Annotated in this window: 100 protein-coding genes, 4 tRNA genes and 3 pseudogenes (2 of these 107 running past the window's edge); 54 read left to right on the top strand and 53 right to left on the bottom strand. The window is 57.1% G+C overall.

Annotated features, from left to right (window positions below):
- A protein-coding gene (gene metH / locus PMYSY11_RS11665) for a methionine synthase (RefSeq protein WP_204881710.1) crosses the window boundary here: on the bottom strand, positions 1 to 919 show its start. Its footprint begins 2,780 nt before the window's first position; 919 of the gene's 3,699 nt are visible here — the first part of the coding sequence; the start codon lies at positions 917 to 919; the stop codon falls past the left edge of the window.
- A 167-nt stretch (positions 920 to 1,086) separates the two neighbouring features.
- Here metH and PMYSY11_RS11660 point away from each other — a divergent pair, with 167 nt between their 5' ends.
- Positions 1,087 to 3,369 (top strand): fatty acid cis/trans isomerase, encoded by a 2,283-nt coding sequence (locus tag PMYSY11_RS11660; protein WP_150549274.1) that lies wholly within the window; start codon positions 1,087 to 1,089, stop codon positions 3,367 to 3,369.
- A 198-nt stretch (positions 3,370 to 3,567) separates the two neighbouring features.
- Here PMYSY11_RS11660 and PMYSY11_RS11655 read toward each other — a convergent pair whose 3' ends face one another.
- Positions 3,568 to 4,302, bottom strand: a complete 735-nt coding sequence (locus PMYSY11_RS11655) for a DUF1223 domain-containing protein (RefSeq protein ID WP_150549273.1) — start codon at positions 4,300 to 4,302, stop codon at positions 3,568 to 3,570.
- A gap of 144 nt (positions 4,303 to 4,446) precedes the next feature.
- Between PMYSY11_RS11655 and nfuA the strand changes: the two genes are divergently transcribed.
- Positions 4,447 to 5,031 carry a Fe-S biogenesis protein NfuA gene (gene nfuA / locus PMYSY11_RS11650; RefSeq protein WP_069900234.1) on the top strand — a complete coding sequence of 195 codons (585 nt, stop codon included), beginning with the start codon at positions 4,447 to 4,449 and terminating at the stop codon, positions 5,029 to 5,031.
- A gap of 96 nt (positions 5,032 to 5,127) precedes the next feature.
- Here nfuA and PMYSY11_RS11645 read toward each other — a convergent pair whose 3' ends face one another.
- Positions 5,128 to 6,894 (bottom strand): diguanylate cyclase, encoded by a 1,767-nt coding sequence (locus PMYSY11_RS11645; protein ID WP_239655478.1) that lies wholly within the window; start codon positions 6,892 to 6,894, stop codon positions 5,128 to 5,130.
- A gap of 188 nt (positions 6,895 to 7,082) precedes the next feature.
- Here PMYSY11_RS11645 and PMYSY11_RS11640 point away from each other — a divergent pair, with 188 nt between their 5' ends.
- Positions 7,083 to 7,544: a GNAT family N-acetyltransferase gene (locus tag PMYSY11_RS11640; RefSeq protein ID WP_150549272.1), complete on the top strand. Its 462-nt coding sequence runs from the start codon at positions 7,083 to 7,085 to the stop codon at positions 7,542 to 7,544.
- A gap of 9 nt (positions 7,545 to 7,553) precedes the next feature.
- On the opposite strand, the gene PMYSY11_RS11635 is transcribed toward PMYSY11_RS11640, so the two are convergent.
- The 5 genes from PMYSY11_RS11635 to PMYSY11_RS11615 form a co-directional block, all read right to left on the bottom strand.
- Positions 7,554 to 8,729 carry an MFS transporter gene (locus tag PMYSY11_RS11635; RefSeq protein ID WP_239655596.1) on the bottom strand — a complete coding sequence of 392 codons (1,176 nt, stop codon included), beginning with the start codon at positions 8,727 to 8,729 and terminating at the stop codon, positions 7,554 to 7,556.
- 64 nt (positions 8,730 to 8,793) lie between these two features.
- The gene (locus PMYSY11_RS11630; RefSeq protein WP_090512052.1) at positions 8,794 to 9,024 is read right to left on the bottom strand and encodes a DUF1272 domain-containing protein; all 231 of its coding nucleotides are present in this window, start codon (positions 9,022 to 9,024) and stop codon (positions 8,794 to 8,796) included.
- A gap of 33 nt (positions 9,025 to 9,057) precedes the next feature.
- Positions 9,058 to 10,074 carry a GlxA family transcriptional regulator gene (locus PMYSY11_RS11625; protein ID WP_150549270.1) on the bottom strand — a complete coding sequence of 339 codons (1,017 nt, stop codon included), beginning with the start codon at positions 10,072 to 10,074 and terminating at the stop codon, positions 9,058 to 9,060.
- Positions 10,075 to 10,248: 174 nt separating this feature from the next.
- The gene (locus tag PMYSY11_RS11620; RefSeq protein ID WP_069900240.1) at positions 10,249 to 10,518 is read right to left on the bottom strand and encodes a hypothetical protein; all 270 of its coding nucleotides are present in this window, start codon (positions 10,516 to 10,518) and stop codon (positions 10,249 to 10,251) included.
- A gap of 231 nt (positions 10,519 to 10,749) precedes the next feature.
- On the bottom strand, positions 10,750 to 11,832 hold the full coding sequence (locus PMYSY11_RS11615) for a patatin-like phospholipase domain-containing protein (RefSeq protein WP_150549269.1): 1,083 nt from the start codon (positions 11,830 to 11,832) through the stop codon (positions 10,750 to 10,752).
- A gap of 174 nt (positions 11,833 to 12,006) precedes the next feature.
- Between PMYSY11_RS11615 and PMYSY11_RS11610 the strand changes: the two genes are divergently transcribed.
- The 4 genes from PMYSY11_RS11610 to PMYSY11_RS11595 are packed head-to-tail and all read left to right on the top strand — an operon-like array spanning position 12,007 to position 14,608.
- The gene (locus PMYSY11_RS11610; RefSeq protein ID WP_069900389.1) at positions 12,007 to 12,318 is read left to right on the top strand and encodes a PepSY domain-containing protein; all 312 of its coding nucleotides are present in this window, start codon (positions 12,007 to 12,009) and stop codon (positions 12,316 to 12,318) included.
- Complete coding sequence (locus tag PMYSY11_RS11605) at positions 12,315 to 12,620, top strand: PepSY domain-containing protein (RefSeq protein ID WP_069900242.1); 306 nt, start codon at positions 12,315 to 12,317, stop codon at positions 12,618 to 12,620. The genes PMYSY11_RS11610 and PMYSY11_RS11605 overlap by 4 nt, the downstream gene beginning before the upstream one ends.
- Positions 12,621 to 13,289: a response regulator transcription factor gene (locus PMYSY11_RS11600; RefSeq protein WP_150549268.1), complete on the top strand. Its 669-nt coding sequence runs from the start codon at positions 12,621 to 12,623 to the stop codon at positions 13,287 to 13,289.
- A complete protein-coding gene (locus tag PMYSY11_RS11595) occupies positions 13,286 to 14,608 on the top strand; it encodes an ATP-binding protein (protein ID WP_090512036.1) in 1,323 nt (440 codons plus the stop codon). Before PMYSY11_RS11600 ends, PMYSY11_RS11595 begins: the two co-directional genes overlap by 4 nt.
- Before the next feature lie 63 nt (positions 14,609 to 14,671).
- Here the strand turns inward: PMYSY11_RS11595 and PMYSY11_RS22140 are convergent.
- The 3 genes and pseudogenes from PMYSY11_RS22140 to PMYSY11_RS11585 form a co-directional block, all read right to left on the bottom strand.
- A pseudogene (locus tag PMYSY11_RS22140) lies at positions 14,672 to 15,187 on the bottom strand (methyl-accepting chemotaxis protein); the annotation flags it as partial.
- 342 nt (positions 15,188 to 15,529) lie between these two features.
- A pseudogene (locus PMYSY11_RS22135) lies at positions 15,530 to 16,495 on the bottom strand (PDC sensor domain-containing protein); the annotation flags it as partial.
- A 444-nt stretch (positions 16,496 to 16,939) separates the two neighbouring features.
- The gene (locus tag PMYSY11_RS11585; RefSeq protein WP_069900246.1) at positions 16,940 to 17,536 is read right to left on the bottom strand and encodes an NADPH-dependent FMN reductase; all 597 of its coding nucleotides are present in this window, start codon (positions 17,534 to 17,536) and stop codon (positions 16,940 to 16,942) included.
- A 184-nt stretch (positions 17,537 to 17,720) separates the two neighbouring features.
- Between PMYSY11_RS11585 and PMYSY11_RS11580 the strand changes: the two genes are divergently transcribed.
- On the top strand, positions 17,721 to 19,040 hold the full coding sequence (locus PMYSY11_RS11580) for a Na+/H+ antiporter family protein (RefSeq protein WP_150549266.1): 1,320 nt from the start codon (positions 17,721 to 17,723) through the stop codon (positions 19,038 to 19,040).
- Positions 19,041 to 19,200: 160 nt separating this feature from the next.
- A complete protein-coding gene (gene stpA / locus PMYSY11_RS11575; RefSeq protein ID WP_150549265.1) occupies positions 19,201 to 20,472 on the top strand; it encodes a glucosylglycerol 3-phosphatase in 1,272 nt (423 codons plus the stop codon).
- A 76-nt stretch (positions 20,473 to 20,548) separates the two neighbouring features.
- Here stpA and nuoN read toward each other — a convergent pair whose 3' ends face one another.
- The 23 genes from nuoN to PMYSY11_RS11460 all read right to left on the bottom strand — a co-directional run bounded on the left by nuoN (position 20,549) and on the right by PMYSY11_RS11460 (position 47,177).
- Positions 20,549 to 22,012 carry an NADH-quinone oxidoreductase subunit NuoN gene (gene nuoN, locus PMYSY11_RS11570; RefSeq protein ID WP_069900249.1) on the bottom strand — a complete coding sequence of 488 codons (1,464 nt, stop codon included), beginning with the start codon at positions 22,010 to 22,012 and terminating at the stop codon, positions 20,549 to 20,551.
- An 8-nt stretch (positions 22,013 to 22,020) separates the two neighbouring features.
- Positions 22,021 to 23,550 (bottom strand): NADH-quinone oxidoreductase subunit M, encoded by a 1,530-nt coding sequence (gene nuoM / locus PMYSY11_RS11565; protein WP_150549264.1) that lies wholly within the window; start codon positions 23,548 to 23,550, stop codon positions 22,021 to 22,023.
- Between the two features lie 15 nt (positions 23,551 to 23,565).
- Complete coding sequence (gene nuoL, locus PMYSY11_RS11560) at positions 23,566 to 25,413, bottom strand: NADH-quinone oxidoreductase subunit L (RefSeq protein WP_069900251.1); 1,848 nt, start codon at positions 25,411 to 25,413, stop codon at positions 23,566 to 23,568.
- Positions 25,410 to 25,718 (bottom strand): NADH-quinone oxidoreductase subunit NuoK, encoded by a 309-nt coding sequence (gene nuoK, locus PMYSY11_RS11555; RefSeq protein WP_069900252.1) that lies wholly within the window; start codon positions 25,716 to 25,718, stop codon positions 25,410 to 25,412. The genes nuoL and nuoK overlap by 4 nt, the downstream gene beginning before the upstream one ends.
- Positions 25,715 to 26,224: an NADH-quinone oxidoreductase subunit J gene (gene nuoJ, locus PMYSY11_RS11550; protein WP_069900253.1), complete on the bottom strand. Its 510-nt coding sequence runs from the start codon at positions 26,222 to 26,224 to the stop codon at positions 25,715 to 25,717. Before nuoJ ends, nuoK begins: the two co-directional genes overlap by 4 nt.
- Positions 26,225 to 26,233: 9 nt before the next feature.
- A complete protein-coding gene (gene nuoI / locus PMYSY11_RS11545) occupies positions 26,234 to 26,782 on the bottom strand; it encodes an NADH-quinone oxidoreductase subunit NuoI (RefSeq protein ID WP_069900254.1) in 549 nt (182 codons plus the stop codon).
- A 10-nt stretch (positions 26,783 to 26,792) separates the two neighbouring features.
- A complete protein-coding gene (gene nuoH / locus PMYSY11_RS11540) occupies positions 26,793 to 27,785 on the bottom strand; it encodes an NADH-quinone oxidoreductase subunit NuoH (RefSeq protein WP_090512023.1) in 993 nt (330 codons plus the stop codon).
- Positions 27,782 to 30,490, bottom strand: coding sequence for an NADH-quinone oxidoreductase subunit NuoG (gene nuoG / locus PMYSY11_RS11535; RefSeq protein ID WP_150549263.1), 2,709 nt, complete (start codon positions 30,488 to 30,490; stop codon positions 27,782 to 27,784). The genes nuoH and nuoG overlap by 4 nt, the downstream gene beginning before the upstream one ends.
- A gap of 90 nt (positions 30,491 to 30,580) precedes the next feature.
- Complete coding sequence (gene nuoF / locus PMYSY11_RS11530) at positions 30,581 to 31,933, bottom strand: NADH-quinone oxidoreductase subunit NuoF (protein WP_150549262.1); 1,353 nt, start codon at positions 31,931 to 31,933, stop codon at positions 30,581 to 30,583.
- Positions 31,930 to 32,430 carry an NADH-quinone oxidoreductase subunit NuoE gene (gene nuoE, locus PMYSY11_RS11525; RefSeq protein ID WP_172970714.1) on the bottom strand — a complete coding sequence of 167 codons (501 nt, stop codon included), beginning with the start codon at positions 32,428 to 32,430 and terminating at the stop codon, positions 31,930 to 31,932. Before nuoE ends, nuoF begins: the two co-directional genes overlap by 4 nt.
- Entirely contained in the window at positions 32,427 to 34,208 is a 1,782-nt protein-coding gene (nuoC, locus tag PMYSY11_RS11520) for an NADH-quinone oxidoreductase subunit C/D (protein ID WP_150549260.1), read from the bottom strand. The genes nuoE and nuoC overlap by 4 nt, the downstream gene beginning before the upstream one ends.
- Positions 34,209 to 34,264: 56 nt before the next feature.
- The gene (locus tag PMYSY11_RS11515; protein ID WP_069900260.1) at positions 34,265 to 34,942 is read right to left on the bottom strand and encodes a NuoB/complex I 20 kDa subunit family protein; all 678 of its coding nucleotides are present in this window, start codon (positions 34,940 to 34,942) and stop codon (positions 34,265 to 34,267) included.
- A 10-nt stretch (positions 34,943 to 34,952) separates the two neighbouring features.
- Entirely contained in the window at positions 34,953 to 35,366 is a 414-nt protein-coding gene (locus PMYSY11_RS11510; RefSeq protein ID WP_069900261.1) for an NADH-quinone oxidoreductase subunit A, read from the bottom strand.
- 292 nt (positions 35,367 to 35,658) lie between these two features.
- Positions 35,659 to 37,254 carry an isocitrate lyase gene (locus PMYSY11_RS11505; RefSeq protein WP_069900262.1) on the bottom strand — a complete coding sequence of 532 codons (1,596 nt, stop codon included), beginning with the start codon at positions 37,252 to 37,254 and terminating at the stop codon, positions 35,659 to 35,661.
- Between the two features lie 518 nt (positions 37,255 to 37,772).
- Positions 37,773 to 38,567 (bottom strand): secretin N-terminal domain-containing protein, encoded by a 795-nt coding sequence (locus tag PMYSY11_RS11500; protein ID WP_150549711.1) that lies wholly within the window; start codon positions 38,565 to 38,567, stop codon positions 37,773 to 37,775.
- Positions 38,568 to 38,578: 11 nt separating this feature from the next.
- Positions 38,579 to 39,217, bottom strand: coding sequence for a DUF7931 domain-containing protein (locus PMYSY11_RS11495; RefSeq protein WP_150549259.1), 639 nt, complete (start codon positions 39,215 to 39,217; stop codon positions 38,579 to 38,581).
- Positions 39,218 to 39,280: 63 nt separating this feature from the next.
- Positions 39,281 to 39,706, bottom strand: a complete 426-nt coding sequence (locus PMYSY11_RS11490; RefSeq protein WP_069900264.1) for a GNAT family N-acetyltransferase — start codon at positions 39,704 to 39,706, stop codon at positions 39,281 to 39,283.
- Complete coding sequence (locus PMYSY11_RS11485) at positions 39,699 to 40,865, bottom strand: ribosomal protein uL16 3-hydroxylase (RefSeq protein ID WP_069900265.1); 1,167 nt, start codon at positions 40,863 to 40,865, stop codon at positions 39,699 to 39,701. Before PMYSY11_RS11485 ends, PMYSY11_RS11490 begins: the two co-directional genes overlap by 8 nt.
- 78 nt (positions 40,866 to 40,943) lie before the next feature.
- A complete protein-coding gene (gene purB, locus PMYSY11_RS11480) occupies positions 40,944 to 42,314 on the bottom strand; it encodes an adenylosuccinate lyase (protein ID WP_069900266.1) in 1,371 nt (456 codons plus the stop codon).
- 250 nt (positions 42,315 to 42,564) lie between these two features.
- Positions 42,565 to 43,185, bottom strand: a complete 621-nt coding sequence (hflD, locus tag PMYSY11_RS11475; protein ID WP_069900267.1) for a high frequency lysogenization protein HflD — start codon at positions 43,183 to 43,185, stop codon at positions 42,565 to 42,567.
- Positions 43,182 to 44,315, bottom strand: coding sequence for a tRNA 2-thiouridine(34) synthase MnmA (mnmA, locus tag PMYSY11_RS11470; RefSeq protein ID WP_069900268.1), 1,134 nt, complete (start codon positions 44,313 to 44,315; stop codon positions 43,182 to 43,184). Before mnmA ends, hflD begins: the two co-directional genes overlap by 4 nt.
- Positions 44,316 to 44,399: 84 nt before the next feature.
- On the bottom strand, positions 44,400 to 44,840 hold the full coding sequence (locus PMYSY11_RS11465) for an NUDIX hydrolase (protein WP_150549258.1): 441 nt from the start codon (positions 44,838 to 44,840) through the stop codon (positions 44,400 to 44,402).
- Positions 44,841 to 44,948: 108 nt separating this feature from the next.
- On the bottom strand, positions 44,949 to 47,177 hold the full coding sequence (locus tag PMYSY11_RS11460; RefSeq protein ID WP_150549257.1) for an NADP-dependent isocitrate dehydrogenase: 2,229 nt from the start codon (positions 47,175 to 47,177) through the stop codon (positions 44,949 to 44,951).
- A gap of 459 nt (positions 47,178 to 47,636) precedes the next feature.
- On the opposite strand from PMYSY11_RS11460, the gene icd reads away from it, so the two are divergent.
- Complete coding sequence (gene icd / locus PMYSY11_RS11455) at positions 47,637 to 48,893, top strand: NADP-dependent isocitrate dehydrogenase (RefSeq protein ID WP_150549256.1); 1,257 nt, start codon at positions 47,637 to 47,639, stop codon at positions 48,891 to 48,893.
- A 95-nt stretch (positions 48,894 to 48,988) separates the two neighbouring features.
- Here icd and cspD read toward each other — a convergent pair whose 3' ends face one another.
- Complete coding sequence (gene cspD / locus PMYSY11_RS11450) at positions 48,989 to 49,252, bottom strand: cold shock domain-containing protein CspD (protein ID WP_069900272.1); 264 nt, start codon at positions 49,250 to 49,252, stop codon at positions 48,989 to 48,991.
- 229 nt (positions 49,253 to 49,481) lie between these two features.
- On the opposite strand from cspD, the gene clpS reads away from it, so the two are divergent.
- Together clpS and clpA are read left to right on the top strand one after the other, a co-directional pair.
- Positions 49,482 to 49,844: an ATP-dependent Clp protease adapter ClpS gene (clpS, locus tag PMYSY11_RS11445; RefSeq protein WP_069900273.1), complete on the top strand. Its 363-nt coding sequence runs from the start codon at positions 49,482 to 49,484 to the stop codon at positions 49,842 to 49,844.
- Positions 49,845 to 49,873: 29 nt separating this feature from the next.
- Complete coding sequence (gene clpA, locus PMYSY11_RS11440; protein ID WP_069900274.1) at positions 49,874 to 52,144, top strand: ATP-dependent Clp protease ATP-binding subunit ClpA; 2,271 nt, start codon at positions 49,874 to 49,876, stop codon at positions 52,142 to 52,144.
- Between the two features lie 1,062 nt (positions 52,145 to 53,206).
- On the opposite strand, the gene infA is transcribed toward clpA, so the two are convergent.
- From infA to trxB, 4 genes are all read right to left on the bottom strand, one after another.
- Positions 53,207 to 53,425, bottom strand: a complete 219-nt coding sequence (gene infA / locus PMYSY11_RS11435) for a translation initiation factor IF-1 (RefSeq protein ID WP_002553999.1) — start codon at positions 53,423 to 53,425, stop codon at positions 53,207 to 53,209.
- A 100-nt stretch (positions 53,426 to 53,525) separates the two neighbouring features.
- Positions 53,526 to 54,233, bottom strand: a complete 708-nt coding sequence (locus PMYSY11_RS11430) for an arginyltransferase (protein WP_150549255.1) — start codon at positions 54,231 to 54,233, stop codon at positions 53,526 to 53,528.
- 56 nt (positions 54,234 to 54,289) lie between these two features.
- A complete protein-coding gene (gene aat / locus PMYSY11_RS11425) occupies positions 54,290 to 54,970 on the bottom strand; it encodes a leucyl/phenylalanyl-tRNA--protein transferase (RefSeq protein WP_150549254.1) in 681 nt (226 codons plus the stop codon).
- Between the two features lie 58 nt (positions 54,971 to 55,028).
- Complete coding sequence (gene trxB, locus PMYSY11_RS11420; RefSeq protein WP_090511998.1) at positions 55,029 to 55,979, bottom strand: thioredoxin-disulfide reductase; 951 nt, start codon at positions 55,977 to 55,979, stop codon at positions 55,029 to 55,031.
- A 230-nt stretch (positions 55,980 to 56,209) separates the two neighbouring features.
- Between trxB and ftsK the strand changes: the two genes are divergently transcribed.
- The 6 genes from ftsK to cysG all read left to right on the top strand — a co-directional run bounded on the left by ftsK (position 56,210) and on the right by cysG (position 63,984).
- A complete protein-coding gene (gene ftsK / locus PMYSY11_RS11415) occupies positions 56,210 to 58,654 on the top strand; it encodes a DNA translocase FtsK (protein WP_172970687.1) in 2,445 nt (814 codons plus the stop codon).
- A 31-nt stretch (positions 58,655 to 58,685) separates the two neighbouring features.
- Entirely contained in the window at positions 58,686 to 59,309 is a 624-nt protein-coding gene (gene lolA, locus PMYSY11_RS11410) for an outer membrane lipoprotein periplasmic chaperone LolA (protein WP_069900278.1), read from the top strand.
- A 19-nt stretch (positions 59,310 to 59,328) separates the two neighbouring features.
- Positions 59,329 to 60,651 (top strand): replication-associated recombination protein A, encoded by a 1,323-nt coding sequence (locus PMYSY11_RS11405; RefSeq protein WP_150549253.1) that lies wholly within the window; start codon positions 59,329 to 59,331, stop codon positions 60,649 to 60,651.
- Positions 60,651 to 61,025, top strand: coding sequence for a fluoride efflux transporter CrcB (gene crcB / locus PMYSY11_RS11400; protein WP_069900280.1), 375 nt, complete (start codon positions 60,651 to 60,653; stop codon positions 61,023 to 61,025). The genes PMYSY11_RS11405 and crcB overlap by 1 nt, the downstream gene beginning before the upstream one ends.
- A 208-nt stretch (positions 61,026 to 61,233) precedes the next feature.
- Positions 61,234 to 62,514 (top strand): serine--tRNA ligase, encoded by a 1,281-nt coding sequence (serS, locus tag PMYSY11_RS11395; protein WP_069900281.1) that lies wholly within the window; start codon positions 61,234 to 61,236, stop codon positions 62,512 to 62,514.
- 75 nt (positions 62,515 to 62,589) lie between these two features.
- On the top strand, positions 62,590 to 63,984 hold the full coding sequence (gene cysG, locus PMYSY11_RS11390) for a siroheme synthase CysG (protein ID WP_150549252.1): 1,395 nt from the start codon (positions 62,590 to 62,592) through the stop codon (positions 63,982 to 63,984).
- Between the two features lie 19 nt (positions 63,985 to 64,003).
- Here the strand turns inward: cysG and PMYSY11_RS11385 are convergent, their stop codons facing one another.
- From PMYSY11_RS11385 to PMYSY11_RS11355, 7 genes are all read right to left on the bottom strand, one after another.
- On the bottom strand, positions 64,004 to 65,005 hold the full coding sequence (locus tag PMYSY11_RS11385) for a glutathione S-transferase family protein (RefSeq protein WP_090511984.1): 1,002 nt from the start codon (positions 65,003 to 65,005) through the stop codon (positions 64,004 to 64,006).
- A gap of 90 nt (positions 65,006 to 65,095) precedes the next feature.
- Complete coding sequence (locus PMYSY11_RS11380) at positions 65,096 to 66,079, bottom strand: glycosyl transferase family protein (protein WP_150549251.1); 984 nt, start codon at positions 66,077 to 66,079, stop codon at positions 65,096 to 65,098.
- A complete protein-coding gene (locus tag PMYSY11_RS11375) occupies positions 66,076 to 66,411 on the bottom strand; it encodes a TusE/DsrC/DsvC family sulfur relay protein (RefSeq protein ID WP_069900285.1) in 336 nt (111 codons plus the stop codon). Before PMYSY11_RS11375 ends, PMYSY11_RS11380 begins: the two co-directional genes overlap by 4 nt.
- A complete protein-coding gene (gene tusB / locus PMYSY11_RS11370; RefSeq protein WP_069900286.1) occupies positions 66,408 to 66,707 on the bottom strand; it encodes a sulfurtransferase complex subunit TusB in 300 nt (99 codons plus the stop codon). Before tusB ends, PMYSY11_RS11375 begins: the two co-directional genes overlap by 4 nt.
- Positions 66,707 to 67,060 carry a sulfurtransferase complex subunit TusC gene (gene tusC / locus PMYSY11_RS11365; protein ID WP_150549250.1) on the bottom strand — a complete coding sequence of 118 codons (354 nt, stop codon included), beginning with the start codon at positions 67,058 to 67,060 and terminating at the stop codon, positions 66,707 to 66,709. Before tusC ends, tusB begins: the two co-directional genes overlap by 1 nt.
- Before the next feature lies 1 nt (position 67,061).
- The gene (gene tusD, locus PMYSY11_RS11360; protein WP_069900288.1) at positions 67,062 to 67,454 is read right to left on the bottom strand and encodes a sulfurtransferase complex subunit TusD; all 393 of its coding nucleotides are present in this window, start codon (positions 67,452 to 67,454) and stop codon (positions 67,062 to 67,064) included.
- Between the two features lie 109 nt (positions 67,455 to 67,563).
- Positions 67,564 to 68,229 (bottom strand): Bax inhibitor-1/YccA family protein, encoded by a 666-nt coding sequence (locus tag PMYSY11_RS11355; RefSeq protein WP_069900289.1) that lies wholly within the window; start codon positions 68,227 to 68,229, stop codon positions 67,564 to 67,566.
- Between the two features lie 173 nt (positions 68,230 to 68,402).
- On the opposite strand from PMYSY11_RS11355, the gene PMYSY11_RS11350 reads away from it, so the two are divergent.
- The 6 genes from PMYSY11_RS11350 (at position 68,403) to PMYSY11_RS11325 (ending at position 72,232) form a co-directional block, all read left to right on the top strand.
- Positions 68,403 to 68,490 (top strand) — tRNA-Ser (locus tag PMYSY11_RS11350).
- Between the two features lie 423 nt (positions 68,491 to 68,913).
- Positions 68,914 to 69,558, top strand: coding sequence for a response regulator transcription factor GacA (gene gacA / locus PMYSY11_RS11345; RefSeq protein ID WP_069900290.1), 645 nt, complete (start codon positions 68,914 to 68,916; stop codon positions 69,556 to 69,558).
- On the top strand, positions 69,558 to 71,381 hold the full coding sequence (gene uvrC, locus PMYSY11_RS11340; protein WP_150549249.1) for an excinuclease ABC subunit UvrC: 1,824 nt from the start codon (positions 69,558 to 69,560) through the stop codon (positions 71,379 to 71,381). The genes gacA and uvrC overlap by 1 nt, the downstream gene beginning before the upstream one ends.
- A 33-nt stretch (positions 71,382 to 71,414) precedes the next feature.
- On the top strand, positions 71,415 to 71,975 hold the full coding sequence (pgsA, locus tag PMYSY11_RS11335) for a CDP-diacylglycerol--glycerol-3-phosphate 3-phosphatidyltransferase (RefSeq protein WP_069900292.1): 561 nt from the start codon (positions 71,415 to 71,417) through the stop codon (positions 71,973 to 71,975).
- A 68-nt stretch (positions 71,976 to 72,043) separates the two neighbouring features.
- A tRNA-Gly gene (locus PMYSY11_RS11330) sits at positions 72,044 to 72,119 on the top strand.
- Between the two features lie 39 nt (positions 72,120 to 72,158).
- Positions 72,159 to 72,232, top strand: a tRNA-Cys gene (locus PMYSY11_RS11325).
- 118 nt (positions 72,233 to 72,350) lie between these two features.
- Here PMYSY11_RS11325 and PMYSY11_RS11320 read toward each other — a convergent pair.
- Positions 72,351 to 72,929 carry a nuclear transport factor 2 family protein gene (locus PMYSY11_RS11320; protein WP_150549248.1) on the bottom strand — a complete coding sequence of 193 codons (579 nt, stop codon included), beginning with the start codon at positions 72,927 to 72,929 and terminating at the stop codon, positions 72,351 to 72,353.
- Between the two features lie 287 nt (positions 72,930 to 73,216).
- Between PMYSY11_RS11320 and PMYSY11_RS11315 the strand changes: the two genes are divergently transcribed.
- The 11 genes from PMYSY11_RS11315 (at position 73,217) to PMYSY11_RS11265 (ending at position 82,820) form a co-directional block, all read left to right on the top strand.
- Positions 73,217 to 73,648, top strand: a complete 432-nt coding sequence (locus PMYSY11_RS11315) for a LexA family protein (RefSeq protein ID WP_150549247.1) — start codon at positions 73,217 to 73,219, stop codon at positions 73,646 to 73,648.
- Positions 73,635 to 74,918, top strand: coding sequence for a translesion error-prone DNA polymerase V subunit UmuC (umuC, locus tag PMYSY11_RS11310; protein ID WP_150549246.1), 1,284 nt, complete (start codon positions 73,635 to 73,637; stop codon positions 74,916 to 74,918). Before PMYSY11_RS11315 ends, umuC begins: the two co-directional genes overlap by 14 nt.
- 450 nt (positions 74,919 to 75,368) lie before the next feature.
- Positions 75,369 to 77,291: a threonine--tRNA ligase gene (gene thrS / locus PMYSY11_RS11305; protein WP_150549245.1), complete on the top strand. Its 1,923-nt coding sequence runs from the start codon at positions 75,369 to 75,371 to the stop codon at positions 77,289 to 77,291.
- Positions 77,291 to 77,842, top strand: coding sequence for a translation initiation factor IF-3 (gene infC, locus PMYSY11_RS11300; protein ID WP_170827758.1), 552 nt, complete (start codon positions 77,291 to 77,293; stop codon positions 77,840 to 77,842). Before thrS ends, infC begins: the two co-directional genes overlap by 1 nt.
- Before the next feature lie 60 nt (positions 77,843 to 77,902).
- The gene (gene rpmI / locus PMYSY11_RS11295; RefSeq protein WP_069900298.1) at positions 77,903 to 78,097 is read left to right on the top strand and encodes a 50S ribosomal protein L35; all 195 of its coding nucleotides are present in this window, start codon (positions 77,903 to 77,905) and stop codon (positions 78,095 to 78,097) included.
- A 26-nt stretch (positions 78,098 to 78,123) separates the two neighbouring features.
- Entirely contained in the window at positions 78,124 to 78,480 is a 357-nt protein-coding gene (gene rplT / locus PMYSY11_RS11290) for a 50S ribosomal protein L20 (protein WP_010489095.1), read from the top strand.
- Positions 78,481 to 78,577: 97 nt separating this feature from the next.
- A complete protein-coding gene (gene pheS, locus PMYSY11_RS11285) occupies positions 78,578 to 79,594 on the top strand; it encodes a phenylalanine--tRNA ligase subunit alpha (RefSeq protein WP_150549244.1) in 1,017 nt (338 codons plus the stop codon).
- A gap of 38 nt (positions 79,595 to 79,632) precedes the next feature.
- Positions 79,633 to 82,011: a phenylalanine--tRNA ligase subunit beta gene (gene pheT / locus PMYSY11_RS11280; protein ID WP_150549243.1), complete on the top strand. Its 2,379-nt coding sequence runs from the start codon at positions 79,633 to 79,635 to the stop codon at positions 82,009 to 82,011.
- Positions 82,012 to 82,014: 3 nt separating this feature from the next.
- Positions 82,015 to 82,317 (top strand): integration host factor subunit alpha, encoded by a 303-nt coding sequence (gene ihfA, locus PMYSY11_RS11275; protein ID WP_069900301.1) that lies wholly within the window; start codon positions 82,015 to 82,017, stop codon positions 82,315 to 82,317.
- The gene (locus PMYSY11_RS11270; protein WP_069900302.1) at positions 82,298 to 82,654 is read left to right on the top strand and encodes a MerR family transcriptional regulator; all 357 of its coding nucleotides are present in this window, start codon (positions 82,298 to 82,300) and stop codon (positions 82,652 to 82,654) included. The genes ihfA and PMYSY11_RS11270 overlap by 20 nt, the downstream gene beginning before the upstream one ends.
- Before the next feature lie 89 nt (positions 82,655 to 82,743).
- Positions 82,744 to 82,820: transfer RNA gene (locus PMYSY11_RS11265), tRNA-Pro, on the top strand.
- Between the two features lie 435 nt (positions 82,821 to 83,255).
- Here PMYSY11_RS11265 and PMYSY11_RS11260 read toward each other — a convergent pair.
- Positions 83,256 to 84,337 (bottom strand): annotated as a pseudogene (locus PMYSY11_RS11260) (IS3 family transposase).
- A gap of 118 nt (positions 84,338 to 84,455) precedes the next feature.
- A complete protein-coding gene (locus PMYSY11_RS11255; RefSeq protein WP_079743725.1) occupies positions 84,456 to 85,340 on the bottom strand; it encodes a hypothetical protein in 885 nt (294 codons plus the stop codon).
- A 380-nt stretch (positions 85,341 to 85,720) separates the two neighbouring features.
- Between PMYSY11_RS11255 and PMYSY11_RS11250 the strand changes: the two genes are divergently transcribed.
- The 18 genes from PMYSY11_RS11250 to PMYSY11_RS11165 all read left to right on the top strand — a co-directional run bounded on the left by PMYSY11_RS11250 (position 85,721) and on the right by PMYSY11_RS11165 (position 111,002).
- Positions 85,721 to 85,915, top strand: coding sequence for an AlpA family transcriptional regulator (locus tag PMYSY11_RS11250; protein ID WP_003279762.1), 195 nt, complete (start codon positions 85,721 to 85,723; stop codon positions 85,913 to 85,915).
- Positions 85,916 to 86,216: 301 nt separating this feature from the next.
- Positions 86,217 to 86,873 (top strand): inovirus Gp2 family protein, encoded by a 657-nt coding sequence (locus PMYSY11_RS11245; protein ID WP_057391023.1) that lies wholly within the window; start codon positions 86,217 to 86,219, stop codon positions 86,871 to 86,873.
- A 468-nt stretch (positions 86,874 to 87,341) separates the two neighbouring features.
- Positions 87,342 to 87,566: a hypothetical protein gene (locus PMYSY11_RS11240; protein WP_150549241.1), complete on the top strand. Its 225-nt coding sequence runs from the start codon at positions 87,342 to 87,344 to the stop codon at positions 87,564 to 87,566.
- 38 nt (positions 87,567 to 87,604) lie between these two features.
- Positions 87,605 to 87,811 (top strand): hypothetical protein, encoded by a 207-nt coding sequence (locus PMYSY11_RS11235; RefSeq protein ID WP_150549240.1) that lies wholly within the window; start codon positions 87,605 to 87,607, stop codon positions 87,809 to 87,811.
- 235 nt (positions 87,812 to 88,046) lie between these two features.
- Positions 88,047 to 88,943: a WYL domain-containing protein gene (locus PMYSY11_RS11230; protein WP_150549239.1), complete on the top strand. Its 897-nt coding sequence runs from the start codon at positions 88,047 to 88,049 to the stop codon at positions 88,941 to 88,943.
- Positions 88,940 to 89,710, top strand: coding sequence for a hypothetical protein (locus PMYSY11_RS11225; RefSeq protein WP_150549238.1), 771 nt, complete (start codon positions 88,940 to 88,942; stop codon positions 89,708 to 89,710). The genes PMYSY11_RS11230 and PMYSY11_RS11225 overlap by 4 nt, the downstream gene beginning before the upstream one ends.
- Positions 89,703 to 90,248 (top strand): BREX protein BrxB domain-containing protein, encoded by a 546-nt coding sequence (locus PMYSY11_RS11220; RefSeq protein ID WP_150549237.1) that lies wholly within the window; start codon positions 89,703 to 89,705, stop codon positions 90,246 to 90,248. The genes PMYSY11_RS11225 and PMYSY11_RS11220 overlap by 8 nt, the downstream gene beginning before the upstream one ends.
- A gap of 63 nt (positions 90,249 to 90,311) precedes the next feature.
- On the top strand, positions 90,312 to 93,776 hold the full coding sequence (gene brxC / locus PMYSY11_RS11215; RefSeq protein ID WP_150549236.1) for a BREX system P-loop protein BrxC: 3,465 nt from the start codon (positions 90,312 to 90,314) through the stop codon (positions 93,774 to 93,776).
- The gene (locus tag PMYSY11_RS11210) at positions 93,776 to 97,297 is read left to right on the top strand and encodes an Eco57I restriction-modification methylase domain-containing protein (protein WP_150549235.1); all 3,522 of its coding nucleotides are present in this window, start codon (positions 93,776 to 93,778) and stop codon (positions 97,295 to 97,297) included. The genes brxC and PMYSY11_RS11210 overlap by 1 nt, the downstream gene beginning before the upstream one ends.
- The gene (locus PMYSY11_RS11205) at positions 97,294 to 99,009 is read left to right on the top strand and encodes a DUF262 domain-containing protein (RefSeq protein ID WP_150549234.1); all 1,716 of its coding nucleotides are present in this window, start codon (positions 97,294 to 97,296) and stop codon (positions 99,007 to 99,009) included. Before PMYSY11_RS11210 ends, PMYSY11_RS11205 begins: the two co-directional genes overlap by 4 nt.
- Before the next feature lie 120 nt (positions 99,010 to 99,129).
- The gene (locus PMYSY11_RS11200) at positions 99,130 to 100,233 is read left to right on the top strand and encodes an AAA family ATPase (protein ID WP_204881709.1); all 1,104 of its coding nucleotides are present in this window, start codon (positions 99,130 to 99,132) and stop codon (positions 100,231 to 100,233) included.
- On the top strand, positions 100,230 to 100,910 hold the full coding sequence (locus tag PMYSY11_RS11195; RefSeq protein WP_150549233.1) for a DUF4276 family protein: 681 nt from the start codon (positions 100,230 to 100,232) through the stop codon (positions 100,908 to 100,910). The genes PMYSY11_RS11200 and PMYSY11_RS11195 overlap by 4 nt, the downstream gene beginning before the upstream one ends.
- A 121-nt stretch (positions 100,911 to 101,031) precedes the next feature.
- The gene (gene pglZ / locus PMYSY11_RS11190) at positions 101,032 to 103,350 is read left to right on the top strand and encodes a BREX-1 system phosphatase PglZ type B (RefSeq protein ID WP_150549232.1); all 2,319 of its coding nucleotides are present in this window, start codon (positions 101,032 to 101,034) and stop codon (positions 103,348 to 103,350) included.
- 6 nt (positions 103,351 to 103,356) lie between these two features.
- A complete protein-coding gene (brxL, locus tag PMYSY11_RS11185; RefSeq protein ID WP_178093486.1) occupies positions 103,357 to 105,399 on the top strand; it encodes a protease Lon-related BREX system protein BrxL in 2,043 nt (680 codons plus the stop codon).
- A gap of 8 nt (positions 105,400 to 105,407) precedes the next feature.
- Positions 105,408 to 106,652 carry a hypothetical protein gene (locus PMYSY11_RS11180; RefSeq protein ID WP_059319050.1) on the top strand — a complete coding sequence of 415 codons (1,245 nt, stop codon included), beginning with the start codon at positions 105,408 to 105,410 and terminating at the stop codon, positions 106,650 to 106,652.
- The gene (locus PMYSY11_RS11175) at positions 106,649 to 107,248 is read left to right on the top strand and encodes a condensin complex protein MksE (RefSeq protein ID WP_057391040.1); all 600 of its coding nucleotides are present in this window, start codon (positions 106,649 to 106,651) and stop codon (positions 107,246 to 107,248) included. The genes PMYSY11_RS11180 and PMYSY11_RS11175 overlap by 4 nt, the downstream gene beginning before the upstream one ends.
- Entirely contained in the window at positions 107,245 to 110,019 is a 2,775-nt protein-coding gene (locus PMYSY11_RS11170; protein ID WP_239655475.1) for a hypothetical protein, read from the top strand. Before PMYSY11_RS11175 ends, PMYSY11_RS11170 begins: the two co-directional genes overlap by 4 nt.
- Positions 110,016 to 111,002: a DUF7281 domain-containing protein gene (locus tag PMYSY11_RS11165; RefSeq protein WP_150549230.1), complete on the top strand. Its 987-nt coding sequence runs from the start codon at positions 110,016 to 110,018 to the stop codon at positions 111,000 to 111,002. Before PMYSY11_RS11170 ends, PMYSY11_RS11165 begins: the two co-directional genes overlap by 4 nt.
- Positions 111,003 to 111,102: 100 nt before the next feature.
- Here PMYSY11_RS11165 and PMYSY11_RS11160 read toward each other — a convergent pair whose 3' ends face one another.
- From PMYSY11_RS11160 to PMYSY11_RS11145, 4 genes are all read right to left on the bottom strand, one after another.
- On the bottom strand, positions 111,103 to 111,285 hold the full coding sequence (locus tag PMYSY11_RS11160) for a hypothetical protein (protein WP_059319052.1): 183 nt from the start codon (positions 111,283 to 111,285) through the stop codon (positions 111,103 to 111,105).
- 10 nt (positions 111,286 to 111,295) lie between these two features.
- On the bottom strand, positions 111,296 to 111,793 hold the full coding sequence (gene radC, locus PMYSY11_RS11155; protein WP_150549229.1) for a RadC family protein: 498 nt from the start codon (positions 111,791 to 111,793) through the stop codon (positions 111,296 to 111,298).
- Entirely contained in the window at positions 111,765 to 112,715 is a 951-nt protein-coding gene (locus PMYSY11_RS11150) for a recombination directionality factor (protein WP_150549228.1), read from the bottom strand. The genes radC and PMYSY11_RS11150 overlap by 29 nt, the downstream gene beginning before the upstream one ends.
- A gap of 91 nt (positions 112,716 to 112,806) precedes the next feature.
- Positions 112,807 to 113,811 (bottom strand): YqaJ viral recombinase family nuclease, encoded by a 1,005-nt coding sequence (locus PMYSY11_RS11145; protein ID WP_150549227.1) that lies wholly within the window; start codon positions 113,809 to 113,811, stop codon positions 112,807 to 112,809.
- Positions 113,812 to 113,967: 156 nt separating this feature from the next.
- Between PMYSY11_RS11145 and vapB the strand changes: the two genes are divergently transcribed.
- On the top strand, positions 113,968 to 114,183 hold the 5' portion of the coding sequence (gene vapB, locus PMYSY11_RS11140) for a type II toxin-antitoxin system VapB family antitoxin (protein WP_003285520.1). The gene runs 15 nt beyond the window's last position; the window shows 216 of its 231 coding nt (coding positions 1-216); its start codon is at positions 113,968 to 113,970; the stop codon falls past the right edge of the window.

Genomic DNA, 114,183 nt, shown 5'->3' with positions numbered 1-114,183 from the left:
CCGCCGCAGCGAATTCTTCAACCACTGCCGCCATTTCAGCCGGGGTTTCATCGTACTCACCGAAGGCGTTCGGCAGGCCCGCGTTGGGGTGCGCCGAAACGTGGGTTTCAGCCTTATTGGAAAGCTCTTCGAGGTACGGGCGCAGGTCTTTTGCACCGAGTGCGCAGTTCAGGCCGACAGAAATGGGTTTGGCGTGGCGCACCGAGTTCCAGAACGCTTCCGTGGTCTGGCCCGAAAGTGTGCGGCCAGAGGCGTCGGTGATGGTGCCTGAGATCATGATCGGCAGCTCAATGCTCATCTGCTCGAACACTTCCTGTACGGCAAAAATGGCCGCTTTGGCGTTGAGTGTGTCGAAGATGGTTTCGATCAGGATCATGTCCGCGCCGCCTTCAATCAGCGCGCGGGTGGCTTCCACGTAGTTTTCGACCAACTCGTCGAAGGTGACGTTACGGTAGCCGGGGTTGTTGACGTCCGGTGAAATCGAGCAGGTGCGGCTGGTTGGGCCGAGTACGCCGGCAACGAAGCGCGGGCGATCCGGCGTCTCCAGGGTCTTGGCATCAGCTACCTGCCTGGCCAGACGCGCCCCTTCAAAGTTCAGCTCATACACCAGCTCTTCCATGCCGTAATCGGCCTGGGATACGCGGGTGGCGTTGAAGGTGTTGGTTTCCAGAATGTCGGCGCCGGCATCCAGATACGCTTTCTCGATAGCACCGATCACATCCGGGCGGCTGAGGATCAACAGGTCATTGTTGCCCTTAACATCCTGGCCCCAATCGGCAAAACGCTCACCGCGATAATCCTCTTCCTCGAGCTTGTAGCTCTGGATCATGGTGCCCATGCCACCATCAAGAACCAGAATGCGTTCTTGCAGCGCAAGCTTGAGAGCGTTAATGCGGGCGTTGGAATCAGACAAGGACATCGAGAGCTACCTGAGAAAAGCCAAAACAAAAGAGGCGCCATGATAGCAAAGTTGCGCCGATTTACAGCGCAATGACTTTTGCATGAATTTTGCTCATGTTGGCAAATTGGCTCTCGCGCCTTATAAGGCGCTAGAATCGCTGCGTCCGCTATTCAAGGAAAAGAAATATGCAGGCTCGCACACTGCTTAGTGCTTGTTTATCGTTCATCAGCCCGTTTTTGGCGGCGCAGACGATCTCCTACACCGAAGACATCCAACCGATTTTCACCCACAGCTGTGTGGCCTGCCACGCCTGCTATGACTCACCCTGCCAGCTCAACTTGGGCAGCGGCGAAGGGGCCGAACGCGGCGCCAACAAGGTGCCGGTTTATGATGGCGGGCGTAAGAAGGCCGAGCCGACCAGTCGTCTGTTTTATGACGCTCACAGCGTTGCCGAGTGGCGTGATCGCGATTTCTTTTCAGTGCTGGACAAGAACGGCAGTCAAGCCGCGCTCATGTCGCGCATGCTCGAACTCGGGCATGCCAAACCCCTGCAAGCCAACAGCAAGCTGCCGGACGACCTCGATATCAGTATCGAGCGTAAGAATCAGTGCCCGGCTCCCGGTGAGTTTGCTGATTTTGCCACCAAGTTTCCCGGCGTTGGCATGCCGTTCGCCGTTACCGGCTTGAGCGATGCCGACTACAAAACCCTGCAGGCGTGGTTGGAGGCAGGGGCGCCAGTAGATCAACAACCCCTAAAGGCCAGCGCAGCCGAGCAGCAGCAGGCCGAGCAGTGGGAAGCGTTCTTGAATGCCGAGGGAGACCGCGAGCAGCTGGTCTCGCGCTGGCTGTATGAACACACCTATCTGGCGCACCTGTATTTCAACGGTGCCGAGGGCGGTCATTTCTTCCAGTTGGTGCGTTCACGCACGCCGAGCGGTCAGCCGATCGACATTATCGCGACCCGCCGACCCAATGACGACCCTGGCACCAAGGTGTATTACCGCTTGGCGGTGGTGCAGGACGTTATCGTGCACAAGACACACATAACCCTGAGCCTGAATCCGCAGAAGCTGGCGCGGGTTAAAGAGCAGTTTCTCGGCGGTGACTGGAAGGTCACTAACATGCCAGGCTATGGTGGGCTGCACCGCTCCAACCCATTCGACACCTTTGCTGATCTTCCGGCCGATGCGCGTTACCAGTTCATGCTCGATAACGCCGAATATTTCGTGCGTACATTCATCCGTGGCCCGGTTTGTCGCGGGCAGATTGCCACTGATGTGATTCGCGATAATTTCTGGGTGGTGTTCCAGGACCCGCAACACGACTTGTACATCACCGACCAGGAGTATCGCGAGCAGGCTACGCCATTGCTGGCATTGCCGGGGCAGTTCGATAACATCGGCGACATGGCAGGTCTGTGGCGCAATTACCTGGCCAAGCGCAATGAATATGAAGAACTGCGACTGGACAGCTACGCCGATGCACCGAATCCAAGTTGGGCGCATATCTGGGCCGGCAACGAGAATGCCTTGCTCAGCGTATTCCGCCAGCACAACAGCGCATCGGTGCGCAAAGGCCTGATAGGCGAGGTGCCGCAAACCCTGTGGTGGATGGACTATCCGCTGCTTGAGCGGACCTATTATCAACTGGTGGTCAATTTTGACGTGTATGGCAATGTCTCGCATCAAGCGCAGACCCGCCTGTACTTCGACCTGATCCGCAACGGCGCTGAACAGAACTTTTTGCGTTTGATGCCGGCGGACAACCGTGAAGCCATCCTTCACGACTGGTACCAGAACAGCGGCAAGATCAAGTTGTGGCTTGATTATGAAGGCATCGATACCGATACCCCGACCGCACTCAATCTGGATCCTGCGAAGCCTAAAGCCGACTTCGTGAGCCAATTGCTGACGCGTTATGACAGCCTCAATGCCAGCCCCGACCCGATTAACCGGTGCGACGGTGCGCATTGCTCGCGGAAGGATCTTTCAGCCGAATTCCAGCGGGCAGAACAGGCCTTGTCACGGCTGACCAATAAGCCTGCGGCGGCGCTGAAGGTCATTGATCAGTTGCCCGAGGCGAGCATGATCCGTGTCGAACAAGTGGACGGCCAACGCGTGGTTTACAGCCTGTTGCGTAACCGTAGGCACAGCAACGTCGCCTTCATGCTGGGCGAAGAGCTGCGCTATCAGGAAGGGTTGGACACGCTCACGGTGTATCCGGGTGTCTTGAGCAGTTATCCGAACTTCATTTTCAACGTCAAGGCGAGCGATGTGCCGGTGTTTGTTAGCGCTCTGGAACATGTGAAAACCCAGCAAGAGTTCGAGAAAAACGTGGTTAAACAGTGGGGAATACGCCGCACCAATCCGCACTTCTGGGATTACTTCCACGATCTGACGGCCTACATCAGAGAGACCCAGCCGAAAGAGGCCGGGGTGCTTGATATGAACAGGTACAAGAACTTGTAGGAGCAGGGCGCGGGGCTGGTTGAGTTCTGTAGGAGAATTCAGCCAGCTCTGTACGATTCATTGGCAATGGCGTGATGGTGAAGGGCGCTTATTTGGGCGTCAGATCAATCAAGAGCAGATCGCGTGCAGTCCTTGGGGCGCTATGACGGAAGCCGCGATGCGGATTCCATCCTCCGGCACGAAGTCAAACAGGCATATTTACCTTTCAATCCAGCCGGCAACTGCCTGATAAGGCTGCAGCTGCCCTGGCTGATTGATCCACGCAACAATCGCCTGACGCTTACCTTGCTCGTTGGGGTACAAGCGTGTCGACCAGTTCAGCGGCTGTTTGGCCGCCACCTGCTGCAGCGACAACACAACAAAATCATGGTGCAGTAGTTTGCCGGCGTTCTCGCCGCGAACCACTTTGCTGTCCAGATCAAAACCCAGACGCGCGACATACGCGATCATGTCGGTTGGCGCGGTAGTTTGCGGCTTGAACGATAACTCGACGTTATCTTTGTCCAGCTTCAGGTCCAGCACCCCAACAGCCTGGCCTTTTGCGACGGGAAGGGCCTTGTTCTCGAACCAGCCACGCCACTCCTGTCCGGCGAGCATGAAGCCTGGCGTGTAAACCGCACGGGCACTGCCGATTTGCGCATAACCACGCTGGCGCGCGCTGTACGCTGGATTGGCGAAGCGGTCTGCCCAGCCGAGCTGGTCCCAGTAATCGACATGGAACGCCAGCGGTATAAAATCGCGCCACAGCCCTGGCTGATCAACAAGCTGACTCAGCCACGCCTCCGCTGGCGGGCATGAGCTACAGCCTTCAGAGGTGTAAACTTCAAGCAGCGCAGTGCTGGTTTCGCCGCTGCTGTAATGCACAGCGGCCGCAGAATAGGCCGCTGAACCCAAGGCCAGCACTGCAAGCAGCGACGAAAGGGCCGTTTTCATACAGGTTTTCTCGAATTGGATATCCGTTTGATAGAGAGCGTGCTCGCGCGATTGTTACACTGAAATTAACCTGACTTTTTTACTCGGGCTTTATCCCGCAAGGCAGGTTGGCGTACACTGGATGCATGTTTGTGAGGAGTTGCCATGAGCACTATTACTATTACTGATGCGGCACACGATTATCTGGCTGACCTGCTGAGCAAGCAGAGCACTGACGGCATAGGTATTCGGGTGTTTATTACCCAACCGGGTACGCAATACGCTGAAACCTGCATAGCCTATTGCAAGCCGGGCGAGCAAAAGCCTGAAGACACTGCAATTGGCCTGGCCTCGTTCACTGCGTGGATCGACGCTGTCAGCGAGCCATTTCTGGAAGATGCCGTGGTTGATTACGCCACGGATCGCATGGGCGGCCAGCTAACCATCAAGGCACCAAATGCCAAGGTGCCGATGGTTAACGAAGACAGCCCGCTCAACGAGCGCATCAACTATTACCTGCAAACCGAGATCAACCCGGGGCTTGCCAGCCACGGCGGTCAGGTCAGCCTGATTGACGTCGTTGACGAAGGCATCGCGGTTCTGCAGTTCGGTGGCGGCTGCCAGGGCTGTGGTCAAGCTGACCTGACGCTCAAAGAAGGCATCGAGAAAACGCTGCTGGAGCGTATCCCCGAGCTTAAAGGTGTGCGTGATGTGACCGACCACAGCAACAAGGAAAATGCTTACTACTAACAGTAGGCAGGCCTCGTTGATGTGCAAAAGGCGCCCTTTGAGGCGCCTTTTTTGTTGAAGCGGGCAGCTGCGGTCTGCTGCGCAAACAGCTATGGGTTAGTCGTAGCACTCAATTCGGTCACGGCCATTGCGCTTGGCGCGATACAGCGCGATATCGCTGCGTGACAGCGAAACTTCGACTTTATCGTCTGATGGTGTGATCGCTGCGATACCGACACTTACGGTCATGTGAATCGCTTGCCCGTCGTGGATCAGAGGTGCGCTTTTCAGCTCCTCTTGCAGGCGCTCGGCGAACTTGGCGGCTTTTGGGGTATCGGCATTGCTGAGCACCACAGCAAACTCTTCACCGCCAAGCCGGCCAGCTGTGTCGGAGATACGCAGTTGGGCGCGCAGCAGTTTGGCGAAATGGCGCAACACCTGATCACCCACGGTATGGCCCCACTGATCGTTGATCTTTTTGAAGTGATCCAGGTCCAGCATCAGCAGGGCGGCGCCGTGCTCGGCTTTGCGTTGCACGTTGTTGAGTTCGGCTTCGAGCTGCACCAGAAACCAGCGTCGGTTTGAAAGCTGGGTGAGTGAGTCGGTGGTGGCAAAGACCTGCAGTTCAGCCTCGATGCTCTTGTGGGGGCTGATATCGGCAATGAAACCGTGCCACAGCACGCTGCCGTCCGGCATTTGCTTGGGCCGCGCATCACCTTGGCGCCAGCCCACCCCACGGCCGGGAATCAGCACGCGGTATTCATAGTGCCAAGGCGTAAGATCTCGCGTGGTGCTGTCGAAGGAGTGCAGGTATCCCGCGAGATCCTGCGGGTGAATCGTGCTGCGCAAGGCGTGTGGATCACTCAGCAGTTGCTCAGGGGTTACGCCGAACAATTCGTAGCTGCCCGCGCTGACGTAGGTAAACCGCAGGTCGCCGTCGGCGCTGCGTTGAAACTGGAAAGCCATTCCCGGAATTTCATCGGTGAGATCAGTGAGCAGAGTGGCGGTTTTCCGCGACTGCTCACTCAGCTCGTGTTTCGAAGTGATGTCGGTCGTTGTGCCGACCATGCGCAGTGATTCACCCGCCGCATTACGTTCGACCACCTTGCCACGGCTGCATACCCACTTGTAGCTGCCATCTTTGCAGCGTATCCGGTGCTCAACTTCGTACTCACCGGTGCGATGTTGCAGGTGATCGGCTATGGTCGCTTTAACATAGGCCAGGTCATCCGGATGCACGCGGGTATAACTTTCTTCGATGCGGTTACCAATTTCATGGTCGGCATAGCCGAGCAATGCTTTCCAGCCGCTCGAATAGTAAATCTCGCCGCTGAGCACATTGCGGTCCCAAACACCGGTTCCGCTGCCGGAAATGGCCAGCGCCATGCGCCGCTCACTGTCGCGCAGCGCCTCAAGTTCCTGCGCTTGGCGGGCGATTTGCGCTTCTTGCTCAAGAAACTGCGCTGCAAAGCGGGCGACGACCAGCAGGCTGGCATGTTGCGCCGCATCCAGAACATAAGGCTCGTCGTGCAGCAAACACAGAACCCCGAGCAACTCACCTTCAACCGCGCGCAGCGGGCAGGCCGCAATGAATCTCAACGAAGGTGACTCGGCGAGCGCTGCACGGTTTATCCGGGCATCAGACTGAGCATCTGTAACGGTTAAAATGCTGTCGGTGGTGTTCAGGGAGGAGGTTAGGCTATTGAGCAGCAAAGCAGTGCTTACAGGGGCTCCGTCGAGCGCGCGGGATATCAGATGGGCGCCTTTGCCCACCGATATCAGTGCGGACTTAAGCCCGAGCTGTTGGCGAAGAAGACGGACCATACTGCTTAGCGGGTCATCGTTGGCGCTATCGAGCACCGCAAAATCACTCAGTGACTGCATTTACACTCTACTTCACCGAACAGAATTAGCCGGCGGACTATACGCGGGGTGGTAAGCCTGTAGTCTAACTATAGTGGCCCTGTGCTGTCATAGCCCACAATCAATAATATCAAGTTCCTGCACGGCCTATACAGCGATCTCTCAGGCTGTGCTTTTAAAGCAGGAACCGACATGTGTAAGGCGTACCGATGATTGAGATGGACTGGCTTGTCAGTCATATGCAGCACAGCGATCGACTGGCGCAGTGGTTGTATGAGCAATTCAGCTATGAATATGCCGGGCAGAGCCTAGGCGAGTGGCAAGCCGAGTTTGCCGATGGCCAGACCAATGGCGACTGGCTGACCCTGATTGCCCATGAGCACGGGCAGTTGCTGGGCAGCGCTGCATTGGCGACGAATGATTTGCAGCAGCGTGCAGATCTCGGGCCGTGGTTGGCGTGTGTTTTTGTGGCGCCCCATGCGCGCGGGCGTGGCCTGGCGGCAGAGCTGGTGGCAAGGATTTGTGCAGCAGCGCAAGCGCAAGGCGTCGAGCGCTTGTATCTGCACACCCACGACCGCCAAGACTACTACGCTGCGCGCGGATGGACGGCGCTGGAGAGTTTTCAGGCCTGGGGTTCGAGCCATTGCTTGATGGCCCGTGACCTCATGTGATGGTTGAGTTTATGAGCCCGACAGCTGCGCTTTGCCGCCGCGTACCGGCCAGAGCATCATCAGTGCGAGGATAATCAGCGGCAGCATCCCGATATTCACCGCCCCCCAGCCAAGGCTGTTTATCAGTGCTCCCGAGGCAAATGAGGCGATGGCGGCGACACTGCCATTGCTCAGCTCCATCAAGCCTTGTGCATGGCCACGTTCATGGGCTGCGTAGCCTTGTGCGAGCAATGTGGTGCCCGCGACCAGCATCAGGTTCCAGCCGACGCCCAGCAGTACTGAGCTGATCATAAAGTACGCCTGGCCAATCCCGCTGAAACCGATGCCGGCACTGGCTAACAGAATCAACGCGCCGAGCACCGCCACCGTCAGGCTGCCAAGTTTGTCGACCAAAGGGCCGGCAAAAAATGCGGGCAGGAACATGCCAAGCAAATGCCACTGAATTACCTGTGTGCTTTGCTCGATTGCAAATCCACACATCTGCATGGCCAGTGGCGTTGCGTTCATGACCAAAATCATCAGGCCGTGGGCGACTGCGGTCGTGGTTATCGCCGCCCGAACTATGGGCCGCGTGAGCAGCTCGCGCATAGCGCCAAAGCCGCCGGGCGCGGGGGCAATGAGGCTGCCGCCCGCCAGCTGCGAGAGAATCAGTCCTGCGCCTGCCGCCAGCACAGCAACCAGCAGGTAGGCGCCGACAAAGGGTGCGCTGATGAGAGTTTTAGACAACTGCATCAGGCTCGGTGCAATCAGGGCGGCGACCACGCCACCGGCAATGACGTAAGCTGTGGCACGGCCTTTTTCTGACTCACTCACAGCTTCCAGCGCGGCAAACCGATAAAACATTGAAGACGCCTGATACGCACCAGTTGGCAATGCGCCTAAGCACAGCAAGGTGAAATCCCCCAGCCATACACCCAGTGCGCTGATCAAGCCGCCAACTACACCGCAGGCGGCGCCCAGCATGAAGCCTGCGCGCCGGCCCCTGCGTTGCATGAACACCGATAACGGCTGTACAGCCAGTAAGTTTCCGAGCACCAATAACGCCAGCGGCAGGGTCGCGAGGATATTCAGCGGTGCCAGCTGCAGGCCGATCAGCGCAGTCAGGGTAATCCCGACCATCGCGCAACTCCAATACAGGGCCTGGCAAATAAACAGGCGCAGCACAGTGCGGTTTTCAAGGAGCAACATGGGTCTCAACCTTAGATTCAATCGTATTGATGCGGGCTGTTTTGCACCGGTAATCGGCACGTCATTTGGTAGCGTGGACGCGTGTGGTCGAGGCCGGAAAGCGCTGGGTTTTCTCGCTTGGGCGGCGCGGGCGACGCACCAGTTCACCGGCGCAGTTAGGGCATTTGCCGTTGAGCGTGGTCTGCGCACAATGCGCGCAGAACGTGCACTCGAACGAGCAGATCAGTGCGTTGTCGGCATCGAATGGCAGGTCGCAATCGCAGCATTCACAGTTAGGGCGTAGTTCGAGCATGTTGACTCCGGGTACGGTCGGTTAAGTTGCTGATTAATGGCTGGCCAGCTGACGCGCTCCAAAGCGCTCGGCGTACTCTTGCGGGCTCACTGCCAGATGCTTGTGAAAACTGCGGCGCAGGTTTTCCGGGTGGCCGAATCCTGCGAGCCGCGCGACGGTGCTGATTGATACATGGCCGGCGCCAAGCAGATTGCGCGCAGACTCGACTCGCACTTGCTCGACATAACGGCCAGGGCCGACGCCCAACTCCTGGACAAACAGGCGTGACAGCGTGCGCGGGCTCATGTGCGCCTGCTCGGCAAGTGTCTCGAGTGAAAGATCGGCGTTGAGGTTGTGCGGTATCCATTCAAGCAAGGCAGCCAGCCGGGGCACCCGGCTAGGCTCGGGCGTTAACAGGGCGCTGAACTGGCTCTGGCCGCCGGGCCTGCGCAAGAACATCACCAACCGCCGGGCCACAGCCAATGCCATTGGCCGTCCCAGATCGGCTTCGATCAAAGCCAGTGCAAGATCAATCCCGGCGGTAACGCCCGCCGATGTAAACAGGTGCGCCGAGCCGTTGAGGTCTTGCGGGTCGTAGGTATGCAGTTGGTCCGCGCTAACTTCGACTTGCGGATAGCGGCTGCGCAAGGTGTCGATATCGGCCCAATGCGTGGTTGCCTTGCAGCCATCCAGTAATCCGGCAGCGGCCAGAATCAATGCGCCCGAGCAGACAGAACCAAGCCTGCGGATGTGCGGCTCGCCGTCCGCAAGCCAATTGAGCAACTTCAGGTTGGCACATTGCGCTGTCTCGCCAATTCCGCCTGGTATCAGCAGGGTGTCCAGTGAGTTTGGGGGTGTGTCTGCCAACGCTTGATCGGCGACGATAGCAAAACCGGCCGATGTAGTTACCGGGCCAGGGGTTTGCGCCAATACGGTGATGCGGTAATACGCCGGCAAACCCTGACGCTGGCGCTCTACGTTGGCGGAGGCAAAGACTTGCAGCGGCCCGGTAACGTCGAGGCTCATGACGTCCGGATAGATCAGGCAGGCAATTGTTTTGAGCGAGTCCATTGGCAACCCCGAATGAGTGTTGGCAACAGTTTGCGCTCAGAGAGAGGCTGGCAACAAGGTCAATAAACCCACAGATATTGCCAAATACAGCGAATGAACGAGGGAAGGTGGAGCAGGGCGCGTGTGCGTTCAGGCACGCGCCCTTGTTGGCTTATAGCCATTTGCAGCGCGGAATTACTCCGGCATGCTCCACGGGGCTAGCGTATAACCCTGACGGCTGAGTTCTTCGCGTGAAGCGATCAGTGCCTGAGCCAGTTGGGCAGGGTCACTGTAAGTCAGGCTCGACAGCTGGGTGCGGTTGAGTGCACGGGTGCTGGTGCGGTCGATAACAGTGAGCGAGATCGCGTCAGTGCCATTTTGTGGTGACCAGGCCACGCATTGAAAAGGTTGAAAAGCGCGGTCGGCAATCAGCAGAGCTTCGTTGAAACGCAGTGGAGCATTCATGGGTCGGTTCTCCGAGTAAATCCCAGTATTCCTAACGGCCAGGCGGTGCAGCGCGCCGCATTGACCAGTTATAGGTGTTGATGACTTGAGTTGACCAAGAAGTCACATACGGGTTCGGAAAAATCCTGAGAATTCAATAAAAAAGTGAAATGAATTGATCCAGCGCAATAAAACAGGTGTTTTAAGGGAGTTTCTAGCTAATCACACCATGGGTTTCACTGGCTGAACCGTTCAATTCAGGGGTGTTATCTGCTCTGCAAGCTTGCCTGTTTCCACCAATTCGAGGAACTCATCGCCCAGCCGCTGGCTCTCGCTCATGGCTTTGCGCCAGTAGCGTTCACGGCCCAGGTCGTCGCCCAAAAACCGTTTGAAGTCTTTGCGATCCGGCAACTTGGCAAACGGCAGGCTCGCCAGATACGCCGGCGACGGCGCAAGCAGCAATACATCCTGCATGCGCGACGCATCGGCACGCCGCCACGGCATGGTCTTGTCGAACCAGCCGGGAATCACCCGGTCGGTGAAGTGCGGATACAACACGATGTCTTCGCCCTGAAAAGGCAGGTCAAGGTGATAGTCGAGCAAGCCGCCATCACGATAGGTACCGGCGCCAGCGCCCGGAATGTCGCGCACGCCTTCCATTACCAGAGGAATCGAGCCGGAGGCCAGCAAGGCATGGCGCAGGTTGTCGATATCCAGTGGCAGGTAGCGCGACGGGAAATCGGTCAGTGGCAGCAGCGGCGGCGGCAAGCGGGCGTCGTGCATGATCAGTCGCTCGAAATGGCGCGACAGTCGTGCACGGCCGAGCATGTTGTTGCCGATCACCGCGCCCAGCCCCAGCCCGAGTGAGCGCGGCTGATCCAGTGCGAGCAGGCCATGGCTTTTGACCACGAGGATATTCAGTCGGTAATTCGGGTTGTCGAGTACCGCTTGGTCCTGGCCGTCGAACAATTCATCGAGCATTTGCCGGCAACTGGCGGACACTTGCGCCATGGTCACGCCTTTGGCGAAACGCTGCGAAGTGTATAACTCGCCAAGCCGGCGAATGCCTTGTGCGGAATCCGGCAAGCAGGCGCTGGCAAATCGCCAGGAACCTATCGATGCACCGATCAGCGAGCGTTGGCGGGGCGCACGTTGCAGCCAGTCGCCGAACAGGGCCAGATCCAGCCCTTGAATGCCTAGTGCTTTGGGGCCGCCCGCCGCACCCGGAATAATGCCGACATCGGCAGGTTGCAGCCCTTGCTGGCGAATTTTGTGCAAGGCGCGATGACCTGCTTTGAGGGTCAATGCCCGGGATTTGATATGAATGGCGCTCATGCGTGTTCTCCAGCCGATGGGCGATTATAGAGCGCAGAGCGAGCAGGCCAAGTGACTTCAGCTGGTGAATGGCCGCTTACAAGCCTGCTTGCTGATGATCCGGCTATTTTCAGCTTCAATTAAGTCAATGCCCATAGTGTTGTTTCGAAGCTAAACGAATATATGGGTATCAATATGAAAAGTCTTATTGCAGTCATGGTGGTCGCGCTGGTTCTGGCCGTCGCTGGCATGGCTCAGGCACGCGTACTGAGTGCCGGTGAGACCCAGCATTTACTCGAGACCGGCACCATTCGCCCGCTGGAGCAATTGCATCAGGCCGTGCAAGACCAGTTGCCGGGAGCGCGAATTGGCCGGGGCAGTGTCGAGGAAGCCTATGGAAAATATCGCTATAAGGTTGAAGTTAAAGATGAAAAGGGTGTTGGCTGGGCTCTGACGCTGGACGCCACTGATGCACAGTTGATTGACCAAGTGCCGGACGCCTCATGAAATCCGTTGTCTTGTGCAGTGCATTAGTCGTGATGACGTTGGCCATGGGCGCACACGCCAAAGACCTGGATCAGGACGAAGCCCTCAGGCTGCGCCGTGAAGGTGTCATAATGCCGCTTGAACAGTTGATGCAACCCGCCTTGCAGCGTTATCCGATGGCGACGTTATTAGGTGCAGAGCTTGAGGATGAGCATGGTGTGCTGGTCTACGAAGTCGAGTTGTTGACGCAGGAAGGTGTAGTGCGCGAACTGGATCTGGATGCCCATAACGGGCAAATCCTGAAGGATGAGGAAGACGACTGAATGCGTTTGCTATTGGTTGAAGATCATGTGCCGTTGGCCGACGAGTTGGTCGCCAGTTTGAGCCGCCAAGGCTATGCAGTTGATTGGCTGGCGGATGGCCGTGATGCCGCGAGCCAGGGCGCAGTTGAGCCCTATGATCTGGTCATTCTCGACCTCGGCCTGCCCGGCAAACCGGGGCTTGAGGTCTTGCAGGAGTGGCGTGCCGCAGGTTTGGGCATGCCGGTGCTGGTGCTGACTGCGCGCGGTTCATGGTCTGAGCGCATCGAAGGCCTCAAGGCTGGTGCCGACGATTACATGAGTAAACCTTTCCACCCGGAAGAGCTGCAATTACGCATTCAGTCATTGCTGCGCCGTGCACATGGGCTGGCTAACCAGTCGCATATCGAAGCCGCCGGCCTGCGCCTTGATGAGAGCCGCCAATGCGTGCATCGGGGCGACGAGGAAGTCGATCTGACCGCTGCCGAATTCCGCCTGTTGCGCTATTTCATGCTGCATCCGGGACGAATTCTGTCGAAGAGCCACCTTGCTGATCATCTATACGACGGCGAGAGTGAGCGCGACTCCAACGTGATCGAGGTTCACGTCAATCACCTGCGCCGTAAGTTGGGCCGCGATGCCATCGAGACGCGACGTGGTCAGGGCTATCGGTTCACAGGTGATATGGCTTGAAGTCGATCCAGCGCCAGTTAAGTATCGGCCTGATCGCCATGTTGCTGGTCGTCGGCCTGCTACTGGCCCAGACCAGCGTGTGGCTGTTTGATAAAAGCCTGCGCAGCTACCTGCAATCCGGCCTCGAAGATGAGGCGCAAACCCTCTTGCTGGCGCTGGTGCGCGGCCCGGAAGGAATACTGCTCGACTCAACCCGGCTCAGCGCTTCCTACCAGCGTCCATACTCTGGCCATTACTTTCGCATTGATGCGCCAGGGCAAACTTGGCGTTCACGTTCACTGTGGGACAGCGAACTGAAGCCCTCCAGCACGCCCGGTTTACAGCAGGCCTTGGGCGACGGCCCGCAAGCGCAGAAACTGCTGACCTATCGCGGCGATTATCAGCGCTTCGGCAAGCCGCTTTCGATCTACGTAGCCGAGGACTACACGCCGGTTCTCAAAAGCGTCAGGCGTGTTCAGCAGATCGGTTTGGCAATGGGCATTGCCGCGCTGTTCGTGCTGTTGTTGCTGCAACGCTGGCTGGTGCACCGTGCGTTACGCCCACTTGAGCAGACCCGCAAACAGATCGCCCAATTGCAGCAAGGGCAACGCGCCGAGCTGGATAACGAGGTGCCGGAAGAACTGCTGCCGCTGGTAGGTCAGATCAACCATCTGTTGGCCCATACCGAAGAAACCCTCAAACGTTCGCGCAACGCACTGGGCAATCTCGGCCACGCCATGAAAACCCCGCTGGCGGTACTGTTCAGTCTGGCTTCGCGTGAGGAGCTGGTGCAGTTACCCGAGATTCGCAAGAATCTTGAAGATCAGCTCGAGCAGATAGAGCAGCGCATGGGCCGGGAGTTGGGTCGTGCGCGGTTAGCCGGGGATGTATTGCCGGGTGCCTATTTCGACTGCGATCGCGAACTGCCAAGCCTGGTTTCGACACTTGCGATGATTCACCGGCGCGATATCAATCTGCAGTGGCACGCCAAACCGGGTTTGCGACTGGCGCGTGATCGCGAAGACGTGCTGGAGCTGCTGGGTAACTTGCTCGACAACGCCTGCAAGTGGGCCAACAGTCAGGTTGAACTGCGCATCGAGACTACGGCGCAGGGCTATTGCATTTGGGTCGATGATGACGGCCCCGGAATTGCCGAAGAGAAACGCAGTGAAGTGCTTAGCCGCGGCATTCGGCTGGACGAACAAGTTAGCGGCCACGGCCTTGGGCTGGGCATTGTGCGCGATATTGTCGAGGCCTGGGGCGGGAGCATTGAGCTTGAGCAAAGTGACCTCGGCGGTTTGCGCGTACAGATCACGCTGCCGATTCGTCCGCATATTTAATACCGCCCAAAGCACAACGCCCGATGCACTGCACCGGGCGTTGTTGTTTGTGGCGGATCAGGTTCAGACGCGGAACTGATCCATCAGGCCTTGTTGTTGATTGGCCAGCCGGTTGAGGTTCTGGCTGACCTGCGCACTTTCGTCCGCTTGCAGGGTGATCGACTCGGTGACATCGCGAATCGAGGCCACGTTGCGGTTGATCTCTTCGGCCACCGAGCTTTGCTCTTCGGCGGCGCTGGCGATTTGCAGGTTCATGTCGGTAATCACACTCACCGCCTGACTGATGCGTTGCAGCGCGGCTACTGCTTGCTCGACCTGCAGCACGCTGCCCTGAGCCTGGCGATGGCTGCTCTGCATGGTGTTGACCACCTCACGGGTGCCGCCTTGCAGGTTCTCGATTACCTGACGAATTTCTTCGACTGAGTCCTGCGTGCGGCGCGCAAGATTGCGCACCTCATCGGCGACGACTGCAAAACCACGACCGGCTTCACCGGCGCGCGCCGCCTCGATAGCTGCGTTGAGCGCGAGCAGGTTGGTTTGCTCGGCAATCGAGCGGATCACTTCAAGCACCGAACCGATTTGTTCGCTGCTGGTGGCCAGCCCTTCGACTTCTTCCATGGCCACGCTCATCTCATTGGCCAGCAACTCGATGGAGGAGGTGGTCTGATTGATCACGCCCAGACCTTCGTGTGTCGCCTGATCAGCGCTACGGGCCGCATCGGCTGCCTGTGCCGCGCTTTGCGCGACGTCATGCGCAGTTGCGCTCATTTCCTGGAAGGCTGTGGCCACCTGATCGACTTCACGAAACTGTTGCTGCATGCCCGCGCTGGTCTGGCTGGCAATCGCCGCAGACTGGTCGGCTGTGCCGCGCGCATCCACCACGCTGTGTTTCACCTCGGCAATGATCGGCTGCAACTTGTCGAGGAAACGGTTGAACCAACCCGCCAACTCACCCAGCTCATCGGCTTTGTTGTAGGTCAGGCGGCGCGTCAGATCGCCTTCGCCCGAGGCAATATCCTTGAGCATGTTGGAAACGCCGCGGATCGGTTTAGTCACACCCAGCGCGGTCAGCCAGACCAGCCCCAGACCAACCAGTATCGCGACCAGACCAATTAACAGCGAAACGCTGCTGTCTGTGGTGCTGCGCGTGTCGAGCTGTTGTTCCAGTTCGAGTGCTGGTGCCTGTAGCACCTTTTGCGGCACTTCAATCAGCACGCTCCAGTTGCCGGCCTCCGGGATCGGCTTGAACGGCGCAACCACGCGCAAGGAATCACCGTGGTTGAGCGTCGCGGCCTGACCGTTATTGATCAGCGGCAGCAGCTCGGCGGCTTGCTGCGGATAAGCCTCGGCGACTTTTTTGCTGAGCATGCCGGCATCTTTACTGTGCCCGGCGAGGAATGCTGAAGGGCTGAAAATACTGATATTGGCGGTGCCGTCATACAGGCTTGAGCTGGCATCGGTGCTGAGTTTTTGCAGGCTGTCGAGGCTGATGTCCAGGCCCATCACACCAATGACTTTGCCGTCGAGAAACAGCGGAAAAGCGATGCTGGTCATCAGCACCTGCTTGCCTGCCACATCATCAAAGTAGGGCTCAAGCACACAGGCCTTGGCGGTGTCGCGCGGGCAGGTGTACCAAGTGTTGTACGGTGCGCCGCTGGCCCCGATTTCGGTGTTGTTGAGCTCGGTTTCAGTCATTGTGCTGGACTCAAGCTCGCCAGGCGTTGGTTGTGACCAGTAAAGCGAGAAGCGGCCCTTGTCGTTGCTGCCAAGCTCAGTCTGCTCGGCAAACAGCTCATCCTTGCCATCCAATGCATTTGGTTCGAATACCAGATACAACCCCAGAATCGACGGGTTGGCTTCAAGGCTGTTGCGCACTTGGCGCGTCATGTCTTCGCGCAGGTCAAAGGCGTCGAGAAAGCGCTTGTTGGCTTGATCACGCAGAAACAGCACCTGGCGGGAAAAACCGTGGCCGTACTGATAGGCATCCATGAAGTAACGCTGAATGCGGATTGCCTGCAGTTCGGCGCGGGATTCCAGACGCTTCTCGGCGCTTTCCCTGAGCATTTCGCTGCTTGAGGTGCGGACAAATTCGGCAGTGCGATTGCTTTGCAGCATGGACGCGCTGACCAGCAAGACCACCACGGCAAACAGGCAAAGACCTGCCAGCAAGGTGATTTTCAATTGGATGGAGAGCCGACGGAACAGCATGGAGGCACCTTTGGGTTTATCTCTGGTTACCCCATCTATCGGCTAGGTATGTCTATTCTTTACAGAAAAGTGAAGCGCTACAGCGATTTACCTCACTTTTCCGTAGTTAAACCGTTGGCCCGTTCACATGCCGTTGGTGAAGGCCGGGTTGGCAAAGCTGATGCTCTCGCGCACAGGCTTAAGTGCTTCGGCGTATTTGCACAGAATATCCAGTGCATAGTCGGCGCGTTGGCGGATGCGTTCGTCCGCGTCGCTGGCCGCGTGGCCCTCATTCATCAGCGCCTCGACGTTACGCACGATCAGGTGTTCGGGCAGGTAGCACAGCCGGCAATTCTTGTAGCTTGAGGCGCGCAGTTCAGCAATGGGATAGGCGCCGCCGATGCCGGACGAAACGCCGACCAGCAGGCCCGGCTTATGCGCCAATTCGGTTTTGCTGGCAAAGATGAAGAAGTTCTTGATCGCCGGGCAGGCCATGCCGTTCCACTCCGGCGCAACCACCACCAGCGCATCACAGGCTTGCAGGCGTTGGCTGTATTGCGGCCAAGGCCCCGGATTTTCACTTGGCCAGAGCGGCAGAGGCGCTTCTCCAAGGTCGAGCACGCTGCAGATGGGTTCGGCTGTGTGGCCGAGTTCGATCAGTCGTTGTTGCAGATGGCGGGCGACTTTTGCTGATTGGCTGTTGGCACGGCTGGAACCGGCAACCAGAACGATGTTGAGCATGACAGGTCCTTTGAGAGGGAATTCTGCAGGCTAACCAGCAATGCGCGGGCGGGCAATGGCTTGCTGCAGGTCATGGGATTAGCGATGGTGTTTTGACAGCACCGGTTGCTTGCGGCAGAGTACGCGCCTTTTTCAGCGTCGCCCGCGCGTGAATGCTGGGCTGGCGGCTATTTGGGAGCGAGTAATGAACGCAGTAATTGCAGCGGTCGGCATCATGCTGATCCTGAGCTTGTGCCGGGTGCACGTGGTTGTCGCACTTATTGTCGGCGCATTGGCCGGTGGCATGATCGGCGGGCTGGGTATCGAAGGATCGCTGAAAGCCTTCAACGATGGCCTGGGTGGCGGTGCTACGGTTGCACTGTCTTATGCGCTGCTGGGTGCATTCGCAGTTGCCATCGCCAAGTCTGGCATGGCGCATGCGCTGGCAGATAAAGCCCTGACCATGGTCGGCAAACAAGAGCAGCAGGGCGCCGGGCCGTTGAAGTGGATTTTGCTGGCGCTGCTGCTCTGCGTAGCGATCTCATCGCAGAACATTCTGCCGATTCACATTGCCTTCATTCCGCTGCTGGTTCCGCCGCTGCTGTATGTAATGAGCAAAATGCAGCTCGACCGTCGCCTGATCGCCTGCGTGCTCACGTTCGGTCTGGTAACGCCTTATATGTTCTTGCCGGTAGGGTTTGGCGGGATCTTCCTGAAAGAAATTCTGCTCGGTAACGTCGCCAAGGCCGGTGTCGATATCACCGGTATCAGCGTGACGCACGCAATGGCCTTGCCTGCACTGGGCATGCTCTGCGGCCTGCTGGTGGCCGTGTTGTTCAGCTACCGCAAGAAGCGCGTATATGACCTTGAGAAAATCGAGCAGGTCGAGCGCTCAGACGTCAGCTACAACCCCAAAAGCTTGCTGGTTGCCGGCGTTGCTGTGGCCGTCGCGTTCGTGGTGCAACTTTGGCTCGACTCGATGATTATCGGGGCATTGGCCGGTTTCGTGATTTTCTCTGTTTCCGGCGTGGTGCGCTGGAAAGAGGCCGATGACCTGTTCACCGAAGGCATGAAGATGATGGCCATGATCGGCTTCATCATGATCGCCGCCGCAGGCTTCGCTGAAGTGATGCGTGCCACCGGCGATGTGAAGAGTCTGGTAGACAGCGCCGCCACGCTGATCGGCAACAACAAAGCGATTGGCGCGTTGCTGATGCTGCTGGTGGGTTTGCTGGTGACCATGGGCATTGGCTCGTCGTTCTCGACGGTGCCAATCATCGCCGCTATTTTCGTGCCGCTGGGCGTGCAGTTGGGTTTCAGTCCGATCGCCATTGTCTGCATCGTCGGCACCGCTGGTGCGCTGGGTGATGCCGGCTCGCCCGCGTCTGATTCGACACTGGGGCCAACCTCGGGCCTGAACATCGACGGCCAGCACAACCATATCTGGGACAGCGTGGTGCCGACCTTCCTGCACTACAACATCCCGCTGATCATCTTCGGCTGGGTCGCCGCGATGGTTCTGTAAACGCCTCCGCAGGGCGGATGAACACTCTGTTCATCCGCCTTTCGCTGCACAGCTTTCCCCGCTAGTCCTGCCTCTATACCGCTTAACGATCAGCACACGCCAAGACCTGCCACCCGTCCAGCACTTGGGCTCAATCGCTTTGCGCGGTTAACATGGGTGCATGGCTGATTATCAAAAAGGGTATTCCCTCGATTCCACCGAACTGCTCGAATCGCTGCTGGCGACCGAGCAACTGCTGATTATTCAAGACCTCGACGGCGTCTGCATGCAGCTGGTTGGCGATCCGCTGACCCGCCAGATCGAACCGCGTTATATCGCTGCCGCAGCGCGCCTTGCCGACCAATTCTATGTACTGACCAACGGCGAGCATATCGGCAGCCGCGGCGTGAACCCGATTGTTGAAAGGGCTTGTGCCACGCCGTCTTTAGCGGCGCAGGAGGGTCTTTATCTGCCGGGTTTGGCCGCCGGCGGCGTGCAGCTGCAAGACCGTTTTGGCGTTGTGACGCATCCGGGTGTATCGGACGCCGAATTAGCGTTTTTGCAGCAGGTTCCGCACAAGGCCGCAGCGTTCTTGCGAGCGCGACTCAGCAGTGCGCCATATAGCCTGGACAGCGCCACAGCCGAGCGGCTGATTGCCTCGACCGTGCTGGATAATCTGGCGTCGCCCACGGTTAACATCAATGCGTTCTACCGGCATTTTGCAGCATCAGACGGGCTTTACCGCCAGTTGCAAAATGACCTCGCCAGCTTCCTCGACGCGCTACACCGCGAGGCGATCGAACAGGGCCTTGAAGGCTGTTTTTTCACGCACTATGCGCCCAACTCGGGCCGCGACAGCCAAGGGCTTGAGCGCCTGAAACCTGAGAGTGAAGACAATGCCGGGACCACTGATTTTCAATTCATGCTCACCGGCGCGATCAAGGAAGTCGGGGTGCTGGTGATCCTTAACCATTACTACTTCAGCATGACCGGCGAATACCCGCTGGGTGAAGACTTCAATGCGCGACAGGCCCCGCGTGATCTCGATGGTTTGCTGGCGCTGGCCAGTAAGCACTTTGACCGCGCGTTGATGCCGCGCATTGTCGGAGTCGGCGATACGCTCAGTTCCAGCACCGCTGAGAACGGAACAGAGCAACAGCGTGGCGGCAGTGATCGCGGATTCCTGAGTGTGGTGCAGGCACTGGGCGAGTCGTTCGAGCGTGATAATCAGGTGGTGTATATCGACAGCAGCGCTGGCGAGGTGAAGAGGCCCGGGGTTGATGCTGCCTATTTACAGCGCTACGCGCAGCAGGCCGATCTGCAACCGTGGCCCGGGCTTGTCAACATCACCGACGCACACGATCCGCTGCGCCTTGATGTCATCTTCGCCGGGGGTTATCAGCAGTATGTCGAGTTCTTCTGTACGCTGGCCGAGCGGCGCATGCAGCGCTGAATAGCGCGCGAGGGGATGTAACAGGTTTGGCGTTGAGGCGTGCGCCAGGATGGCCGCACGCCTCGCAACAAGCCTCTTAGCCGAGGCCCATGTTGGCTACCAGCGACAGCAACGGTTGCGGGTAAACGCCGAGAATGAACGCCAGCAAGGCGACAATCATCAGCATCATGCCGCCAGCGCGCTGGCCCCAGTCAAACGGCGCATCGTGACGACGCAGGTTCGGCTCAACCAGAAACAGGGTAACCATGACGCGCAGGTAGTAGAAAACGCCAATCGCGCTGCCCACCACCAATGCAGCCAGCAGCCACCATTGCTGAGATTGCACACCCACACCGATGATGTAGAACTTGCCGATAAAACCTGCCGTGAGCGGGATACCGGCCAGTGAGAGCATCATCACCGTCAGTACTGCCGTGAGGTACGGACGGCGCCAGAACAGCCCGCGGTACTCGTACAGCGCATCGGCATCGCGGCCGGTGAAAGGCGTCGACATCAGGGTTATCACGCCGAACGCACCCAGGGTGGTCAGCACGTAGGTCATCAGGTACACCGAGATGGCCTCAGTGGCCAGGCCCTTGCTGGCGATCAGGGCGATCAGCAAATAGCCGAAGTGGGCGATGGATGAATAACCCAGCAGGCGCTTGATGTTGTTCTGCAACAAGGCGAGCAGGTTACCGACCAGAATCGAGGCGATGGCAATCAGGCTCAGCAGGTCGCTCATCCAGCCACCGCTGGCGGCCGGTGACATCTGATACAGACGCAGCAGCACCGCAAACACCGCCACTTTGCTGGCCGTTGCCAGGAAGGCGGCGACCGGGGCGGGCGCACCTTCGTAGACATCCGGCGTCCACAGATGGAACGGTACGAGTGAGAGTTTGAAGGCGAGGCCAACCAGCATCATGCCGAAGCCCACTTCAACAATCAGCGCAGGTGCGGTGCTGTTGGTCAGCAGCGCGGCGATGCCGTTGAAGCTCAGGCTGCCAGCTTCGGCATAGAGCAACGCCATGCCGAACAGCAAAAAGGCCGAGCCCGCCGCCGACAGCACCATGTACTTGATACCGGCTTCCAGCGAGCGCTTGTTGAAGAACGCGTACGCGATCATTCCGTAGCTCGGCACCGACAGCAGTTCCAGGCCAATGAACAGTCCCGCCAGATGCTGGGCACTGACCAGCACCAGACCGCCCGCCGCCGAGAGCAGCATCAGCAGATAGAGTTCTTCGCGGTTGCCCGGATAACCTTTGCCCGGTTCGTTGCCAAGGTAGGCGTGGATCAGGGTGACGCAGGCCAGCGTCGAGGCGAGTACCAGCGCCATGTAGAAGCAGGCGAACTTGTCGATCTTGAGCAGCGGCGTGACTTCGATGGGGGTAGCGCTGGCGGCAATGAACACTGAAAACAGCGCCAGATTGAGGCCAATCACCGAAATGCCGAACGCCAGCGCATGGTCGCGCTTCCAGGCAATACCGAGCATCACCGCAATCAGGGTGATGCTGGTAATCAGCAGTGGCAGCAGTGCGTGGAAGTGTTGAATTGTGAGATCCATAAAACTACTTACCGAGCCAGTTCGAGTTGATTGAGGGCGTTGCTCATCCACATCTGTACGCCATGCGTACTGGCTGCGGAGGTGTCGAGCACCGGCTGCGGATACACGCCAAGCAACACCAGCAGCGCAGCCAGACCCAGCACCATACTCAATTCACGAGCTTTCAGGCCCGCCAGCGGTGCGTCGGATTTGGCCGGGCCGAAGTAGGCGCGGTGAATCATGATCAGCGAGTAGACCGAACCAAATACCAGGCCGGTGGCCGCAATCGCGGTGAGCCAGGGAGCAACTGGGAAGCTGCCGATCAGGATCAGGAACTCGCCAACAAAGTTGCCGGTGCCGGGCATACCCAGCGCGGCAGCGGCGAAGAACAGGCTGATTGCCGGAAGCCAGGGCATGCGCCCCCAGATACCGCCCATTTCGCGCATATCCCGCGTGCCGAGACGCTCATAGAGCTGGCCGCAGAGAATGAACAGGGCGGCCGCTGACAAACCGTGCGCCATCATCTGCACAACCGCGCCCTGCATGGCAATTTCGCTGCCGGAGTAGATGGCGATGAGTACAAAACCCATGTGCGAGACGCTGGAGTAGGCGATCAGGCGTTTAATGTCGGTTTGCGCGAACGACAGCAAGGCGCCGTAAATAATCGCAAATGCACCGAGCCACATGGCAATCGGCGCGAACTCGGCCGAGGCATGCGGGAACAGCGGCAAGGCGAAGCGGATCAAGCCGTAGGCTGCGGTTTTCAGCAGAATACCGGCAAGGTCAACCGAACCCGCCGTAGGTGCCTGAGCATGTGCATCCGGCAGCCAGGAGTGGAACGGCACCACCGGAAACTTCACCGCGAAGGCGACGAAGAAGCCAAGCATCAGCAGGTATTCGGTCGAGCGTGACATTTGCGTTTTCAGCAGGTCGGCGTAGTTGAAGGTCAATACGCCGGTCTGGTCGAAGTGCACAAACACCAGGCTGACAATTGTAATCAGCATGATCAGGCCGCTGGCCTGGGTGTAGATGAAGAACTTGGTCGCCGCGTTGATGCGGGTCTTACCTTCGCTGCCGCTATGACCCCAGAGCGCGATGAGGAAGTACATCGGCACCAGCATCATTTCCCAGAAAAAGAAGAACAGGAACAAGTCGACGGCGAGGAATACGCCGACTACGCCGCCGAGAATCCACATCAGGTTGAGGTGGAAGAAGCCCACGCGGTTTTGAATCTCGTTCCATGAACACAGCACCGAAAGCACGCCGAGCAGGCCGGTGAGGGCGACCATGAGCACAGACAAACCGTCCATGGCCAAGTGCAGGGTGATGCCCAGACGCGGGATCCACTGCACCTGAAACTCGTGAGCCCACACCGGATCACCGCCTGGCGCTGGGGCCTGGGTGAAATCGCCGGTGATCCACAGCAACAGACCAAAGCCGAACAGCAGAAGCATGGTGACGAGGGCGATCCAGCGCGGCAGCGTGTTGCTGAACCGCTCGGTTTGCCAGCAAAGCAGGCCGCCAATAAAGGGGATAAGGATTAGCCAGGGCAGAATCATGACTGTCGGTTTTCCTTAATTCAGTAACAACAGGGCGAGAACCAGCACAGCGCCCCCAGCGATAGACATGGCGTACCAGCGCAATTTGCCGGTGACAGTGCTGGCCAGCAGCACGTTGCACACCCGGACAAAGCGCGGTACCAGCCCGATAATGCGATCGAACGGATCGCGCCGGAGCAAGTGGGTAATCAGCAGATACGGCCGCACAAAGAGTTTGTCGTACAGCCAATCGAAGCCCCACGCGGCAAACCACCAGGCCGAAAGGAAGCGACCAACCGGACTGTGGGCGATGCTGCTGGCGACTTTGCGCTTGCCGAGAAACAGCATGGCCGCGAGCAGGATGCCGGCGATGGCGATCACACCAGAGGTGATTTCGAGGCCGTGTTGCGCCTCACCGCCCGCATGCCCGACGCTCTCTGGCAACACACCTGCCAGCGGTGGGGTGATGAGTGCGCCGATGAAGGTCGACAGCACAATCAGCACCATCAACGGCAGCGAATGGGCAATGCCGTGGCCAGCGTGCGCTTCGGTTTTGGCCTCACCGTGGAACGCGATGAAGATCAGGCGGAAGGTGTAGATCGAGGTCAGAAACGCACCCACCAAACCGGCATACAGCAGATAACTGTGGCCGCTGGCGAGGGCTTCCCAAAGGATCTCATCCTTGGAATAGAAACCGGCGGTAATCAGCGGCAGGGCGGCAAGCGCAGAACCACCGACGATAAAGCTGGCGTAGGCCAATGGCAGCTTCTTCCACAAACCGCCCATCTTGAAGATGTTCTGTTCGTGGTGACAGGCGTTGATCACCGCGCCCGAGGCGAGGAACAACAGGGCCTTAAAGAAGGCGTGGGTCATCAGGTGGAAGATCGCCGCGTCCCATGCGCCTACGCCCAGTGCGAGGAACATGTAGCCGATCTGGCTCATGGTCGAATAGGCCAGAATGCGCTTGATGTCGGTTTGCACCAACGCCGCGAAACCGGCCATGACCAGGGTCACGCCACCGACAATGCCCACCAGTTCGAGAATATCCGGTGTCAGCAGGAACAAGCCGTGGGTGCGGGCAATCAGGTAAACACCTGCCGTAACCATGGTGGCCGCGTGAATCAGCGCCGAAACTGGCGTCGGGCCGGCCATCGCATCAGCCAGCCAGGTCTGTAGCGGTAGCTGTGCGGACTTGCCGACTGCACCGCCGAGCAACATCAGGGTGGCCACCCAGAGCCAGGTGTCTCCGGCAACATACTTCTGCGGCGCCAGCACCATCAGTTCCTGAATGTTCAAGGTGCCCAGATGCTGGAACAGAATGAACAGGCCGATGGCCATGAACACATCACCAATGCGCGTAACGATAAAGGCTTTCAGCGCCGCATTGCCGTTGGCGGTGTGCTTGTAGTAGAAGCCGATCAGCAGGTACGAGCAGAGCCCCACGCCTTCCCAGCCGAAGTAGAGGAACAGCAGGTTATCGCCGAGCACCAGAAACAGCATGCTGGCGATGAACAGGTTGGTGTAAGAGAAGAAGCGCGAGTAGCCTTCTTCGCCGCGCATGTACCAGCTGGCGAACAGGTGAATCAGAAAACCGACGCCGGTGACGACACCGAGCATGGTCACCGACAAACCGTCCAGATACAGGGTGAAGCTCGGTGCGAAGCCGTCGACGTCCATCCACTGCCAAAGCACCTGGGTGAATACGCCATCAGCCGGCGGGTTGATGTTGAACTGCAGGATCACCCAGGCAGCCGTCAGCGCCGAAAGGCCGACGGAGCCCACGCCAATCAGCGCGGCCAGATTTTCCGAAATGCGCCCACGTGAGAACGACAGCAGCAACCAGCCGAGCAGAGGAAATACGAAGGTCAGAAATAGTAGGTTCATCCGCGCATCTCGCTTGCAGCGTCGATATCGAGGGTATTAAAGCGGCGATACAGTTGCAGCAGAATCGCCAGACCAATGCTGGCCTCGGCGGCGGCAAGGGTGATCACCAGAATGAACATCACCTGGCCGTCGGGCTGTGCCCAGCGGCTCCCCGCGACAATAAAGGCCAGTGCGGTGGCGTTCATCATGACTTCAAGACTCATCAGCACGAACAGGATGTTGCGCCGTACCATCAGGCCGATCAGGCCCAGGCTGAACAACAAGCCCGCGAGCGCGAGGCCATGCTCCATTGGAATTCCATTCATGGCGTCACATCCTTAGCGTCGTGGCGGCCCAAGTGGTAGGCGGCGACCAGTGCGGCAAGCAACAGCATTGAAGCCAGTTCGACCACCAGCAAATACGGGCCAAACAGGCTGATACCCACGGTTTTGGCGCTGACGGTAGAGCCGCCGATAGTCGTGCCGGAAGGCTCGACGAACAGTGCGTAGAGTAATTGCGCCAGCAGCAGGGTTGAGAGAATGGCTGGCCCCACCCAAATGCCGGGCGATAGCCATTTTTTCTCTTGCTCGACCGCATCCGGCCCGAGGTTGAGCATCATCACCACGAAGACGAACAGCACCATGATGGCGCCGGCGTAGACGATGACTTCGAGCGCACCGGCAAACGGCGCACCGAGGGCAAAGAAGGTCATCGACACGGCGAGCAACGAGACGATCAGATAGAGCAGGGCATGCACCGGATTGGTATTGGTGATAACTCTGAACGTGGCAGCCACGGCAACACCCGCGGCGAAGTAGAAAGCGAATTCCATTGTTCGTCCTTAGGGCAGCAAGCCTTTCACGTTGATCGGCTCGGCTTCGTTCTGCGCAGCGCCTTTCGGCTTGCCGGCAATGGCCATGCCGGCGACGCGGTAGAAGTTGTAGTCCGGGTATTTGCCCGGGCCCGAGATCAGCAGGTCTTCCTTTTCATACACCAGGTCCTGGCGCTTGTACTCGCCCATCTCGAAATCCGGGGTCAGCTGGATCGCGGTGGTCGGGCATGCTTCTTCGCACAGGCCGCAGAAAATGCAGCGCGAGAAGTTGATGCGGAAGAAATCCGGATACCAGCGGCCGTCTTCGGTTTCGGCCTTTTGCAGCGAGATACAACCGACCGGGCAGGCGACAGCGCACAGGTTGCAGGCTACGCAGCGTTCTTCACCGTCGGGATCGCGGGTCAGGACGATGCGGCCACGGTAGCGCGGCGGCAAATAAACTGCTTCTTCAGGGTATTGCAGCGTGTCGCGTTTGCGGAAACCGTGACTGAACACCATCACCAGGCTGCGAAGCTGGGTGTAGGTGCCGTGCACGACATCCTTGATGTAAGTAAACATATAAAGCTCCTTACTGGGCCGCGGCCAGCACAAGTGCGCCGGTCACCAGCAGGTTGATCAAGGTCAGCGGCAAGCAGAACTTCCAGCTGAATGCCATCACCTGGTCATAGCGTGGGCGCGGAATAGAGGCCCGCAGCAGAATGAACAGCATGATGAAGAAGCAGGTTTTTAGCGCGAACCAGATGAACGGAATCTGCGGCAGAATGCCGAAAGGCCCGTGCCAGCCGCCGAAGAACAGGGTTACCAGCAAGGCCGAGATGGTGACAATGCCGATGTATTCACCGACGAAGAACATGCCCCATTTCATCCCGGCGTATTCGATGTGGTAACCATCGGCCAGTTCTTGCTCGGCTTCCGGTTGGTCGAATGGATGACGGTGCGTTACCGCAACACCCGCGACGAAGAAGGTGCAGAAACCGAAGAACTGCGGAATGATGAACCACAGGTGCTGCGCCTGATAATCGACGATGTCGCGCATGTTGAACGAGCCAACCTGCGCGACGATGCCCATCAGCGACAGGGCCAGGAACACTTCATAGGAAATGGTCTGGGCCGAGGCGCGCAAGCTGCCGAGCAGGGCGAACTTGTTGTTACTTGACCAGCCGGCGAAGAGCACGGCATACACCGACAAACCGGCCATGGCGAAGAAGAACAGGATGCCGATGTTGAGATCGGCAACGCCCCAGTTCGGTGTAACCGGAATAATCGCAAAGGCCAGCAACATCGCGGCGAATGCAATCATCGGGGCGATGATGAACACCGCTTTGTCAGCGAACGGTGGCGTCCAGTCCTCTTTGAAGAACATTTTCAGCATGTCCGCGACGATTTGCAGGCTGCCGAACGGGCCAACCCGGTTCGGGCCGTAACGATCCTGCCACCAGCCGAGCAAACGCCGCTCGAAAAAGCTCAGCAGCGCACCGCAGATAACCACCGCAAGCAGGATCACCACCGCTTTTGCCACGGCGATGATCACGTCGATCACCTCGGGAGTAAGCCAGCTCATTGCGCAGCCTCCTTCAGATCGGTGAGCACGCTACCAGCGATGGACGCCGGAATACCGGCAAGCCCGACCGGCAAGCCCGCCAAACCGATGGCCAGATCATCATTGATCTGCACAGGCAGGCTCACCGGCTGGCCGTTGATGTTCAGGCTGATCAAGGCGCCATCATTGACGCCCAGCCGATCAGCTTCGGCTTTCGCCAAGGCGATATAGGCATCTGGAATGCGTTGCTGGATCGGTTTAGCCAGCGCGGAAGTTTCATCGCTGCCAAACAGGTGATACAGCGGCACACCTTGCAAGGTACCCGCGGCAGGATTGAACGGCGCGTTAACAGTGAACCATGCCATGGCGTTGCCGGCAGTCTCGAGCAAACGAACACCCGGATCACCAGCGCGCAGATGGCCGCCGACTTCATCCTGGAACTTGTTCCAGGCTTGCGGCGAGTTCCAGCCCGGCGACCAGGCAAATGGAATCTGCTGACGGTCTTCCTTGGTGCCCGAGTAACCTTCCATCGAGAAGGCAAAGGCCGTGTCTTTGTCTTGCGGCTGACGCGGTTCGTGCACGCTGATGTTGGCGCGCATGGCGGTACGGCCGCTGTAACGATGCGGCTCGCGCGCCAGTTTCTGGCCCTTGATGCGGAACGTGGCAGCAGGTGCTGCTTCACGAATAGCGGCCAGTTGCGGGTTTTTCGCGGCGCAGGCATCCGTCACTTCATCAAGCTGAGTCCAGTCAACCGGCTTTTCCAGCAAAGTGCTGTGCAGGGCATGCAGCCAGCGCCAGCCTTCACGGACCAGAATCTTGTCGTCGTAGTAGCTTGGCTCGAACACCTGGAAGAAGCGCTGAGCGCGACCTTCACTGCTGACCAGCGTGCCATCGGCTTCGGCGAAGCTGGCGACCGAGAGCAACATGTGCGCCTTGTCGCTGGTGGCGGTGCGCTGGTGATCGGCAACAATCACGCTCTTCGCCGCTGCCAGTGCAGCATCGACCTTGGCAGCATCAGCGCGGCGATACAGATCGTTTTCCAGTACCACCACGGCATCGGCTGCGCCGGATGACAGCGCCTGTAAGGCGTCGTCCAGCGATTTGCCGCCAAACAGGGCGAGGCCCATGCTGTTGGCTTCGGCAACCACCAGATTGATCGAGCCATTTTTCTCGCGATTTTTCAGGGCGCTGGCGATGTTGGCAGCGGCCTCGATAATCGCCCGGCTGCCCAGCGATGCACCGGAGACAATCAGCGGGCGTTTGGCGGCGAGCAGGGCATCGGCAATCTGCTTGACCAGCGCCAGTGCTTCCGGCTCCAGGCCATTAACTGCGGGGGCGCTCGGATCAATGGCGTGCGCGACGGCGAAGCCTAAGCGCGCCAGATCGTCGGGCGCTGCATGCACGCATTGCTCGGCAACGTCATCCAGGCGGGTAGCGGTTACGCTGGCGATAAACAGCGGGTGGCGTGCGTCCTGAGCGACGTTCTGCACGGCCGCCATGTGCCAGTCCTGGATTTTCATCGAGGCGGCAATTTCAGTGGCTTTGCCCTTCACGGTTTGGCGCAGGGCCAATGCCAGACGCGCTGCTGTCTGGGTCAGGTCTTCACCGAGCACGAACACGGCGTCATGGCTTTCAACATCACGCATCGACGCTACCGGCAGCGGGCCGTTTTGCAGGATGTCGCGAATCAGCTGAATATTGGCCAGCTCATCGGCAGCAATACCGCTGTAGAAATGCGCTTCACCGACCAGTTCGCTGAGGGCAAAATTGCTTTCCAGGCTGGCCCGTGGCGAGCCGATGCCGATGATGTTCTTGCCACGCAACAGCTCAGCGGCTTTATCCAGCGCCGCATCAATGCCGAGCTTCTGCTTGCCGAATTGAGGCTGGCGCGGGCGGTCTTCACGGTTGACGTAGCCATAACCGAAACGACCACGGTCGCACAGAAAGTACTGGTTTACTGAACCGTTGAAGCGGTTTTCGATGCGCCGGATTTCACCGTAGCGCTCGCCGGGGCTGATGTTGCAGCCGCTTGCGCAGCCGTGGCAGATGCTCGGTGCAAACTGCATGTCCCACTTGCGGTTGTAGCGTTCGGAGTGGGTTTTGTCGGTGAACACGCCAGTCGGGCAGACTTCGGTGAGGTTGCCGGAAAACTCGCTTTCGAGTGTGCCGTCTTCAACGCGGCCGAAGTAGACGTTGTCGTGTGCGCCGTAGACGCCGAGGTCGGTGCCGCCCGCGTAGTCGTTGTAATAACGCACGCAGCGATAGCAGGCGATGCAACGGTTCATTTCATGCGCAATGAACGGGCCGAGTTCCTGATTCTGGTGCGTACGCTTGGTGAAGCGATAGCGCCGCTCGTTGTGGCCGGTCATCACGGTCATGTCTTGCAGGTGGCAATGACCGCCTTCCTCGCACACCGGGCAGTCGTGTGGGTGGTTGGTCATCAGCCATTCAACAACACTGGCGCGGAACTGCTTGGCTTCTTCATCGTCGATGGAGATCCAGCTGTTGTCGGTGGCCGGTGTCATGCAGGACATGACGAGCCGGCCGCGTTTGTCGTTTTCATCGCTGTACTGCTTGACCGCGCATTGGCGGCAGGCGCCGACGCTTCCGAGCGCCGGGTGCCAGCAGAAGTAGGGAATATCGAGCCCGAGAGACAGACACGCCTGTAGCAGGTTGTCCGCACCATCGACTTCGAAATCTTTGCCGTCTACGTGGATAGTGGCCATGGTTAAGGTTTCTTCTTCCCCGCCGAAGCGGGTTTGGCTAATGGGAAAACGGTTTTCCGGGGCCAGATAAGTGGCCGCCAGATTTAATTTTTATGCGGGAGCGAATTGCCCCGTCATTGCACCTAACTGCCGCGTGTCTACACCGGCTTCAAATTCAGGGCGGAAATACTTGATCGCGCTACCCAGCGGCTCAACCGCACCTGGCGCGTGTGCACAAAAGGTTTTGCCTGGTCCCAGATGATTGACCAGCCCGAGCAGGGTTTCGATGTCTTGAGCGCTGCCTTGGCCGCGCTCAAGGGCGCGAAGAATTTTTACGCTCCAGGGCAGACCATCGCGGCACGGCGTACACCAGCCGCAAGACTCGCGGGCAAAAAACTCTTCCATGTTGCGCAGCAACGAGACCATGTTCACCGACTCATCAATTGCCAGCGCCAGGCCGGTGCCCATGCGTGTGCCGACCTTGGCAATGCCGGCGGCGTACATCGGTGCGTCGAGGTGTTCTGGCAACAAGAAGCCAGTGCCTGCGCCGCCTGGCTGCCACGCTTTGAGGGTGTAACCGTCGCGCATGCCGCCGGCGTAATCTTCAAACAGCTCACGCGCCGGCACGCCGAATGGCAGTTCCCAGATCCCCGGGTTTTTCACCTTGCCCGAGAAACCCATGAGCTTGGTGCCCATGTCTTCCGAGCCGGGGCGGGCCAGTGATTTGTACCAGTCAACGCCCTGGCCGATGATCGACGGCACGTTGCACAGGGTTTCGACGTTGTTGACGCACGTCGGCTTGCCCCATACGCCGACTGCAGCCGGGAAGGGCGGCTTGGCACGGGGATTGGCACGACGGCCTTCGAGCGAGTTGATCAATGCGGTTTCTTCGCCGCAGATATAACGGCCGGCGCCGGTGTGCACGATGAGTTCGAAATCAAAGCCGCTGCCGAAAATATTCTTGCCGAGCAGGCCGGCTGCCTTGGCTTCTTCGATGGCGCGGCGCAAGTTGATGGCCGCATCCACGTATTCGCCGCGCAGGAATATGTAGCCGCGATACGCCTTCAGCGCTCGGGCGCTGATGAGCATGCCTTCAACCAGCAAGTGCGGCAGTTGCTCCATCAACATCCGGTCTTTCCAGGTGTTGGGCTCCATCTCGTCGGCGTTGCACAGCAGGTAGCGGATGTTCAGCGATTCGTCCGCTGGCATCAGGCCCCACTTCACCCCGGTCGGGAATCCCGCACCGCCACGGCCTTTGAGGCCGGCGTTTTTGACGGTCTGGACAATGTCGGCCTGGGCCATGTCGTTAAGTGCTTTGCGTGCAGCGCTGTACCCGTTCTTGGCTTGATATTCCTCAAGCCAGACCGGTTGGCCGTCGTCACGCAGGCGCCATGTCAGCGGATGGGTTTCTTCGCTGCGGGCGATGCTGTTGGCGGGGCCGAATGAGGCGAGTAATTTGCTCATGAGTAGGCCTCCAACAGTTGCTCGACAGTGGTGGGATCGACATTGCCGAAGGTGTCATCGTCAACCATCATCGCCGGCGCCTTGTCGCAATTGCCCAGGCAGCACACAGGCAACAGGGTAAAGCGGCCATCGGCGGTGGTTTGCCCCGGCACAATGCCGAGCTGATCCTTGATTCGCTCCAGCACGTTCTCATGGCCGCCGATAAAGCAGGTCATGCTGTCGCATATGCGAATAATGTGGCGGCCAACGGGTTGGCGGAAAATCTGACTATAGAAGGTTGCAACGCCTTCAACATCGGCAGCCGAAATCCCCAGCACCTCGCCAATCGCTTCGCTGGCGCCGTCCGGCACCCAACCACGTTGCTGCTGGACGATCTTCAGGGCTTCGATCGACGCGGCGCGCGGATCTTCGTAATGATGCATCTCGTGCTCAATGGCCGAGCGCTCAGTTTCACTCAGGGTGAAACGGTCTGTCTGAATTAATGTACTCATGATCAGCGGTCCACGTCGGCCATAACGAAGTCAATACTGCCCAGATAGGCGATCAGGTCAGCCACCATGCTGCCGTTGATCACCGACGGGATTTGCTGCAGATGCGCGAAGCTCGGCGTGCGAATCCGCGTGCGGTAACTCATGGTGCTGCCGTCGCTGGTCAGGTAATAACTATTGATGCCCTTGGTCGCCTCGATCATCTGGAAGGCTTCATTGGCCGGCATTACCGGGCCCCATGAAACCTGCAGGAAGTGGGTGATCAGGGTTTCGATGTCGCGCAGGGTGCGTTCTTTCGGTGGCGGCGTGGTCAGCGGGTGGTCCGCTTTGTACGGGCCTTCCGGCATGTTGCGCAGGCACTGCTCAATAATGCGCACGCTCTGGCGCATCTCTTCTACGCGCACCATGCAGCGGTCATAGGCGTCGCCGTTATGCGCCAGCGGGACTTCGAACTCGAAATTCTCGTAGCCCGAGTATGGGCGCGCCTTGCGCAGGTCGAAGTCGAGGCCAGTCGAGCGCAGGCCGGAACCGGTAACGCCCCATTCCAGCGCCTCTTTGGTGTTGTACTGGGCAACGCCAATGGTACGGCCGCGCAGGATGCTGTTTTGCAGGGCGGCTTTCTCGTATTCATCGAGGCGCTTGGGCAGCCATTCGACGAACTCCTTGACCAGCTTGTCCCACCCACGCGGCAGGTCGTGCGCGACGCCGCCGATGCGGTACCACGCCGGATGCATGCGGAACCCGGTGATGGCTTCAATGACCTTGTAGGCGCGCTGGCGGTCGGTGAAGGTGAAGAACACCGGCGTCATGGCGCCGACGTCTTGAATATACGTACCGAGGAACAGCAGGTGGCTGTTGATCCGGAAGAACTCGGCCATCATTACGCGAATGAAGTCGACGCGATCCGGCACTTTGATCCCTGCCAGTTTCTCGACCGAGAGCACGTACGGCAGGTTGTTCATCACGCCTCCGAGGTAGTCGATACGGTCGGTGTACGGAATGAAACTGTGCCAGCTCTGGCGCTCGGCCATTTTCTCGGCGCCGCGGTGGTGGTAACCGATATCCGGTACACAGTCGACGATCTCTTCGCCGTCGAGCTGCAAGATAATGCGGAACGCACCGTGCGCAGACGGGTGGTTGGGGCCGAGGTTGAGGAACATGTAGTCCTCGTGTTCGCCGCCACGTTTCATGCCCCAGTCCTCGGGACGGAAGCGCGCGGCTTCTTCTTCGAGCTCCTGCTTGGCACGGTTGAGGCTGAACGGATCGAATTCTGTCGCGCGCGCCGGATAGTCCTTGCGCAGCGGATGGCCTTCCCATGTGGGCGGCATCATGATGCGCGTGAGGTGCGGGTGGCCGGTGAAGGTGATGCCGTAAAGGTCCCAGACTTCGCGCTCATACCAGTTGGCGTTGGGCCAGATACTGATAATGCTCGGCACGTTAAGGTCGCCTTCACGCAGCGCCACCTTGATCATGATGTCGCTGTTACGCTCAATCGACATCAGGTGGTAGAACACGGTGAAGTCAGCATCCGGCAGGCCGCGGCGCTGGGTGCGCAGGCGCTCATCGACGCCGTGCAAGTCATACAGCATGACGTAAGGGCGCGGCAGATTGCGCAGGAAGGTCAGAACATTAACCAATTGCTCGCGGGCCACCCACAAAACGGGCATGCCGGTACGCGTTGTTTGTACGGTAAATGCGTCAGCGCCGAAGCGCTGGTTAAGCTCGCCTATTACCGGTTGTACATCTGGCTGGTAAGGCGCAATGGACAGAATGCTGTCTGCAGTCATGATCTCGGTCGCTATGGGTGTACGGCATCAGTTGGCAGGCTAGAAACTAGCCGTGCTTACACTTCGTCTGGGCTGCGCAGGTTGGTAACCGCGATGCGCTCGGCGCGACGCTGTTCCTTCTGTACCGGCATTTCTGCGCGGTAAACACCTTGCTCACCCACGACCCAGGACAATGGCCTGCGCTCTTTGCCGATGGATTCCTGCAGCAGCATCAAGCCTTGCAGAAATGCTTCGGGGCGAGGTGGGCAACCCGGGATGTAAACGTCCACAGGGAGGAACTTGTCGACCCCCTGGACCACTGAATAAATGTCGTACATGCCACCGGAGTTGGCGCATGAACCCATGGAGATAACCCATTTGGGTTCGAGCATCTGCTCATAGAGACGCTGGATGACGGGTGCCATCTTGATGAAGCAGGTGCCGGCAACGACCATGAAGTCGGCCTGGCGAGGAGACGCACGAATAACTTCCGCACCAAAGCGGGCTACGTCGTGCGGAGCGGTGAACGCGGTGGTCATTTCTACATAGCAGCAGGACAGGCCAAAGTTGTATGGCCAGAGGGAGTTCTTGCGTCCCCAGTTGACTGCGCCACTGAGCACGTCTTCGAGCTTGCCCATGTAGACGTTCTTGTGGACCTGATCTTCTAGCAGTGGATCGGTTACGGTCTCCCGTTCACCGATCGGGTACTGCTCATTCGGAGCATCCGGATCGATCCGCGTAAGTTTATATTGCATCGCCAAAGCCTCATTGTTTTAGCTTCGCTTGCCGAGTACGACGACCTTCCGGTGCCCAATCCAGCGCACCGATACGCCATAGGTAGACAAGACCTGCCAACAGAATTGCTATAAAGACTGTAGCTTCGATTAGCCCGGCCCAGCCGCTTTCGCGCACCGAGACTGACCAAGCAAAGAGAAAGAGGGCTTCAACGTCGAAGATCACGAAGAGCATCGCGACCAGATAGAATTTTGCCGAGAGGCGCAGGCGGGCACTGCCCGTGGGGAGCATGCCGGATTCGAATGGTTCGTTTTTGCTGCGCCCCCAGGCTCGGCTGCCGAGCAGGCTGGAGAGGCCCAACATAAATGCAATAAGGCCAAAAACACCGAGGATGAATACTGCGAAAGCCCAGTTGTGGGAGACGCTGAGTACTGGATCGGACATGCCGCTCGAACCTCGTTTGGATTTTTTTGGTTACATAATTATTGGTTGCGAATGTTGTCACATCGGCCGGTTCAATACTAGGCAGGTTAGCGCAAATCGCAGAATTGTATTCAAAAATGGCGCAATTCTGTTCATCAGATCAGGGTAGAACGTACTGATTTGATTGGCCATTGGTGGTAGGCAATGAGTGCCAAGACTTTGGTATTGAAAACCCTGGATATGACAAAGCCCAGCGATGCTGGGCTTTGTGCTCACCACGCTGGTCGCCGGTGAGGGCGACCAGAGTCAGTTCTTAGCTGAACTGGTTCATGGTGTTGTCTTTACCGCCTGCTTTCAGAGCTGCTTCGCCAGCGAAGTACTCTTTGTGTGCGTCACCGATGTCGGAACCCGACATGTTCTGGTGCTTAACACAAGCGATGCCCTGACGGATCTCTTCACGCTGAACGCCTTTGACGTAAGCCAGCATGCCTTGCTCTGCGAAGTAACCTTTTGCCAGGTTGTCGGTCGACAGCGCAGCAGTGTGGTAAGTCGGCAGGGTGATCAGGTGGTGGAAGATACCAGCCTGAGCCGAAGCGTCGCGCTGGAAGGTACGGATCTTCTCGTCTGCAACCTGAGCCAGCTCGGTGTTGTCGTAGTCGACACTCATCAGCTTGGTGCGGTCGTAGGCAGAAACGTCCTTGCCCTCAGCAGCGAATGCATCGAACACTTGCTGACGGAAGTTCAGGGTCCAGTTGAACGACGGGCTGTTGTTGTAAACCAGCTTGGCGTTCGGGATGGTCTTACGGATTTCGTTAACCATGCCTGCGATCTGGCCAACGTGTGGCTTCTCGGTTTCGATCCAGAGCATGTCAGCGCCGTTCTGCAGGGACGTGATGCTGTCCAGTACGCAACGTGCTTCACCGGTGCCAGAGCGGAACTGGAACAGGTTGCTGGCGAGACGCTTAGGACGCAGCAGCTTGCCGCCGCGGTTGATCACTACGTCGCCGTTGCCCAGGTCTGAAGCTGCAACTTCTTCGCAATCCAGGAACGAGTTGTACTGGTCGCCCAGGTCGCCCGGCTCTTTGGTTACTGCGATTTGCTTGGTCAGGCCAGCACCCAGCGAGTCGGTACGCGCAACGATCACGCCGTTGTCGATGCCCAGCTCGAGGAACGCGTAACGAACAGCGTTGATCTTGGCGATAAAGTCGGCGTGAGGAACGGTTACTTTACCGTCCTGGTGACCGCACTGCTTCTCGTCAGATACCTGGTTTTCGATCTGGATGCAGCAAGCGCCTGCTTCGATCATGCGCTTGGCCAGCAGGTAAGTGGCTTCCGGGTTACCGAAACCAGCGTCGATGTCGGCGATGATTGGCACTACGTGAGTTTCGTAGTTGTCGATCTGGTTCTGGATTTCAGCAGCCTTGGCCTTGTCGCCAGCATTGCGAGCGGTGTCCAGCGCGGTGAACAGCAGGTCCAGTTCGCGGGCATCAGCCTGACGCAGGAATGTGTACAGCTCTTCGATCAGGCCGGAGACCGAAGTTTTCTCGTGCATCGACTGGTCAGGCAGTGGGCCGAAGTCGGAACGCAGAGCAGCAACCATCCAACCCGACAGGTAGAGGTAGCGCTTGTTAGTGGTTTTCAGGTGCTTCTTGATCGAAATCAGCTTCTGCTGACCGATGAAACCATGCCAGCAGCCCAGCGACTGGGTGTAGACAGAGCTATCAGCATCATACTCAGCCATGTCTTTGCGCATGATGTCAGCGGTGTACTGAGCGATTTCCAGACCGGTCTTGAAACGGTTCTGGGCGCGCATACGGGCCACGGACTCCGGGTCAATTGCGCTCCAGCTGCTACCGGCGGCTTCTTTAAGTGCCGCGACGGCTTTGATGTCGTTTTGATAAGCTGACATGGTCAATCCTTCAAAGTATGTGTTTGGTTGAGCACCGGCTTTCCCACTCAACAGCTGAAACAATTCAGGCGTTGGTTGCGGGGGCTCACAACAGATAAAGAGAAAGAGACTTGCTACGAAGGCGCGCAGGAGGGGGAGAGGCTGCCAGTGTTGCTACTTCAAGTCGCTGCTTCGAGCTGGCCGGTAAGCCTGTTCTTTGGTTGCCGTCTGACTCGTGGATGCCTTGGGCAATGCAGTTTCTAGGTGCAGCTTGCTGGTTAGTGCGTAAAACGCTTCCCCGTCCCTCAGGACAACTTCGTTCCAGTCGCAATCTCGTTGATCTGCCTTGTGGGCTTTTACAACACAGGCCGTTAACGCGGTAGGCGCTAAGCGACCCGGAGGCTCTTTCCAGAGCCCCTAATTAGCGGGAGCGAGGCCATAATGCCTCTACTAAAATGCTTCGTCAAACGTTTTGTAGTGCTTTTTTTAAACTACTACATAATTTTTTAGGCGACTGATAAGTCATCTTTGCTCACGCCTTAATCGAGCACATCGACTTTAACCTGCAGGCTCGCGTCATCCCGCCCTTGCGTGCTGTAACGCTGGGCGTAACCCTGCTGGTTGGCCATGTTCTGCTGATTGGTCCCGCCGAGCTGAATCCACTCGCCAACCCGGCCACTGAGCCGCGTGCTGGTGGATTGCACGTCGATTAAGCGACGGTCATTACTGTTTACGCGGTCCTGATTGCTGCTAATGGCGAGATTGACCCGATCGCCCACCAATGTCGCGGTGACATAGAAACCCTGAGTGACATCGCGGTACTGGGTATTGTTGTAGGGATTGCCGTATTGGTCGCGTCCGTAAGTGGTGAGGGGCACGCTCTGGCCGACCTGAATCAGCGCCGGGTAGCCTTCGGTGGCCTGAACCTGCTGGGTGCCGCCGCCGCGACTCTGGGTGCTGCGATTGATAATGCGCACCTGATCGCGGCCATTGATCTCGCCGCGGCCGATCTGCGCCTCAACGCCATTGCCGCTGATGGTGCCATTGGCCTGATAACCGTTTTGGCTCTGATAGCTCGAATCGCTGCTGGCTACGCTTATGAGCAGGCGCCGTGGCTGGGTGTCGATTTGCGCGAGCATGTTGCGCACTTCATCAATCTTGTCCGGCGAGGCGTTGATGATCAGCTGATTGCCGTAAGGGCTGACTTTACCCTGATTGCCAAGCACCGACTGCACCACTTGGATCACATCGTCAGCGGTGCGGTAGTTGAGTGTCAGTACTTCAGTATCGGCATTGCATACAGCGCTTGTAGTCAGCAATGCGGCAAACAACATGGCAGGTACTTTCACAGCAAAAAACTCCGTAAATCAGGGTCGCTGATACTGCTTTCCCAGGATTGAGTGAACAGTTCCAGGCGCTGTCGCAGCCTGGCTGGTTCGTTATACAGGGCGTAGCCGTTGTATGGGTCAGCGCCGGTGCGCAACAACACGCCGCATTCGTCGATAAGCAATGCGCAGTGGTCATCGATTGGGTAATGCGGATTAAGCTTGCGAATCTGGCAATTGCTCGGCAGGCGACGGGCCAGCGCGATCAGGCGATGACCTTCCTTGATGGCGCGGCTTGAGTCCCTGAGCAGGATGCGCAGGCGGTTGCGCGGATTGCCCAGCAAAAATGCCCGCAGGGCTTGTTCGACAGCGCTGTGGTTGTAAAGCCACGGCTCAAGATCAGGGCTGTACAGGTTGACGCTGTGGCGGGCTTGCTGAAGCATTGCCAGGGTGTGGGCGCGCGCTTGGTCCGGATGGTTAAAGCGCTGCAGCGGGGCATCTTCACCCAGCTTGAAGGGCGCAGGTTCGGGCTGCTGCAAGGTGGGTTCCGCATTTTGCGGGTTGAGCACGGGAAAACGCCCCAAAGACTCGAACTCGATATCCGCAAGGGCCGGGGGCGCTTGCTGAGTGTCGTCTTGTGGGACGTCTTTATCGTTCATGCGGGCCTCGAATAACCTGTGCCACTGTCGCTGCCAAGGGGCGGCGCAGTGGCTGGACAGGTGTTATTCGCTGACGCGCACCATGTCCACGTGGGGAATGCCGGCGTCGAGAAACTCGCCGCTAACTACAGTAAAGCCTAGCTTTTCATAGAACGAAGTCGCGTGCACCTGGGCGCTGAGCATTTGCTGACGCAGGCCGCGTTTTTCCGCTGTTTCGATAACAGTGCGAATCAGCTGGTCGCCGACCTTCAGGCCGCGCCAGTCCTTGAGCACCGATACGCGGCCAATGTGGCCGTCTGGCAGCAGGCGGGCGGTGCCAATCGGGTAGTCGCCTTCATAAGCCAGAAAGTGATCGGCTACTGCATCTTCCGCGTCCCATTCCAGTTCGGGCGGCACGGACTGCTCAGCGATGAATACGCTCTCGCGGATGCGGCGAATTTCACTGTTGTCCTTGCTCCAGTCTGCAGGGCGAATGGTTATCTCATTCATCTGCAAACTCCAGGCTGCCTTGTTTGAGCAATTCCAAGACCAGGCAGCGACCGTCATCATCGGCCAGCCAGGCACCAAGATTGTCGATGTGCAGGGCATCAGCCGAGCAAACCAGCTTCAACAGTTCACGCAGGTTGGCAGGCAGCAGGCGGCTCTGGCCGCTGGCAAACAGCACCAGGTCTTCGCCTACTTCGGACCACGCCATGCGGGCGCTAGGGTTGCGAACCAGTACGGCGCCTTGCTCGATGGTATCGAGGAATTCTTCTTCACTGATCTCGAGGCTGCCGATGCGCTCCGGGTAGCGCGGCTCGGTCATGAACTGGCCGAACCAGGTCATCAGCAGGCGCTCGTCACTCATGTGCTCGTTAAGCAGCGCTTTGAGACGGTCCAGCGAGTCGCGCTGGATCTGGGTCGGATCGCTGCTCGGCTGAGCGCCGGCATCACTGTAACGCTCTTCATCAGGCAGGAACTGGCTCAGGAAGTCAGTGAAATGGGTGAGAACTTCGGCGGCGCTCGGCGCGCGGAAGCCTACGGAATACGTCATACAATCATCCTCAGCGGTGCCACAGTGGGCCAGGAGTGGCGGCAGATACAGCATGTCGCCTGGCTCCAGAACCCATTCTTCAGTTGGTGCAAATTCAGCAAGGATCTTCAGATCCGCGTGGTCCAGCAGGGCGCTTTCGGAGTTGCACATCTGGCCGACTTGCCAGCGGCGCTTGCCGTAACCCTGCAGTAAAAATACGTCGTAGTTGTCGAAATGCGGGCCAACGCCACCGCCAGCGGTTGCAAAGCTGACCATGACATCGTCAATGCGCCACTTGGGCAGGAACTTGAAGTTTTCCATCAGCTCGGCGACTTCCGGCACGAACTGGTCGACCGCTTGTACCAGCAGGGTCCAGTCGCGCTCAGGCAGCGTGCTGAAGGCGTCTTCTTCAAATGGCCCGCGGCGCAGTTCCCATGGCGTTACGCCATGTTCAATCACCAGGCGAGATTCAACTTCTTCCTCAAGTGCCAGGCCTGCGAGCTCGTCAGGTGAGATTGGCGTTTCAAAACCGGGCAGCGCCTGACGGATCAGCAGCGGTTTCTTTTGCCAGTAATCGCGCATGAATTCGCGCGCAGTCAGGCCGCCCAGCAGTTGCAGAGGAGTATCAGGATTCATCTGTAAGCCCTTGAAATTTAATGACGCCCTAAAATAAAAACGCCCGGCTCGGCCGGGCGTCGGGCGGGCCGTTGGTGCTTATATACGCTTGGCCTGTGCGACCGCGTTGCCGATGTACGAGGCAGGGGTCAGCAGTTTCAGTTCGGCTTTGGCTTCGGCTGGCATGTCCAGGCCGTCGATAAAGTCGAGCAAGGCTTGCGGGGTGATGCCCTTGCCGCGCGTCAGCTCCTTGAGCTTCTCGTACGGGTTTTCAATGGCATAACGGCGCATAACGGTTTGGATCGGCTCAGCGAGGACTTCCCAGCAAGCGTCCAAATCTTCAGCAATACGTTGAGCATTCAGCTCCAACTTGCTGATTCCCTTGAGGCTTGCTTCGTATGCGATAACGCTGTGAGCAAAACCAACACCGAGATTGCGAAGTACGGTGGAGTCGGTCAGGTCACGCTGCCAGCGCGAAACTGGCAACTTGCTGGCCAGGTGCTGCAGCAGGGCGTTGGCGATACCGAGGTTGCCTTCGGAGTTTTCGAAGTCGATCGGGTTGACCTTGTGCGGCATGGTCGAAGAGCCGATTTCGCCGGCAATGGTCTTCTGCTTGAAGTAACCAAGCGAGATGTAGCCCCAGATATCGCGATCGAAGTCGATCAGGATGGTGTTGAAGCGGGCCACGGCGTCGAACAGCTCTGCGATGTAATCGTGCGGCTCGATCTGTGTGGTGTAAGGGTTCCACTGCAGGCCGAGGTCGCCTTCGATGAATTCGCGGGCGTTCGCTTCCCAGTCGATGTCGGCATAGGCCGAGAGGTGGGCGTTGTAGTTGCCCACGGCGCCATTGATCTTGCCCAGCAGCGGCACGGCGGCGATCTGGGTGATTTGGCGCTCAAGGCGATAAACCACGTTCGCCAGCTCTTTACCCAGCGTGGTCGGCGAAGCGGGCTGGCCGTGAGTACGCGAGAGCATTGGCACATCGGCGAAACGCACAGCCAGTTCGCGAATAGAGCCGGCGATCTGACGCATCAGCGGCAGCAGCACGGTGTCGCGACCTTCGCGCAGCATCAGCGCATGCGAAAGGTTATTGATGTCTTCAGAAGTACAAGCGAAATGGATGAATTCATTCACTTTTTCAAGTTCAGGCAGCTTCGCAGCCTGTTCCTTGAGCAGGTACTCGACGGCTTTCACGTCGTGATTGGTGGTGCGCTCGATTTCCTTGACGCGCTCGGCATGAGCCACGTCGAAGTTATCCGCCAGTTCATTCAGAATGGCTTGCGCATCATCGGAAAACGGCGGCACTTCAGGCACGCCTGCATGAGCGGCCAGGCGCTGGAGCCAGCGAACCTCGACCATGACGCGAAAACGGATGAGGCCGTATTCGCTGAAAATTGGGCGCAAAGCGCTAGTTTTGCCGGCGTAACGGCCATCAACGGGTGAAACCGCGGTGAGCGAAGAAAGCTGCATAGGAGGCGTTCTCGGACAGTCGGGCATTGAAAAGGGCGCATATCATACATGAAATTCGCGACTAAGCCTTGCTTAAGTCACCGCCGTTCAGCGGTAACGGCTCAGGCCGGCCTTCAGAATGCGCATTTGGGTGTTATTGAAAACTCAGCGCTTTGCGCTAACACAAGGCACAAGCACACGAAAAGCGCAGTTCACCTGACGTAAAAGCGCTTTTCGTATCTATTGAGTGGTTTGTTGCGCGCCGCAGTTGTTAGCCGCGAAGCATGGGGTACAGCTCATTGAGCAGCTTCTTGCGGCTGATAACCAGCTGCCAGCGGTGACCGCCAAGCTGACGCCAAAGCCGCGCCGAGCGAATGCCGGTAAGCAGCAATGCACGAATCTTCGAGGCGTTGCTCGGCTGCTGCAGGTGGCGCATGTCGCCCTGCACCTGAATACGCTGGCGGAAGGTGCTGATGGTGTCTTGATAGAGGCTGCCGCAGCTGGAAACCACGTTCTCGTGAGTCGGCCCGAAGTGTTCGACCTGTGCCTGGATCTGGTCCAGTCGGCTGCCCATGATCTGCATCAGGTCGTCGCGCTTGGCGAATTGGCGCTCAAGGTTGAGCAGGGCCAGCGCATAGCGCAGCGGTTCACGCTGCAAACTGGTCGGGTCGCGCTCAAGCGAGCTGATCAAGGCCTTGTAGCCGTCGCGCAGGTTGAGATCGTCGCCACCATAAACGGCGAGGGTATTTTCCGGGTCGCGCACCAAGAGGCTACCAAGCAGGCATTCCAGCACCGGTTCGCTGGACTGGCCAGTGCGGGCAATTCGGTCAACCTGAGTCGTGGCCTCGAATACCGCGCCGAGTGCGACCAGTTGCTCCTGAGTCTGATTCATGGGCGCTTATCCTTGCTGCTCCACGGTTGAGCGTGCTCAATTACGCCGCCGCCCAGGCAGATTTCGCCGTCGTAAAACACCACGGACTGGCCAGGTGTGACTGCGCGTTGCGGCATGGCGAACGACGCCCGATAACCGTCTGCGGTTTTTTCCAGCGTGCACTGCTGATCGCCCTGGCGATAACGCACTTTGGCGGTGAGCTGACGCGGGGAGGACAAGTCGATTGGATTAACCCAGTAGATGTCCGAGGCCAGCAATGCGCTGGAGAACAGCCATGGATGATCATTGCCCTGTCCGACAACCAGCACGTTGCGTTCGAGATCTTTCTGCAGCACGTACCACGGCTCATCACTGGCGTCTTTCAGGCCGCCAATGCCCAAGCCCTGGCGCTGGCCCATGGTGTGATACATCAGGCCGTGGTGACGGCCAATGACCTCACCTTCGGTGGTTTCAATATCACCTGGCTGGGCTGGCAGATATTGCTTAAGGAAGTCACTGAAGCGGCGCTCGCCAATGAAGCAAATGCCGGTCGAGTCTTTCTTCTTGGCTGTCGCCAGCTGGTATTTCTCGGCGATCTCGCGCACCTGTGGCTTCTCGAGCTCGCCAACCGGGAACAGGGTCTTGGCAATTTGTTCGCCGCCAACGGCATGCAGGAAGTAGCTCTGGTCCTTGTTCGGGTCCAGCCCCTTGAGCAGCTCGGTGCGGCCATCAATGTCGCGACGGCGCACGTAATGGCCGGTCGCAATCAGGTCGGCGCCCAGCATCAGGGCGTAATCGAGGAACGCCTTAAACTTGATTTCCCGGTTGCAGAGGATGTCGGGGTTCGGCGTGCGGCCAGCCTTGTACTCGGCAAGGAAGTGCTCGAACACATTGTCCCAATACTCGGCAGCAAAGTTGGCGGTGTGCAGCTTGATGCCAATCTTGTCACAAACGGCCTGCGCATCTGCCAGATCATCCATGGCGGTGCAGTATTCGGTGCCGTCGTCTTCGTCCCAGTTCTTCATGAACAGACCTTCGACCTGATAGCCCTGTTCGAGCAGGAGCAGGGCCGAGACCGACGAGTCTACGCCGCCGGACATGCCGACAATAACGCGCGTGGAAGCTGGGTCGTACTGATGAGTCGTTTGCATGGAGGTATCTGACATGGGAGCGGAGCACTGACGCTAAAAGGAGTCGATTCTAGCAGGATGACGAGTTGTCGGCGACGGGCAGTATCAGTCGCGCAGCAGGCTCAGGGCAAAACGTTCACCGCTGATGTAATCGTCGATACAACGCAGTACCAACTCGCTGCGCCAGCGCTCAGGCTGGGCGGCCAGCTCGTCGCGGGTCAGCCACTGCGGGCCGATGATGCCGTCATCCAGCGGATGGTTCGGGCGCTGGGCCAGTGGTTTGGCGGCAAAGCAGATGCGCTGATAGGTCACGCCGTTGCTCGGCGCGGTGTACAGGTAAATGCCGATGACCGCAGTCAGCTCGACATCCCAGCCGGTTTCTTCGAGGGTTTCACGCAAAGCCGCCTGCGCCAGTGTTTCATTGGCTTCAAGATGGCCGGCGGGCTGATTGAATACCTGCCGGCCTTCGGCGTGTTCCTCGACCAGCAGAAAGCGGCCTTGGTCTTCGACAACGGTGGCGACAGTGATATGAGGTTGCCAGGACATAGTTAATTCCCAGATTGCGAATGATTGGTAGAGGTTGCTGGCCCTGAAACACAACCCCCGGCGCGGGGCCGGGGGTTGTGATATTGCGGGTACACGTTACAGCGGTGATTAGCCGATCAGAGGATCGATCGCCGCGTTCAGTGTGGCGCTCGGGCGCATGACCTGGCTGGTCAGCTCCTTGTTGGAGCGGTAGTAACCGGCGATGTCGACCGGCTTGCCCTGAACCTCGTTGAGTTCGGCAACGATGGTTGCTTCCTGCTCGGTGAGGGCCTTGGCTAGTGGTGCGAAATGCGCGGCCAGTTCAGCGTTTTCAGTCTGCGCTGCCAGAGCTTGTGCCCAGTACATGGCCAGATAGAAGTGGCTGCCACGGTTGTCCAGCTCGCCAGTGCGGCGCGAAGGCGACTTGCCGTTATCCAGCAGTTTGCCGGTGGCGATGTCCAGCGTGGTGCCAAGGATCTTGGCTTTGTCGTTCTGGGTTTTAATGCCGGTTTCTTCCAGCGACACGGCCAGAGCCAGGAACTCGCCCAGCGAATCCCAGCGCAGGTGGTTCTCTTCAACCAACTGCTGTACGTGCTTCGGAGCCGAGCCGCCCGCGCCCGTTTCGTACATGCCGCCGCCCGCCATCAGCGGAACGATGGAAAGCATTTTCGCCGACGTGCCGAGTTCCATGATCGGGAACAGGTCAGTCAGGTAGTCGCGCAGTACGTTACCGGTTACCGAGATGGTATCCAGACCGCGGATCATGCGCTCCATGCTGAAACGGATGGCCTGGTTGTAGTCCATGATGTGCAGCTCAAGGCCGTCGGTATCGTGGTCTTTCAGGTAGGTTTCGACTTTCAGCATCAGCTGACGGTCGTGAGCGCGCTCTGGGTCGAGCCAGAACACCGCCGGTGTGTTGGATGCGCGAGCGCGGGTAACGGCCAGCTTGACCCAGTCACGGATCGGCGCATCTTTGGTCTGGCAGGCGCGCCAGATGTCGCCCGCTTCAACAGCGTGCTCGATCTTGACGGTGCCATCAGCCAGAACAACACGCATGGTGCCGTCTGTTTCGAGTTCGAAAGTCTTGTCGTGCGAGCCGTATTCTTCAGCTTTCTGCGCCATCAGGCCTACGTTCGGTACCGAGCCCATAGTGGTCGGGTCGAATGCGCCGTTGGTTTTGCAGAAGTTGATCATTTCCTGATAAATGCGCGCATAGGTGCTTTCAGGCATGACCGCTTTGGTGTCTTTGAGCTTGCCGTCCTTGCCCCACATCTGACCGGAGCTGCGGATCATTGCAGGCATCGAGGCGTCAACGATAACGTCGCTCGGGATGTGCAGGTTGGTAATGCCTTTAACCGAGTCAACCATCGCCATTTCCGGGCGATCGCTGTAGCACTCGTGCAGGTCGTGGAGAATTTCTTCCTGCAGCGAAGCCGGCAGAACCTTGATTTTCTCGTAAACGCTGTTCAGGCCGTTGTTCGGGTTAACGCCCAGCTCGTCGAACAGTTTTGCGTGCTTCTCGAAGGCTTTCTTGTAGTACACGCTAACGGCGTGACCGAAAACGATCGGGTGCGAGATCTTCATCATGGTCGCCTTGACGTGCAGCGACCACATAACGCCGGTTTCTTTGCAGTCTTGCAGGGTCTGCTCGAAGAAATCGCGCAGCTTCTGGCAGCTCATGCGCATGCCGTCGAACACTTCGCCTGCTTGCAGCGAAACCACTTTCTTCAGCTCGACCTTGCCGTCTTGGCCGACGAACTCGATACGCACGTCACCAGCCTGGTCCATGGTGAAGGACTGCTCGCTGGAGAAGAAGTCGCCGTCACGCATGTAGTCGGCGTGCGACTGCGAAGCCATGCTCCACTTGCCCATCGAGTGTGGGTGCTTGCGCGCGTAGGCTTTAACAGCAGCCGGGGCGCGGCGGTCGGAGTTACCTTCACGCAGAACAGGGTTTACCGCGCTGCCCAGTACCTTGTTGTAACGGGCGCGAGCTTCTTTTTCCTGTTCGGACTGTGGGTCTTCCGGGAAATCTGGGATGTTGAAGCCCTGAGCCTGCAGCTCGGCGATTGCGCCACGCAGCTGAGGAACCGAAGCACTGATGTTCGGCAGCTTGATAATGTTGGCTTCAGGGGAAGTCGCCAGTACGGCGAGCTTGGCAAGGTCGTCTTCGATCTGCTGGTCTGCGCCGAGTTGGTCAGCGAAGCCTGCAAGGATACGGCCGGCAAGAGAGATGTCTCGGGTTTCGACGTCAATGTCTGCTGATGCAGCGAAGGCTTTTACGATGGGGAGAAGCGAGTAGGTCGCTAGGGCGGGCGCTTCGTCAGTGAAGGTGTAGATGATCTTCGAGCGGTTAGACATCAAGGAAACTCTCTTCTTTTCTAGGCGCGGACAGGGTCTCGAGGTGCACCGTGTAGATGCGTCCACTCAATGCTTGGGCTTGAGTCGGAATTCGAGCGTTTACCACGCAAGGTTGGTTGTACCAGTAGAGTGTTATTCGCCGGGTTAGGGTGCTAACACCGGCGCATCCGAGAGGCGGACGTCCTGTAACGGACAGGGGCTCTCTCTATGACTGCAAGGTCACGGCGCACGATTATAACACTGTCGATAGCAAACTAAGAACTTCAAGCTGTAGACCAATGTCTAGAAGGTGGGCGATAGGCGACCAGCCATTATTTTGCTCTGCATGTATTACCGTTCATAACAAGGGTTTAAAACCTGTATGGTTGGCCTCGTAATCATTTGCAGCGTAGTGCCTGCCCGATTGATTGCGCTACGCTGAATGCAACACCACGGTTCATTCAAAAACAGGAGTTCAGCATGGGATACCAAAAGATCCAGGTGCCAGCAACCGGTGACAAAATCACCGTGAATGCCGACATGTCGCTCAATGTTCCGGATAACCCGATTATTCCTTACATCGAAGGGGATGGTATTGGCGTCGATATCAGCCCGGTGATGATCAAGGTGGTCGATGCAGCTGTAGAGAAAGCCTATGGCGGCAAGCGCAAGATTTCCTGGATGGAAGTGTATGCGGGTGAAAAAGCCACTCAGGTCTACGATCAGGATACCTGGCTGCCAAAAGAAACCCTCGAAGCCGTTCGCGACTACGTTGTATCGATCAAAGGCCCGCTGACCACGCCGGTTGGCGGCGGCATCCGCTCGCTCAACGTGGCCCTGCGCCAAGAGCTGGACCTCTACGTTTGCCAGCGCCCGGTACGCTGGTTCACTGGTGTGCCAAGCCCGGTGAAGAAGCCGGGTGACGTCGACATGGTGATTTTCCGCGAAAACTCTGAAGACATTTATGCCGGCGTTGAGTGGAAGGCCGGCTCGCCTGAAGCCATCAAGGTCATCAAGTTCCTCACCGAAGAAATGGGCGTGAAGAAGATCCGCTTCACCGAAAACTGCGGCATTGGCGTCAAGCCGGTTTCGCAGGAAGGCACCAAGCGCTTGGTGCGCAAGGCCTTGCAGTACGCAGTCGACAACGACCGCAGCTCGGTGACTATCGTGCACAAGGGCAACATCATGAAGTTCACCGAAGGTGCCTTCAAAGAATGGGGCTACGAAGTGGCGCGTGACGAGTTCGGCGCCGACTTGCTCGATGGCGGCCCGTGGATGCAGTTCAAGAACCCGAAATCCGGCAAGAACATTGTGGTCAAGGATGCAATCGCCGATGCCATGCTCCAGCAGATTCTGCTGCGCCCGGCTGAATATGACGTGATTGCCACCCTCAATCTCAATGGTGACTACCTGTCTGACGCACTGGCGGCGGAAGTCGGCGGTATTGGTATCGCGCCAGGCGCCAACCTGTCTGACACCATTGCCATGTTCGAAGCGACGCACGGCACTGCGCCGAAGTACGCGGGCCAGGACAAGGTCAATCCGGGCTCACTGATTCTCTCGGCTGAGATGATGCTGCGCCACATGGGCTGGCTGGAAGCGGCGGATTTGCTGATCAAGGGCACGGAAGGCGCCATTGATGCGAAGACCGTAACGTACGACTTCGAGCGCCTGATGGACGGTGCAAAATTGATGTCGTGCTCTGAGTTTGGCGATCAAATGATCGCGCATATGTAACTTTCGGGCTTCTCGTCTGTCTTCTGGATAGGCGAGAACTCCGTGCAAAACAAAGCCGGTCTCGCGACCGGCTTTTTTATGGGTTCACGCGTGAGTCAGGCTTCGACCGTAACACTCGGGGTTTGCACAGTGGCAGCGGCGGTATCGACGCTGGCCGTGATTGAGTTGATGTTAACGGCGTGGAGGCCTTTGGGACCTTGAATAATATCGAAGCTTACCGGCTGACCAGCCTTCAGGGTTTTGTAGCCTTCCATCTGGATCGCCGAGAAGTGGGCGAACAGGTCCTCATCGCCACCATCAGCCACAATAAAGCCGTAACCTTTAGCGTTGTTGAACCACTTGACCTTACCGCTTAGCATGCTGATATCCCTCTGCAAAGGACTCCACCTCTGGAGTATCATCCACTTTGACTCCGCGAATTCATCAAGCTGGAAGGCGAGAACACGGAACCTCTTATTACCCAAACCGGGTATTCATTGTTTGTAACACCGTTTTGCCGATAGTCAAGGCGCCAGCGTTATTGGCTGTGACTTCGATCAAGATGAAACCCGCATCCAGATACAAATAGCCATGAGTTCAATTTTCAACATGCATGCAAGTAGCCAGATTCGACTAACATTCAATCAGGATCGACCCGCAACGCATGAGGACGACTCCTCTGGTGTGGCATTGCAGGAAGCCAAGCCCGCGTTGCAGGCGCCCCCAATGTATAAGGTGATTTTGTTTAATGACGATTACACACCGATGGACTTTGTGGTTGAGATACTCGAGGTTTTCTTCAATCTGAATCGGGAGGTGGCGACCAAGATAATGCTGACCGTCCATACAGAGGGACGAGCAGTTTGCGGGGTTTATACCCGCGACATCGCTGAAACCAAGGCGATGCAGGTCAACCAATATGCGCGCGAAAGCCAACACCCACTACTCTGTGAGATCGAGAAGGACGGCTAAAGCCGACCACTTGGGCACGAGGTGCAGCTATGTTAAATCGAGAGCTCGAAGTAACCCTCAACCTGGCCTTTAAAGAGGCCCGCAACAAGCGTCATGAATTCATGACGGTTGAGCATCTATTATTAGCCCTGTTAGATAACGAGGCGGCGGCCAGCGTGCTGCGCGCCTGTGGTGCCAGCCTGGACAAGCTGCGTCACGATCTGCTGGAGTTTATCGACTCCACGACTCCGCTTATTCCGGCCCATGATGAAGAACGCGAAACCCAGCCTACGCTCGGGTTTCAGCGAGTCTTGCAGCGCGCGGTATTCCACGTACAAAGCTCTGGCAAGCGCGAAGTCACGGGCGCCAATGTGTTGGTCGCCATTTTCAGCGAGCAAGAGAGCCAGGCCGTGTTCCTGCTCAAGCAGCAGAGCGTTGCCCGCATCGATGTGGTCAACTTCATCGCCCATGGCATCTCCAAGGTGCCGGGCCATGGCGAGCACAGCGAGAGCGAACAGGAGATGCAGGACGAAGACGCAGGCGATTCGCCTATGTCGGGTAATCCGCTCGACTCCTACGCCAGCAACCTCAACGAGGCGGCGCGTCAGGGGCGGATTGATCCGCTGGTCGGTCGCGAGTCCGAAGTCGAGCGTGTCGCGCAGATTCTGGCGCGCCGGCGCAAAAATAATCCGCTGCTGGTCGGTGAGGCCGGAGTGGGCAAGACCGCAATCGCCGAGGGTCTGGCCAAGCGTATTGTCGACGGCATGGTGCCGGACTTGCTTGCAGACAGCGTGGTCTACTCGCTGGATCTGGGCGCGTTGCTGGCGGGCACCAAATACCGTGGCGACTTCGAGAAGCGCCTGAAGGCCTTGCTCAACGAGTTGCGCAAGCGCCCGCATGCGATCCTGTTCATCGACGAAATCCACACCATCATTGGTGCCGGAGCCGCGTCGGGCGGGGTGATGGATGCGTCCAACCTGCTCAAGCCGATGCTTTCGTCTGGCGAGATTCGCTGCATTGGCTCGACCACCTTCCAGGAATTTCGTGGCATCTTCGAGAAGGACAGGGCGCTTGCCCGTCGCTTCCAGAAGGTCGATGTCGTCGAGCCCTCGGTTGAAGATACCATCAGCATTCTCAGAGGCCTCAAGGGGCGCTTTGAGCAGCATCACAGTATCGAGTACAGCGATGAGGCGTTGCGCGCAGCGGCTGAGCTTGCAGCGCGTTATATCAATGACCGTCACATGCCTGACAAAGCCATCGACGTGATTGACGAGGCGGGCGCATTCCAGCGTCTGCAACCCGTCGATAAGCGCGTCAAACGTATCGATGTGGCGCAGGTTGAAGACATTGTTGCGAAAATTGCGCGTATTCCGCCTAAGCATGTCAGCAGCTCCGACAAAGAGCTTCTGCGCAACCTTGAGCGCGACCTCAAGCTGACGGTATTTGGTCAGGATGCAGCCATCGAGTCGCTGTCTACCGCGATCAAGCTGTCACGTGCGGGCCTCAAGGCGCCGGACAAGCCAGTGGGTTCGTTCCTGTTTGCCGGGCCAACAGGTGTCGGCAAGACCGAGGCGGCGCGGCAGTTGTCGAAGTCGCTGGGTGTCGAGCTGATTCGCTTCGATATGTCGGAATACATGGAACGCCATACGGTTTCACGGCTGATTGGTGCGCCGCCTGGCTATGTGGGTTTCGATCAGGGCGGACTGCTCACCGAAGCCATCACCAAGACGCCGCACTGCGTGTTGCTGCTTGATGAGATCGAAAAGGCGCACCCGGAAGTCTTCAACCTGCTGTTGCAGGTGATGGACCACGGCACGCTTACCGACAACAACGGTCGCAAGGCGGATTTCCGTAATGTCATCCTGATCATGACCACCAATGCCGGCGCGGAAACAGCAGCGCGGGCATCGATTGGTTTTACTCATCAGGATCACTCGACCGATGCCATGGAAGTCATCAAGAAGAGCTTCACGCCGGAGTTCCGTAACCGTCTGGATACCATTATCCAGTTTGGCCGCCTCAGCACTGAAGTCATCAAGAGCATCATCGACAAGTTCCTTACCGAGCTGCAGGCTCAACTTGAGGACAAGCGCGTACAGCTCGATGTTTCGGATGCGGCGCGTGGCTGGCTGGCGGAGAAGGGCTATGACGTGACGATGGGCGCCAGGCCGATGGCGCGTTTGATCCAGGACAAGATCAAGCGTCCGCTGGCAGAAGAAATTCTGTTTGGCGAGCTGTCCGAGCATGGCGGCGTGGTGCATGTCGACCTGGTCGATGGCGAACTGACCTTCGAGTTCGAAACCGCAGCCGAAATGGCCTGATAATCAGGTTGTGTAACCGGCGCCGGATGTTGGGCGCCGGTTACAGGCTCATCATTAGTTTGAATCTAACGCCCGTTGCATGCACCGGGCGTTTTTTATTGTGCCAAGAAAATCGAGGGTACGATTTGCAGGCGCCCAATGCGATCGGACGTTATACCAAAACGGAGGATGGTTAACCCGCAGGGTAAACCGTCATGGCGGCCATTGGCTGCCCGGTTTTGATCGCAATTGTGTGTCGAGGCGCGGGTCGGGGATCAAATGCGGACGCTGGCACGTCCATGACGGATTGCCGAGAGAGGCTCGGCTATCCATCCTCCGAATGTTATGGGCATGCAATCGGCATGCGATCGGCGGTTATACGAAAACGGAGGATGGTTAACCCGAAGGGTAAACCGTCATGGCGGCCACCGGCTGCCCGGTTTTGATCGGAATTTTGTGTCGGGGGTGAGACGTGGATCAAATGCGGACGCTGGCACGTCCATGACGGATTGCCGAGAGAGGCTCGGCTATCCATCCTCCGAATGTAATCGGCATGTAATCGGCATGCGATCGGCGGTTATACGAAAACGGAGGATGGTTAACCCGCAGGGTAAACCGTCATGGCGGCCATTGGCTGCCCGGCTTTGATCGAAATTGTGTGTCGAGGCGCGGGCGGGGATCAAGTGCGGACGCTGGCGCGTCCATGACGGATTGCCGAGGGAGGCTCGGCTATCCATCCTCCGAATGTAATCGGCATGTAATCGGCGGTTATACGAAAACGGAGGATGGTTAACCCGTAGGGTAAACCGTCATGGCGGCCATCGGCTGCCCGGCTTTGATCGGAATTTTGTGTCGGGGGTGAGACGTGGATCAAATGCGGACGCTGGCGCGTCCATGACGGATTGCCGAGGGAGGCTTGGCTATCCATCCTCCGAATGTAATCGGCATGTAATCGGCGGTTATACGAAAACGGAGGATGGTTAACCCGAAGGGTAAACCGTCATGGCTGCCGCCGGCTGCCCGTTCTTTTCCTCGCGCACACAAAAACGCCCGGCAAGCCGGGCGTTTTTACTGGTGACTGGCTTAGCGCGCGCGGTATGTAATGCGGCCTTTGCTCAAGTCATAAGGCGTTAGTTCAACGCGTACTTTATCGCCAGTAAGAATGCGGATGTAGTTCTTGCGCATCTTTCCGGAGATGTGCGCGGTTACGACGTGCCCATTTTCCAACTCCACACGAAACATGGTGTTGGGCAGGGTGTCGACGACAGTGCCTTCCATTTCGAAGCTGTCTTCTTTCGACATGCAGTAAAGCCCTCGGTATCCAATGAATGGCCCGGTGCGACTGGCTCCAGGCAAAAGCGGCGTGCATTGTGCCCGAAAATAGGCAGATTCGCCAGTCTCCTCAGTTAAGAGTGATCCAGCGTTGATTAATAAACAGCTCAATGGGCCGGTATTGAGTCTTGTAATTCATTTTTTTGCAGTTTTTGATCCAATAACCCAGGTACAGCGCATGCAGCCCTAATTGCTGAGTCTGATTGATCTGCCACAGGATCGCAAAGCGCCCAAGGCTGCGGCGTTCCTCGCTTGGGTCGTAAAACGTATAAACCGCTGAGAGTCCGTTTGGCAGCACGTCGGTCACGGCAATCGCCACCAGACGACCGTCTTTACGGAATTCGTAAAAGCGCGAGAAGGAAAGTGAGCGCACCAGAAAAGTCGAGAATTGGTCGCGACTCGGCGGGTACATATCGCCGTCGGCGTGACGCTGCTCGATATAGCGGCTGTACAGCGCGTAGTACTCCTCGTTGAAAACCGGCCGCGCGGGTGTGACAACGATGTCTTCGTTGCGCTTGAGAATCTTGCGTTGCTGGCGATTAGGGGTAAAGGTTTCAGCAGGAATACGCGCCGGAACGCACGCCACACAATTTTGGCAGTGCGGGCGATACAGGTGATCGCCGCTGCGGCGAAAGCCCATCTCAGAAAGCTCTGCGTACACCTCGACGTCCATTGGCTGGCTCGGATCGAGGAACAATGTGGTCGCCTGCTCATCTGGCAGGTAACTGCAGGCGTGAGGCTGAGTGGCGTAAAACTTCAATCTGGCCAGCTCGGTCATGGCGGTGTCTCGGGTTAAGCCTTGGTAACAAGTGTATGTCAGGCTGAACGAGTCGACTAGGCGGACCAGTGAGCGTTTGCAGCCTGCTCGAGATGAGTATGCAGCGTACGCGAAAATTGTTCACGGCTGATCGGGCGGGCGCCAAGGCTCTGCAAATGCTGCGTGTGCATCTGGCAGTCAATCATGACGAAACCCCATTGCTGAAGGTGTTGCACCAGCGTCACGAAGCCAACTTTGGAGGCGTTGTCGGCGCGGCTGAACATCGACTCGCCAAAAAACAGCTGGCCCATTGCCAGGCCGTATAAGCCGCCAACCAGTTCATCGTCACGCCAAACCTCAACGCTATGGGCGTAGCCGCGCCGATGCAGTTCGATATAAGCCTGTTGCATGGCGTCGGTGATCCACGTGCCATCGGCATAGGCGCGCGGTTGCGAGCAAGCGTGGATGACGCTGGCGAAGTCCTGATCAAAGGTAACGCGATACACGCCCTGGCGAATAACCTTGGCCAGGCTGCGCGAAACATGAAGTTCTTCGGGGATTAGTACCATGCGCGGATCAGGCGACCACCACAGCAGGGGCTGGCCATCCTGATACCAGGGAAAACAGCCATGTCGATACGCGGCAATCAGGCGTTCGGGGCTCAGGTCGCCGCCAGCGGCCAGCAGGCCGTCGGGTTCACGCAGGGCTTTGTTAAGCGGTGGAAAACTTAATGAGTCACGTTGTAGCCAGGTCAGCATCTAGTTTTCCAGAAGAGGGCAGGGCGCACGTTTGTCGTGCGCCTGCGGGGTTGCTCGATCAGTTGTCGTCGAGGAACTTCTCGACATCAAGTGCGGCCATGCAGCCAGCGCCAGCCGAGGTAATGGCCTGGCGGTATACGTGGTCAGCCACGTCGCCAGCGGCAAATACACCTTCGATGCTGGTGGCGGTGGCGTTGCCTTCGTTGCCGCCCTGGATCAGCAGGTAGCCATCACGCATTTCCAGTTGGCCCTGGAACAGGTCGGTGTTCGGCTTGTGGCCGATGGCAATGAACACGCCGGCCAGCGGCAGATCCTGGGTTTCACCGGTTTCGGTGCTCTTCAGACGTGCGCCGGTTACACCAGTGGCATCGCCCAGCACTTCTTCGAGTGTGGTGTTCCAGTGAATGCGCATGTTGCCGTTAGCGGCCTTGTCGAACAGCTTGTCCTGAAGGATCTTCTCGGAACGCAGTTTGTCGCGGCGGTGGACGAGATGCACTTCCTTGGCGATATTGGACAGGTAAAGGGCTTCTTCAACGGCCGTGTTGCCGCCGCCGATTACCGCTACAACCTGATTGCGGTAGAAGAATCCATCGCAGGTTGCGCAAGCCGAGACGCCTTTGCCCGAGAACGCTTCTTCAGACGGCAGGCCCAGGTACTGCGCGCTGGCGCCTGTGGCGATGATCAGTGCGTCGCAAGTGTAGGTGCCGCTGTCGCCCTTGAGGACGAATGGGCGCTGCTGCAACTCTGCGGTGTTGATGTGGTCGTAGATGATCTCGGTTTCAAAGCGCTCGGCGTGCTTTTGCATGCGCTCCATCAAAGCCGGCCCGGTCAGGCCTTCAACATCGCCCGGCCAGTTGTCGACTTCGGTGGTGGTGGTCAATTGGCCGCCGGGTTGAATACCGGTGATGATGGTGGGTTTGAGGTTGGCACGGGCAGCGTAAACAGCGGCGCTGTAACCAGCAGGGCCCGAACCGAGGATGATCAGGCGCGAATGTTTGACTTCACTCATAAAAGACCTCATAAGCCTTTGTCACAAAAGAAAATGCATGCTCAAATTAAGCAGCACAGAAGATGTTGGTAGTTATGCTACACCGAAGGCCTTTGCTATGGCACGTTGCGCGTAATCTCCATGTACCCTTTGTTCATGGCATCACGCTCGCAAACCCGTACAATAGTCCCCGGCATTACATTTGTCGTTAATTGATCAATCGGCGCCTCTGGTGCAGGAACAAATGCGTTTTGAAGAAATCTAGCCCTACAGTCCAAGCCCCTCTCTGGCGTCAACAGCTGCCTTCCCGTCTCAAGGAAGGGGCATTGATTGCGCTCGGTGCTCTCTGCCTCTACATGTGGATGGCGCTGCTCACCTATGATTCGGCCGATCCGGGCTGGACGCATACCAGCAACGTGCAACAAGTGCACAACGCTGCCGGCCGTGCGGGGGCCTGGTTTGCCGATATTCTGTTTATGGCAATAGGTTACTTCGCGTATCTGTTCCCGTTATTGCTCGGCGTCAAAGCGTGGCAGGTTTTCCGTGCCCGCCACCAGCCCTGGCAGTGGAGCGGCTGGTTGTTTTCGTGGCGTTTGATCGGCCTGATTTTCCTGGTGTTCGCCGGCTCTGCACTGGCCTACATTCATTTTCCTGCGTCGCAAAGCATGCCAGCTTCAGCTGGCGGCGCGCTGGGTGAAACACTCGGTGTGATGGCCGTCGATGGCCTGAACGTGCAGGGCAGCACGCTCTTGCTGATTTCGCTGTTTCTGTTTGGTTTGACGGTGTTCACCGATTTGTCCTGGTTCAAGGTTATGGACATTACCGGCAAGATCACCCTCGACCTGATCGAATTGCTGCAAAACGCCGTGACCCGCTGGTGGGACGCGCGCAGCGAGCGCAAGCAGATGATCGCCCAGCTGCGTGAGGTAGACGAGCCTGTTGCGCCCGCCAAGCCCAAAGCGGCTATCGCCCAGGAACGTCGTGAGCCAATCATGGCCAAAGAGCCGGCGCCTGCGGCCCGCAGCCCTGAGATCCGTCTGCCGGAATCGACTGCTCAGCCAGTGAGTAAACCGGCTGCCAGTGGCGATGCGCGTAAAGCGCCGATTATCACGCCGCTGGATACCATGCCCAAGCCAACCGAGCCGAGCCAACGCGTACAGAAAGAGAAGCAAGCGCCGCTGTTCGTTGATTCGGCGATTGAAGGGACGTTGCCGCCCATCTCCATTCTTGATGTCGCCGAGAAGAAGCAGAAGCAATTCTCGCCGGAGTCGCTTGAGGCCATGTCGCGTTTGCTTGAGGTCAAACTTAAGGAGTTCGGCGTCGAGGTCATCGTTGAGTCGGTGCACCCGGGCCCGGTTATTACCCGTTTCGAGATCCAGCCTGCTGCCGGGGTCAAGGTCAGCCGTATTTCCAATCTGGCCAAAGACCTTGCGCGTTCCATCGCCGTGATCAGCGTGCGGGTGGTTGAAGTCATTCCGGGCAAAACCACAGTCGGCATCGAGATCCCTAACGAAGACCGGCAGATTGTGCGGTTCTCCGAAGTGCTGTCGTCACCTGAATACGACGACTTCAAATCGCCCGTAACCCTGGCGTTGGGGCACGACATTGGCGGTCGTCCGGTTATTACCGATCTGGCGAAAATGCCGCACTTGCTGGTGGCCGGTACAACCGGTTCCGGTAAGTCGGTTGGCGTTAACGCCATGATCCTGTCGATCCTGTTCAAGTCGCAGCCTGAAGATGCGCGACTGATCATGATCGACCCGAAAATGCTTGAATTGTCGATCTACGAAGGCATTCCGCACCTGCTGTGCCCGGTTGTGACCGACATGAAGGAAGCGGCCAACGCCCTGCGTTGGAGCGTTGCCGAGATGGAGCGTCGCTACAAACTGATGGCAGCCATGGGCGTGCGCAACCTTGCCGGCTTCAACCGCAAGGTCAAGGACGGCATCGAAGCCGGTACGCCGCTGACAGACCCGCTGTATCGTCGCCAGAGCATGGATGACGAAGCGCCGCTGCTGAAAACCCTGCCGACCATCGTGGTGGTGGTCGACGAATTTGCCGACATGATGATGATCGTCGGCAAGAAGGTTGAAGAGCTGATCGCGCGTATCGCCCAGAAGGCGCGTGCCGCCGGTATTCACCTGATTCTGGCAACCCAGCGTCCTTCGGTTGACGTTATTACCGGTCTGATCAAGGCCAACATCCCAACGCGTATGGCGTTCCAGGTGTCGAGCAAGATCGACTCGCGGACCATTCTCGACCAAGGCGGCGCCGAGCAATTGCTTGGCCACGGTGACATGCTGTATCTCCCGCCCGGCACGGGTTTGCCGATTCGCGTACACGGCGCGTTCGTCTCCGACGACGAGGTTCACCGCGTGGTCGAGGCATGGAAATTGCGCGGCGCGCCGGATTACATCGAAGAGATTCTCGCCGGTGTTGAAGAGGGTGGCCCGAGCGGCGAAGGCGGCAGCGGGGAAGATGGCGACAACAGTGAAGATGACCCGCTTTATGACGAAGCCGTGCGTTTTGTCACCGAAAGCCGTCGCGCCTCAATCTCGGCCGTGCAACGCAAGCTCAAGATTGGTTACAACCGCGCTGCGCGGATGATCGAATCAATGGAGATGGCCGGTGTCGTAACCTCCATGAGCACCAATGGCTCACGTGAAGTTATCGCACCGTCGCCGGTCCGTGACTAACCCTTTACCGGACTCAAGAATGAGGAGTTCCATGCGCTTGATTCGCACGCTGTTGCTTTCTGCAGTAAGCCTTTGCAGTTTGTCGGCCATGGCCGACGACGCCTCGGTGCAGCGCCTGACCCAGTTGCTCAATCAGGCTCAAACCATTTCCGCGCGTTTTTCCCAGCTGACCCTCGACGGTGGCGGCACTCAGTTGCAGGAAACCGCAGGCGAGTTGTCGCTGAAACGCCCGGGGCTGTTCCGCTGGCACACCGATGCGCCGCAAGAGCAGTTGCTGGTATCTAACGGCACCAAGGTTTGGCTATACGACCCGGATCTTGAACAAGTGACCATTCAGACGCTCGATCAGCGCCTGACGCACACGCCTGCATTGTTGTTGTCGGGTGATGTGTCGAAGATCAGCGAGAACTTCGATATCACCTCGAAAGAGGCGGGTAACGTTGTCGATTTCACCCTGAAGCCAAAAGCCAAGGACAGCCTGTTCGATAACCTGCGCCTGTCGTTCCGCGACAAAGTGCTTAACGACATGCAGCTGGTCGACAGCATTGGTCAGCGCACCAATATTCTGTTTCTGGGCGTGAAGATGAATCCGCCGATCAATGACAGCGAGTTCAACTTCGAGATTCCGCCTGGCGCGGATGTCATCCAAGAGTAAGAGGTTGTAGCCCAGATCCATGGATTTGTTTCGCAAGACCACAGTCGCTCAACCGCTTGCCGCTCGTTTGCGGGCAGCAAGCTTGGATGAGTATGTCGGTCAGGAACATTTGCTGGCACGCGGCAAACCGCTGCGTGAAGCGCTGGAGCAGGGCGCTCTGCACTCGATGATATTCTGGGGGCCGCCTGGCGTGGGTAAAACCACCCTGGCGCGGCTGCTGGCGAAAGTCTCCGACGCGCACTTTGAAACGATCTCTGCGGTACTCTCAGGGGTCAAGGAAATCCGTCAGGCGGTTGAGGTCGCGCAGCAGCACGCCGCGCAATATGGCCGCAAGACTATCCTTTTTGTCGATGAAGTGCATCGCTTCAACAAGTCCCAGCAAGATGCCTTCCTGCCCTATGTTGAAGACGGCACGCTGATATTCATTGGCGCCACAACCGAAAACCCCTCGTTCGAATTGAACAACGCACTGCTTTCGCGGGCGCGGGTTTACGTGCTCAAAAGCCTCGATGAAGCCGCCCTGCGCAAGCTGGTTGACCGCGCCCTGAATGATCCGCGTGGCCTTGCCGAGCGCAAACTGACGGTGCCGGATGACAGCTTCAAAGTGCTGATGGCTGCCGCTGATGGCGATGGCCGGCGCATGCTTAATTTTCTGGAAAACGCCGCCGATCTGGCTGAAGACGACTCGGCCATTTCAGTCGAACTGCTGCAAAATTTGCTCGGTGACACGCAGCGGCGGTTCGACAAAGGCGGCGAAGCCTTTTATGACCAGATATCTGCGCTGCATAAGTCTGTACGCGGCTCTAATCCAGACGGCGCGTTGTATTGGTTTGCGCGTATGCTCGACGGCGGCTGTGATCCGCTGTACATCGCCCGCCGCGTGGTGCGCATGGCCAGTGAGGATATCGGCAATGCCGATCCCCGCGCGTTGAGTCTGTGCCTGGCGGCTTGGGATGTTCAGGAGCGCCTCGGCAGCCCGGAAGGTGAGTTGGCGGTGGCACAAGCCATCACCTACCTTGCGTGCGCACCCAAGAGCAATGCGGTGTATATGGGCTTCAAGAGTGCCATGCGTGATGTGGCCGAAAGCGGCTCGCTGGAAGTCCCGCTGCACTTGCGCAACGCCCCAACCAAACTGATGAAGCAGCTGGGTTATGGCGATGAATACCGCTATGCCCATGATGAGCCAGACGCCTATGCGGCGGGTGAGGATTATTTCCCCGAGGCCCTCGAACCCCGTCAGTATTACCAGCCAGTACCACGCGGCCTGGAGCTTAAAATACGCGACAAGCTCGCGCACTTGGCGGCGCAGGATGCGGCCAGCCCACGCAAACGGAGAGGCTAATGATCAAGATCATGGCGGCGGTCGCTTTTGGCGGAGCAGTGGGCAGTGTCTTGCGCTTTCTCGCCAGTTACTTCGTCGCGGCAAATTGGCCCCGGCACTTTTTTATGGCCACCTTGAGCGTCAATCTGATCGGTTGTTTTCTGATCGGACTGTTCAGCGGCTTGTTTCTTACGCGAACCGATATTCCGCTTGAGCTGCGCACCGGTATTACCGTTGGCTTGCTCGGCGGCCTGACTACATTCTCGTCGTTCAGCCTGGAAACCCTGCGCCTGATTGAGGGCGGTCAAACCGCGATGGCCATGGGTTATTTCATCGCAAGCCTGGCAGGTGGATTGTTCGCCGCGTGGGCCGGCCTTGGCCTGGCGCGAATGTAATCACGGATCCGCGTCTTGTTCGGCGCTGGCCTAACGCTGTAAAAGCGCGCTGTAACGCGGATTAGCTGCAATTTGCTGGGTATATTTGCTCATTCAGGCATTTTTTTCGGCACATGCTTAGCGCTGAGCGCCGCGAACCCTTAAACTTGTCCGCATTCTGTACCATGGCTTTGCCATGCAATTCACACCTTTGTATTGAGAAATCACCATGCTCGACGCCAAACTGGTGCGCACCGAAATTCAAGAAATCGCTCAACGCCTCGCCACACGTGGCTTCACCCTCGATGTAGCGCGTTTCGAAGCCCTTGAATCACAGCGTAAAGATGTGCAAACCCGCACTGAACAACTGCAGGCCGAGCGCAACAGTCGCTCCAAGTCGATTGGTCAGGCCAAGCAGCGCGGCGAAGACATTGCACCCTTGTTGGCAGACGTGGATCGCATGGGCAGCGAACTTGAAGCGGGCAAGCGTGAACTTGACGCGATTCAGGCCGAGCTCGATGCGCTGATGCTCAACCTGCCAAACGTGCCGCACGAATCCGTGCCGGTTGGCGCCGACGAAGACGACAACGTTGAAGTGCGTCGCTGGGGCACGCCCAAGACTTTTGATTTCCCGATTCAGGATCACGTAGCGCTGGGCGAACAGCACGGCTGGCTCGACTTTGAAACCGCCGCCAAGCTTTCTGGCGCACGTTTTGCCCTGTTGCGCGGCCCGATTGCGCGCCTGCATCGCGCGCTCGCACAGTTCATGGTCAACCTGCACACTGGCGAGCACGGCTATGAAGAAGCCTACACGCCTTATCTGGTGCAAGCGCCTGCTCTTCAAGGCACCGGACAGTTGCCGAAGTTTGAAGAAGACCTGTTCAAGATCAGCCGCGAAGGCGAAGCTGACTTCTACCTGATTCCGACGGCTGAAGTGTCGCTGACCAACATCGTCGCCGGTGAAATTCTCGATGCCAAGCAACTGCCGATCAAGTTCGTGGCGCACACGCCTTGTTTCCGCAGTGAAGCCGGTGCATCGGGTCGCGACACTCGCGGCATGATTCGCCAGCATCAGTTCGACAAAGTCGAAATGGTCCAGATCGTCGATCCGGCCACCTCGTATCAGGCGCTTGAAGAGCTGACCGGCCATGCCGAAAAAGTTCTGCAATTGCTCGAACTGCCGTATCGCCTGCTGTCGCTGTGCACAGGGGACATGGGCTTTAGCGCCACCAAGACCTTCGACATCGAAGTTTGGGTACCCAGCCAGGACAAATACCGCGAAATTTCTTCGTGCTCCAACTGTGGCGACTTCCAGGCGCGCCGTATGCAAGCACGTTTCCGTAACCCAGAAACGGGCAAGCCGGAACTGGTGCATACCCTCAACGGTTCCGGTCTGGCAGTAGGCCGTACGCTGGTTGCGGTACTGGAAAACTATCAGCAGGCCGATGGTTCGATCCGTGTACCGGAAGTGCTCAAGCCTTACATGGGCGGTATCGAAGTAATCGGTTAATTGCCCACCTGATCGTTTGCAGCGGCGAAGCGCTTCAGTTTTGCCGCTGTTTACCTGTATTGCGCCGAGGCTGTAATGGAATATCTCCCGCTGTTTCACAAGTTACAGGGCCGCACGGTTCTGGTGGTTGGCGGGGGTGAAGTTGCCCTGCGCAAGGCGCGCCTGCTGGCGGATGCCGGTGCAACGCTGCGCGTGGTCACCCTGACCATTCGTGACGACATGCGCCAGATGCTTGAGTCTGTGCACGGTGAGCTGCGTTTGCGCGGCTATCAGGCAGATGATCTTGAAGGTGTGGTGTTGGTCATCGCAGCAACGGATGACGAGCCGCTGAATCAGCAAATCTCAGAGCAGGCTCAGGCACGCGGCGTTCCGGTTAATGTGGTCGACGCGCCCAAGCTTTGCAGCGTTATCTTCCCGGCGATTGTCGATCGCTCACCGTTGATTGTGGCGGTGTCCAGCGGCGGCGACGCGCCGGTTCTGGCGCGGCTGATGCGTGCCAAGATCGAGACCTGGATTCCTGCTACCTACGGCCATTTAGCCGGGCTTGCCAAGCAGTTTCGTGCGCAAGTCAAAAGCCTTTTCCCTAACGTTCAGCAGCGCCGGGTGTTTTGGGAAGATGTTTTTCAGGGTCAGGTTGCCGAGAGTGTTTTTGCTGGCAAACTGGACGAGGGCAAGCGCCTGCTAGCTGAGAAAATCGCCGGCGCTGCGCCGCGTATGCTCGGTGAGGTGTATCTGGTTGGGGCAGGGCCGGGTGATCCGGACTTACTGACATTCCGCGCCTTGCGCCTGATGCAGCAGGCTGATGTGGTGCTGTACGACCGTTTGGTCGCGCCGGCCATTATCGAGTTGTGCCGCCGCGACGCCGAGCGCATTTATGTCGGTAAGCAGCGCGCAGACCATGCAGTGCCGCAGGATCAAATCAATCAGCGGCTGGTCGCGTTGGCCAAGGAAGGTAAAAGGGTGCTGCGGCTCAAGGGCGGCGATCCGTTTATTTTCGGCCGTGGCGGCGAAGAAATTGAAGAGCTGGCCGCGCACGGCATTCCTTTTCAGGTCGTACCGGGCATTACGGCGGCCAGCGGTTGTGCCGCTTATGCGGGCATTCCACTGACTCATCGCGATTATGCGCAGTCCGTGCGGTTCGTCACCGGACACCTGAAAAATGGCAGCTGTGATTTGCCGTGGCGCGAACTCAGTGCGCCCAGCCAGACGCTGGTGTTCTACATGGGGCTGGTGGGCTTGCCGGTTATTTGCCAGGAACTGATCGCGCATGGTCGTGCGGCTTCGACGCCGGCAGCGTTGATCCAGCAAGGCACCACCCAGACCCAGCGCGTATTCACCGGCACGCTCGCCGATTTGCCGGCATTGGTGGCTGAGCATGAAGTGCATGCGCCAACCTTGGTGATCATCGGTGAAGTGGTGCAGTTGCGCGAAAAACTGGCATGGTTTGAAGGCGCGCAAGCCGAGGTTTGAGCGCCTTCAGCTACAAGCTTTAGCCTGCGTCGACAATGCCTTTGCCGTTAAGCCGATCGCGATTGTGCTCGCGCTGTAAATTAAGCGCGGGCCCTTTGGGAACAATCCCTGTCGGGTTGATTGTCGCGTGGCTGGCGTAGTAGTGATTCTTGATGTGCTCAAGGTTCACGGTCTGGGCAATACCGGGCCATTGATACAATTCCCGCAACCAATTCGACAGATTCGGATAATCCTCAATCCGGCGCAGGTTGCATTTGAAGTGGCCGTAATAGACCGCATCAAAGCGCACAATGGTCGTGAACAGGCGGATATCCGCTTCGGTCAGGTATTCGCCGGTCAGATAGCGCCGCGTTTCGAGCAGCGCTTCTACCGCATCAAGTTCGGCAAACAACTCATCGAAGGCTTCTTCGTAAGCGTCTTGCGTGGTAGCAAAACCTGCGCGGTAAACACCGTTGTTGATTGCCGGATAGATGCGCTCGTTGAGTGCGTCGATCTCGTCCTGTAAGGCCGATGGGTAGAAGTCCAGCGTGTTGCCCGTCAGCCCATTGAAGGCGCTGTTGAACATGCGGATGATTTCAGCAGACTCATTGCTGACGATGCGCTGTTGCTGCTTGTCCCACAGCAACGGCACGGTCACGCGTCCGCTGTAGTTAGGGTCGTCTGCGGTGTAACGCTGATGCAGAAAACTCAGGTCGTCCAGTGCGTCACCGCTTGAGCCGGTTTCGCGGTCAAAGGTCCAGCCATTCTCACGCATCAGCCAGCTCACGGTCGAAACGTCGATCAGTGATTCAAGGCCTTTGAGTTGGCGCATGATCAGGGTGCGATGCGCCCAGGGGCAGGCGAGACAAACGTACAAATGGTAGCGACCGGCTTCAGCGGCGAAACCACTTTCGCCGCTCGGGCCGGCTTCACCGTTGGCGGTAATCCAGTTGCGACGTTTGGCACTTTCACGCTGGAAGCGGCCGTCACCTTTAGTGTCGTACCATTTATCGTGCCATTGGCCTTCAATCAGCAATCCCATCAGCGAGCCTCTGCGTTGTGACTTGATTTACAGTCAGCTTAACCAAAGTTCATCGATGGATGGTTGCAAATATCTGCCTTTAAATATCGCCTACTTAGATATGACGCGCGCATCCCAGCGTTTCTGCGCCTCACTAAAGGCATCGCTGCGGCTCATGCCAAGGCCACGCAATGCCAGCGCCATGGTGCTGACAATGGCCAGATTCGCGTAGTTGTCTGTGACCTCGCCAGACCAGACGTTGAGCATATGCTCAACTTGCAGGGACTCGGGCTTTACATGGCGCTGCGCAGATAATGGCGGCCATTCTTCGTCCCAGTTCTCGCCATTGGTGGTGCCATACAAATGGCTGCTGGCGTCTGGATTGATCTCGATTTCACCGCCTTCGCCCTTGATGACGATGGCATGATCGCCCAGCAATTGGCTGGCTTCGCGATGCACGGCCTGATAGCCAGGGTGAAAGATGCTTTGCAGGCCGCAGCGCGCCGACAGCGGGTTGAGAATGCGGGTTAATGAGTGGATCGGCGAGCGCAAGCCCAACGTATTGCGCAGGTCGATCATCTTCTGCAATGCCGGCATCCAGTCGCCAAGCGGAATGAACGCCAGGTGCTGTTCATCCAGCGCGGCCTCGACGTGAGCCCAGTCGCGGCACAGGGGGATTTCCAGATTGCCAAGCAATTGCTCCGCATACATGCGTCCGGCGGTGTGCGCGCCGCCGCCGTGCAGCAAAATCCGCACGCCACTGTTGGCCAAGGCTTTAGCGGCCAGCAAATACCACGGCATATGGCGCTTTTTACCGGCGTAGGTCGGCCAGTCAATGTCGACCGCGATCGCAGGTGTTTGCAGTCGCTCGCGCACGGCTTCGGCGAAGCCTGCCATCTCCTCGCTGCTTTCTTCCTTGTGTCGCAACAACATCAGGAACGCACCCAGTTGGGTGTCTTCGACTTGGTCGTCGAGCAGCATGCCCATCGCTTCACGAGCTTCGCTGCGCGTCAGGTTGCGTGCGCCGCGCTTGCCCTTGCCAAGAATCCGCACGAATTGAGCGAAGGGGTGTTCAGCTGGAGTTTGCAGGATCATAGGCAATTCGTCGGTTTGGGTAGGCCCGCCAACTTGGCAGCGAGTTTGGCAGGTGTGCCATTGAACAGTCGATTGAGGTGCAGGCTGTTGCCTTTTTCCGGGCCGAGTTTCAGTGCGGTGTACTTGATAAGCGGGCGATTAGCTGGCGACAGCTGGAACTCGGCATAGAAATCGCGCAGCAAATGCAGGATTTCCCAGTGCTCAGGGCTCAGAGTCAATTGCTCGCGTTCGGCCAGCGCCTCGGCCACGGCCTGCGACCAGTCTGCCAGGTTGATCAGGTAACCGTCTTTGTCCAGAGCGATACGCTGCTGGTCGATCTGCAGTTCACTCATAGCCAACTATTAACCTTGGCAAAGCGGCAGCTGAGTTCGACAAACTCTGGATAATCGATGGCGTTGGCTCGCTTGCCTGCATCGATGTTGCGGGCCTGCAAGTCTTCCTGCAGGGCATACAGACCGATTGAGTCGGGCATCCGCTCCAGCGTCTGCTGTAGGGCGCTGTCTTGTTGCAAGGCATAGACGGCGTCACCGCAAAGCAATACGCCATCATCAGGGCCAATAATACGCAGACAGCTGCTCAGGCGGCTGTCGGTAAAAGGCGAGTGGGATAACACATGTAAGGTGGCCATTAGAGGGTTATCACCTGTTCATAGCGGTCTATCAATGCGCTGATCTCGGCGTCGCCAACACACACAGCTGGAAGAGTGAGCTGGCGGATTCCGCGCTGATCGAGGCAGTGCTGCGAGGCAAACAGCTCGTCTACACCAAACATCGGCAAGGCTTGCAGGTTGGCACTCAGGTCCTTTTGCTCAAGGCTCTGCGGTTGCTGGCCGGGCGCAAGTTGAAACACGCCGTCATCAAGAAACAGCATGCCGATGGGCAAATCAAACGCGCCGCCAGCCAGTGCGATATCCAGCGCTTCGCGCGCGCCTGGTCCAGCCCAAGGGGCCTGGCGGCTGATAATAAGTAGAGACTTGGCCATATCAGTTGCCCCCAAAGCAGACGAGTCGGTCAGCCATTTGGCTGGCTTCGTGCAATTGCCCCAAGCCAGAAAGCTCCCACGGCGCTTCAAGGCTGGCGGCGTTGCGGGCATAACGCTCGGCTTCTTCCGCATTGAGCACGCCGCGGCGCAGGGCTGCGGCGATGCAAACAACGCCATCAAGCTGATGCGCTGTTAGCAGCTCGCGCCATTGCGCGGCGACATCCAGTTCATCCTGGTTGCTGACAACGCTGCTTGAGGCGCTGTGCACGCCATCCTGATAGAAGAACAGTCGGACAATTTCATGGCCGCTACTCAGCGCCGCCTGGGCAAAGCGTAACGCGCGCCGGGAGGACGGTGAGTGGGGCGGGGAGAACAGGGCAATGGCAAATTTCATGGTCTGGCCAGTCAAACAATCCATGCGAATGATAAAGCCTGACGCCGCAAGATGCTCGCAACAGAAACGAAAAAGCCCGCCGAAGCGGGCTTTTTGTTGAGCTGGGCGATTAATCGCGACCCATGATGCCGAAGATCTGCAGCAAGCTGATGAACAGGTTGTAGATCGAAACATACAGGCTGATGGTCGCCATGATGTAGTTGCGCTCACCACCATGAATGATTGCGCTGGTCTGGAACAGAATGCAGGCTGAAGAGAACAGCACGAAGCCGGCGCTGATCGCCAGTTGCAGGCCGCTGATCTGGAAGAAGAAGCCCGCAACCATTGCACCCAGCAGCACGAAGAAACCGGCGGTGATGAAGCCGCTGAGGAAGCTCATGTCCTTGCGCGTGGTCAGCACGTAAGCCGACAGGCCGAAAAACACCAGAGCGGTCATGGCGAATGCTGAGCTGACAACTTCTGCGCCGTTGCTCATGCCCAGGTAGCGGTTAAGGATTGGCCCAAGCGTGTAACCCATGAAACCTGTGAGGGCGAGGGTCGAAACGATGCCCCAAGGCGAGTTGCGTAGCTTGGCGGTGAGGAAGAACAAGCCGTAGAAACCGACCAGCACAACAAGGATGTTCGGATAGGCAACGTTGGCGCGTTGTGCAAGAAACGCAACCAAACCGCTGAAGGCCAGCGTAATAGCCAGCAAGCCGTATGTGTTGCGCAGGACACGGCTAACTTCTAGCTGTTCTACCTGCGTGTGGTTCTGGGCGTAATCTTGTGGGTGCATAGCAGACTCCTGTTTGCATGGCGCTCAATAAGCAATTCGACCTTGAGCATAACACCGGATGTAAAAAAATGAGTGCAGAGTATTTGACAGCGTATTTCATTCGGGTAATATGCCGCCCCGCAGGCAGTTACACAGGTGCTGAAGCGCTTTTGGGTTGTCACTGTGATGCAATTGGAAGCGTGGCCGAGTGGTTTAAGGCAACGGTCTTGAAAACCGTCGACTGTAACAGGTCCTAGAGTTCGAATCTCTACGCTTCCGCCATATTTCCAGTTGTGGATTGTTTGCACGATTCACACCTCAAAAAAACCTCCCTTCGGGGAGGTTTTTTTATGCCTGCAGATTATGACTCGGTCGTCATTTGGCGATAAGCGCTTGTTTCTTGGGCAATTGGTGTAGAATGAATCGCCCAATTTGCTGGGCTAGGCTGCTTTTTTCTTGGCGTCAATGCATGAGCCAGACGGCGGCGGATACAAGGCAAAAGCGCTCGGAATGATTCGCGTCTATGGCGTCTTGTGCGGCTTTTTTTATACGCAACTGCGCACTCGTCGTGCAGTTTGCTGCGGTGGTTTAACGCAGTGGGCTTGTGATTTTTCGTGGATACGGCAATCTGCCTGGTGTGTGCTTATTTACCCTTGCACAAGCTATCCGTTTTACAGATGCGGCTCACGTACAGAGAGGTGTCGATTGATTAAGGTGCTAGTGGTCGATGATCACGATCTGGTTCGCATGGGCATTACGCGCATGCTGGCCGATATCGATGGCCTTGAAGTGATCGGTCAGGCTGACTCAGGCGAAGAAGCTTTGCGCCTTGTGCGCGAGTTGAGGCCCGATGTGGTGCTTATGGACGTCAAGATGCCTGGCATCGGCGGCCTGGAAGCCACGCGCAAACTGATTCGCAGTTATCCAGACCTTAAGGTCGTGGCAGTGACGGCCTGTGAGGAAGACCCGTTTCCAACGCGCTTGCTGCAAGCGGGTGCGGCGGGATACATGACCAAGGGCGCAGCACTTGAGGAGATGGTTCAGGCCATTCGCCAGGTCTTTATGGGCCAGCGCTTCATCAGCCCGCAAATTGCCCAGCAGTTGGCGCTGAAGTCATTCCAGCCCACTGAAAATGCATCGCCGTTCGACCTGTTGTCTGATCGTGAAATTCAAATCGCGATGATGATTGCCGGCTGTCAAAAGGTTCAGAGCATTTCTGACAAGCTGTGTTTGTCACCCAAAACAATCAACACCTATCGCTATCGGATCTTCGAAAAGCTGGCCATTAACAGTGATGTCGAGCTGGCCTTGCTCGCCGTTCGTCACGGCATGGTCGATGCCTCCAACTGATGACTAACGTGTTCGATGCCAGCGCGTTTCTAGCAACTTGCAGCGGTCGGCCCGGTGTTTACCGGATGTTCGACGTCGACGCTAAGCTGCTGTATGTCGGTAAAGCGAAAAATCTCAAGAAGCGTCTGGCGAGCTATTTTCGCACCACCGGGCTTGCGCCAAAAACCGCGGCGCTGGTGGCGAAGATTGCGCAGGTCGAAACCACCATCACCGCCAACGAGACCGAAGCGCTGCTGCTAGAGCAGACGCTGATCAAGCAATGGCGACCGCCGTACAACATTCTGCTGCGCGATGATAAGTCCTATCCGTATGTGTTCCTTTCGGATGGTCAGTTTCCGCGTCTGAGCATTCATCGCGGCGCGAAAAAGCTCAAGGGTCGCTATTTCGGGCCTTATCCCAGTGCCGGCGCCATTCGTGAAAGCCTGAGTCTGTTACAAAAGACCTTTCTGGTGCGCCAGTGCGAAGACAGCTTTTACAAGAATCGCACGCGCCCGTGCCTGCAATATCAGATCAAGCGCTGTAAAGGCCCGTGCGTAGGGCTGGTCGAGCCAGAAGAGTACGCCACCGATGTGCGTCACTCGACCATGTTTCTGGAGGGTAGAAGTAACGCCCTGACGGATGAACTCGGCAGCGCCATGCAGGCCGCCTCGATGAAGCTTGAGTTTGAGCGTGCGGCCGAGTTACGTGATCAGATCGCACTGCTGCGTCGTGTGCAGGATCAGCAAAGCATGGAAGGCGGCAACGGCGACGTTGATGTGGTTGCCGCCATGGTTAACCCGGGTGGGGCCTGCGTTCACCTGATCTCTGTGCGTGGCGGGCGGGTATTGGGCAGCAAGAATTTCTTTCCGCAGGTGGCCATCGAGGAAGAGGGCGCCGATGTGCTGCTGGCGTTTCTCGCTCAATATTATCTGGGCAGTGTCGAGCGCGACTTGCCGGATGAATTGATTGTCAACGCACAGCATGAAGACTTCGCAACCCTGATTGATGCCGTCAGTGAGTCGCGTGACCGGCAGCTCAGCATCAGTTACCGGGTGCGTGGCACACGAGCGCGTTGGCAGCAATTGGCAGTGACCAATGCTGAGCAGGCACTGAGCGCAAGGCTGGCTGATCGTCAGCATGTGGCGGCACGTTTTGAAGCATTGGCTCAGGCGCTAGATATGGACGAGTTGCCGCAACGCCTTGAGTGCTTCGATATCAGCCATTCCAGCGGCGAGGCGACTGTTGCCTCTTGCGTGGTATTCGGCCCGGAAGGTCCGCTTAAGTCGGATTACCGGCGCTACAACATCGAAGGTGTTACTGCTGGCGATGACTACGCGGCCATGCATCAGGCGCTTACGCGGCGCTTCAGCAAGATCAAGGACGGCGAGGGCAAGCTGCCGGATATCTTGCTGGTGGACGGCGGCAAAGGTCAGTTGGCCATGGCCCGCGAAGTGCTTGAAGAGCTGGCTGTGCCGGATCTGATCCTGCTCGGCGTGGCTAAAGGCACCACGCGTAAGCCGGGGCTGGAAACGCTTTATTTGAATGATGCTGCGCACGAATTTACCTTGCCTGGCCATTCCCCTGCACTGCATTTGATTCAACAGATTCGCGATGAGTCGCACCGTTTCGCCATTACCGGCCACCGCGCGCGGCGTGGCAAAACTCGTCGCACCTCGACCCTCGAAGGTGTAGCGGGTGTTGGCCCGAAGCGTCGCCGCGAGCTACTCAATCATTTCGGCGGCCTGCAAGAACTCACCCGAGCCAGCAGCGAAGAAATCGCCAAAGCACCCGGCATCAGTAAAAAGCTTGCAGAGTTGATTTATGCCTCATTGCACAGCGAGTAGAATGCCGGCTCACATCAAGGCCCCGATGTCCCGATGAACATACCTAATCTGTTAACTGTGCTGCGCGTCATCCTCATACCGATTTTCGTGCTGATGTTTTATCTGCCGTTTTCCTGGAGCTATTGGGCTGCCAGCGCGGTATTCAGTGTGGCTGCAGTAACCGATTGGCTGGATGGTTATCTGGCGCGGCGCTGGGAGCAGAGCACACCCTTTGGCGCATTCCTCGATCCGGTAGCGGATAAGCTCCTGGTTGCGGTGGCGTTGGTGCTGCTTGCCGCCGAGCACGGCAACCTCTGGCTGACGCTGCCGGCGACGATTATTATCGGCCGCGAAATTGTGGTGTCCGCTTTACGTGAATGGATGGCTGAAATCGGCGCAAGGGCGCACGTAGCAGTCTCCAATCTCGGCAAGTGGAAAACCGCAGCGCAAATGGCTGCACTGGTTATTCTGCTCGGCAATCCGCCACATTTCACGCTCTGGGTGCTGGGCGGGTATCTGCTGTTGATCGTGGCTGCAGTGCTGACATTGTGGTCGATGGTGCATTATTTGATGGCTGCCTGGCCGCATCTGAGCCCGACCGCTGAAAAGAAATAAAACTTTTTTGAATCAAGGGGTTGACGCCGGGCGCTGGTCATATAGAATGGCGCCCGTCACCAAGACAAGCGGGAATAGCTCAGTTGGTAGAGCACGACCTTGCCAAGGTCGGGGTCGCGAGTTCGAGTCTCGTTTCCCGCTCCAGTTTCAACGGGCCGTTAATGACGGCCTGTTTAGTTTCAAGGCTGAGTAGCAGAGTGGTTATGCACCGGATTGCAAATCCGTGAACGCCGGTTCGATTCCGACCTCAGCCTCCAATAAAAAGCCCCGTAGATCAATCGTCTACGGGGCTTTTTTCTGTCTGCAGAATTTTAATCCAGGCTACCTGGGGCAATCTTGGGGCACTTGGGTTATCTGCATCGGCGCTTACGTGCCTTAGTCAGTGTTCAGCCAGGCGTTACCTTCTTCCTTTATCTTGCTTTCCTGTCCGCTGCCGCGTGTGGCAAATACGCGACTGAGTGGGAAGCCACTTTTTTCCAGCAGATAGGCAAGGGCGGCATATTCACGCGGGTATTTCTCTACTACCGCGCGATCAACTTCTACCGGTCCTGAGGGGAATGTGAAGGCCCCCATGTCGTAAATGCTCTGGCGTTTGACTATTTTCCAAAGGCCCTCGCGCTTTTCAACGCGATCATAGAAACGGTTATGCACGGCGCAGCCGAGGTTAAGCTGAGCATTCTCTGCAATGATCACCGCATTGGTTTCGACAATTGCTTTGGCGCCATTGAATGTGACGACTGGAGCGCCGATCAGGTGCTTTGTGCGCAGGTCGGAGCCACCCATCCGTTTAGACCCGGCGATGAATTCTGTGAACGGACCCTCAAACCATGTGATCTCGATAATTCCATCGGGATGAAACGTGTCAGCCAATTGCTGCCATTGCTCAAGATCGCGGTGAATCCAGCCATTCATGAGGTCAGTGATTTGCAGTCGGTCTTCAATATAAGTTTGCACAGCGCGCTCCTTAAATTGCCTAGACTTTCGAGCATCTTCTCGCGCGGGTAAAAAATCAAATAGATTGATATGAACGATTAATCCTAAAAACTGAAAATGGCGAGGCGCTATGGACTTACGGCATATGCGTTATTTCGTGGTGGTGGCCGAGGAGTCGCAGAGCAAAGCAAATTAGCTGAATGAGCTGCCCTTGGGCGGCTTTTCATTTCCGCTGGTCGGTGGCCGGCTTTTTATGATTGGCTCAGATGTGCTTTACTGTATGCGTATACAGTAAATGGGTTTGCAGTATGACCATCGAATTTTTAGGGCACCTCGCTTTTGAGGGTGTGCTTTATCCGTACTTCGCCTTTCGGGTGCCTGCGGGCTTTCCAAGCCCTGCACAGGACCACTTGGAGCAGGAAATCTCATTAGATGAGCTGTTTAACCTGCGAGCACCGCATACCTATTTAGTGAAGGTGGCGGGCGACAGCATGGTTCAGGCCGGCATTGATGACGGAGATCTGTTGATCGTTGATCGTTCTCGAGAAGCTAGGCATGGCGCAATCGTTGTTGCCGCTCTGAACAACGAGCCATTGATTAAACGCTTTTGCCGTGAAGGTGCGTCAGTGGTGCTGCGCTCGGAAAATACCAAGTTCGCGCCGCGCTACATCATGGAGAACGACGAGCTGAGCGTGTGGGGTGTGGTGCGTTTCAGTGTGCGTTGCCATGACATCTCCTGAGCAGATCTTTGCGTTGATCGACTGCAATAGTTTTTACGCAAGCTGTGAGCGGGTATTCAGGCCTGATCTGGCGCGTACGCCCATCGTTGTCTTATCGAATAACGATGGGTGCGTGATTGCGCGCTCGGCTGATGCCAAGCCTTTTATCAAGATGGGTGAGCCTTACTTTCAAATTAAGGACAAGCTGCAGGAGCACGGCATCGTCGCGTTCAGCAGCAATTACGCGCTGTACGGCGATATGAGCCAGCGGGTCATGACCGTGATTGAGTCGCTGGTACCGGCGCTTGAGGTGTATTCAATTGATGAAGCGTTTGCCGACCTTAGCGGCATAGCAGGCGCTAGCGTCGAAATGCTCGGGCGTGAGATACGCACTCGGGTGTTGCGCTCAACAGGTATTCCCGTCGGCGTGGGCATCGCAGGAACAAAGACGCTATCGAAGCTGGCCAATCACGCCGCCAAACGATGGATACGGCAATCGGGTGGGGTGGTTGATATTCGCGACCCGGACAGGCGTGACAAATTGCTCAAGGCCATCGACGTGAGTGAAGTCTGGGGAGTGGGGCGTCGAATGACAGCGCACCTCAATAGTATGAATATTCGTACTGCCTGGGACTTGGCGCAGGCTGATGCCTGGACTCTGCGCAAACAATTTAGCGTGGTCATCGAAAAAACAGCCCGGGAGCTGCGAGGGGTGCCTTGCCTTGAGCTTGAACATGTAGCGCCACCTAAACAGGAAATTTGCTGTTCTCGGATGTTTGGTAATCGGCTGCACCACATCGAACCTATTCGAGAGGCTGTAGCGACTTACGCGGCGCGGGCGTGTGAAAAGTTGAGGGCTCAGGGTTCGCTGTGTAAAAAAGTGAGGGTGAGTATCCGCACGGGTATGTTCAATCCGGATGAGCCGAAGTTTGCACTCGGCGTGATATGTGAGCTGCCTTACCCGACTGACGATACCCGGCAAATCACCAAAGCTGCCGTCGCTGGGCTTGAGCAGGTTTTTAGGGAAGGCTATGCGTTTAGCAAGGCAGAGGTGCTGCTGCTGGATCTACGCCAGCGTGGTGAATTCACTGATGACATGTTTAGCATCACCCAGCCTGCGGAATCAGAGAAGGTGATGCATGTGCTTGACGCTATCAACGGTAAATGGGGGAAGGGCACTATGCGGCCAGGCGGCGTGCCGGCAACACCGGCATGGGCGATGCGTCGCGAGTTGATGAGCTTGAGTTACACGACTCGTCTTGATCAGCTGTGGACGGTCTACGCCAAGTAAGCCTGCATGGCATCTCACAATTAATCCCAGCGGAAGGCTGATGAAGGCGCTAAGGCCTGGCGCTGGGCTGGCCGTTGGTTTTGGCCTTGCATGAATGGCACGCTTCTGTGCGCGCCGGATTGTGAATGGATATCTGCCAAGGGCTTGCTGTGGATGTGTTATAGTAACGCTCGATTTGTCATCAAATAGTCTTGTTTGTTGTTTTTAATCAATAAGATAGGCACTTTATATAAGGTGATTTATCAAGAGACTGTTTGCAGTAGCCGCATTTTTTGGCTGCGCCCGCGTCACGTTTCACGAATGTTCACTTAAAACTTCCAGTGACTGCGCTACGGTTCGGTTGGCTAATTGCCCTTGCCACGGTACGGCAGGAATATCGCCGCAGCGCTTACTGGCTCATCCCAACCCATGTGGCCTTTGGTAGAGGTCACCACTAGGAGAGGAGGCGCCATGCCCATCATTACTCTTCCCGACGGCAGTCAACGTCCATTCGATCACCCGGTATCCGTACTCGAGGTGGCGCAGTCTATTGGTGCAGGTCTGGCCAAGGCCATCGTGGCCGGCAAGGTCAACGGCGTGCTGGTTGATGCCTGTGACATGATCGAGCAGGACTCAACGCTGCAGATCATCACCCCGAAAGATCAGGAAGGCGTCGAGATTATTCGTCACTCCTGCGCGCATCTGGTTGGACACGCTGTGAAGCAGCTGTTCCCGGACGCCAAGATGGTGATCGGCCCGGTCATTGAAGAAGGTTTTTACTACGATATCGCCTCGCCGCGTCCTTTCACTCTGGAAGACGTAGCGGCAATCGAGCAGCGCATGCAGCAGCTGATCGAGAAAGATTACGACGTGATCAAAAAGGTCACTCCACGCGCCGAAGTGATTGATGTGTTTGCGGCCCGCGGCGAAGAGTACAAGTTGCGTCTGGTTGATGACATGCCGGACCAGCAGACCATGGGTCTGTATTATCACGAAGAATATGTAGATATGTGCCGCGGCCCGCACGTGCCGAACACTCGCTTCCTCAAGGCATTCAAGCTGACCAAGCTGTCCGGGGCCTACTGGCGCGGCGATGCAAAGAATGAGCAGCTGCAGCGTATCTACGGCACTGCCTGGGCTGACAAGAAGCAGTTGGCGGCTTATGTGCAGCGCATCGAAGAAGCTGAAAAGCGCGATCACCGTAAAATCGGCAAGCGCCTGAACCTCTTCCACACTCAGGAAGAAGCGCCGGGCATGGTGTTCTGGCACCCGAATGGCTGGACCCTGTACCAGGTGCTTGAGCAGTACATGCGCAAAGTGCAGCGTGAGAGCGGCTACCTGGAGATCAAAACCCCGCAAGTGGTTGATCGTTCCCTGTGGGAGAAGTCGGGCCACTGGGCTAACTATGCCGACAACATGTTCACCACTGAGTCGGAAAGCCGCGATTACGCGATCAAGCCAATGAACTGCCCATGCCACGTGCAGGTGTTCAATCAAGGCCTGAAGAGCTACCGCGAGCTGCCAATGCGCCTGGCTGAGTTTGGTGCTTGCCACCGTAATGAGCCGTCTGGCGCGCTGCACGGCATTATGCGCGTGCGCGGCTTTACTCAGGACGACGCACACATCTTCTGTACGGAAGAGCAGATGCAGGCTGAGTCGGCTGACTTCATCAAGCTGACGCTGGATGTGTACAAGGACTTCGGCTTTACCGATATCCAGCTCAAACTGTCGACTCGCCCTGAAAAGCGTGTGGGTTCAGATGAGTTGTGGGACCGCGCCGAGGCTGCACTGGCTTCTGCGCTCGACAGCGCTGGCCTGGCTTATGACTTGCAGCCAGGTGAAGGGGCGTTCTACGGCCCGAAAATCGAATTCTCGCTGAAGGATTGCCTCGGCCGTGTTTGGCAGTGTGGTACCCTGCAGCTCGATTTCAACCTGCCTGTGCGTTTGGGCGCTGAATTCGTCAGCGAAGACAACAGCCGTAAGCATCCGGTGATGTTGCACCGCGCGATTCTGGGTTCTTTCGAACGCTTCATTGGCATTCTGATCGAGCACTATGAAGGTGCATTCCCGGCGTGGCTTGCACCTACTCAGGCTGTGGTGATGAATATCACCGATAAACAGGCTGATTTTGCCGCTCAAGTTGAAAAAACTCTCAATGAAAGCGGTTTTCGTGCCAAGTCTGACTTGAGAAATGAAAAGATAGGCTTTAAAATCCGCGAGCATACTTTGCTCAAGGTTCCGTATCTCTTGGTTATTGGAGATAGGGAAGTTGAAACGCAAACTGTCGCTGTGCGTACCCGCGAAGGGTCCGATCTGGGTTCAATGTCTGTATCCCAATTCGCTGAATTCGTTACGCAAGCGGTTTCCCGGCGTGGTCGCCAAGATTTGGAGTAATCACTATTAAGCGTGAAATGAGACAAGATAAACGAGCTGCACCAAAAGCGCCGATCAATGAGAATATCTCGGCACGCGAGGTTCGTTTAATTGGCGCTGAAGGCGAGCAGATTGGCATCGTCTCTATTGAAGAAGCGCTACGCGTGGCTGAAGAGGCCAAGCTGGATCTGGTAGAAATTTCTGCTGACGCTTTGCCCCCCGTATGTCGCATCATGGACTACGGCAAGCACCTGTTCGAAAAGAAGAAGCAGGTAGCAGCGGCGAAGAAGAATCAGAAGCAAGTACAGATCAAAGAAATCAAGTTTCGTCCAGGGACGGAAGAAGGGGATTACCAGGTAAAACTACGCAACCTGGTACGTTTCCTTAGTGAGGGGGACAGGGCCAAGGTTTCATTGCGATTCCGCGGTCGTGAGATGGCGCATCAGGAGCTGGGCATGGAGTTGTTGAAGCGAGTTGAAGGTGACTTGCTTGAATACGGCACCGTTGAGCAGCACCCGAAGATGGAAGGACGCCAACTTATAATGGTCATCGCCCCCAAAAAGAAGAAGTAATCTACTGGGCACGGCAGGCCTTGAGATTATATTTATTAACTGAATGCGGAGTATCCGAACATGCCAAAAATGAAAACCAAGAGCGGTGCAGCGAAGCGCTTCCTGAAGACTGCTTCAGGCTTCAAGCACAAGCACGCTTTTAAGAGCCACATCCTGACCAAAATGTCCACTAAGCGTAAGCGTCATCTGCGCGGTAGCACCTTGGTGCATCCGTCTGACGTGGCAAAAGTGGCGCGCATGCTGCGCGTTCGATAATTTAGGTTAGGTAGAGGAAATAACTCATGGCTCGTGTAAAGCGCGGCGTAATTGCTCGTAAGCGTCACAAAAAAATTCTGAAACTGGCTAAAGGCTACTACGGCGCACGCTCACGCGTATTCCGTGTTGCCAAGCAGGCTGTGATCAAGGCAGGCCAATACGCCTACCGTGACCGCCGTCAGCGGAAGCGTCAGTTCCGTGCCCTTTGGATCGCTCGTATCAACGCTGGCGCACGTGTAAACGGTCTGTCTTACAGCCGTTTCATTGCTGGCCTGAAAAAAGCTTCCATCGAGATCGACCGTAAGGTATTGGCTGATCTGGCAGTGAACGAAAAAGCGGCGTTTGCTGCAATTGTCGAGAAAGCGAAAGCCGAACTGGCTTAAGTCCCCGACAATCACTGGGTTCGCTCAGTGTTGAACGTCACCAAAATAGGGGAAGAGCTTCACGGCTCTTCCCCTATTTCGTATCTGGAGTCTGTAAATGGAAAATCTGGATGTGCTGGTCTCGCAAGCGCTTGAGGCCGTGCGCAACACCGAAGATGTGAATGCCCTGGAGCAACTGCGGGTTCACTATTTGGGTAAAAAAGGCGAGCTGACTCAGGTGATGAAGACCCTGGGCAACCTCTCGGCTGAAGAACGGCCGAAAGTTGGCGCGCTGATTAACGCGGCAAAAGAACAGGTGCAAACCGCGCTCAATGCACGCAAGGAAACGCTGGAACACGCTGCACTGAGCGCCAAATTGGCGGCTGAGCGCATTGATGTGACCTTGCCCGGTCGTGGTCAGAGCACTGGCGGTTTGCATCCGGTAACGCGCACATTGGAGCGCGTAGAGGAGTTCTTTACTCGGATTGGCTACGGCATTGCTGAAGGCCCCGAGGTCGAGAACGACTACCACAACTTCGAGGCGCTCAACATTCCCGGCCATCACCCGGCGCGGGCAATGCATGACACCTTCTATTTCAATGCGAACATGCTGCTGCGCACGCACACATCACCTGTGCAGGTGCGCACCATGGAATCGCAACAACCACCGATCCGGATCGTTTGTCCGGGCCGCGTGTACCGCTGCGACTCCGATATCACCCACTCGCCGATGTTCCATCAGGTAGAAGGCCTGTTGGTAGATGAGGGCGTCAGCTTTGCTGATCTCAAGGGTACGATTGAAGAGTTCCTGCGGGTGTTCTTCGAGAAGCCGCTGGGCGTGCGATTCCGTCCTTCGTTCTTCCCGTTTACCGAGCCTTCGGCTGAAGTCGACATGCAGTGCGTGATGTGCAGTGGTAAAGGTTGCCGCGTGTGCAAGCAAACGGGTTGGCTGGAAGTCATGGGTTGCGGCATGGTTCATCCAAACGTACTGCGCATGAGTGGCATCGACCCTGAGAAGTACTCGGGCTTTGCTTTCGGCATGGGCGTTGAGCGTCTGGCCATGCTGCGTTACGGCGTGAATGACTTACGCCTGTTCTTCGATAACGACCTGCGGTTCCTGGCGCAATTTCGCTAGTGCCCATTCCCGTCATCGAACAGTCTTAGGAGAGCAGGATGAAATTCAGTGAACAATGGCTGCGTAGCTGGGTAAACCCGCAGGCCACTCGTGACGAGTTGGTGGCGCGTTTATCGATGGCCGGCCTTGAAGTTGATAGCGTTGAAGGGGCAGCAGGCCAGTTCAGCGGTATCGTTGTGGGTGAGGTGCTGAGCACCGAGCAGCACCCAGATGCAGACAAACTGCGTGTCTGTCAGGTATCGAATGGCAGCGAGAGCTTTCAGGTGGTGTGCGGCGCGCCGAATGTGCGCCCCGGCCTGAAGATCCCGTTTGCGATGATTGGCGCCGAATTGCCGGGCGACTTCAAAATCAAGAAGGCCAAGCTGCGCGGCGTCGAGTCCAACGGCATGTTGTGTTCTGCTGCCGAGCTGCAGATCAGCGAAGACCACGACGGCCTGATGGAATTGCCGGGCGATGCGCCGGTTGGGGAAGACATTCGTGCTTACCTGAACCTGGACGACGCCAGCATCGAAGTCGACCTGACGCCGAATCGTGGCGACTGCCTGTCGCTCGCCGGTTTGGCGCGTGAAGTCGGTGCGCTGTACAACACGCCGGTAACCCGTCCGGAAATTGCAGCAGTAGCCGCGTCTCACGAGCAAGTCTTGCCGGTTGAAGTAGTGGCCAGCAAAGCGTGCCCGCGTTATCTGGGCCGTGTATTGCGCAATGTCGATCTGAGCAAGCCATCGCCGTTGTGGATGGTTGAGCGTCTGCGTCGCTCCGGCGTTCGCAGCATTGATGCGGCAGTCGACGTCACCAACTACGTGATGCTCGAGCTTGGCCAGCCAATGCACGCCTTTGACCTCAACGAGCTGAATGGCGGCATTCGTGTGCGCATGGCAGAAGAGGGCGAAAAGCTGGTGTTGCTCGACGGTCAGGAAGTCAGCCTGCGCGCCGACACGCTGGTTATCGCTGACCACCAACGCGCCCTGGCAATTGCCGGCGTAATGGGTGGCGAGCACAGCGGTGTAAGCGACAAGACCCGTGACCTGTTCCTTGAGAGCGCATTCTTCGACACCATCTCTGTGGCGGGTAAGGCGCGTTCATACGGCCTGCACACCGATGCATCGCACCGCTACGAGCGTGGTGTTGACTCGCAGTTGGCGCGTCAGGCGATGGAGCGTGCGACACAATTGCTGCTGGATATCGTCGGCGGCGAAGCGGGCCCGATCATCGACGTCACCAGTCAGGACGATCTGCCGAATATCGCGCCGATTACCCTGCGCGCCGATCGCGTCGAACAAATGCTTGGCCTGAAAATTGAAGATCAGGAAATCACGCGCTTGCTGTCGGCGTTGGGTCTTGGCGTAACTGCGGATGGCGAAAGCCGCTGGCAGGTAACGGTACCAAGCCATCGCTTCGATATCAGCCTTGAAGTTGACCTGATCGAAGAACTGGCCCGCCTGTATGGTTACAACCATCTGCCGGTTCGTTATCCGCAAGCGCGTCTGGCGCCGCAAGCTAAATCCGAAGCGCAGGTTGAGCTACCAGCGTTGCGCCGCCTGTTGGTTGCGCGCGGCTATCAGGAAGCAATCACCTACAGCTTCATCGACCCGAAACAGTTCGCTCTGTTCAATCCGGGCGTTGAGCCGCTGTTGCTGGCCAATCCGATCTCTGCTGACATGGCCGCCATGCGTTCGTCGCTGTGGCCGGGCCTGATCAAGGCGCTCGAGCACAACCTCAATCGTCAGCAGTCGCGTGTACGTCTGTTCGAAAGCGGCCTGCGTTTTGTTGGTCAGCTTGAAGGCCTCAAGCAAGAAGCCATGCTGGCCGGTGTTGTCTGCGGCAGCCGCTTGCCGGAAGGCTGGGCGCACGGTCGTGAAGCGGTCGATTTCTTCGACCTCAAAGCCGATGTGGAAGCGTTGCTGGCCAGTGCCGGCGCGGGCGATGCATTCAGCTTTGTGCCGGGTGAACACCCAGCGCTGCATCCGGGCCAAACTGCACGCATTGAGCGAGAAGGGCGCCTGGTTGGTTTCATGGGTGCCATTCACCCGGAACTTGCCAAGAAGCTGGGTCTCGACCAGCCTGTGTTCATGTTTGAACTGGTTCTGAGTGAAGTGGCTCAGGGTCGTATGCCGGCTTTTGCGGAATTGTCGCGCTTCCCGGAAGTGCGTCGCGACTTTGCATTGGTCGTCGATCGTGAGGTTCCAGCCGCGTCATTGCTGGGCTTAATCCGTGAAACAGCAGGGGAATGGCTCACAGACCTCAGGCTATTTGACGTGTATCACGGTAAAGGCATTGATCCGCATAGAAAAAGCATCGCAGTTGGCTTGACCTGGCAGCATCCTTCGCGCACTCTTAATGACGATGAGGTGAGTACCACAACGCAAACGATTCTCACCTCGCTGGAACAAAGGTTCAACGCCACGTTAAGGAACTAGCGTATGGGGGCTCTGACGAAAGCTGAAATGGCGGAACGTCTGTATGAAGAGCTAGGCTTGAATAAACGCGAGGCCAAAGAATTGGTCGAGCTGTTTTTCGAAGAGATCCGGCAAGCGCTGGAGCTCAACGAACAAGTCAAGCTATCGGGGTTCGGCAACTTCGATCTGCGCGATAAGCGTCAGCGCCCCGGTCGTAATCCAAAAACAGGGGAGGAAATTCCTATCACGGCTCGCCGTGTAGTGACTTTCCGCCCAGGCCAAAAACTTAAAGCCAGGGTTGAAGCGTATGCTGGAGCCAAGTCATAACGACGAACTGCCGGTTATTCCCGGCAAACGTTATTTCACAATCGGCGAAGTCAGCGAACTCTGTGCGGTCAAACCGCACGTTCTGCGTTATTGGGAACAAGAGTTTCCTCACCTCAACCCCGTCAAGCGCCGCGGAAACAGGCGATATTATCAGCGCCAAGACGTGCTGATGATTCGCCAGATCCGTGCGCTTTTGTACGACCAGGGCTTCACCATCGGCGGTGCGCGCCAGCGCCTGTCCGGCGATGAAGCCAAGGACGATACAACCCAATACAAGCAGATGATCAAACAAATGATCAGCGAGCTGGAAGACGTATTGGTGGTCTTGCGAAAGTAGCGGGCTAAACTAAAAAGTTTACAAATTTCATAAGCTTATAGTATAGTTCGCGACAGTTTCGAGGATACGGAAACGGATTCTCAACTAGTCGGGGCGTAGCGCAGTCCGGTAGCGCACTAGCATGGGGTGCTAGGGGTCGAGTGTTCGAATCACTCCGTCCCGACCAAAAAACCCTAGAAAATCCAGTCACTTAGCGGTGACTGGATTTTTTTATGGTAGATGGATTTTGCCTACCTCTGAATTTTGCCCCACTTTTTGCCCCACTGCTGATTTTCTAAAGTTTGCGCGCCTCGGTCTTGCAGAGCTGTCTGTATGGAGATCTTTTTCGCGTGGCAATGAAAGGTCTGTTAGACGGGGCGCGCGCCCTTTCAAACTGGGCACTGTCGCCTTGTTAAGTTAGTGACTCAGCCAATCGTCAGAACTCTTGAGGTGGGCGGTATTGCGCTGTACGGCATTCCTCTCCGTAGTGCTTGATCGCGATCGCAATGACTAGGCAGGCAGGGGGCGCCGCTTGACGGGCGTTTCTCAATGACCTCCAGCATTAAGTGACGGACATCAGTCACCACTAAAGTCGTATCGGCTGGCCGACGTCTTCCCGTCTTCAGTAGCAGCTGGCTTTAGAGTCCTGGATCAATTTAACGGCTTTCGCGATCAGTTGCTTGGCATAGGCAGACGGGGTTAACCCGCCGAGACCCTTCTTTGGCCTTTCCTCGTTGTATTCCCGTCGCCACGCTCCGACGCCCACTTGGGCGTGTGGTGGGCTGGTGAACCAGTGCTCGTTCAGGCGCTCGTCACGGAAGCGCCCGTTAAACGATTCGATATAGGCATTCTGATTGGGCTTACCTGGTTCAATCAGGAACAGCTGTACACCTCGCGGATGAGCCCAGGTCAGCATGGCCCGACCACAGAATTCCTTGCCGTTATCCGTGCGGATGGCTTTGGGCAGACCGCGTGACATGGCCAGACGCATCCAGGATGCGCGTCAACGAAAGCCCGCCAATCGTTCTTTCCGGTACGATGGCGACAGCCTCATGGGTGGCATCATCCACCATTGTCAGGATATTCATGACACGCCCTTCAGCCGTGCGATCAAATACAAAGTCCATCGACCAGACCTGGTTGGCGGCCCGAGGGCGGCCCAGCGGCTGTCGATCTGCAATCGGGATTTTCTTGCGCTTACGCCTTCTCACCTGCAAGCGGGCTTCGGCATACAGACGTTCCACCCGCTTGTGGTTGACTACCTCACCAGCCTGGCGCAGCTTCAAATAGATCATCGCGGCGCCATAGTGACGATGCCGGTGTCCCAGGGCCACAATGCGCTTGCACAGCCTCTGGCGCTCATGCGCATCACCTGAAGCGCTCGGCGCTCACTCAAGCCGCGTGCCGTCATGTGGCGCACCAGCTCGCGACGGGAGAGTGCGCTCACCACTTTTTCGCGCAACGCCTCGCGGGTGACTTCGATCTCCAGCATCGACTCGGCGAGCATTTTCTTCAGCCGGGCATTTTCGCTTTCCAGCTCCTTCAGGCGCTTGGCATCCGACACACTCATCCCGCCAAACTTGCTACGAGGTAGTAACTGACCTCTGAAAAGCCGTGCCGACGACACAGCTCCTTGATCGGCAGTCCAGCCTCTGCTTCGCGCGGGAAGCCAATAATTTGCTTTTCTGTGAAACGTTTTTTCATGTCCTATCTCCTGGTTACTGGGATTGGACTCTAAAGCTGAGCGCTACTCAAATCAGGGGAAACGTCGGGCGCACAGCATAACCTTCCTGAAAGATTAACGAACCATGCAAACAGTTCACTAGGTCAATTTAGTTAGTGCTTTCCTTTCTGGAATATAAATTCCTTTTTCCTCTTCCATTTGCAGAAGTATTTCCAGTACTTCGGTTTTTCTTAAATCATATTTGTCCGCTAGCTTGTCAAGGCGATTAATTGCCTTTTCAGATAGGATGAAGTTGTATTGCTTTTTTCCTGTTAATTTTGCTCGATATTTATTTTGGCTCCATCGTTTCTTGATGGACTCCATGAGTAGTATTTTATCTGATGTGGTAATGGACTGGGTTTCGAGTAAGATTATAAATTCTTCTTTTTCTTTTGGGGCGTTTTCTTGGTATGCCAGGAGTGGGAATTTCTTTTTAGTTATTACCCATGCGGTTTCTAGCCTTTGCTCGATGTCGCTGCCATCAAACCATTTGAATATCTGGTCTGATCTCGAGTGCTGTTCCCATTCAAATTTTATTTGATTGATGTTCCATGACTTGTGGGTTTTTTCTATTGCCCATATATCCACCATGGCAATGGTAAAATCTCTGCCCGTCAAGTTGGTTGGCGGCAGGATGGGCTGATAACCGTATTTTTCAATAAGCTTTCTAGATATAAATAAATTTTGTCTTTTATTGTTTGTTATCCACTCTAAATCTTTTTCTGGCAGCAAGAATAAGGCGCTATTTTCCTCAATAAATTCTACGCTTCCTTGAGTCTTCTGGATGAGATCTGCCATACGATCTCGCATGCCAGGGCTGCCGAGTTCCCCGATTTTCACGAGTTCCTTTAGTTCCTCTGGTTTCCTAGGAGCGGCGTGCGAGGTTTGGCTCTTCAGTAAGAGCCATAGCCAAGTACTTAGCCTGCTATCTACATTGAGACCGTTCAGCGTTTTCTGGAGTCTGTCGTTGATTGCGCTAGCCATGACGTAAGCTCTTTATAATTTAAACTCTAGTAGAATTGCAGTGGTATTTTAGGTCAATTTATGTTGTGTTTCGGGTGTATTTTAATGGTTCCATAGAGGTTTTAATCAGTCGTAGGTGCAGTATACATGGGGCTAACGGATGGGGCAGCGTTCTGAATCGTCTTTTCAGGTCGATTCAGTGTCCTGTGGCTAGGTTGGTGGTGGGTGCGTTGCCGCGCCGTGCGATCAGGAGCTGGCTTTGATCGTCGGCCTCGCTTTCTAGTTACAGAGAAAGCCACGTGCAGAAGGGCTGTGCGGGTGGTTGTTCGGTAGGGAGGGCTTGGCGGCGTGTAAAAAAGTACGGGGAAGCCAGATCTGATGAGTCAAGTTAGGAGCTCATCATGAAAGTAATTCGATTGCAGCAGGTAATGGAGATGACCGGTCTCGGGCGCTCCACAATTTACAAGTATGTTTCCGAAAGTTGGTTTCCGAAGCCAATTCCCTTGGGAGGAAGAAGCGTGGGTTGGCTGGAGGGTGAGGTGTCTGAATGGATACTGGAAAGGGTGGCAGAGCGAGATATTCAAGAAGTTGCTTAAGGTGAAGCACCAGCTGTTCTTGTAAGTAGTTGGTTGTCACCACAGTCGGGGCGAGCCCGACTGTGGTGATATTTTACGCGAGTAGTTAGTTTGAAGTTTCTATGGTGTTTGTCTGTGTAGGCTTGTCTGATTTCCTGGGTTTTATGAATTTTTCTTCTCGGTATTGGTAGTATGCTTTAGTAGTATGATTACTGGTATATGAATGGCACCCACAAGTGCTATTCATAGGGTTGAAGATTGATGCCTGTTAAAATCTACTTACTGTTAGAAGTATATGAATCTAACAGTGAGGTGTTAAGTAATGTTGCGTCATCATCAAAACAAAAATCTACTCATTCATTATGGAAGTGACTATTGTGGACTGCCAGTCCAGGGCGATAAGGGGCCATTTTTTCAGCAGTATCTAGAAGGGCTTCGTGGTGTGATTGATAATGCTCTTCAGCAGTACTCTAGGGTTTTGGCTTTTAGGATTGACCTGAGGTTTCCCGTTGGAATCACTCTCCCAGAAGACCGTTGCACGAATAAGGTAATAGAGCGCTTTATAAAGTCGCTCAAGGCGAAGATTTCCAATAGTCGGAAAAAGGCACGCCAAGAGAACAAATATGCACATGACAGCATTGTGCGATTCGTATGGGCGCGGGAAGTTGGGTCGAATGGAAAGCCACACTATCACATGGCTATTTTGCTGAATTTTGATGCGTTTAATGCCCTCGGTAAATTTGAGACAGGAAGGGACAACATGTTCAATCGTCTCGAACAGGCGTGGGCAAGTGCATTGGGCTTATCAGTGGAGGCCGTCAGAGGGCTGGTGGAGATACCGGCCAATTCTGCCTACTGCCTACGTCGTAATGATCCGCAGAGTCAGGCTGATTTTTTCTATAGGGCCAGCTACCTCTGCAAGGTTGCTACCAAGGTCTACGGGAATGGCCAGCATGGTTTCGACGCAAGTAGGCTCTGATTCCCCATAGTACTGTCGCTTGCGTTGGGCCCGGCTGGGCTCAAATAACCCTGGCAGGTTAGGTTGGGGAGTCTCTATGGCACCGGGTGGATGACTAGGAGCTTGCTCCAAGCGCCGCCTGTGCCTTGTGGATCACTTCCATCAGCAGGCGCTTTTCAGGTTCGCTGCCTGGTTGATCAGATAGCTGGCAGAGTCGATCTTGAGCTTTTCGCTAAATCCCTCTTTCCGCGCGGTCTGTTTCGCGAGCTAGACCGTCCAGGTCAATCAGTAGTGCTTGTATCTCGCCGGTACTCATTACCGTATCTCAGCCAGGCAGCGGCTACGTAAAGCGGAGTCTTGGATTGCATAGCAGCGACCGGGGTCATTGTGGGCCAGAGCCAGGCAGTAGGTTCTGGCGTCAGCGTCTGCGATGTTGTAGCAACTGGATGAGTCGGCGGCGCTTGCTGCTGACGTGAAGGGAGCAAGGCCATGAGTCGAAGAAAACATTGTGATGCCCTGCAATGGCTGGCCGCCGGATTAGCGGTGTTCTTGCTGGTCAGTGCTCAGGCTCAGGATCGAGACATGGATAACGACGGCAGCTGGGACCATGACGCCGGCGGTATTGATCGCGACCTCGACAACGACGGACTCTGGGACGAGTCGGCCGAAGGTATTGATAGGGATCTGGATAACGATGGAACGTGGGATGAATAAGTCAGTAATGGTCGCAGTCTGTGCCGAGCTGACGTCAGATGGCGAAGGACTTCGAATTGCTCGCACCCTGCTACGTGGCGCGTCAGGAAGGTGTAATAACCTGCATGGGTGAGCTGGCGCGTATGCGCAAGTATTTTCCAGCGGCAGTTGAGGGCGCTGGGCTGGTGGCTATGCCTTGGTATGAGGGCATTGAGCAGGTGATGGAGTTGGTCAATCTTCACACCTTTGAAGATGCAGCCGGCTAGATGCCTACCGGTCACCGCTTGAGCATTCCCGGTGTGCATATCCGCCTGGAAGAAAGTCGTGTTGTGGCGCGCCTTGAACGCATCAGTCTCACGCGGCATTAAGTAGGGGGCATGCCTCGTTTGTGGAAAAAATGCCTGATATGCATCGTGTAAATGCTGCTGGTTCGATGTGCCTCACTTCGTTATCATCATTTTTAGCATAATTGCTTGAGCCATTTGGAGTAGGCCCCTTCGTATGCCCGATATCGCGCTAAAAGACACTTCGCCTAATCAGCGCGAACGATTGTGGCAGATCGACTTTCTGGTGCGTTTTCGTGGGCAGGTGAGCCGGCAAGATCTGGTGCAGTGTTTTGGAATCGCACGGTCTAACGCAACACGCGATTTCACCCTTTACCGGCAGTTAGCACCGGCAAATCTCGACTATGACCATCGCGAGAAGGTGTATCGCCGCACTGCGGTATTTCAGCCGCTTTTCACCTACGACTGTGAGCACACCCTGCAAACTCTGACCCTTGGCCAAGGTGTCGGCTTAGAAGCTTGCGCTCAAGTCATTGTGGTTGACGCTGCGCCTACCCTGAATCAGCCCGATCTTGAGACGCTGGCTTCGGTATCTCGAGCCATTTATGCCGGCAAAGCGTTGAGGATCAGTTATGTGTCAGTCAGCAGCGGAGAGACCAGTCGAGAAATCGTTCCACACAGCCTCGTCAATACAGGTCTGCGCTGGCATGTCCGAGCTTACTGCAGGACGCATGCGCAGTTTCGCGACTTTGTACTAACCCGCATTACCTCCAGCGATGAGGTGCCCGGCGGAATAGACGAAGCCGTTGAGGCCAGAGGGCAGGATAGAGAATGGAATCATGAAGTGGTTTTGGAGTTGGTACCTCATCCCAACGCTCGTTATGCCCGCGCCATTGAGCTGGACTATGGGCTGAAAGCAGGCCAATCCATCCATGTATCTGTACGGGCTGCTACTGCGGGCTACCTCTTGCGCCGCTGGGGCGTCGATTGCAGTCCTGATGCCCGTCTGAATCCAGATGAGTACCAACTGGCACTACGCGATCCTAACGGTGTCGCCAAGCAGGTCAACCTCGCCATTGCCCCCGGTTTTAGCCTGGAGACAGTCCATTCATGACTGCACAGCAGAAGTTTGGTTTCAAATTTGGCCGCAACGGCGCGCACTCTGCACGCACCATGATGCTCGCTGAGTTAACAGAGCTTTTTCATGGCCGTGGCGTTGATGCCAGTGCAGACCAGTACCAGGAGGATATTGAGCTCTTTAACGTCCTGCATAAGCCCACTGAAAAAGCCCGCAAATTGACGTGGCGCCATTTGGTGGATTTGTACGCCATGGATAAGGAGGTCGTGCTCTTTCGTACCTTCCGCCGCCTGTGGGAGAGCGACGAGCGTGCGCGTGCTTTATTGACCTGCCAAATGGCCCTTGCTCGCGATCCACTGCTGCGACTGTCGCAAAACAAAATCGTGGGATTGGCCCCGGGCCAGCTGCTGCCGCGTGAAGAGATGGAGCAAGCCTTCGAAGAGCAGTTTCCTGATCGCTACAGCCCGGCCATGCTCAAGTCCTTGGCTCAGAACGTGAACGGTACCTGGACCAACGCGGGCTTCTTACAAGGTCGCAGTAAAAAACATCGCTCCGAGCCCGAAATTCGTCCGGTCAACGTCGCCTTTGCACTGTTTCTTGGCTACTTACAGGGCGCCAGTGGTAACCGCCTGTTCAACACCGAATGGACCAAGCTGTTTGGCTGCCGCCAAGAGCGCCTGCTAGAGCTGGCCCGCCAGGCCAGTTACAACGGTCTGTTGAATTTCAAACATTCCAGTGAGGTCGTGGAAGTCACCTTCCCCGACTACCTGACCAAGGAAGAGGAGGGCTGGCTGCATGAGTAACCGCCTAAACCGTCTGCTGAAAAGCTACAGCAACCACATCAGCCTGCCGTGGATCAGCGGTCTGGCTAACGAGCAGCGGGTGCTTTTTGCCGTCTACCACAAGGAAGACGAGCTCAGGCTGCGTGCCCGTATCGAAGAGTTTCGGCTGGCTACCGAAAGTGCCGGCCACCCCTGGCTGGAGCTGGACATCACTCGGTTGTTTCCAGACTGGATGGCACAGCAAAAGTACCGAGAAGACTATTTCGAGGACCCGGACAGCCTCCCCCCGAAATACAAAACCTTCGCTCGCCAGTCGGTAACGGACTTGGCTGAGCGCATCAAGGATCAGGCCGACAGCAACACCCTGGTGGCCTTGGTTGGCTGCGGCACGCTATTCGGCTTTGCCTCGGTCTCTGATTTCGTTAAGCAGCTGGCCGAGCACGTGCCCGGGCGCTTGTTGGTGATGTTCCCCGGCGAGTACGTCAACAACACCTACCGCCTGCTGGATGCCCGCGATGGCTGGGGCTATCAGGCCACCGCCATTACTGCAGACAACTGAATACCGGCACACATTGCCGTTTTGAATTGAATAGCGCCAATGCGCACAGGGAGTACGCCCAGGATGTTGAACCGCGAGATTTACGACCTAGACCCGCAACAGAACCGGCTGGAAAACAACGGCGTTGCCGAGGTCAAAGACGACCTGTCCCAGCAGGCCCTGAAAACCTTGCGCTACGAATTGCAGACATTTGTCTGTGACGGCGAATACCAGGCGGGCCTCGATAAAATCCTCTCCGCCTATCTGCGCAACCTGGGTGACGGGCATGAACAGCCCGGCGTGTGGATCTCCGGTTTCTTCGGTTCGGGTAAATCGCACCTGGCCAAAATGCTTCGTGCTCTTTGGACCAACCAGGAATTCAGCGATGGCGTAGCAGCTCGCGACATTGCCGATCTGCCTCAGGAGATCAAGGATCACTTCAAGGAACTCAGCATCCAGGCCAAGCGCCATGGTGGCCTGCACGCGGCTTCGGGCACTTTAGGTGCCGGCGCCAACAACAATGTGCGCTTGGCCCTGCTGAACATCGTCTTCAAGTCCGCTGGACTGCCGGAACAGTACCACCAGGCGCGCTTTGTGCTGTGGCTGCATAAGCAGGGCATTTTCGACCAGGTTAAAGCCCACGTTGAAGCAGCAGGCGACAATTGGGATGACGAGCTGGAAGACCTCTACGTTTCCAGCAGCATTTCACGTGCCTTGCTGGCTATCGACAGCACCCTGGGAGATGACGTCAAACAAGTGCGCCAGCTGCTGCGCGAGCAGTACCCCAATGTGCAGGATGTGACCAACCAGCAGATGGTCGACGCCATCTATGACGCCCTAGTGAAGGATGGCCAGTTCCCGCTGACACTGGTGGTGCTCGATGAGGTGCAGCAGTACGTCGGCTCGGACTCGGAGAAGGCCCACCAGGTACAGGAAGTCGTCGAAACCTGCTGCAAGAGCTCCAAGTTCAAGAGCAAGATGTTGTTCGTGTCCACCGGGCAGAGCGCACTGTCAGGCATGGCTAACCTGCAGCGTTTGCTCGGCCGTTTCCAGATTCATGTGCAGCTTTCGGATACCGATGTCGAATCGGTGATTCGCAAAGTCATCCTGCGCAAAAAAGCCTCGGCTCGCCCGCACCTCGAGCAAGTCATGCAGTCCCATCTGGGCGAAATTTCCCGTCAGCTTCGCGGTACCAAGATCGAGCACCACCGCGACGATGAAAAGGTCATGCTGGCCGACTACCCGCTGCTGCCGGTGCGCCGGCGCTTTTGGGAAAAGGTCCTGCGTATTGTTGATACCACAGGCACTGCCTCGCAGCTGCGTAACCAACTTAAGGTCATCCACGAGGCCGCTCAAGCTACGGCAGATCAGCCGCTTGGCCACGTGGTCGCTGCAGACTTCATCTACAACCAGATCTCGGTCAACCTGTTACAGACCGGGGTGATCTCCAAAGAAATCGCCGAAATCATTGGCCGCTTGTCAGCAGGTGATGCCGACGAGAAGCTCAAGTCACGCATCCTTTCTCTGGTGTTGTTGATCGGCAAGCTGCCAACGGATCCGACCGCCGACTGTGGCGTACGCGCCACTGCCGATATGCTCGGCGATCTGCTGATTGATGACCTCAACCAGGGCAAAGATGCCATCCGCACCCAGGTACCCAAGCTGCTGCAAGAGCTGGCTGACGACGGCCTGGTCATGCCCATGCAAACCAGTACCGGCACCGAATACCGCCTGCAAACGCAGGAAAGCGCCCAGTGGTACGACACTCTCCGCCAGGAAGAGGCCGACCTGCGCGGCAACTTGCAGCGCGTAGAAAACATCCGCGTCGATCTGCTGCACAAGGAGCTGCGCCGCCAGATCGCCCAGGTACGCCTGACTCAGGGCAAATGCAATGAGCCGCGCCAGGTTTTGCCCTGCTTTGATGCGGAACTGCCGAAGGATGCCAACGAGAAAATCTATGCCTGGGTTCAGGATGGCTGGGCAATTGATGAAAAAAGCTTTATGACCGAGGCTCGCAGCCGCAACCCTAGCGAGCCGACCATCTTCATTTACGTGCCGGCACGTAACCGTTCAGAACTGACCAATGCCATTACCGCCGAGCACGCCGCCCAGGCCACCCTCGACAAACGAGGCATTCCCAACACCGATGCCGGCAAAGATGCCCGCAGTGCAATGGAAACCCGCCACCGCGATGCTCAGAAGCAGGTGCAAGCGCTGCTGCGTGAAATTTTCGAAGGCGTACAGGTGCTGCAAGCCGGCGGCAACGAGGTGGACGGCAACAGCATTACCGAACGTGTCGAAAGCGCCGCTAAGGCGTCACTGGTACGGCTTTACCGCGAGTTCGACCAGGCCGACCACCCCGCCTGGGGCAAGGTCTACGAGCGTGCCAGCAAAGACGGTGGCCAGAACGCCCTCGAGCTACTTGGTTACAGTGGCGATGCCGAACAGCATCCGGTCTGTGCCGCGATCAAACGCTTTATCGGTGTCTCGAAAAAGGGCAGTGAAATCCGCGAGCACTTCCTGGCCGCGCCCTATGGCTGGCCCCAGGATGCCATTGACGGTGCGCTCTATGTGTTGCTTTCCAGTGGCATCCTGATCGCCACCGACAGCCGTAACAACCCGGTAACCGCCAGCAGCCTTGATCGCAAGCAAATCACCCAGGCCAGCTTCCGTCCGGAAAGCATCACCATCCGCCCGGTGGACATGATCAAGATCCGCGGCGTGCTCAGCAGCAGTGGTATCGAGTGCCAGCCGGGGGAGGAGGCCAACAAACTGCCTCTCCTGGCCGAGAAGGGGCGTGAGCTGGCCAAGCGCGCCGGTGGTCCTGCCCCATTCCCAGCAGTGCCAGATACCAAGGTCTTTGATGAACTGGCCCGGCAATCCGGCAATGCCCAACTCAAGCAGGTACTGGATGAGCAGGACGCGATCAAGCAGGCCATCAAGGACTGGGCCGAGACCGCCAAGCGTATTGAAGTTCTCCGTGGCGATTGGACGTTGCTGACCAGTCTGCTAGACGCCAGCCGTGGCCTAGCCTTCCATGCGCCCATTCAGGCCGAAGCCGATGCCATAAGTCAGCATCGCTCCCTGCTGGATGACCCCAACCCAGCCACCGGCTTGATCCAGCGACTGGTCAGCAAACTGCGCGATGCCATCCAGTTCCATGTTCAGGCTTACTTGGATCGCCATGCCGACTGCCTGGCTCAGCTGCAAGCCGACAGCCACTGGCAGCAACTGAATGATCAGCAACAACGCGCCATCTTGGAAAAACGCAAGCTGCTGAGCCTGGAACAACCCACGCTGAATGATGCCGAGGCGATTCTCGACAGCCTCAGCGAGGTCAGTTTGGAGCAGTGGACCGATCGCACCGACTCGCTCGCCAGCAAGTTCGACAGCGCTCGCCTGGAAGCCGCAGAACTGCTGCAACCCAAGCTGCAGCGCATCAACTTGCCGCGCAAAACTTTTGAAAGCGAAGCTGATATCGATGCCTGGCTGGCCGAAGTCAAACAACAGATTCTCAGTAAACTCAACGACGGACCGGTGACCTTCTGATGACCCAAGCCACACATCGCCAGCCCCTCGAAAAAGCCCTGCGCCGTACGCTGGAAGCGACCGTTGTTAGAGCCCGCGACATTGCCGAAACGGCCGCCAGCCAGGCGCTGACTCGCCTGAGCGTGGGCGAGGCCAAAGCAGCCGATTACCTCAATGACCAGCAACGCCAGCTGCGTACACGTCTGCGCGCCCACGGCCGCCAGCTAGGTGACAGCAAACAGGCCAACGGCCAGCAAAGCCTGAATAAGCTGATCACCGAAGTTGCCTACGAGCATTGGCACCGCATGTTGTTCGCCCGCTTTCTGGAGCAGAACCACCTGCTGATGTACGACGAGCACACACCGCTGACCCTGAGTGAGTGCAGCGAGCTGGTACAAGACCCGGACACCCTGCGTGATGAGCTGGAGCGCCGCTGCCACAGTGGCTGGGAGCTGGCTGGTGTGCTGGCCTCAAAAATGCTGCCGCAGATCTTCCGTATCGACTCGCCAGTCTTTGCTCTGGAGTTCGCCCCCGAGCACCAACGCGAGCTGGAAAAACTGGTCACCGGCCTGGCTGCAGAAACCTTCCAGGCCCAGGACAGTCTCGGCTGGGTGTACCAGTTCTGGCAAAGCAAGCGCAAAGAAGAGGTCAACAAATCCGAGGTCAAGATTGGCGCAGACGAGCTCTCGCCCGTCACCCAGCTGTTTACCGAACCCTATATGGTCAGCTTCCTGCTGGATAACAGCCTGGGCGCCTGGTGGGCAGGCCAGCGACTCACCGACCACGACTGGCAAACCGCTAACAGCGAACAAGAGCTACGCCACAAAGCCGCCATTCCCGGCGTGCCGCTGAGCTACCTGCGCTTTGTTAAAGACGAGGCGACCCATCAATGGCGACCCGCCTCCGGCACCTTCGACGCCTGGCCCAAACGCTTAAGCGAACTCAAAGCCCTCGACCCTTGCTGCGGCTCCGGGCACTTCCTGGTTGCTGCCTTCCTGATGCTGGTGCCCATGCGCATGCAGGCCGAGCAGCTCAACGCCCGCCAAGCCATCGATAAGGTACTTAGTGAAAACCTGCATGGCCTGGAACTGGATCAGCGCTGCGTCGAACTGGCGGCCTTTGCTGTCGCCCTGGAAGCCTGGCGCTATCCCGATGCTGGCGGTTACCGCAGCCTGCCGGAGCTGCACCTGGCCTGTAGTGGCCTGTCCATCGCTGCTGCCCGCGATGAGTGGAAAGAGCTCAGCCGCAAGGCGGGCAAGCAGAACCTCACCATCGCCCTGGACTGGATGTACCAAACCTTTAAGGATGCCCCGGTCCTCGGCAGTCTGATTAACCCGCGCCGCAGCAAGGCTGCGCAAATCGCCCAGTGGAGCGAATTGCAGCAACTGCTGGGTGAAGCGCTCACTCAGGATCAGGCCAATCAGCAAAACCAGGCCGATGGCGAAATCTCCGCCATAACCAATCGCCTGGAGGCCGGTATTGTCGCCCAGGGTTTGGCCAAGGCCGCTGAACTACTTTCAGGCCAATACACCTGGGTAATCACCAACGTGCCTTATCTGGCACGCGGCAAGCAGCACGACACCCTGAAAGATTACTGCGAAACCTGGTACCCCGAAGGCAAGAACGATCTGGCGACGGTGTTTCTTGACCGTTGCTTGGAGTTCTGTGTGCAGGGCGGTACCGCCAGTATTGTGTTGCCGCAGAACTGGCTGTTTCTTACCAGCTACCGCAAGTTCCGCGAAAAGCTGTTGCAGAACGACAGTTGGCATTTGATTGCTCGGCTGGGACCGAGTGCCTTCGAAACCATCAGCGGTGAGGTCGTCAAAGCCATTCTGATCAACCTGAGTCGTGGCAATGCCGCAGGCCAGTCGGCGGATCTGCTGCACAGTGGCGAGCAGGGCAGCTGGATTCGTGGGGTGGATGTGTCCGAACCGCGCACGGCGGCGGAGAAGGCGGTGGGGTTGTTGGCAGATGATGTGAAGAGTGTGGAGCAGGGGAGGCAGCTGGGGAACCCGGATGCTGCTGTGCTTTTTGACCAGTTGAGCAGGCACCCAGCCATTGGAGAATATGCTTATGTCGGCTATGGCTCCAAGCCAGGACAAACTGCTCGTGTTACACGTAGCTTCTGGGAACTTATCTCTTTAGCCTCTACTAAATGGCAGCTGATGGAGTCATCTCCAAATGGTACTGAGTACTTCACTGGGAAGTCTGGCGTTTGTTTGTCACTTTCTGAGATAAAAAAACAAAAAATATACGAGTTTGGGGTTCGAGGTAGGGATGCTTGGAGGCACCGCGGTATAATTTTTTCCAAAATGAACAAATTGCCTGCGGCGATGTATTGTGGCCATTTCTATGACGATAATAGCTATACGTTAATTCCAAGCGATGATGTTAACTTTTCAGCATTTTTTTCCTATTGCATGTCAGATTCTTTCAATGCGGATCTGCGTTCAATTAACCAGAAGCTGAATATAACTCGTGATCTAGTGGAAAAACTCCCATTTGATCTGAACATCTGGACCAAAGTCGCCGAGGATCAATACCCCAACGGCCTACCCCAGCCCTACACCAACGACCCTACCCAATGGATTTTCCACGGCCACCCCTGTGGCTCGGTAATTTGGGACGAAAACAGCAAATGGACCGCCCACGGCGAGCTGCGCGTCGATGACAGCGTGCTGCACGTCGCGGTCGCCCGCCTGCTTGGTTACCAGTGGCCGGCAGAGCTGGACCCGGAAATGGAGCTGGCCGCCGAACAGCGCGAATGGGTCGAGCGTTGCCTGGCACTGGCCGGCTTTGTCGATGACGATGGCATCGTTTGCCTGCCACCAGTGCGCGGTGAAAAGGCCGCCGACCAGCGCCTGGAAGCCCTGCTGCAGGCCGCCTATGGCGACGCCTGGACCACCCCGCTGAAAAATCGCCTTCTCGACGCCGTCGGCAGCAAGTCCCTCAGCCTGTGGCTGCGCGACAAGTTCTTTGAACAGCACTGCAAGCTGTTCCAGCATCGACCCTTTATCTGGCACATCTGGGACGGTCTCAAAGACGGCTTCAGCGTACTGGTCAACTACCACAAGCTCGACAAAGCCGGCCTGGAACGCCTGATTTACACCTACCTGGGCGACTGGATTCGCACCCAGCAATCGGGCCTGGCCAACAGCGAAGACGGTGCCCAGGAACGCCTCGCCGCCGCCGAAGCCCTGAAAAAAGAACTGGAAGCCATCCTCGAAGGCGAAAAGCCCTACGACATTTTCGTACGCTGGAAGCCCCTGGCCGAACAACCCATCGGCTGGAACCCCGACCTCAACGATGGCGTGCGCCTCAATATCCGGCCATTCCTTTACGCCCGTGATGTCAGCAAAAAAGGCGCCGGCATCCTGCGCTGGGCGCCCAACATCAAGTGGACCAAGGATCGCGGCAAGGATGTCGAGTCCGCCCCCTGGTACCGCCTGGGCCTGGAGTACGGCGAAGGCGAGGGCGCACGGATCAATGACCATCACTTGAGCTTGGCTGAGAAGCACAAAGCAAGGGAGAGCAAGGCATGAGCAACAAAATAACGGGGGCAGAGTACCCGTTGGCAAAAATTTTCAGCTCTGACTTCGACTTTGTTATTCCAGCTTATCAGAGACCGTACGCGTGGACTGACGATCAGGCCTTGGAGCTGTTTGACGACCTGCACAGCTTCTATCTGGCGGAGCCGGAGGGTGATTCGTATTTTCTTGGCAGCATTGTGCTGATCAAGGCAGAAGGCAAGCCAGCTTCAGAGGTGATCGATGGGCAGCAGCGACTGACTACACTCACTATATTGTTGTCGGTGATCACCAGTTTGCTTGAGGGTGAGGTGCGTTCTGATTTCGAAGGTTATATCCGCGAGCCTGGCAGGCTTTCTCAGGGTATCAGCGCCAAACCCAGACTGAGCTTGCGCGATCGAGATAGACAGTTTTTTGCCGACTATGTACAGGCATTCAAATTCAACGAGCTGCTGGCCCTCGAATCGGCCCAGCTGGAAGAACCGCAGCAGAACATCCAGCGCAACGCCAGACTGCTTAGGGACAGGCTTTTAACGGCTTTTTCCAATGATACGGATGGCCTGATCAGCTTTGGTGCTTTCCTGATCCAGCGCTGCTTCCTGGTTGTGGTGTCCACGCCCAGTAAAAAATCTGCGTTCCGGGTATTTTCAGTGCTGAATAGCCGGGGATTGGATTTGCTGCCGACCGATATTATCAAGTCAGATGTGATCGGTAATATCGTTGCCGAAAAGCAGGAAGACTACACCAATACATGGGAAGAACTAGAGGTCAAAACCGGGCGAGCGGGTTTCGCTGAGCTTTTCAATCATATCCGTATGATCTACGCGCGAGCTAAGGCACAGCGCACCTTGTTGGAAGAGTTTGATGAGCATGTGGTAAAGAAATCGAGCAGCTCTGAGCAACTGATTTCAGAGGTTATTGAGCCTTATGCCGTAGCCTATCTGATTGCAAAGAAGAGCGAGTACGTCTCAACGGCGAACGCAGCTGATGTGAACGCTCTGTTGAAATGGTTGAATCGCATCGACAACTCTGACTGGATGCCCTGTGCTATCCAGTTTTTGTCTACCCAAAAGGATTCCCCGGAGTATGTGTTGTGGTTCTTCCAACAGCTGGAGCGGTTGGCAGGCTACATGCACATCAGCGCCAAGAATGTAAACCAGCGTATCGCTCGTTATGCAGTCGTGCTCGAAGAGCTTATGGGGGCGCACTCCCTGGATAGCCCGGTCAAGACAGTGGAGCTAACGGAAAGCGAAAAGCGCGAAATGCTGGATGTCCTGAATTCAGATATCTACTACCTGACTGCGCGCCGTCGAAACTATCTGATCCTGCGGTTGGATTCTTTCTTGTCAGATGGAGCTGCTAGCTATGACGCCAAAGTGCTGACTATCGAACACGTACTGCCGCAAACAGTTGTAGCAAACAGTGAATGGGAAGAAAGCTGGCCGACGGAAGAAGTCAGACAGCAATGGGTGCACAAAATTGCCAACCTGGTGCCTTTGACCCAGCAGCGCAATTCGGCTGCAAGCAACCTCGACTTTGCTAAAAAGAAAACGGCTTACTTTGGAGGCCGAAAAGGCGTTTCATCTTACGTGATGACAACTCAGGTGTTGAATACTACGGAGTGGACCCCTGAGGTAGTGGAGAAACGTCAGAAAAGCCTGCTGGATGTGTTGGAAGCTGGCTGGAAGCTGAAGTCCGCGCCTGCAGCATGCCAGTCAAAAAACTGATCACTCCGTTGGCCAGATTTATTACCGGAACAACAGATGTGCAGGTTATATAGGTGATGGAAAAGTAACCGTTTATGGTGTCAGATGGACAAATTCATTCAGGATGTTGGGTGCTAAACAATGAGCGCAATTCACACGCTATCAATCTCTGGCTTTAGATCCATCCGCAAGATGGAGAACCTGGAGTTGCGCAATCTTAACGTCCTGATCGGCGCCAATGGTTCCGGTAAGAGTAATTTTGTTTCCTATTTCCGTATGCTGTCCGAGCTGGTCGAGGGGCGTTTGCAGGTGTGGGTTGCCAAGCAGGGTGGTGCAGACAGGGTGCTTAGCTATGGGGTCAAGGAAACCTCCGCGCTGACAACCTCTGTTCGCTTCGGTAACAACGGCTATGATATTGCGCTGGAGCCGACCGTGGATGACGGCCTGATCTTCACCTCGGAGATGCTGTATTTCAACGGTCCTTATCACGGCGTGACGCGTCCGAATCTGGGTGCTGGACATGCTGAATCGAACTTGAAAAAAGAAACGGAACGGGGCTTTTCGAAGAAGGTCGCAAGCTATTGCTACAGCGCGATTTCCAACTGGAAGGTTTATCACTTCCATGACACCAGTGATACGGCGGGGGTGAAAAGCCAGTGCGCCGTGCATGACAATGCTTTCCTGCGGATGGATGCATCAAACCTTGCTGCGTTTTTGCTGAAGCTGCAGGACGAGGCGCCAACTGTCTACAGTCAGATCCGTAAAACAGTACGTCTCGCCATTCCGTTTTTTGACGACTTCGTTTTGAAGCCGACCACCCTCGCTTCCGAGGAGCAACTGGTTCGCTTGCTGTGGAAGCAGGAGGGCAGTGATTATGCGCTGTGGCCAAGTCAGTTGTCTGATGGCTCGCTGCGCTTCATTTGTCTTGTCACAGCATTGATGCAGCCCAACCCGCCGACCACCATCATTATCGATGAGCCTGAACTGGGGCTTCATCCCTACGCAATAACACTGCTGGGGGCGCTGATTCGGTCGGCAGCCACACGCACCCAGGTTATTGTTTCCACCCAGTCAGTAGCGCTGCTTAACGAGTTTGAGGTCGATGATCTGATAGTCGTGGACCGGGAAAATGGCGGGTCGGTTTTTAAACGCTTGGAGGAAAGCCAGTTCACAGCCTGGCTGGAGGATTACACCATTGGTGAGCTGTGGCAGAAAAATATCCTGGGCGGGAGGCCGACACGGTGATTCGCGTCCATGTTATTTGTGAAGGTCAGACCGAGGAGATGTTCGTTAACGAACTGCTCCAGCCGGCTTTTTTAATACGGGGCGTTCATCTAGTTCCAGCGCTGGTTGGCAAACCAGGTCGTAAGGGCGGTAATTTCAAATTCGAGCGTCTGCAATCAGATGTGGAGAAGCGCCTGCTAGGGGAACGCCAAGCCTATTGCACGACGTTTTTTGACTACTACGGATTGCCACAATCATTCCCTGGAAAAGACACACTTGCTGACAATGCGGATATTCACAGCAAAGCGACGGCTGTGCAGGAGGCTATGACGTCAGAACTGGAACGATTGATCGGACAAGAGCCCATGCGCCGTTTCATTCCCTTTGTGCAGATGTATGAGTTCGAAGCATTGCTGTTCAGCGATCCGGAAGCATTTGCCAGGGGGGTAGATCTGGAACAGCTTGAAGCAGAGCTAGTTCAGATAGCCGCTCAGTTTGACAGCCCGGAACATATCAACAATAGCCCTCATACCGCTCCAAGCAAACGAGTTAAAGCTCTGATCCCAGGTTACCAGAAGCCATTGATGGGGACCTTGGCCGCGCTGGAAGTAGGTCTGGCAGCAATGCGCAACAAGTGTGCCTTGTTCAATGACTGGCTTAATCGGCTGGAAGCTCTGGCTGTGGCAGGGGGTAAATAAAAGTGATGTGGTTACTAAGGCGTCCATGCCGGCTAAATAGAGAAATGGCTGTAATGATCTTGGAACCGGTACAGCCATCAACCTGCTTCGTCTGTCGCAAAGCCAATCGCCAGGGATTGCTATGAAACTTATTGATCTTCTGGCTCAGGAAGTCCGCGCCAGCGCCGTCTATAACTCCAATGCTCAAGTCGCACCCAAGGTCATCCTCTGGACCGACAAGTTGCGTCAGTGGGAGTCGGCGTTGCCTCTGCTGCAGGCCGCGATGCCAGAGCTGATTGTGCTCGGTGACTATGCGCCTGAGCGTAAAACCGGGCCGGCCATCTGGATCAAGTGTGTGGTCGAAGGTGTCTTGCCTGGTGTTGAGATGCCCGCTGATCGAACGCCTATTGTCTATCTGCCAGGCTATGAGCGCCGTGATTTGCGCGCGATTTCAGCGTGCCCCGAGTCACTCAAGCCGTTAGCTGAGCTGCAGTACCGCGGTTGCTGGTGGATCTACAGTAATGCCGGTCGAGACTGGACGGTGAACGCTTTTTTGGTCTCCAACAACGGTGGTGCCGGTCTGGATGTGGCCAAGGATGATAAAACCCAGCAGGTGATGCTGCGGGTGCTGCCGGAGGTGCTGGAAAGCGCACGCGATGACTTGAGCAATCGACGTCTGGAAGCGGCGGACTTTAACAAGCTGGTCAGCAGCGACCCTGTGCGTGACCTGCTCAGCTGGATGAACGACAGCCAGGCCTGTCGTGAACGCTGGGAGTCTTCTCGGTGGCAAGCCTTGGTGGGTATTTGCGAAACCGAATATCACTTCCACCCAGAGCAGGATGGCGAACTTACGGCGGCGGAGCTGCTGTGCCAGCGCCAGGGTGCCTGGGAGGGCGTTTGGCAACGCTTTTTGGAGTCATGCACGCATTACCCTCAGTTGCCGCAGCTACTGTTGAAGGTCCAGGCAGATCTGGCGGCCAGCGGTGCTAGTTACCCTTCGATCAACGCCAGTGAAGAGCAGCAGCTTGAACGTGATCTGAACGGGCTTTTGCAGCTTGATCCGGCCAAGGCGCGCCTGAGCATCGGGCAGCTTGAAAGCCGGCATGCGGAGCGTCGTAACTGGGTATGGCATGCCCTGGCCATGGCCCCTCTGGTAGGGGTGTTGGAGCATCTGGCCGAGATCGCTAATGCAACCTCAAACACATTCTCTGGCACAGATCCTGAGGAAATGGCGAGCCAGTATCGCGAGAGCTATTGGCGTGCAGATGATCATGCACTACGCGCATTGGCTTATCCGCTGTCACCTGGTCTACAGGCACTGGTGCAAGGCCTTTTGGATCTGATTTACACCCCCTGGCTGGACGGCGTTACTCGCAACTTCCAGAGCCTGGTGCGTAGCAAGGGCTATCCAGGCATTGATCAGGTCAATGAAGCTACGGCGGAGTATGCCGTGGCCGGCGAGGCGGTGTTTTTTGTTGATGGCCTGCGCTTTGATACGGCGCAACGCTTAGCGGCCAAGCTGCAAGGCCTGGGTGAAATTCAGTTGGACTCGAACTGGGCAGCATTGCCTTCGGTAACGGCCACTGCCAAGGCGGCGGTAACGCCGGTGCATGATCGGCTGACCGGCCGACTAACAGACCGGGATTTTGAGCCGAGCCTCGCGGATGATGACAAGGACTTTTCCTCGCACTATCTACGCAAGTTCCTCAACGAGAAAGGCTGGCAGTATCTGGAAGAGGGGGGGGCAGGTGACCCTGCCTCGAATGCCTGGTTGCAAAGTGGTGACATTGATAAGGAAGGCCATGTTAAGGGCCTGAAGCTCGCTGCACGCATCGATACCTTACTCGACGAGGTCGTCGAGCGTGCCGAGGAACTGATCGCTGCGGGTTGGCGCAAGATTCGAATTGTGACTGACCACGGTTGGATACTGACGCCAAGGCCGATGTCGAAAGTCGACTTGCCCAAGCACCTGACCGAAACGCGCTGGGGTCGTTGTGCGGTGATCAAGGATTCTGTGGACTCGGGCTATCAGCAAGTGGGCTGGTATTGGAATAGTGCAGTCAGCATCGCCATGGCGCCTGGCGTTTGCAGCTTCAAGGCCGGTCAAAACTATGACCACGGTGGCCTGAGCTTGCAGGAGTGCATGACGCCGGTGATTCAGATTCGCAATACCAAGGCAGTCACGGCCGTATCTGCGGTGACCGCGGCGCTGTCAGATATTCGTTGGTTGGGCCTCACCTGCAAGATTCAGGCTAAAACCACGGCTGAGGGCGTATTGGCAGTGCTGAGGACTCACCCGGCTGATCCGGATTCTGAAATCACCAAACGCAAGCCGCTTAAAGACGGCAAATGCAGCTTGTTGGTAGATGACCAGTTTGAGGGCAGCTCAGCGGTGCTGGTGCTGCTGGATGATCAAGGCAATGTGCTGGCGAAGAAGCCGACACTGGTAGGAGGCGAATAAGTGGAAATGGATACGCTGGACCACAAGGCCGCAGCAGCCTTCGAGGGTTACCTGGTCCGAAAGGATCTGGTGCGAACCTTTGCCCGCCAGTTTCCGGTGCCGACCTATGTGGTCGAATTTATGCTTGGCCGCTATTGCGCCTCGACCGACCCTCAAGAGATCGAAGAGGGGCTTGAGATTGTGCAGCGCCAGCTGGCTTCTCGCACTGTGCGCGCCGGCGAGGAGGAGCTATTCAAAGCTCGGGCCTACAAGGATGGTTCGGCCAAGCTAATCGATATTGTCAGCGTGCGGTTCGTGGAAAAAGAGGGTGGTTACCTGGCCAGCCTGCCAAGCCTAAACCTCAATCGGGTCCGCATCCCCGACAAGATTGTCGATGACAATGAGCGGCTGTTGACCGGTGGCTTTTATGCCGAGGTCACTCTGGAATACGACAGTGTGATTGCTGAAGAGAAGGGCAACGCCTTTGGCATCTCGGAGCTGCGACCAATCCAGATGTCCAAGCGTAACGTGCTGGATATCCTGGCGGAGGCACGCAGTAACTTCAGCAGCGATGAGTGGCGCGACTTTCTGGTGCGGTCCATCGGTCTGGAATCCAATGCACTGACCCAGCGTGCCAAGGATGCCATCCTGCTTCGGATGGTGCCCTTCGTGGAGCGCAACTACAACATGGTCGAGCTGGGGCCTCGTGGTACTGGTAAGAGTCACCTGTTCCAGCAGGTATCGCCTTATGCGCACCTGATTTCGGGCGGCAAGGCGACCATTGCCAAGATGTTCGTCAACAACGCCAGCGGGCAGCGCGGTCTGGTCTGCCAGTACGATGTGGTCTGTTTTGACGAGGTTAGCGGGATCTCCTTCGATACCAAGGAAGGGATCAACATCATGAAAGGCTACATGGAGTCCGGTGAATTCAGCCGCGGCAAGGAGAGCATACGTGCCGATGGCTCCATGGTGTTTGTCGGCAACTTCGATGTGGATGTCGAGCACCAGCAACGAGTTGGCCACCTCTTTGGCCCGCTGCCAGCTGAGATGCGTGACGACACAGCCTGGATGGATCGCATCCACTGTTACCTCCCGGGCTGGGATGTACCGAAGATGAACAAGGATCTGACCACGGACCACTTTGGTTTGGTTAGTGATTTCTTCTCGGAATGCATGAGCCGACTCAGATTTGAGAGCCGCGTGTCAGCCATGCAAAACCGCGTTCACTTGGGCGGCGCGCTCAGTGGCCGTGATACCAACGCTGTTAACAAGACGGTGTCTGGTCTACTCAAGCTGATGTACCCCAACCAGGATATGCCCGTCTCCGACGAGGATCTGGAGTGGGCAACCCGTTTGGGCCTTGAAGTGCGCCGCCGTGTAAAAGAGCAGCAGAAGCGGGTAGGCGCAGCCGAATTCCGCAATACACATTTCAGCTACTTCATCGGTGATGATGGCGTCGAGAAGTTCGTAGCCACACCTGAGCTTAGAGCGGACAACGAGATTGGTGATGATCCGTTGGAGCCAGGCCAGATCTGGGCCATCAGTGAAGGCGGCGCTGATATTGATGACAATGCGGGTCTGTACCGTATCGAAGTTAACGGTGGGCCAGGCTCTGGGGTGAAGATTCTCAACAATCCCGCGCCGGCGGCGTTCAAGGAGTCGGTACGTTATGCCGAGCAGAACCTGTATTCACGGTCTGTTCAGCTCGTTGGCGATCGAGATCCGCGCTCTCACGAGTTCTCCATCCAGCTACGCGCATTCGATGCTGCAAAACGAGGTTCCAAGCTGGGAATGGCAGCATTGATCGCCATGTGCAGCAGCCTGCTGAAAAAATCAGTTAAAGGCGGACTGATCGTTGTCGGCGAGATCAATTTGGGCGGCTCTATTGAGCCCATCAGCAACGCAGTAAATATCGCTGAGCTTGCGGTTGAGAAGGGCGCGAGCGCACTGCTCATGCCTGTTACGGCGAGGCGTCAGCTGTATGACCTGTCAGACGACATGGCGACCAAGATCGATATCCAGTTTTATCAGGATGCACGGGATGCGTTGTTGAAGGCGATTGTGGAATAGCTAAGCACATGGCTAATCCACGCTCTCTGGTATTCGCCCTTTATAGCCACTGGCCGGTGGTCGAGTGGCTGGTACAGCGCACTCGAGAGATTCCGGCATTTGAAGCGGAGCAAGTGCTGGCGCTGATCAGTAAGGTGGATCCAAGCATGCCGCGAGACGCTCGTGAGAATGTTCTGCGAGCGCTGATCAACACCGAAATTCTTCGTGTCCTTCCAAGGGATGAACTGCTGCAGTTCAATCCCTTGGTGCTTGAATTCGTCCGTGGCCTGAACAGAGAGCATGAGCTTGGGCTATCTGCAGTGCTCCAGGCCCGAGTGCAAGGAATTCGCGATGCTACGGAGCGCTTGAATGAGGCGATCGAGGGTAATGACCTTGATCTGCTGCGTCAGTCCGCCGTCCAGCTTACTGAGTTGTTTCGCCAGATTGCCCAGCAGCTGGATCAGGATCGCCACGCCATTCTCGAAATTGCCGAGAAAGCCAAGAGCACTGAGGCCCATGTGCCGGCCGAGCGGCGTTACCGGCAGGTGCTACAGGCCTATGATGATTACATCGAGCCAATGGCGGAAATGATGGACAGCGGCCCGTCCGGCAGCTTTTACCGCTTGCTGGAGGATGCAGAGCGGCAGATTGATTACTGCCAGGAGAAACTCGCTGTTCAGGGCGCGCTTTACACCTTGCGTATGCTGGTACGTCAGACCGGCTTCCAGGTCAAAGAACTGCGTCGGCTGGGCCGGGAGGTGCTTAAGCAGTGCAGTGACACGCTTTTACCGTTGCGTGAAGAGCTCAGGCGGCATAACAGCCTGTCTGCTGCCGTCAGCCAGCTTCTTGGACAGGTGCGAAAGCGCGGCTTGTCGCGCACATTCCGCCAACCTGACTTCCCGGTCTGGCGCGCAGAGCGTCCCCGGCGGGTAACGGTTGGCGATGAGGTGCTCACCATCATGGCTGAGGCCATGGCATATGAGCCTGTGAGTCAGACTTTCCCCGATGAAGCTCCAGCTGAGTCGGTAGCAGAGCTGCAGTTCGTCGATGGTGTCGAGCTGCGCGAGCGCCTGGCTGCCAGTGGCCCTGTGCCTAGCTTGCTTGACTGGCTTCGGACGAACTACGCCTACCTAGATGATGCCACTGTCCTTCGCCTTTACCACGAGCTTGTCAGGGAGCCGGAGTGGGAGTTCCAGCAGGACGACCTGAAGCGCAGTACTGACCTTAATCTGCTGCGCGTGACTCACTATCCTCATGGAATACCCGCACGATGACTCAAGCCGCCACTCTCCATCTGGGGCGTTTGCCGAACCTCGGGCCGCTGTTCGAGCTGTTCAATGCGGGCAAGCACCTGAACCACATCGCAGAGCCTGCCCTGTGGGCTGAGCTTGAAAAAGAGCAGGAGCAGTACCAGGAGCTGTTCGGGCGTCTTGGCTTCACACTGCGCGTGGATAGGCGCGGGTTTGCCTGGTTCCACTTCGACAATGCGAGCAGCAACGTCAGCCGCACCACACGCCAGCTGGCTCTGTTGTTCATGCTGCTGTTCGAGTTGAAGGCCGACGAGGGGATGCACCTGCACCGATTCGGTGACTGGATCATTGATCGCGCTGTGCTGGCAAAGTTGCTTGAGCGCGGTCATGACTTGCTCTTGGCTGAGGGGTTAGATGAAGAGTCGCTCGTAGGGCTGCTCGATCGCGCGTGTGCGTATGGGTTTGCTGAGTCAGCTGCAGGAGGATGGCGGCTACTGCCTGCCGTCTGGCGGTATCTAGATCATTTTGTGAAGCTGGCCGGGGAGCAGGACGGCGAGATTGAAGAGGGTGTTGATGTCAGCGAGGCCATCGAGACCAGTGAAGAGGATGAGCCAGCATGATGGATTATGGATTTCAACGGCTGGTGCTGCTTAACAGTGCAGGCTACGAGCGCGCAGAGTTACCTTTGGATGCGTCTGTATCGTTGGTGGCTCCGAACAATACAGGCAAGACCAGTCTGATCAATGCCTTGCAGTTCTTGCTGATCATCGACCGGCGGCGGATGGACTTTGGTCCACACGACGTAGAACGCAGTCGGCGCTTCTATTTCCCCAACAACAGCGCCTACATCCTGCTGGAGGTGCTGCTTCCTGAGTCGGGCAGTGTGGTGCTGGGATGTGTTGGCAAGGGTGTCAGCAACGACTACGAATACTTCGCTTACCGTGGCCAACTGAACCTCGATGACTACCGGCGCGATGACGGCTGTCTGGTGGCACAACCGCAGCTGCTGAGTCATTTAGCCACTCGCGGCTTGCTCGCCCAACGCTATAGCGGTAGCGAGTTCACCAGCATGGTGTATGGCAACAGTCGGCGGGGGCGGGGAGAAAACGGTGACTTCACAATTTTCCGCCTGGAGCAGGCCCGCCACGCTGAGGTATTCCAACGGGTGCTCACCCGAACTCTGCGCTTGGACAAGCTGCAATCCAAGGAGGTGAAGGACTACCTGTTGCAGATCTTTCACCGAGATCTTTCGGACGCGGGCATCGACTTCAAGCAGGAGTGGGACAAAGCTTTCGCCGATGTAAATGCCGACCGAGAGCAGTACCAAGCTGCCCAAAAGCAGCTGGAACGGATCGGCCGCCTCGAAACGCTGTATGAGGAGCGCTTGCAGTTGCGCGGCAAGTTGTTTCACCTCCGTCCGCTGATCGATCAGGCGCTGCAGGACTGGCAGAGCTATTACCAGTCTCGCTCAGCTGACCTGCAACAGACCCGCGCCGGCATCGAGCAAGCCGAAGAGCAGCTGCAACATGACCGGGTAGAGTGGTCTGCTGCCCGTGAGCGCAGCCTGCAGACTGAGGCTGCGCTGAAGCGCGAGGGTGAGCGGCAGGCTGAACTGGAGCGCCGGTTCACGCTGATCGACCGACGCGAGACGCTGGAGCGTAGCATCGAGCATGCGCGTGCAGCCTACGAGGCCCAGGTTGCGCTCGTTGCCGGAGTACAGGGTCGAAGCCCCAATGAGATTGTTCGCGATCGCAACAGGGTTACGCAGGACGTGCAGCGGCTCAGTCGCGAAAGAGCAAGCCTGGCGGGCAACCTCTATCAGCATCTGCAGCGGGAGTTGAACGCGGAGCAGCTGGCTGCCCTGAACCGGCTGTTCGCACGGGAGGTTATGACGCTGCCGGAGAGCTGCTTCCGTCTCAACGGCGAGCAACTGCATCAAAGCCTTGAGAAATGGCTCAGCCAGGCTGGCCGCCTTGAACTGCCGGGACTGGATCTGCAGTTGGCTGACCTGCCCGACCAGCACCGTCAGCGCAGCGCTGAAGAAATCGATCAGGAGTTGTCTGACCTTCAGCGCCAGCTGGCTCAGGTCGATGAGCAGCTACAGGCTGCGGAGCAAATTCGGGCCGCTGAGGCACTCAAGCTTGAACGAGAGCATGACTACCAGCAGGCCCTGCGCGAGCTGGAAGCCTTTGACGATCTCGCCATCTTGCGCGAGCGCGGAGCTGAGCGCGAGCGATCTCTGTTGGACTGCCGGAGCGTCTTGGCTGATTTGGAGGCCAAGCTGAGAGGAGTCCAGGCCGAGGTGCAGCGTCTTCGAGAACAGCTGGATGGCATACGTAAGCAGCAGGATGAACTCGACGGCCAGCACGGGGAGATCTGTACTGGCCGCGATCGGCGCAGTGATGGTGACCCTATCTTCAGCTATCTGGCTGATCTGCCGCATCACACGTGGGTTGGGGCTGCAGAGCTGGCTATTGAGCAGTTGGCCGAGCACCTGCGAGAGTATCAGCAGGACTGCCGCCGGCTGCTGAGCCTTGAAACTGATGTACGTGGGTTGCTCGCCGAGCTGCATGCGGATGGTTTGACCAAGTTCCAGACGGCCGACGATCCTGACGAAGAGATCCGCCTGATGATCGAGTTTGGCCGGCATCTGCCCCAAGAGTTCGAGGCCATCGAGCGTAAGGCGCGCACAGCGGTGGTCAACGTCACGGCGTGCCTGCGGCAATTGCGAGGCAGCCTGAACGATTTCAAGGCCAAGATGCGCCAATTCAACCAGCTGATCGGCCGGCGTCGGTTGTCCGACCTTTCGGTATTCAAGATCGAGCCTGAAGACGAGCGGGAGCTGGTCTGGGCGATCGAGGCGCTTATCAGCACAGCGGAGCAGGTGGATTCAGGCCAGAGCTTTGAGCTGTTCGACCACGGAAGTGTGCTCGATGATGAGAGTCTCACACGGGCAAAGGCCCTGCTGATCCGAGAGGGTGATGCCCGAGGCGGTCTGGCTGTTGAGCATCTGTTTCGTCTGAGCTTCATCGTCGGTAAAGAGGGCCAGAAACCTGAGGCCTTTGCTGATATTGATGGCGCTGCCTCCAACGGCACGGTGCTGATGGCAAAGTTGGTAACGGGGCTGGCGCTACTGCACCAGATGCAGGACAAGCGCTATTCGGTTCGGGCTGCTTGCTACTTGGATGAGGCGCTGGCGCTTGATGGGCCAAACCAGACGAGCTTGATCGACACAGCTGCTGAGTTCGGTTTTGCGCTTATCTTCGCCTCTCCCGCGCCGCTGGCAACCGTTCGTTACTGCGTACCAATCACTCGCCACGGCGGACACAATCACGTCAGCCGCAAGAATTGGCAGGAGTTGGAGCCGCGCCTGGCGGGGGCTGGTGCGTGAGCCGTTCACTGGCCGATGCACTGGAAAAGCTGCTTGTTGCTGGCGGTAGGCTGGCTGCCAGCCAACTGACAGCTGCCCAGCGCGGAGCGCTGGAGGAGTTCGCTCGGAGAACCCTGGCGGTGCGGTTGTCAGTTAGTGGTCGCGGCAGTCTGTATCAGATTGCCGCCCTAGAACAGGTTCAGGCCCACCTTGCTCAGCTAAGGCCGGGACACACGGAAAATGCGGCCAGTGTGATCCCGCAGCGCGCCCTCAATATGTCGCGGAACCGTGACAGTAAAAGTGGTAGTGCGCGGCACTCGGTACAGTATCTGCTGCTTAAAGCCGTAAACGACGGGCAGTACTGGCGTGATGGCAAGGGCCAACTACTCGATGTATCGCAGCTGACGCAGACCTGCGGGGCTGCCGCTTTGGCTGTGCAGAGCGGCGATGATTGGCACACGGCTTCGCCCTTGTGGCTGATCGAGAACCAAGCCCTGTTCGACGATATCAGCTGGCTGCCCGCCGATGCGAGCGGCACCTTGTGCTACTACTCCGGACAGCTGAGCGGCCTGCTGCTGTACTGGTTGGCCAAGAGACCGCGGGCTTCACAGGTAATCCTTTTCCCCGATTACGATGGTATTGGGCTTCAGAACTTCGCTCGACTCTATGAGCTCATTGGGGGCACGTGCAAACTCTGGTTAATGCCGCATTGGCAGGAGCGGTTGAGGCTGTATGGCAATCAACGGATTTGGCAGGACAACTTAGCGAACTATCAGGATGCGGTAAGTCGACTTCGATCGTTGGGCATGCCCAGCGAGTTGGCCGAGCTGTGTGATGCTCTGCAAGGAATGGGCTTGGCATTGGAGCAGGAGAGTGTGTTTTTACGGCGGGGAATTTCTCAGCAACCGGTGAATAAAATGCTTTCAGAAGACCTTGAGCTGATCGAAATTGCTAAGTCTCGATCAAGTGAGACAGCCCTCCCAGTCAATCTGGATGACTTGTAGGTGTGGTCTATGAGCTACGGTTGCAGTTCAATCCAAAAAAAGAAAGTTGGCCGGATGATTGCGGACGGTTAGCCGTGGCTACCCGTCCTGGTTAAGCTTCTTATTCTAGGACCTTTTGAGATGACTTCTGTAGTCGACTGAGAAGCCAGCAAGCGACAAGCACAGCGATCAGCAATGGCGGAAAACGCACCATCAGAATCACCAGCAGCAATAGCGCCAGGCAGCCTGCCAGGATCCCGGCAAACATAAATACCGAGGCAACAGTCCGTAACAGCAGTTTCATTGGAACCTCCTTACAGGTAGCCCAGTTCTGCCAGTGACACGCAGCCTTCGTTCCCCACCACAACGTGATCGAGCGTTCTAACTCCGACCAGATTCAGCGCGTCCTGCAGTTTTGTGGTGAGATTGCGATCCGCCATGCTGGGCTCAGGGTCTCCCGAAGGGTGGTTGTGCACCAGGATCAGGGCAGCGGCGTTGTGCTCCAGGGCGAGCTTCACGACCTCCCGTGGGTAGACGCTGGCGCTATCCAGCGTGCCGCGAAACACTTCCTCAAATGCGATCACTCGGTGCCGGCTGTCGAGCATGAGCAGGGCAAATACTTCATGCTCATAGTTGGCCAGCAATGTTTGCAGGTGGCAGAACACGTCCTTGGGGGAAGTCAGTGCTCGGCCCTTGCGCAGGCGCAGACTGGCCAGTTGCTTGGCCATCAGCAGGATGTCGTTTTCCGTCACCGGCGACTCGACCAGGTAGGTGCCTGTCGTGTCACTGGCTTTCAGCTTGTGCAGGCGCATGGCGGCCTCCTTGGTTTTGGTCTGTGGGTGGGGTTTGACGTGCAGCCTGTGCATCGAGCTTTTCAGCCAGGCTGGGTTTGGTGGGGTTGAGTTGAGACATTGTTGCTACAGCAGTGGCTTCACCCTCGGGGTAGAACTCATCGACGATGGCGCCGACATCCTCCTCGCTGTCCTCGAACGCACCGTTGCCGAAGCCGCGTCGTGCCGCCTCATCCAAAGCGGCCTGATTGAAGCCTGCAGCCTGACGTCGTGAATCGAGTTCATTGGCTGTCACCAATGCTTCGGCCATTTCCATGCCACCGCGTACCGTCAGGTCGGCGTAGAAGATCGGCGTGCCATGACTCTGGCGTGTCGACTTGCCACGCAGACGTAGTTCCAGTGGCAGGCAGGCCAGGCGGTTGCCCGAGATGGCCTGGAAGTAATGCAGGCGAGCGGCGAGGGTGCGGATGCTGTTGAAGCCGGTGGTGCGAAACACAAAGCTGCCCAGCGGATCCTCATCACCAATGACCACATTCAGTCGGCCATAGGGCTTGCAGGCACCGCCTTTTGCCAGCGGGCAGGCATCCGGTGAAGGACAAGGCAACGACTGCATGCCGTCCTGGGTAACCCGCTTGCAGGTCTCGCCATTGCCGACGCAAACAGGTCGGCCCGATTGCCGGTCGAACAGCGTGTAGTCGGCTCGGAAATTCAGCTCCGGCTCGTTGAACAGCAGTCGTACCGGAATGCTGCGGAGCTTGTCGTCCTTGCCCTGGCGTAGCTCTTCATTGAATGGGTGCAGCAGCCAGCCGTCCTTGCCTTGCACCTGGGAAGTGATGGTGAACTGGTCATCCTTTTCCGGCAGCCGTTTGCCGTTTTTCTCGATGACCTTGCCGATGGAAATCCGCCCGAGTACCGGCGGGGTGATAGCCAGACCTTTGAGCATGGTGAGTCTCCTTGAAATGAAAAAAGGCCAGCCACGCAGCGCGAACTGCATGGACTGGCCAAGGGGAGGGAAGGGATGAATGAGGTTGGTTTCAGCCGACCAGGAAGCGTCGTGCACCCGGCTTCAGCAGTGGGTACTTGGCCTGCAGGTGCGGCTTGTCCTTGAGCAGTTGAGCGACATCGAGGCCGATGCTGTCCTTGGCTTTGCGCCAGCTGACATAGCCGCTGGAAAACTCCGCTCTGCTGGCATCGCCCATGGCCTGCTGCAGCATCTGCTTTAGCTCAGCCTCGCGTTTTTCCTTGTCGGCAATCGACTGACGAACTGCCCTCAGCTCGACGTAAGCCGCGCTGAGCCCGGCATGCTGGGTGAAGTCGACGACTTGGCCGTTGTCCTCCGGGTAGAGGCAGCGCAGTGCTGACTCTGCCGAAGCGGTGCCATCAGCCGGTGGCGGCGTATCAGTCTCCACGTAGTGCCAGAACTGGCGCTCCAGCTCGATCAGGCGAGCGATCATCTGCTCATCCCGCTCGATGCGGTGGATCTCCAGTGTCTGACCACCCAGCAGTACCGCCACATCCGCCGCCTGCTTGCCGGTGACGGCGAGCTGGTGCATAACCTGAAGCTGCACATACTCGGGAACGCCTTCCTTCCAGAAACGTGCGCCATTTATGCCGGCTGTCTTGCATTCGAGTATCTGTACATCGTCGGTCCCGATCACCTCGCGGTCGATGTTGGCCAGCATCCAGGGCAGCTCCGGATCCGGGTGCTGCAGCACGGCGTTGATGCGCCGAACCTTGTTCTTTGTGCGCTTGCTGTAGTGCCAGGCCACGATGGGCTCCAGCACGTTGCCCCAATACATCGGGCTTTCCTCATCCTGTGGGTCGGCCTTGGGCAGGCCAGCATCACGACCGGTCTTCTCCATCCAGAGTTCCAGCTGCGATTTGTAGGGGTTCAGACCGACTGCAGCTGCAGCATCCGAACTCCCGATGCCTTGCTTGCGGATCTGCAGCCAGTCCTCACGGGGTAGTTCTTTGGTACTGATTAAACGTAGGGCTGGGCGGGGTTTACTGGGGCTGCGGTTCAATGAAGTAGCTTTCATCATGTTTCTCCTGCAGGCATAAAAACGCCCAGCCAGCACAAGGCTGACCGGGCGTTTATGGTGGTAGGTAGATGTCTAGTCAGGGATATGCCGTTGACATATCCCGCTTGATTGGCACAATGGGCTATACGCAGGGCATATCCCCAGGAGGTTTCCATGGAACAAGGTGCAGTTTTTCAGAGCAACCGCAGTCAGGCGGTGCGTTTGCCCAAGGCGGTTGCGCTGCCTGAGGATGTGAAGCGGGTGGATGTAGTGGTAGTTGGTCGAGCCCGAATCATCACGCCGGCAGGCGAGGCCTGGGACGTCTGGTTCGATGGCGAAGGTGTGACCGCTGACTACATGGCGGATCGCGAGCAACCTGCAGATCAAGAG

Source organism: Pseudomonas marincola, assembly GCF_900682675.2.
Classification (GTDB): Bacteria; Pseudomonadota; Gammaproteobacteria; order Pseudomonadales; family Pseudomonadaceae; genus Aquipseudomonas; species Aquipseudomonas marincola.
The sequence above is the reverse complement of the archived record's forward strand: the minus strand, read 5'-3'. Positions and strand labels throughout refer to the sequence as shown.

What these genes read in the sequence shown, in the direction of transcription:
- PMYSY11_RS11660 (WP_150549274.1), top strand. Translation starts at nt 1,087, where the DNA reads ATGCAGGCTCGCACACTGCTTAGTGCTTGTTTATCGTTCATCAGCCCG.
- PMYSY11_RS11655 (WP_150549273.1), bottom strand. Translation starts at nt 4,302, where the DNA reads ATGAAAACGGCCCTTTCGTCGCTGCTTGCAGTGCTGGCCTTGGGTTCA.
- nfuA (WP_069900234.1), top strand. Translation starts at nt 4,447, where the DNA reads ATGAGCACTATTACTATTACTGATGCGGCACACGATTATCTGGCTGAC.
- PMYSY11_RS11645 (WP_239655478.1), bottom strand. Translation starts at nt 6,894, where the DNA reads ATGCAGTCACTGAGTGATTTTGCGGTGCTCGATAGCGCCAACGATGAC.
- PMYSY11_RS11640 (WP_150549272.1), top strand. Translation starts at nt 7,083, where the DNA reads ATGATTGAGATGGACTGGCTTGTCAGTCATATGCAGCACAGCGATCGA.
- PMYSY11_RS11630 (WP_090512052.1), bottom strand. Translation starts at nt 9,024, where the DNA reads ATGCTCGAACTACGCCCTAACTGTGAATGCTGCGATTGCGACCTGCCA.
- PMYSY11_RS11625 (WP_150549270.1), bottom strand. Translation starts at nt 10,074, where the DNA reads ATGGACTCGCTCAAAACAATTGCCTGCCTGATCTATCCGGACGTCATG.
- PMYSY11_RS11620 (WP_069900240.1), bottom strand. Translation starts at nt 10,518, where the DNA reads ATGAATGCTCCACTGCGTTTCAACGAAGCTCTGCTGATTGCCGACCGC.
- PMYSY11_RS11615 (WP_150549269.1), bottom strand. Translation starts at nt 11,832, where the DNA reads ATGAGCGCCATTCATATCAAATCCCGGGCATTGACCCTCAAAGCAGGT.
- PMYSY11_RS11610 (WP_069900389.1), top strand. Translation starts at nt 12,007, where the DNA reads ATGAAAAGTCTTATTGCAGTCATGGTGGTCGCGCTGGTTCTGGCCGTC.
- PMYSY11_RS11605 (WP_069900242.1), top strand. Translation starts at nt 12,315, where the DNA reads ATGAAATCCGTTGTCTTGTGCAGTGCATTAGTCGTGATGACGTTGGCC.
- PMYSY11_RS11600 (WP_150549268.1), top strand. Translation starts at nt 12,621, where the DNA reads ATGCGTTTGCTATTGGTTGAAGATCATGTGCCGTTGGCCGACGAGTTG.
- PMYSY11_RS11585 (WP_069900246.1), bottom strand. Translation starts at nt 17,536, where the DNA reads ATGCTCAACATCGTTCTGGTTGCCGGTTCCAGCCGTGCCAACAGCCAA.
- PMYSY11_RS11580 (WP_150549266.1), top strand. Translation starts at nt 17,721, where the DNA reads ATGAACGCAGTAATTGCAGCGGTCGGCATCATGCTGATCCTGAGCTTG.
- stpA (WP_150549265.1), top strand. Translation starts at nt 19,201, where the DNA reads ATGGCTGATTATCAAAAAGGGTATTCCCTCGATTCCACCGAACTGCTC.
- nuoN (WP_069900249.1), bottom strand. Translation starts at nt 22,012, where the DNA reads ATGGATCTCACAATTCAACACTTCCACGCACTGCTGCCACTGCTGATT.
- nuoM (WP_150549264.1), bottom strand. Translation starts at nt 23,550, where the DNA reads ATGATTCTGCCCTGGCTAATCCTTATCCCCTTTATTGGCGGCCTGCTT.
- nuoL (WP_069900251.1), bottom strand. Translation starts at nt 25,413, where the DNA reads ATGAACCTACTATTTCTGACCTTCGTATTTCCTCTGCTCGGCTGGTTG.
- nuoK (WP_069900252.1), bottom strand. Translation starts at nt 25,718, where the DNA reads ATGAATGGAATTCCAATGGAGCATGGCCTCGCGCTCGCGGGCTTGTTG.
- nuoJ (WP_069900253.1), bottom strand. Translation starts at nt 26,224, where the DNA reads ATGGAATTCGCTTTCTACTTCGCCGCGGGTGTTGCCGTGGCTGCCACG.
- nuoI (WP_069900254.1), bottom strand. Translation starts at nt 26,782, where the DNA reads ATGTTTACTTACATCAAGGATGTCGTGCACGGCACCTACACCCAGCTT.
- nuoH (WP_090512023.1), bottom strand. Translation starts at nt 27,785, where the DNA reads ATGAGCTGGCTTACTCCCGAGGTGATCGACGTGATCATCGCCGTGGCA.
- nuoG (WP_150549263.1), bottom strand. Translation starts at nt 30,490, where the DNA reads ATGGCCACTATCCACGTAGACGGCAAAGATTTCGAAGTCGATGGTGCG.
- nuoF (WP_150549262.1), bottom strand. Translation starts at nt 31,933, where the DNA reads ATGAGCAAATTACTCGCCTCATTCGGCCCCGCCAACAGCATCGCCCGC.
- nuoC (WP_150549260.1), bottom strand. Translation starts at nt 34,208, where the DNA reads ATGACTGCAGACAGCATTCTGTCCATTGCGCCTTACCAGCCAGATGTA.
- PMYSY11_RS11515 (WP_069900260.1), bottom strand. Translation starts at nt 34,942, where the DNA reads ATGCAATATAAACTTACGCGGATCGATCCGGATGCTCCGAATGAGCAG.
- PMYSY11_RS11510 (WP_069900261.1), bottom strand. Translation starts at nt 35,366, where the DNA reads ATGTCCGATCCAGTACTCAGCGTCTCCCACAACTGGGCTTTCGCAGTA.
- PMYSY11_RS11505 (WP_069900262.1), bottom strand. Translation starts at nt 37,254, where the DNA reads ATGTCAGCTTATCAAAACGACATCAAAGCCGTCGCGGCACTTAAAGAA.
- PMYSY11_RS11500 (WP_150549711.1), bottom strand. Translation starts at nt 38,567, where the DNA reads ATGTTGTTTGCCGCATTGCTGACTACAAGCGCTGTATGCAATGCCGAT.
- PMYSY11_RS11495 (WP_150549259.1), bottom strand. Translation starts at nt 39,217, where the DNA reads ATGAACGATAAAGACGTCCCACAAGACGACACTCAGCAAGCGCCCCCG.
- PMYSY11_RS11490 (WP_069900264.1), bottom strand. Translation starts at nt 39,706, where the DNA reads ATGAATGAGATAACCATTCGCCCTGCAGACTGGAGCAAGGACAACAGT.
- PMYSY11_RS11485 (WP_069900265.1), bottom strand. Translation starts at nt 40,865, where the DNA reads ATGAATCCTGATACTCCTCTGCAACTGCTGGGCGGCCTGACTGCGCGC.
- purB (WP_069900266.1), bottom strand. Translation starts at nt 42,314, where the DNA reads ATGCAGCTTTCTTCGCTCACCGCGGTTTCACCCGTTGATGGCCGTTAC.
- hflD (WP_069900267.1), bottom strand. Translation starts at nt 43,185, where the DNA reads ATGAATCAGACTCAGGAGCAACTGGTCGCACTCGGCGCGGTATTCGAG.
- mnmA (WP_069900268.1), bottom strand. Translation starts at nt 44,315, where the DNA reads ATGCAAACGACTCATCAGTACGACCCAGCTTCCACGCGCGTTATTGTC.
- PMYSY11_RS11465 (WP_150549258.1), bottom strand. Translation starts at nt 44,840, where the DNA reads ATGTCCTGGCAACCTCATATCACTGTCGCCACCGTTGTCGAAGACCAA.
- PMYSY11_RS11460 (WP_150549257.1), bottom strand. Translation starts at nt 47,177, where the DNA reads ATGTCTAACCGCTCGAAGATCATCTACACCTTCACTGACGAAGCGCCC.
- icd (WP_150549256.1), top strand. Translation starts at nt 47,637, where the DNA reads ATGGGATACCAAAAGATCCAGGTGCCAGCAACCGGTGACAAAATCACC.
- cspD (WP_069900272.1), bottom strand. Translation starts at nt 49,252, where the DNA reads ATGCTAAGCGGTAAGGTCAAGTGGTTCAACAACGCTAAAGGTTACGGC.
- clpS (WP_069900273.1), top strand. Translation starts at nt 49,482, where the DNA reads ATGCATGCAAGTAGCCAGATTCGACTAACATTCAATCAGGATCGACCC.
- clpA (WP_069900274.1), top strand. Translation starts at nt 49,874, where the DNA reads ATGTTAAATCGAGAGCTCGAAGTAACCCTCAACCTGGCCTTTAAAGAG.
- infA (WP_002553999.1), bottom strand. Translation starts at nt 53,425, where the DNA reads ATGTCGAAAGAAGACAGCTTCGAAATGGAAGGCACTGTCGTCGACACC.
- PMYSY11_RS11430 (WP_150549255.1), bottom strand. Translation starts at nt 54,233, where the DNA reads ATGACCGAGCTGGCCAGATTGAAGTTTTACGCCACTCAGCCTCACGCC.
- aat (WP_150549254.1), bottom strand. Translation starts at nt 54,970, where the DNA reads ATGCTGACCTGGCTACAACGTGACTCATTAAGTTTTCCACCGCTTAAC.
- trxB (WP_090511998.1), bottom strand. Translation starts at nt 55,979, where the DNA reads ATGAGTGAAGTCAAACATTCGCGCCTGATCATCCTCGGTTCGGGCCCT.
- lolA (WP_069900278.1), top strand. Translation starts at nt 58,686, where the DNA reads ATGCGCTTGATTCGCACGCTGTTGCTTTCTGCAGTAAGCCTTTGCAGT.
- PMYSY11_RS11405 (WP_150549253.1), top strand. Translation starts at nt 59,329, where the DNA reads ATGGATTTGTTTCGCAAGACCACAGTCGCTCAACCGCTTGCCGCTCGT.
- crcB (WP_069900280.1), top strand. Translation starts at nt 60,651, where the DNA reads ATGATCAAGATCATGGCGGCGGTCGCTTTTGGCGGAGCAGTGGGCAGT.
- serS (WP_069900281.1), top strand. Translation starts at nt 61,234, where the DNA reads ATGCTCGACGCCAAACTGGTGCGCACCGAAATTCAAGAAATCGCTCAA.
- cysG (WP_150549252.1), top strand. Translation starts at nt 62,590, where the DNA reads ATGGAATATCTCCCGCTGTTTCACAAGTTACAGGGCCGCACGGTTCTG.
- PMYSY11_RS11385 (WP_090511984.1), bottom strand. Translation starts at nt 65,005, where the DNA reads ATGGGATTGCTGATTGAAGGCCAATGGCACGATAAATGGTACGACACT.
- PMYSY11_RS11380 (WP_150549251.1), bottom strand. Translation starts at nt 66,079, where the DNA reads ATGATCCTGCAAACTCCAGCTGAACACCCCTTCGCTCAATTCGTGCGG.
- PMYSY11_RS11375 (WP_069900285.1), bottom strand. Translation starts at nt 66,411, where the DNA reads ATGAGTGAACTGCAGATCGACCAGCAGCGTATCGCTCTGGACAAAGAC.
- tusB (WP_069900286.1), bottom strand. Translation starts at nt 66,707, where the DNA reads ATGGCCACCTTACATGTGTTATCCCACTCGCCTTTTACCGACAGCCGC.
- tusC (WP_150549250.1), bottom strand. Translation starts at nt 67,060, where the DNA reads ATGGCCAAGTCTCTACTTATTATCAGCCGCCAGGCCCCTTGGGCTGGA.
- tusD (WP_069900288.1), bottom strand. Translation starts at nt 67,454, where the DNA reads ATGAAATTTGCCATTGCCCTGTTCTCCCCGCCCCACTCACCGTCCTCC.
- PMYSY11_RS11355 (WP_069900289.1), bottom strand. Translation starts at nt 68,229, where the DNA reads ATGCACCCACAAGATTACGCCCAGAACCACACGCAGGTAGAACAGCTA.
- uvrC (WP_150549249.1), top strand. Translation starts at nt 69,558, where the DNA reads ATGACTAACGTGTTCGATGCCAGCGCGTTTCTAGCAACTTGCAGCGGT.
- pgsA (WP_069900292.1), top strand. Translation starts at nt 71,415, where the DNA reads ATGAACATACCTAATCTGTTAACTGTGCTGCGCGTCATCCTCATACCG.
- PMYSY11_RS11315 (WP_150549247.1), top strand. Translation starts at nt 73,217, where the DNA reads ATGACCATCGAATTTTTAGGGCACCTCGCTTTTGAGGGTGTGCTTTAT.
- umuC (WP_150549246.1), top strand. Translation starts at nt 73,635, where the DNA reads ATGACATCTCCTGAGCAGATCTTTGCGTTGATCGACTGCAATAGTTTT.
- thrS (WP_150549245.1), top strand. Translation starts at nt 75,369, where the DNA reads ATGCCCATCATTACTCTTCCCGACGGCAGTCAACGTCCATTCGATCAC.
- rpmI (WP_069900298.1), top strand. Translation starts at nt 77,903, where the DNA reads ATGCCAAAAATGAAAACCAAGAGCGGTGCAGCGAAGCGCTTCCTGAAG.
- rplT (WP_010489095.1), top strand. Translation starts at nt 78,124, where the DNA reads ATGGCTCGTGTAAAGCGCGGCGTAATTGCTCGTAAGCGTCACAAAAAA.
- pheS (WP_150549244.1), top strand. Translation starts at nt 78,578, where the DNA reads ATGGAAAATCTGGATGTGCTGGTCTCGCAAGCGCTTGAGGCCGTGCGC.
- pheT (WP_150549243.1), top strand. Translation starts at nt 79,633, where the DNA reads ATGAAATTCAGTGAACAATGGCTGCGTAGCTGGGTAAACCCGCAGGCC.
- ihfA (WP_069900301.1), top strand. Translation starts at nt 82,015, where the DNA reads ATGGGGGCTCTGACGAAAGCTGAAATGGCGGAACGTCTGTATGAAGAG.
- PMYSY11_RS11270 (WP_069900302.1), top strand. Translation starts at nt 82,298, where the DNA reads ATGCTGGAGCCAAGTCATAACGACGAACTGCCGGTTATTCCCGGCAAA.
- PMYSY11_RS11255 (WP_079743725.1), bottom strand. Translation starts at nt 85,340, where the DNA reads ATGGCTAGCGCAATCAACGACAGACTCCAGAAAACGCTGAACGGTCTC.
- PMYSY11_RS11250 (WP_003279762.1), top strand. Translation starts at nt 85,721, where the DNA reads ATGAAAGTAATTCGATTGCAGCAGGTAATGGAGATGACCGGTCTCGGG.
- PMYSY11_RS11245 (WP_057391023.1), top strand. Translation starts at nt 86,217, where the DNA reads ATGTTGCGTCATCATCAAAACAAAAATCTACTCATTCATTATGGAAGT.
- PMYSY11_RS11240 (WP_150549241.1), top strand. Translation starts at nt 87,342, where the DNA reads ATGAGTCGAAGAAAACATTGTGATGCCCTGCAATGGCTGGCCGCCGGA.
- PMYSY11_RS11235 (WP_150549240.1), top strand. Translation starts at nt 87,605, where the DNA reads ATGGCGAAGGACTTCGAATTGCTCGCACCCTGCTACGTGGCGCGTCAG.
- PMYSY11_RS11230 (WP_150549239.1), top strand. Translation starts at nt 88,047, where the DNA reads ATGCCCGATATCGCGCTAAAAGACACTTCGCCTAATCAGCGCGAACGA.
- PMYSY11_RS11225 (WP_150549238.1), top strand. Translation starts at nt 88,940, where the DNA reads ATGACTGCACAGCAGAAGTTTGGTTTCAAATTTGGCCGCAACGGCGCG.
- PMYSY11_RS11220 (WP_150549237.1), top strand. Translation starts at nt 89,703, where the DNA reads ATGAGTAACCGCCTAAACCGTCTGCTGAAAAGCTACAGCAACCACATC.
- brxC (WP_150549236.1), top strand. Translation starts at nt 90,312, where the DNA reads ATGTTGAACCGCGAGATTTACGACCTAGACCCGCAACAGAACCGGCTG.
- PMYSY11_RS11210 (WP_150549235.1), top strand. Translation starts at nt 93,776, where the DNA reads ATGACCCAAGCCACACATCGCCAGCCCCTCGAAAAAGCCCTGCGCCGT.
- PMYSY11_RS11205 (WP_150549234.1), top strand. Translation starts at nt 97,294, where the DNA reads ATGAGCAACAAAATAACGGGGGCAGAGTACCCGTTGGCAAAAATTTTC.
- PMYSY11_RS11200 (WP_204881709.1), top strand. Translation starts at nt 99,130, where the DNA reads ATGAGCGCAATTCACACGCTATCAATCTCTGGCTTTAGATCCATCCGC.
- pglZ (WP_150549232.1), top strand. Translation starts at nt 101,032, where the DNA reads ATGAAACTTATTGATCTTCTGGCTCAGGAAGTCCGCGCCAGCGCCGTC.
- brxL (WP_178093486.1), top strand. Translation starts at nt 103,357, where the DNA reads ATGGATACGCTGGACCACAAGGCCGCAGCAGCCTTCGAGGGTTACCTG.
- PMYSY11_RS11180 (WP_059319050.1), top strand. Translation starts at nt 105,408, where the DNA reads ATGGCTAATCCACGCTCTCTGGTATTCGCCCTTTATAGCCACTGGCCG.
- PMYSY11_RS11175 (WP_057391040.1), top strand. Translation starts at nt 106,649, where the DNA reads ATGACTCAAGCCGCCACTCTCCATCTGGGGCGTTTGCCGAACCTCGGG.
- PMYSY11_RS11170 (WP_239655475.1), top strand. Translation starts at nt 107,245, where the DNA reads ATGATGGATTATGGATTTCAACGGCTGGTGCTGCTTAACAGTGCAGGC.
- PMYSY11_RS11160 (WP_059319052.1), bottom strand. Translation starts at nt 111,285, where the DNA reads ATGAAACTGCTGTTACGGACTGTTGCCTCGGTATTTATGTTTGCCGGG.
- radC (WP_150549229.1), bottom strand. Translation starts at nt 111,793, where the DNA reads ATGCGCCTGCACAAGCTGAAAGCCAGTGACACGACAGGCACCTACCTG.
- PMYSY11_RS11150 (WP_150549228.1), bottom strand. Translation starts at nt 112,715, where the DNA reads ATGCTCAAAGGTCTGGCTATCACCCCGCCGGTACTCGGGCGGATTTCC.
- PMYSY11_RS11145 (WP_150549227.1), bottom strand. Translation starts at nt 113,811, where the DNA reads ATGAAAGCTACTTCATTGAACCGCAGCCCCAGTAAACCCCGCCCAGCC.